This is a genomic window from Pseudactinotalea sp. Z1748, from assembly GCF_049725185.1.
Classification (GTDB): domain Bacteria; phylum Actinomycetota; class Actinomycetes; order Actinomycetales; family Beutenbergiaceae; genus CALKWS01.
The window spans coordinates 171,247-255,801 of the sequence record NZ_JBMPQB010000002.1 but is presented as its reverse complement, the minus strand read 5'-3'; the positions used below and the strand labels follow the sequence as shown (position 1 = coordinate 255,801).

The following is an 84,555-nucleotide window of genomic DNA, read 5'->3' as shown; positions in this document are numbered from 1 at the left end:
GCATGGTGGATCGGCGACGAAAGACATACCCCTGGTGGCCCCACCGAAGAGGTGCGGCGCAACGCGCCCCACCGCATGCCCCAACCCGCCGCCGACGACGACCCGGCGGGCTATTGTGCTCTGGACGGGTTCGCAGCGGGCGCACCCGCCGAGGTGAGGATCACCATGGCGCGACCGAGCGGGCCGATTCCCGACGGCGCCCCTGGACCGGGCGTGCGTGCCACCTCCCCGGCCCGATACGCCGTCGGGATGTTCGGCACCTCCATCCCGATCAACATGTTCAACACCCTGGGTACCTACTTCTACGTGGTGGCCCTGGGCATGGACGGCAGGGCCTTCGCTGCGGCCATGGGCGTCTACGCCGCCATCGACGCCCTGGACAACCCGGTGTACGGCTTCCTGTCGGACCGGACCCGCACCCGCTTCGGACGCCGCAAGCCGTGGATGGTCCTGGCTACCCCGGCCCTGGCGATCGGATTGATCTGCTTCTTCTGGCCACCCGATGCCCTCACCGGCACAGCTCTGGTGGTCTGGTTCGCCGTCTTCACCATCATCACCGGCACCACCGACTCAATGATCAACGCCAACTACGGCGCGCTGCTGCCCGAACTGTTCCGGAACGAGAAGCGCCGTGCGCTGGCGAACGGGATGCGCCAGGGCTTCCAGTTGCTCGCGATGATCATCTCGGTGGCAGCCTCCCCGATGCTGGTCGACGCTTTCGGTTACGTGAGCGTGGCGGTGGTGTTCGGGGGCGTGGCCGCCGTGGTGATCACCTTCTCCGCACTCGGCGCCCGGGAGGACCCGGCCGCCCTGGGCACCGACCGGCCCAGGATCGTTGCCTCCATCAAGGCGATGGCGAGCAACGGCAAGTTCTGGCTGATCGCGCTCACCTCGGGGGCCTACTCCTCCGGGATGGCCCTGGTGCTGGCCGCGGTGTCCTTCTTCGTCACCTTCACCCTGGACCTGGATCTGGCCTACGCCACCTATCTGCTCGCTGCGGTGATCGGCTCCTCGGTGCTGTGCCTGGCGCTCTGGACACTGCTGGTGCGGCGCTTCGGACCCGAACTCGTCTGGCGGATCGCGCTGCTCACGCTGGCGCTGGCGCTGCTGAGCCTGTCCCGAGCCGAATCCCTGGCCACGGCGATCGCCTACGGGCTGCTGGTCGGGTTGGGCTACTCCGGGGTTATGGCCACGATGGACCTGATCGTGGCCCGGCTGCTGGATGAGGACACCGCCCGCACCGGGCAGCGCCGCGAAGGGATGTTCCTGGCCGCGTTCGGATTCTTCAACCGGCTCAATGCCGCCTTCATCGGCCTGGCGTTCCTGCTGGTGGAGGCTCGGTACGGGTTCATCAGCGGGGATGTTCCCGGCGAGCGGCCCGGCGACGCGGCCCGTTTCCTGATCTCCTACATGCCGGCCCTAGCGGTGTCGGCGTCCGTGGTGCTGTCGGTGTTCGTCCGGTTCCAACGCCCCGCAATCTCCGAGGTAGCGCTGGTGCCCGGGCCGGAGCAGGCCGGCGCGCGCCCCTCGGAGCAGGCCGTGGAGGAGCCGGCCACTCCCGGTACCGGGACGGACCCGAGGAGCCGATGAGCGGCCGGACCGTGACCATCACCGCCGACGACTTCGGCTTCGACCCCGCCGTCAACGCCGCGATCATCGAACTGGGCGTCTCCGGTCGGCTGCACGCCGCCTCGGTGCTGGTGGAGGCACCCCATGCCGCGGCAGCCCTCGAAGCCCAGGTGCCGATCGCCGTCGGTCTTCACGTGGCCCTGGCGCCGGCCATGCTTGCCGGGGCCACCGGTGAGCAGATCCACGCCGAGATCGAACGCCAGTGGGACCGGATGGTCCGCCACGGCCGCACACCGGCGCACCTGGACCTGCACACGGCCGCGTTGTACGGGGTGGGCGCGGAGGCGGTGCGTCCGGGCGGGGTACTCGTCGAGGCGCTGGCGGTGGCGGCCGCGCACCGGGTGCCGCTGCGACTGCCCCGCGTGCTGCCCCCGGCGTTCACCCACGGCACCGCGGGACACGCGGCGCTCCTGGCGGCGGCGGACGAGGCCGGGGTCGCCCTGCCCGAGGCGATCTGCACCGACTTCCGGCCGGGGCAGGAGATTTCCGGTTACGGGGACCTGCGCGCCCATTACCGGGCCCTGATGGCTCAGTTGCCGGCCGGCCGCAGCGAGATCTTCCTGCACCCTGCCGTCCCTTCCGGGACCGAGTCCGACGACGACGGGACTCGCCCGGGCAGCCGAGCCGGCGAGGACGGGACTCGCCCCGGCAGCCGCGCCCCCGACGTCGCCCGCCCCGGCGGTCGGGCGCACCACAGCGGGTCCCACCCGGGCGGCCGCACTCCCGTCGGGGCGTCTCGTTCGGGCGAGCATGGGCGCGACGGCGCGACTCACCTCGGTTCCGACGCTGCCGACTCACGCAAACGCGTCTGGGAGTATCAGTTGCTGGTCTCCGGCGACCTGCACCACGACCTGGCGGCGGCGGACATCCGGACCTGACGAGCCCCTTCCGGCTGCGAACAACGAACGGCCCGGCACCTGTGTCGGTGCCGGGCCGTTCAGTGTCGAGCAGGAGGTCAGCGGTACGGCGCCTCGTACCCCTGCCCGAGATCCAGTTCCTCCAGCGCGATGGACTCGCCGCCGTCGCCGGCCGGACCGTAGTCGATCTCGTCGTAGCCGAAGCTCGGGTACAACTCGGCCTTGGCCGCCTCGGTGGGCTCGACCCGCACGTTGTGGTAGCGGGGCAGGCCGGTGCCGGCCGGGATGAGCTTACCGAGGATGACGTTCTCCTTCAGGCCACGCAGGGAGTCCGAGCGCCCGCTCATCGCGGCTTCGGTGAGCACCTTGGTGGTCTCCTGGAAGGAGGCCGCGGACAACCAGGAATCGGTGGCCAAGGAGGCCTTGGTGATCCCCATCAACTCGGGCCGTCCGGAAGCGGGCTGGCCACCTTCGGAAACGGTCCGGCGGTTCTCGTCCTCGAACACGGTGCGCTCGGAGAGCTCACCGGGCAGGAGCCTGGAGTCCCCGGAGTCCAGCACGGTCACCCGGCGCAGCATCTGGCGCACGATGACCTCGATGTGCTTGTCGTGGATGTCCACGCCCTGGGAGCGGTAGACCTCCTGCACCTCGTCCACCAGGTGCTTCTGTACCGCGCGGGGGCCGAGGATGCGCAGCACCTTCTTCGGGTCCACCGCACCGACCACGAGCTGCTGTCCGACGGCCACGTGATCGCCGTCGGCGACCAGCAGACGCGAACGCTTGGTGACCGGGTAGGACATCTCCTCGCTGCCGTCGTCGGGGGTCACGACGAGCTTGCGGGAGCGTTCGGTCTCCTCGATCGCCACTCGTCCGGCGACCTCGCTGATCGGTGCTTCACCCTTCGGGGTGCGGGCCTCGAACAGCTCGGTCACACGGGGCAGACCCTGGGTGATGTCCTCGGTGCTGACCGCACCACCGGTGTGGAAGGTACGCATGGTCAGCTGGGTACCGGGCTCACCGATGGACTGGGCGGCGATGATGCCGACGGCCTCACCGATGTCGACCAGCTTACCGGTGGCCAGCGAGCGCCCGTAGCAGGTGGCGCAGGTACCCACGCGGGACTCACAGGTCAGCACGGAGCGGACCTTGAGGTCGGTGACCCCGACGGCGTGCAACTTGCTGATCAGGACGTCACCGACGTCGTCACCGTTCTCACCCAGCACCTCGCCGTCGGCGGAGGTGACCTGGCCGGCCAGGGAGCGCCCGTACACCGAGGTTTCCACGGTGTCGGCCAGCCAGGTGGCGCCGTCCGGTGCGGTCTCCAGGATCTTCAGCGTCAACCCACGCTCGGTGCCGCAGTCGTGCTCGCGGATGATGACGTCCTGGGAGACGTCCACCAGACGCCGGGTCAGGTACCCCGAGTCAGCCGTCCGCAGCGCGGTGTCGGCCATACCCTTCCGGGCACCGTGGGTGGCCACGAAGTACTCCAGCACCGACAGTCCGTCACGGTAGTTGGACTTGATCGGACGCGGGATGATCTCACCCTTGGGGTTGGCCACCAACCCACGCATACCGGCGACCTGACGCACCTGCATCCAGTTACCGGCGGCGCCGGAGTCGACCATCCGGTACACGGGGTTCAGCTGCGGGAAGTGCTCCCGCATCGCCTCGTCCACCTCGTTGGTCGCCTGGGTCCAGATCTCGATCAGTTCCTGACGACGCTCGTCGTCGGTGATCAGACCGCGGTTGTACTGGGCCTGGACCTTGGCGGCCTTCTCGTCGTAGGCCGCCAGGATCTCGTTCTTGGTCGGCGGGGCGACCACGTCGGAGATCGCGATGGTCACACCCGAGCGGGTGGCCCAGTAGAACCCGGCGTCCATGAGCGCGTCCAGGCTGGCCCCGACGGCCACCTTCGGGTAGCGCTCGGCCAGGTCGTTCACGATCGAGGACAGCAGCCGCTTGTTCACCAGGGAGTTCACGTACGGGAAGTCCACCGGTAGCGCCTCGTTGAACAGCGCCCGGCCCAGGGTGGTGGGGAAGGTGACCGAGTCGCCCTCGCTCCACCCCTCCGGCGCGTCCCAACCGCTGGTCGGGGGCACCAGGTCCGTCATCCGGATACCGATCGGGGCACCCAGTGCCAGATCACCGGCGTCGAATGCCATGATCGCCTCGGCGATGGAGGAGAAGGTGCGGCCGGCACCGACACCCTCGGGCTGGGCGGTGGTCAGGTGGAACAGCCCGACGATCATCTCGTGCGAGGGCATGGTCACCGGACGCCCGTCGGAGGGCTTGAGGATGTTGTTGCTGGACAGCATCAGGATCCGGGCCTCGGCCTGAGCCTCGGCGGACAGCGGCAGGTGCACCGCCATCTGGTCACCGTCGAAGTCGGCGTTGAAGGCCGCGCACACGAGCGGGTGCAGGTGGATCGCTTTACCCTCGACCAGTTGCGGTTCGAACGCCTGGATACCCAGGCGGTGCAGGGTGGGTGCACGGTTCAGCAGCACCGGGTGCTCGGTGATGACCTCCTCCAGCACGTCCCACACGACCGAGCGGGCACGCTCGACCATCCGCTTGGCGGACTTGATGTTCTGGGCGTGGTTGAGGTCCACCAGCCGCTTCATCACGAACGGTTTGAACAGTTCCAGGGCCATCTGCTTGGGCAGGCCGCACTGGTGCAACTTGAGCTGCGGACCCACCACGATGACGCTCCGGCCGGAGTAGTCCACGCGCTTACCGAGCAGGTTCTGCCGGAACCGGCCCTGCTTGCCCTTGAGCATGTCCGAGATGGACTTCAGGGGGCGGTTCCCCGGTCCGGTGACCGGCCGGCCACGGCGGCCGTTGTCGAACAGCGAGTCCACGGCTTCCTGCAGCATCCGCTTCTCGTTGTTGACGATGATCTCCGGGGCGCCCAGGTCCAGCAGCCGCTTGAGCCGGTTGTTCCGGTTGATCACCCGGCGGTACAGGTCGTTCAGGTCCGAGGTGGCGAACCGGCCACCGTCGAGCTGGACCATCGGACGCAGGTCCGGTGGAATCACCGGGATGCAGTCCAGCACCATGCCTTCCGGGGAGTTGGTGGTCGTCAGGAACGCGTTGACGACCTTCAGTCGCTTCAGGGCCCGGGTCTTGCGCTGGCCCTTCCCGGTGCGGATCACCTCGCGCAGTGCCTCGGACTCGGCCTCCAGGTCGAAGGACTGCAAACGCTTCTGGATTGCACCGGCGCCCATCGAGCCCTCGAAGTACGTGCCATAGCGGCTCTGCAACTCGCGGTAGAGCAGTTCGTCACCCTCGAGGTCGGCGACCTTGAGGTTCTTGAACCGGTCCCAGATCTGCTCCAGGCGCTCCAGCTCGGCGTCGGCGCGCTTGCGGATCTGGGCCATCTCCCGCTCAGCGGAGTCCTTGACCTTGCGGCGTGCGTCGGCCTTGGCGCCCTCGGCCTCGAGCTCGGTCAGGTCGGCCTCGAGCTTCTCACCGCGCTGGGCGATGTTCAGATCACGCTGCTTGGTGATCTGCTCGGCCTCCAGGTCGATCTCGTTCTGCAGGCTGGGCAGGTCCTCGTGCCGGCCCTCCTCGTCGACCCAGGTGATCATGTAGGCCGCGAAGTAGATGACCTTCTCCAGGTCCTTGGGGGCCAGGTCCAGCAGGTAGCCCAGGCGGGAGGGCACACCCTTGAAGTACCAGATGTGGGTCACCGGGGCGGCGAGCTCGACATGGCCCATCCGCTCGCGGCGCACCTTGGAGCGGGTGACCTCGACACCACACCGCTCGCAGATGATGCCCTTGAAACGAACCCGCTTGTACTTTCCGCAGTAGCACTCCCAGTCCCGGGTGGGACCGAAGATCTTCTCGCAGAACAGCCCGTCCTTCTCCGGCTTGAGGGTCCGGTAGTTGATGGTTTCGGGCTTCTTCACCTCGCCGTGGGACCAGGCGCGCACCTCGTCCGCTGTAGCCAGGCCGATACGGAGCTCGTCGAAGACGTTGACGTCGAGCACTTTTCCTACTTCCTTCGGTGGATCACCGTGTGGAACTTTGCGATGGGCCGCTTCGCCCTGCCCGGATCGCGCGTGCGCGGACCGGGCAGGGCGGCGCCTCAGATCTCTTCGACGCTGCTGGCGTCGGGACGACGAGACAGGTCGATACCGAGTTCCTCCGCAGCCCGGTAGACCTCCTCATCGGTTTCACGCATCTCGATGGAGGTTCCGTCGGAGGAGAGCACCTCCACGTTCAGGCACAGGGACTGCATCTCCTTCAGCAGTACCTTGAACGACTCCGGGATGCCCGAGTCGGGGATGTTCTCGCCCTTGACGATGGCCTCATACACCTTGACCCGGCCCGGCACGTCGTCGGACTTGATGGTCAGCAGTTCCTGCAGGGTGTAGGCGGCGCCGTAGGCCTCCAGGGCCCAGACCTCCATCTCCCCGAACCGCTGGCCGCCGAACTGTGCCTTACCGCCCAGTGGCTGCTGGGTGATCATCGAGTACGGGCCCGTGGAGCGGGCGTGGATCTTGTCGTCCACCAAGTGGTGGAGTTTCAAGATGTACATGTAGCCCACCGAGACCGGCTCGGGGTAGGGCTCTCCGGAGCGGCCGTCGAACAGCACCGCCTTGCCGGAGGAGTCCACCAGCTGCTCGCCGTCGCGGGTGAGGTTGGTCGAGGCCAGCAGGCCGCGTACCTCCTCCTCGTGCAACCCGTCGAACACCGGCGATGCCACCGGGCTCTCCGGATCGCCCCTGAGGGCCTCGGGCGCGAAGTGCTCGGCCCACGCCGGCAGTTTGCCGCTCTTGGCCTGCTCCACGCCGACGTCCCAGCCATGCTTGGCCACCCAGCCCAGGTGCGTCTCGAGCACCTGGCCCACGTTCATCCGCCGGGGCACGCCCAGGGGGTTCAGGATGATGTCGACGGGGGTGCCGTCGGGCAGGAACGGCATGTCCTCCACGGGCAGGATCTTGGCGATCACACCCTTGTTCCCGTGCCGCCCGGCGAGCTTGTCGCCATCGGTGATCTTGCGCCGCTGGGCGATGTAGACCCGCACGAGCTGGTTCACGCCGGGGGGCAACTCGTCGCCGTCGTCCCGGTTGAACTCCCGCACCGCGATCACGGTGCCGGACTCGCCGTGCGGAACCTTCAGGGAGGTGTCGCGCACTTCGCGCGCCTTCTCACCGAAGATCGCGCGCAGCAGCCGCTCCTCGGGGGTCAGTTCGGTCTCACCCTTGGGTGTGACCTTGCCGACCAGCACATCGCCGGCTCCGACCTCGGCGCCGATGCGGATGATACCGCGCTCGTCCAGGTCGGCCAGCACCTCGTCGGAGACGTTCGGGATGTCCCGGGTGATCTCCTCCGGGCCCAGCTTGGTGTCGCGGGCGTCGACCTCGTGCTCCTCGATGTGGATGGAGGAGAGGATGTCGTCCTGCACCAGTCGCTGGGACAGGATGATGGCGTCCTCGAAGTTGTGCCCCTCCCAGGACATGAAGGCCGCCAGCAGGTTCTTGCCCAGCGCCAGTTCGCCCTCATCGGTGGCCGGGCCATCGGCCAGGACCGAGCCGACCTCGATGCGCTGGCCCTCGTCCACCAGCACCCGCTGGTTGTAGGAGGTGCCCTGGTTGGAGCGGTTGAACTTGGCCACCCGGTAGGTCTGGGTGCCCCCGTCGTCCAGCGCCACCACGATGGCGTCGGCGGAGACCTCGGTCACCACACCGGGCTTGGAGGCCACGATCACGTCGCCGGCGTCCACCGCGGCGCGCCGCTCCATCCCGGTGCCCACCAACGGGGCCTCCGAGCGCAGCAACGGCACCGCCTGACGCTGCATGTTCGCACCCATCAGGGCGCGGTTGGCGTCGTCGTGCTCCAGGAACGGGATCATCGCCGTGGCCACCGAGACCATCTGGCGGGCCGAGACGTCCATGTAGTCCACCTGGTCGGCGGGCACGTCGATCGCCTCACCGCCACGGGTCCGGACCAGCACGGTCTCCTCGGTGAACCGGCCCTTCTCATCGACCGCGGCGTTGGCCTGGGCGATGACGAAGCGGTCCTCGTCGTCGGCGGTCAGGTACTCCACGTCATCGGTGACGACACCCTTGACAACCTTGCGGTAGGGGGTCTCGACGAAGCCGAAGGGGTTGATCCGGGCGTAGGTCGCCAGCGATCCGATCAGACCGATGTTGGGACCCTCAGGGGTCTCGATCGGGCACATCCGGCCGTAGTGCGAGGGGTGCACATCGCGCACCTCCATGCCGGCCCGGTCACGGGACAGGCCACCCGGGCCCAGCGCGGACAGACGACGCTTGTGCGTCAACCCGGCCAGGGGGTTGTTCTGGTCCATGAACTGGGAGAGCTGGCTGGTGCCGAAGAACTCCTTGATCGAGGCCACCACCGGGCGGATGTTGATCAGCGTCTGCGGCGTGATCGCCTCCACGTCCTGGGTGGTCATCCGCTCCCGGACCACACGCTCCATCCGGGACAGCCCGGTGCGCACCTGGTTCTGGATCAGCTCACCCACGGCGCGGATGCGCCGGTTACCGAAGTGGTCGATGTCGTCGGTCTCCACCGGCAACTCGATCGACTCCCCGGCACGCACGCCCTCCATGGACCGATCGCCCTTGTGCAGGCCGGCCATGTACCGGATGGTGGCGACCACATCTGCACGGGAGAGCACCGAGTCCGACAGCGGGGCGTCCAGGCCGAGTTTCTTGTTCAACTTATAGCGGCCCACCTTGGCCAGGTCGTAGCGCTTGGCGTTGAAGTAGAAGTTGTCCAGGAGTGCCTGGCCCGCCTCGACCGTGGGCGGCTCGCCCGGCCGGATCTTGCGGTAGATGTCCAGCAGTGCCTCGTCCTGGGTGGAGACGGTGTCCTTCTCCAGGGTGTCCAGCACGGCCGGGTAGTCGGCGAACTCCTCGCGGATCTCGGACTCGGTCATCCCCAGTGCCTTGAGGAAGACGGTGACCGACTGCTTCCGCTTGCGGTCCACCCGCACGCCCACGGCGTCGCGCTTGTCGATCTCGAACTCCAGCCAGGCGCCCCGGGAGGGGATCACCTTGGCAGTGAAGATGTCCTTGTCGCTGGTCTTGTCCGGGCTGCGTTCGAAGTAGACCCCCGGGGACCGCACCAACTGGGAGACGACGACGCGCTCGGTGCCGTTGATGATGAAGGTGCCGCGATCGGTCATCAACGGGAACTCGCCCATGAAAACCGTCTGGGACTTGATCTCACCGGTGGTGTAGTTGACGAACTCAGCGGTGACGAACAGTGGCGCCGAGTAGGTGAAGTCCTTCTCCTTGCACTCCTCCGCGCTGTACTTCGGGGGCTCGAAGCGGTGGTCGCGGAAGGACAGGGACATGGTGCCGCCGAAGTCCTCGATCGGGGAGATCTCCTCGAAGATCTCCTCCAGACCGGAGTTGGTGGCCGGGTCGCCATCCTTCTCCAGGCGGGCCAGCCATCGGTCGTTACCCAGCAGCCAGTCGAAACTGTTGGTCTGCAGACCGAGCAGGTCCGGGGCCTGGAGGGGTTCGTGGATCCTGGCGAAGGAAACGCGACGGGAAGCGGTTCGTTGTTCGATAGCTTCGGTGGTGGGAGCAGAAGGGGTGCGCGAGGCAGCCAAGAGGGGTCCTTCCCTGCAGATCGTGAGCACGCGCGCTGCTAGATCCCGGTGGCGACTTCCCGGGTTCGGGCCCAGGCACACGACGAATCGGTATGGATTCGTGACTTGCGCGGGTGTCCGGTGGGGGCCGCCAGGGGCATACGACAGCGCAAAGCGACAGCATAGCCGTTGACGCGAGGCTTGTCCAACAGCGTGACTGGTGCGGCGACGTGTCGGGGAGGTGATCCGAGTGGTTCACATCCCCGGTCCGGGCCGTGAGGAGAGCGGGGGCCGGTCGGGCGAGGCCCGCATCCGCTGATTCGCAGGGATGCGGGCCTCGCCTCGGCCTCGGCCGAGATCACACGGGCAGCCTGGTGGACAACCTGCCCGTGTGCAGGATCACTTGAGGTTGACGGTGGCTCCGGCGCCCTCGAGGGCCTCCTTGGCCTTGTCCGCGGCCTCCTTGTCGACACCCTCCAGGACCGGCTTGGGTGCCCCGTCGACCAGGTCCTTGGCCTCCTTCAGGCCCAGGCTGGTCAGCGCGCGCACCTCCTTGATGACCTGGATCTTCTTGTCCCCGACGGACTCGAGGATGACGTCGAACTCGGACTGCTCCTCGGCAGCCTCGGCCTCGCCGCCACCAGCGGCCGGACCGGCAGCAGCAGCGGCGACCGGGGCGGCAGCGGTGACCTCGAAGGTCTCCTCGAACTGCTTGACGAACTCGGAGAGCTCGAGCAGGGTCAGTTCCTTGAAAGCGTCAATGAGCTCTTCGGTGCTGAGCTTCGCCATGGTTGGCGTTCCTTCCTGGTTGGTACTGCTTGCGAGAGAAGCAGCGGGGATGGTGAGTCTCCGGGCGGTCAGGCCGCGGCGGAGTTCTCTGGGTTGTCCTGCTTCTCACGCAGGGCTTCGATGGTGCGCACTGCCTTCGCCGCCGGGGCGTTGAAGACATAGGCCGCCTGGTGCAGGGTCGCTTTGAGGGCCCCGGCCAACTTGGCCAGCAGCACCTCGCGCGACTCCAGGTCGGCGATCTTGTTGATCTCCTCGGCGCTGAGCGAGCGTCCGTCCAGGACACCGGCCTTGATCACCAGGCTCGGGTTGTCCTTGGCGAAGTCGCGCAGACCCTTGGTCGCCTCGACGGGGTCGCCGTCGATGAAGGCGATCGCAGTGGGACCGTTGAACTGGTCGTCGAAGGCCGTGACACCGGCTTCCTTGGCCGCGATCGCGGTCAAGGTGTTCTTCGTCACCCGGTAGGTGGTGGTGGCACCGAGGGAGTTACGCAACTCGTTGAGCTGGGACACCGTCAGCCCGCGGTACTCGGTCAGCACAACGGCGTCGGACTGCCGGAAGCGCTCCGTCAGTTCGGCAACCGCGGCTGCCTTGTCAGGGCGTGCCATGGGCCCTCCTATTCGCGTTGCTTGCCGCGAGCCGGGCCTGACATGACAAAAGCCCCGCGCACGTGACGGGGCTCGTGGGACCGGAGGCAACTCCGGGTCGAACTCGATCACCTGCGCCGGCCCCGCGTCATGCGGGCTTAGCCCCGTCGGGTGACGGGCGACCTGCGGTCTTGGGCAGCCTCCACTGTAGCGCGGTCGATCCGCGGCTCCAAGTCCGGGCACTGTGAACACCACCACAGGCCCGGCAGGCCGACGGCCCGGAACCCGCGTGGGTACCGGGCCGTCGCAGACGGAGGTGAGTCAGTGACTCACTCATCCTCCTCGGTGAAGTTCCGGGTGCGGGTCGGATCGACCGGAATACCCGGACCCATCGTGGTGCTCAGCGTCGCCTTGCTGATGTAACGGCCCTTGGCGGAGGCGGGCTTGAGCCGCTGGATCTCCTCCATGGCCGCACCGTAGTTCTCCGCGAGCTGGGTCTCGGAGAAGGAGGTCTTGCCGATGATCAGGTGCAGGTTGGCGTGCTTGTCCACACGGAAGTCGATGCGTCCGCCCTTGATGTCGGTGACGGCCTTGGCCACGTCCATCGTCACGGTCCCGGTCTTGGGGTTGGGCATCAGGCCACGGGGGCCCAGCACCCGGCCCAGCCGACCGACCTTACCCATCAGGTCCGGGGTGGCCACGGCGGCGTCGAAGTTGGTGTACCCGCCGGCGACCTTCTCGATCAACTCGTCACCGCCGACCTCGTCGGCACCGGCGGCCAGGGCCTGCTCGGCGCGCTCGCCGACGGCGAATACCACCACGCGGGCGGTCTTACCGGTGCCGTGGGGCAGGTTCACGGTGCCACGCACCATCTGATCGGCCTTGCGAGGGTCCACGCCCAGGCGAAGGGCCAGGTCCACGGTGGCGTTGAACTTGGTGCCCGAGCCGTCCTTGGCCAGCCGGATCGCCTCGATCGGGCTATGCGTGCGGGAACGGTCGACCTTCTCGGCCGCCTTGCGGTAGGTCTTGCTGCGCTGTGTCATCTGCTTCTCCTTGTGCAGTCGTGGTGCGGGCCGCGCCGGCCCTCCCACTGGGGTGATCAGTTGATCAGTTCTGGACCGTGATGCCCATCGAGCGGGCGGTGCCGGCGATGATCTTCGCCGCCGCGTCCACGTCCCGGGCATTGAGGTCTTCCATCTTGGTCTGGGCGATCTCCTTGACCTGGTCCGCCGTCAGCGAGCCGACCTTGGAGGTGTGCGGGGTGCCCGACCCCTTGGCCACACCGGCGGCCTTCTTGATCAGTTCGGAAGCCGGTGGGGTCTTGGTGATGAAGGTGAACGAGCGGTCCTCGTACACCGTGATCTCCACCGGGACCACGTTCCCGCGCTGGGATTCGGTGGCGGCGTTGTAGGCCTTGCAGAACTCCATGATGTTCACGCCGTGCTGACCCAGCGCGGGGCCGATCGGCGGCGCGGGGTTGGCGGCACCAGCCTGGATCTGGAGTTTGATCAGGCCTGCGACCTTCTTCTTGGGGGGCATGTTTCTCTCCTGTGTTGTGGGCCCACGCCATGGGCGATGACCCGGTTGCATCCGAGAGCGGCGCTCCCGGTTCGGGGGTGGATCCCCCACATCTGATTCGTTCCCCGACTAGATCTTGGCGACCTGGTTGAACGACAACTCCACCGGGGTCTCCCGGCCGAAGATCGAGACCAGCACCTTGAGTTTCTGGCCCTCGGCGTTGATCTCCGAGATCGTAGCCGGGAGAGTGTCGAAGGGGCCGTCGGTGACGGTGACCGACTCCCCGACGGTGAAGTCCACCTGCACTGCGGGTGCGCCGGAAGCGGCGGCACCGGCGCGCTGCACCGGGGCCTTCTGCTCGATCATCGGCGAGAGCATGGAGACCACTTCGTTCTGGGTCAGCGGCACCGGGGCGTGGGCGTGCCCGACGAAGCCGGTCACCCCAGGGGTGTGGCGGACCGCTCCCCAGGACTCATCGGTCAGGTCCATACGCACCAACACGTAACTGGGTACCCGGACCCGCTTGACGACCTTGCGGACGGAGTTCTTGATCTCCACGACCTCCTCCATCGGCACCTCGACCTGGAAGATGTAGTCCTCCATGTTCAAGGACTGGATCCGCGACTCCAGGTTGACCTTCACCCGGTTCTCGTATCCTGCGTAGGAGTGGATCACGTACCACTCGCCGGGCAGGGTCCGCAGTTCCCTGCGGAATGCCTCCACCGGGTCCTCGTCCTCCACGGCGGCGGCCACGCCGTCGCCGTTCGCCTCGCCGTCGCTCGGTCCGGCCGCAGCGCTCTCGTCCACCTCGGTGGACTCTGGCGCCTGGTCCTCGGTCGCCTCCTGCTCGGTGGGCTCTGGCGTCGTCGGCGCAGGCGCCTCGGTCGCCTCCTGCTCGGCGGTCTCGGCCGGGGCCGCGCCGTCGCCGACGGCGTCGTCGGTCCGCTCGTGCACGTCGGGGGTCTCCTCAGACACGTCCTGTCCTGCTTTCCTCACTTGATTGGGGCCGGGTGGCACAACCCGGTCATAGAACTAGTTGCCGAACACCCACAGCACGAGCCGGCCGATGGCGTAGTCCAGCACGCCCACATAGGCCATCATCGCCAGGATGAACACGACGACCACCACGGAGAAGGTGACGAGTTCGTTGCGGGTGGGGGTGACCACCTTGCGGATCTCGGTGATGACCTGGCGCACGAACAAGACGATCCTGGCGAAGAAGCCCAGGTCCTCACCCTCCCGACCAGGAACAGCGGAGGTCTTCGGGGCCGGCTTGCGCGCAGGCCGCTTGCCCGCGGCGCCCCCGGTCTTGCGTGCCGCCGCCTCGGACCTGCGGGCCTCCTGGCGCACCTTTTTGGTTACATCCCGGCCGCTGGATACTGCGGTGCCCTCCGCGCCGGCGCCGGCATCCTCACCCGCGGAAGCCGGGTTTGCCCGGGCCTTGTCGACACCCTCGCCAGGTTGCGCCTGAGCGCCGTCGGGATCGGCGGCGTCATCATCCCGGTCGCGTCCGGGATCACCGGGCGCGTTCGTGGATGTGCTCACAACAGTCTTCCCCTACTCCATGGGTGTCCAGGTGGTGCACTCAACGCGACTCGCGAAGGTGCTCGGCGGGCCGTCCCTGGGACGACCTGCTCTGCAGGGCAGGCGGGACTCGAACCCACAACCGCCGGTTTTGGAGACCGGTGCGCTACCAATTGCGCCACTGCCCTTCGATGCTGTCGTGACGACCGGGAATCCCTGATTCAGGGCACACACCAGCCTGGTGCACGTCAACCACCGGCCTCGAGTGTACGCGCATCCGACCCCGAGGTCGAACCACCGTCGCCAAGATCACGTCAGCAGCCGTTCATCTGTCGCGTGGGCCCGGGCGGACGATGCGCCTCGGCCACGGGTGGACGGGTCATACTTGCCGGGTGAAGGCAGGACGCCACGGGATCAGCGTGCGCACGCGCGTACTGGGCAGCCTTGTGTTCATGGCGATGCTCGCACTGGCGGTGGCCGGGCTGACCGCGTTCTACTTCGAGCGCGAGCGGGTGGACGCCCAGATCGACAACGCGCTGGAACGCAACGTGAGCGAGTTCCACACCCTGGCAGATCAGGGACTGGACCCGCGCACCGGCGCGCCCTTCGACTCGGTCGCGGCGTTGCTGCGCACTGGCCTGCAACGCATCGCGATGTCCCCGAACGAGGGCAGCCTGGCCTTCTTGGAGGGCGAACTCAGCAACACCGCGCCCACTATCGTCGAACTCCGGCTGGAGGACGATCCGGAGTTGATGGCGGCTCTGGGTGAGATCCTCACCGCCCAGGCCGCCGCAGGCGCCGCCGGCACCACCCCGCAGGGGCGGCTCACCATGATCGAGACCTCCGAGACCACTTACCGCGCGGCGGTAGTGCCGGTGCGCATCGAGGGCGACGAGAGTCTGGGCACGCTGGTGATGGCTTTCGACCGGGGCGCCGAGCACACGGCCATGGCCGATACCTACCAGCTCTACGCCCTGGTGGGTGTGGTTTCCCTGCTGGTGATCAGTGCGATCGGCTGGTTCACCGTGGGCCGGGTGCTGCGCCCGATCCGGTTGCTGGGTGAGACTGCCGAGTCGATCTCCTCCACTGACCTGTCGCTGCGGATACCGGTGGTGGGCAATGACGACCTGGCCGCCCTGACGGGCACGTTCAACCAGATGCTGGAACGCCTGGAGCAGGCCTTCGCCTCCCAGCGTCAACTGCTCGACGACGCCGGCCACGAACTGCGCACGCCGCTGACGATCGTGCAGGGACACCTGGAACTGATGGACCCCAGCGACCCCGAGGACACCCAGGCCACCAAGGACATGTTGCTGGAGGAGATCGGCCGGATGAACCGCCTGGTGGACGACCTGATGACGCTGGCACGCGCCCGCCGACCGGACTTCGTGGCCGCGCGTCCCACCGACATCGCGATGTTGACCGACGAGGTGCTGGGCAAGGCACGCCTGCTCGGGGAGCGTCAGTGGAGCCTGGACTCCCTGGCCGACGTGACCGCCCCGGTGGACCCCCAGCGGCTCACCCAGGCCCTGTTGCAGTTGTGCGTCAACGCCGTGCGCTTCTCCGAGTCCGGGAGCAGGATCGCGATCGGGTCCCGCGTTGAGCAGTCCGCCCTGCACCTGTGGGTCCGCGACGAGGGCACCGGGATCGCCGAGGAGAACTTCGAGAAGATCTTCGGGCGGTTCGAGCGGCTGGACCCCGCGATCGAGGGCTCCGGGCTGGGCCTGCCGATCGTGCGATCCATCACACAGGCCCACGGAGGGCACGTCACCATCCGGTCCGCGCTCGGACAAGGCACCACGGTCACCCTGGTCCTACCCCTGTACGGCCTCACCGATCAGCTCGACAGGACGGAGCAGGCAGCATGAGTCAGATCCTCATCGCCGAGGATGAACCACGAATCGCCTCGTTCGTGGCCAAAGGGTTACGCGCTGCCGGTTACTCGCCGACCGTGGTGGGTACCGCCGGGGAGACGGTGGACCTCGCCGTCACCGGAGAGTTCGACCTGCTCATACTGGATCTGGGCCTGCCGGACCAGGACGGCTTCACCGCGCTCAAGCGCATCCGGGCGATGCAGAGCATGATGCCGGTGATCATCCTGACCGCTCGCTCCTCGGTCTCCGACACCGTGGCCGGCCTGGAGGGAGGCGCCGATGACTACATGGCCAAGCCATTCCAGTTCGAGGAACTGCTCGCCCGGGTGCGGTTGCGGCTGCGCACCGATGGCAGGTCCGGTGAGACCACTGTGCTGCGCCATGGAGGGTTGTCCCTGGACCTGCGCACCCGTAAGGCCCACGTGGGTGACAGGGTCGTGGACCTGTCCGCACGCGAGTTCGCCCTTGCAGAGACGTTCTTGCGCAACCCGGGTCAGGTCCTCAGCCGTGAGCAGTTGCTCTCCCGGGTGTGGGGTTACGATTTCGACCCGGGCTCCAACGTGGTGGATGTGTACGTGCGCTACCTACGCAAGAAACTCGGGACTGAGCACGTCGAGACCGTGCGCGGAATGGGCTACCGGCTCAGTTCACCCTGAGTCCGCCATCGGTGGGGACCGGCTGCCTCAGTCGCCGGAGTCAGCCGAGGGCGGGGAGTCCGGGGAGTCGGCGCTGGGCGGGCTGGTTGGGCTGGGTGGAGACGGCGGTGTGTTCGGGCTGGGCGGGCTCACCGGCGAGGGCGGGGAGTTCGGGCTCGGCGGCGTTGCGGGGCTGTCCGGGCTCACCGGGCTGGTCAGTGAGGGTGCGGAGAAGCTCACGTTCCCCGGCTCGGCCTTGGTCGGACCGGAAGCGGCGCGTACCTGGCTCACCGCGGACCCGCTGCGCTCCACCGCGCTCTGGTCCGCGTTCTGACCGGTCAGGGACACCCCCTCGAGGCTCGCGTCGTTCGGCGCATCTGCCATGGCCACGATGCCGCCACCGGCCACGCCCAGCACACCCAGTGCGCCGGCGGCCGTCCATGTGCGTCTACTCATCATCCGTCCTTCTGTCCGAGCGAGTTCGCAATGACTTCATCATCGGTGGCGTGCATGAGAGGGACCGGAGATGCAGATGAGAGTTCTCTCAGATTCGAGTTCGCCCCGCGCCGGGTGCGGACCGAGGCGTGCGCCCACTGGGTGGCGATCCGCAGCCTTGCCCGGGCCTGGTCCGGGGTGGCGCCGGCGATCAGGGACAGCACCACGGCGGCAGTACGCACGCGCAACGCGTGCGCACCGACCCGGGTTTCGAAGTCCTGCCGCATCCGCTGCAGAACCTCGGGTGTGTGGGCGTAGACCTGGGGGGCCAGGTCCGGCAGGACCGCTATGTGCCCCAGCATCGTCGCCAGGTCATCACTGCGCCGGCCGGGCCCGAGGGAGTCGATGTCGATCACATCGCTGACCGTGCCACCATTGGTGAACACGTTGGCCTCGTAGTAGTCACCGTGGGTGGGCACCTCCTCCTCCTCGGATACCACGGTCAACGCCTCGGCCAGGCGGGCGCCCAGGTCCACCACCTCATCGGCCTGCTCCGGAAGTGCTGCGGCGGCCGCTGCGGTGTGGAAGTCCAGCCGATCCGACCAGGACGGTCGCCGGGGCAGCGTCAGGGTCTGCTCGGGCAGCAGATCCAGCCAGCGCACCAGTTCCGCAGGCTCGGGCAGGTTCCCGGGATGGGTATCCGCACCGGCGATCGCCTGAGCCAACGGCGAGCCGCGAGCCGCGCTGAGCACGCACACGCCCGGCACGGGCGTGGCCAGGACCCGCGGGGCCGGTACCCCGGCAGATTCGAGCAACTGGTGCCGAGCGATCAGGTCTGCACTCTTCCGCTCGGGCAGCACCTTGACGAACACCGTGCCCGCAGCGCTCTCCACCCGCAGCACCGCGCGGCGGGTCGGCCGGTAACTGACCGTTCGGATCGCCACCGCACCGGCACTGCCCAACCCGGACGCCGGCAGCCAGGAACTCACCACCTCGGGGTCGCTTGCCGAGCGCAGCCCGGGCAGCAGCGGGTCGAACGGGCGGCGCCACATCCTGACCTGACGCACGCCGTCGTCCAGCAGGGCCACCCCCTCCCCACCGGTCGCCGCAGGCGATGTGGACGCCACCACGTAATCGTGCACCCGATGCCCCCGGGAGATGAAACTCACCGAGTAACCCACGCTGACGCCCGCGCCCGGGCGGTGGTGCACCTGGTGCACGCTGACCTGCAGGTCGGTGTCGGTTCCCGGATCGAACTGCTTCGAGCCGGTCAGGGCCGCCTCGACCATGGCGGTGCGGCCGGAACCGCGCAGGAGTGCGAGGTCGGCGTGCTCGGAGTCGGCATCGGTGCGGGACGTGGCCCCGGAGGAGGTCATTGTGGCACCACACTCCAACACGATGACGATCGGATGAACCCCGGATGAGAACCCTCTCATCCTCGCGCGCGGGCAGCGGTTAGGCGACCGCAGCGACCTGGCGGCGAGGTGGTGCCCATCACGTCGGGCACCCGCTACCGGCCGAAGCACCGGCCGAAGCACCGGCCCGGGGCAGTGCCGGAGGGGTCCTAGGGTAGGACCGTGCCTCGCGATCTCTCCTCCTTGCCCAAGGCGCATCTGCATCTGCACTTCACCGGCTCGATGCACCCGCAGACGTTGTCGGACCTGGCGGACGAGGCGGGCATCAGGCTGCCGCAGAGCCTGCGGGAGCATGCCGCCGGGCTGGACCCACTGCGGCTGCCGGCCAACGAGCGCGGCTGGTTCCGCTTCCAGCGCCTGTACGACGCCGCCCGGGCAGTGGTCCGCTCGGAGTCGGCCATGCGCCGGATCGTGCGGGAGGCCGCACAGGCTGATGCCGAGGAGGGCTCCGGTCGCCTGGAGCTCCAGGTCGACCCCACCTCGTACGCCCCGTTCGTGGGCGGCCTGACCCCGGCCCTGGAGGTGGTCCTGGATGAGGCCGAGCAGACCAGCACGGCCACCGGAGTGGATATCGGCATCGTGGTGGCCGCCTCCCGGGTGCGCCACCCCCTCGATGCCCGCGTGCTGGCCCGACTGGCGGCCCGGTATGCCTCGGACTCCCCGGGCGGTGTGGTCGGGTTCGGGCTGAGCAATGACGAACGGCGCGGTGACACCAGCGAGTTCGGCCCTGCCTTCGCGATCGCGGCCCGGGCCGGGCTGGCCCTGGTACCCCACGGCGGGGAACTCCTCGGTCCGGACCATATCGAGGAGGTCCTGGGAACCCTGCGACCGGATCGGCTCGGCCACGGGGTCCGGTCGGCGGAGGATCCCCGCGTGCTGGACCGAGTGGTGGATGCCGGGATCGCTCTGGAGGTGTGCCCGGGCTCGAACGTCTCCCTGGGTGTCTACCCGGGCTCGGATGAGGTTCCGCTGCGCACACTGGTGGGCGCCGGAGCGCAGGTGGCGCTAGGCGCCGACGACCCGCTGCTCTTTGGCTCCCGCCTCACCGACCAGTACCGCACGGCCCGGGAGGTGCACGGGTTCACCGACCCGGAACTGGCCGAGTTGGCACGCTCCTCGATCCGCGCAAGCCTGGCCTCCGACTCGGTGCGCCGGCGGTTGCTGGCCGGTGTGGACGACTGGCTCGCCGGGGACTGAAGGCAGGTACCTCCGGGCCACCGGTCAGGGGCGGATACGCCACACCGCGAGAGCGTCGGCGCTACAGCCTCCCACCCAGCACGACCGGCTCCGGGACCAGTTCCACCCCGAAGCGCTCCTGCACGCCGGCGCGTACCGTGCGCGCCAGGGCGACCAGATCGGCTGCGCGCGCGCCGCCACGGTTGGTCAGCGCCAGGGTGTGCTTGGTGGACAACGCGGCCGCTCCGGGCAGCCCGTAGCCCTTGTCGAATCCGGCCTGGGCGATCAGCCATGCAGCCGAGGTCTTCACCCGGCCCTGCCCGGCGTCGAACCGTGGCGCCTGCGGCGGCAGCGCCGCGGCCCGGGCGGCGTCCAGGATCGGGTTGGTGAAGAAGGACCCGGCGCTCCAGGTGTCGTGATCATCGGCGTCCAGCACCATCCCCTTACCGCGCCGCAGGGCCAGCACCGCCTCGCGCACCTGTGCCGCCGGCACCCGCTCGCCCACCGCCACCCCGAGCGTCTTGGCCAGTTCGGCGTACCGGATCGGTGCGGAGACGTCAGCCTGCACCATCTGGAACTGCACCTGGAGCACCACGTACCTGGGTGTGGGGAACCACGGCGAGTCCGGGGCGTACAGCGACTCCTTCAGCACCGAGTTGCGGTAGCCGAAGGCCAGGTCGGTCCGGGACAGGGTGCGGATCCGCCTCTCGGCCCGGTCCCAGGTGCGCACCGCGGCGATCACCTCGCTGACCTCCTGGCCGTAGGCACCCACGTTCTGCATCGGGGTGGCGCCGGTGGACCCGGGGATTCCGGACAGCGCCTCCACCCCCTGCCACCCCTCTGCTACCGCCCGGGCGACGAACCCGTCCCAGTCCTGACCGGCGGGGACGGTGACCCTCACGCCTTGGCCGGTCCCGGCCTCCTGCACCGACACCCCGGTTCGCTGGTCCTGGACCACGATCCCGTCGAATCCGGCATCCGGTGCCAGGATGTTCGACCCGCCGCCGAGCACCAGCAGTGGGCGAGAGTTGGCGTCGGCGCCCCGCACGGTCTCGATGATCGTCGCCTGGTCGGCTGCGGCCACGAACGTGTGCACCGGCCCACCCACACGCAGGGTGGTCAACTCCGCCAGTGAGGGGGTACCGGTCATCTCAGTGCAGCCGGACCTTCGCCTGGGCCTTGCCCAGCACCGCCCGGTCCTGCACCTTCACGGCCAGGTCCACGAGCGCGACGTCGCCTTCAGCGCTGCGCACGGTGGCGCTGATGCGTACCTGCACCTGACCGGGGTCCGGTACCGGGACGGGACGGGTGAACCGGGTGGCCAAGCCCAGCACGTCCCCGGGATCGCCCAGGTGATCACTCAGGGCGGAGGCAGCCAGGCCCATGGTCAGCATCCCGTGGGCGATCACCCCGGGCAGGCCAACCTCGGTGGCGATGCGGTCGTTGTAGTGGATCGGGTTGAAGTCACCGCTGGCACCGGCGTAGCGCACCAGGCGGTCACGATCCACCTCGGTGGTGACGGTGAACAGTTCGGTGCCGGGTTCGACGCCGGCGCGTAGCGGGTTCATCGCCCCTCCCCGCGCACGGCCAGGGTGGAGGTGACCGCACAGACCGGCGCGCCGTCGTCGTCGGTGATCTCGGTACGAGTGGTGACCATCGTGATGCCGGCGCGTTCGGTGATGCCGGCCACGTGCACAGCGGTGTGCAGCCGGTCCCCGGCGGTGATCGGGCGGTGGTGGTCGAAGGCCTGCTCGGCGTGGACCACGCGGGAGAAGTCGATCCCGGCACCGGGATCGGAGATGTACTCTGCCTCGGCGCGCTGCGCGACGACGACGGCGAAGGTCGACGGCGCGATCACGTGGCGGTAGCCGCGGGCGCGAGCCGCCTCGGGATCGGTGTGCAACGGGGAGGTGGCGCCGACGGCGTCGGCGAACTCGGTGAGTTTGACTTCGGAGACGACGTAGGGCGGGGTTCCGGTGAACACCCGCCCTAGGTAGTCGGCATCGACGTGTGCCATGCCGTTCATGCTAGCGCCGAATCAGCGCGTCTCCTTGTGGTTGGTCTTGGCGTTGCAGCGGGAGCAGTACTTGGCCAGTTCCAACCGGTCGGGGTTGTTCCGACGGTTCTTCTTGGTGATGTAGTTGCGCTCCTTGCACACCTCACAGGCAAGGGTGATCTTGGGGCGGACGTCCGCGGACTTGCTGGCCACTGGTCTTCCTTACGCTCGCAGGTCCTGCCGCGACGGTTCCGGCAGGTGGTGGTGCTGGTGATTCTCCGTGTAGCGGGGGCGGGGATCGAACCCGCGACCTCACGATTATGAGTCGTGCGCTCTTACCGTCTGAGCTACCCCGCCGTGCTCAACGCATCGTGCCACAGAGCCCGCGCGATGAACCAGAGCCCCGAAAGGGAATCGAACCCTTGACCTTCTCCTTACCATGGAGACGCTCTGCCGACTGAGCTATCGGGGCGGCGCAACGAGGCTACAACGTCAGTGCCCGTTCAGCGAAATCGTTGGGACGTGACGATGACCACGTCTCATCGCAGCCGCCTCAGCGGAAGTTCACGAACTGTAGCGCCGCATCGATGTCATCGGCCTCCTTGAGCATCGCTATCACGGCCTGCAGGTTGTCCCTGGACTTGTCGCTCACCCGCACCTCGTCCCCGGTGATCTGGGTCTTGACGCCCTTGGGCCCCTCCTCGCGGATCAGTTTGGTGATCTTCTTGGCGTTCTCACTCGACAGGCCCTCCTTGAGGGTGGCCACCAGACGGTACTCCTTACCGGAGGGCTGCGGCTCCCCCGCACCGGTGTCCAGGGCCTTGAGCGAGACGCCCCGGCGGATGAGTTTGCTCTGGAACACGTCCAGCACCGCCAGCACGCGTTCGGCGGAGTTGGCGGTCAGGACCACCGCCTCGGTGCCGGACCATTCGATCCCGGCGCCCACGCCCCGGAAGTCGTAGCGCTGGGAGACCTCCTTGGCGGCCTGGTTCAGGGCGTTGTCCACCTCCTGGCGGTCGATCTTGCTCACGACGTCGAACGAGGCAACGCTGGCCACGGTGGCCCTCCTTGATGCTTGGGGGAACTGGGGGTGTGACGTTGGCGACCCGATGGTCACAGCCGCGCCGCGAACTTGGTATTCTGCCATCCGGCGCTAGTGCCGACCATACGGCGGGTTGCCCGAGCGGCCAAAGGGAGCTGACTGTAAATCAGCCGCGTCACGCTTCGCAGGTTCGAATCCTGCACCCGCCACCACCACGGAGCCCGGACCCACACGAGGGTCCGGGCTCCGTTGCGTGTGCAGGCATCGATCGCCCGGGGTAGCGCATCCCCTCCGCCCGAACCGGAGGGGCGAGCCGCCGGGCCGGCGGGCCGCGCGGCCCGCCGAGAGCAGGTCAGCGCTGCCCGGTCGCCCGGCGCTCCAGGCGTTCGATCCGCTCGCTCATCGGCGGGTGGGTGGCGAAGAGCCTGGAGACCGCCTCGGCCCGAAACGGATTGGCGATCATCAGGTGCGAGACATCGGCCAGGTCGCCCGCCGGCTTCAGCGGCCGGGCCGCAGTGCCCCGCTCCAGTTTCCGCAGCGCTGAGGCCAGCGCCAGCGGGTCACCGGTGAGATCGGCCCCGGAGGCGTCGGCGTCGTACTCACGCGTGCGCGAGATGGCCATCCGGATCAGTCCGGCGGCGAACGGGGCCAGCAGGGCCATCGCGAGCATCCCGACCAGTGCCAGCGCTCCCCCGGTGCGCTGCCGGCCGGCGCCACCGGTGAACAGCAGGAACTGGGCCACCGAGGTGATCACACCGGCCATTGCCGCGGCGACCGAGGAGGTGAGGATGTCCCGGTTGTACACGTGCATCAACTCGTGCCCGAGCACCCCGCGCAGTTCCCGTTCATCCAGCAGTTCCAGGATGCCTACGGTGCAGCACACCGCGGCATTGCGGGGGTTGCGGCCGGTGGCGAAGGCGTTCGGGGACCGGGTCGGCGAGATGTACAGCCGCGGCATCGGCTGTTCGGCCCTGGCGGCCAGTTCGCGCACGATTCGATACATCTGCGGGGCCTGTGCCTCGGTCACCGGCTGGGCCTTCATCGCCCGGATGGCGATCTTGTCCGAGTTCCAGAAACTCACGAAGGTCATCACCACGCCCACGCCGGCGAAGACCCAGATCAATGAGGAGTTCCCGGTCCCGGCCGCCACCAGGGCGCCCAGGGCCATTGTCACCGCCCACATCACCGCGAACAGGCCTGCAGTCTTGACCGTGTTGCCAACACCGGTACCCATGGTGGTGACCTCCTAAACCACCGGGGGTGCGCCGGCCGCACCAGCCTCGACGAACATACCTCCGCGGGAGATCTCCGTCATCTCCTCGCGCGGGACCACCTTGACGCGCTCACGGCCCTGCTTCTCGCCCAGGGCACGCTCATGGGCGTCCAGCAACTCCCAGCCGCTCCAGGAGGTATAGGGCACGCCGTCGGCCCGCAACCGCTCCAGGATCGACTCCGGATCCGCCTTCGGCGCTCCTGGCAACACACCGGCCCGCAGGTCCGCATGAACGTCCTGGATCAGGTTGGCGATGGTCTCCTGCGCGTCGGACTTGGTGTGCCCGATCAGACCCACCGGCCCCCGCTTGATCCACCCGGTGGCATACAAACCGCGTACGTGCTCACCGTCGTCGTCCAGCACCCGGCCGGTCTCGTTCGGGATCACTCCCGCCACCGGGTCGAAAGGCACCTGCGGCACGGAGGAGCCGAAGTAGCCCACCGCGCGGTAGATCGCCTGGACCTCGAACTCCTCGAACCGGCCGGTCCCCCGGACCGAACCGTCCCCGGTCAACTCGGTGCGCTCGGTGCGCAACCCGGTGACGGCATCGGTGCCCAGCACCTCCACGGGGCGGTGCAGGAAGTGCAGGTGGATCCGTCGCGACGCGGTCATGTCGGCGGGATCGCGCATGGTCCAGTCGGTGAGGGTCTTGACCACTTGCCGGGTCTGGTTGCTGGCCGCCAGCGCCTCCTCCGAACCCTCGTCGAACTCGAAGTCCTCGGGGTAGACCACCACGTCCACATCGGGCACCTTGCCCAGCTCGCGCAACTCCAACGGGGTGAACTTGGCCTGGGCCGGGCCCCGACGTCCGAAGACGTGCACATCGGTCACGGGGTTGGCGGCCAAGCCGTCGATCACGTTCTGCGGGATCTCGGTGCCCATCAGGTCCGGGACATGCTTGGCCAGCATCCGGGCCACATCCAGCGCCACGTTACCGTTGCCGATCACGGCCACCTTCTCGGCTTCCAGCGGCCAGGTTCGCGGGACATCGGGATGGCCGTCGAACCACGAGACGAAGTCGGCGGCACCGTAACTGCCGGGCAGGTCCACCCCGGGGATGTTCAAGTCCGCGTCCCGGATCGCGCCGGTGGAGAAGACGATGGCGTCGTAGTGCTCCCGCAGTTGCGGCACGGTCACGTCGGTACCGATGTCCACGTTGCCGATCAGGCGGATATCCCCACGCTGCAGCACCTTGTACAGCGCGTTCACGATGCCCTTGATCCGGGGGTGGTCCGGGGCCACGCCGTAGCGCACCAGTCCGTAGGGCGCGGGCAGTCGCTCGAACAGGTCGATCGCCACGTCCAGATCGGCCTTGGCGAGGATATCGGCGGCGTAGATGCCGGCCGGCCCGGCTCCCACGATGGCGACCCGCAACTGTGGAGTGGGAATGGTGTTGCCTTTCGAGAAGAAGGAAGTCTTACCTGCCAGTGTAGGCAACCCTCACCACGGCCGGCAGTGCGGGTCGTGTGTGGCTGGTCTCACCGATGTGCCTGTTTCGCGCAAGGAGGGATAGGTTCACGCTGTGCCACTCACCCCCCGGCCGCAGGCCGAGCCGACCTCGCGTTCCGGGCTGATCGCCGGGGTGAGCGCTTACGCCCTGTGGGGCCTGCTGCCCCTGTACTTCCCGCTGATGGACGGGGCCGGGGTGTGGGAGATCGGTGCGCACCGGGTGCTCTGGTCGTTGGTGTTGTGCGCCGGGCTGCTGATGCTGATGCGCAAACTGGGCCGGGTCCGCACGCTGCTGGCCGACCGGCGGGTGCTGGTGGGGTTGTCGGTGGCCGCGGTGCTGCTGGCCACGAACTGGGTGACGTTCCTTTATGCGGTGTTCACCGACCGGGTGGTCGATGCCGCCCTTGGCTACTTCGTCAACCCACTGGTCACCATCCTGCTGGGGGTTGTCGTGTTGCGCGAGCGGCTGCGTCCTGGCCAGTGGGCGGCGGTGGGCGTGGCCGCGATCGGGGTGGTGGTGATCGCGATCGGGTACGGGACGGTGCCCTGGATCGCGGTGGTGCTGGCGAGTAGTTTCGGCCTGTACGGGCTCGCCAAGAACCGGCTCGGCCGAACCGTACCGGCACTGCCGGGGCTGGTCGTGGAGACCGCGGCGCTGACCCCGGTGGCGCTGCTGTACCTGCTGTTGCTGGCGGGCTCGGGTACCGGCACCTTCGCCGTCAGTTCTGCCGGCACGGCACTGGGACAGCCCTGGCACAGCCTGGTCCTGATGGGCGCCGGGATCGCCACCGCGGTGCCGCTGATGCTGTTCGCCACAGCCGTGGGCCGGTTACCGCTGAGCACCGTCGGATTGCTGCAGTTCATCGCACCGATCATGCAGTTCGCACTGGGGGTGCTGGTGCTGGGTGAGGAGATGCCACCGGCGCGCCTGGCCGGGTTCGTGCTGGTCTGGGTGGGCTTGGTGCTGTTGGGAGTGGAGGGGCAGCAGGCCAGGAGCCGGCGACGACGAAGCCTCACCCGGTCCTGAGGCGCGCGTTCGGCCGGGCGCACCGGGGCGCGGCGTGCACGCCGTCGTCGGGCGGGTCCGGCGATCAGCGCGGCCGAGGACGTCGCGGCACCCGCGAGTACAGCAGCGCCAGTACGATCAGCGCAGCGGCACCGACGAGCCAGGCCCGGGTCACCTGCTGCGCGGGGGCTATCGGGTCCGGGTAGGCGACCAGGTCCAGATCCGCCGCCGGGTCGGGCAATGGTTCCGCGGGCCCGTGGACCGGTGAGGCCGGCCCGGGTGCGGTGCCGTCATCGATGAACTGCAGGGCTGCGACCGGCTGGATGAGGCCCCAGCCCATCCGGTCGTCGCGCTCGGTGGTGCTGGCCCGGGTTGCGGTGGCCTGCAGGCGGTGCGCCCACTGCTGCGGCGTCTCGTCGGGATACCTCGCCGCCACCAGAGCCGCGGCTCCGGAGACGTAGGCGGTCGCCCAGCTGGACGAGGGCGCCGAGTCCCCCGGGGAGAAGATGCAGTCCCCGCCGAACAGGTACGCCGAGGGCACATGCTGGCCCGGGGCGGCGACATCCACGTGCTCGCTCTCGAAGGAGGCGACCGCATGCCAGATCCCGGCCCGGTCCACCCCGGTGACCCCGAGCACGCCGTCGTAGGCGGCGGGGTAACGGGGCACGCCTTCCTGCACCTGGGCGGTCCCGCGGTTACCGGTGCTGGCCACCACCAGCACGCCGTTGTCGGAGGCAGCCCGAACCGCAGCACGCAGATCCGGGTGGTCCTCGGTGGTACTCATCGAGACGTTGATGATCTGCGCGCCGTTCTGCGCCGCCCAGGCGATCCCGTCCGCGATCCGCTGCGGTGTGGGGTGCACATCCTCTTCTTCTGCGCGCTCGGAGTCGGCGTAGTAGACCCGCACCGACTGCAGCATCGCCTCCGGCGCCACCCCCAGCACCGCCGATCCGTCCACGTGGCGGGCGGCGATGATGCCGGCCACCACGGTGCCGTGCTCGAAGGCATCCCGGTCGTGGGGGTCGTCCTCGACCACGTTCACCCCGTCGACCACCACCTCGCGCAGGTGCTCGTTCTGTGCGTGCACCCCGGAGTCCACCACGGCCACCGTCACACCCGCTCCCCGGGAGTACTGATGTGCCCTGGGGATGCCGAGCGCGTCGAAGGCGGGCGGTGCCTGGGTGACGAACTGTGGATCCTCCGGATCACACTCCTGTCCGGGGGCCAGCGCCCTCGCCGGCGCGGCGCCGGGTCCGGAGACCGACACCGCGGCCAGACCCACGGTCAGGGCGCCGGCCAGCGCCGCCGCGAGGGCGCGACGCCACGTCACCGGTGCACCACCGCGCTGGGTCACTCCTCCTCCGCGGGCTCAGGGACGTGCTCGTCCATGCCCTGCACCGCCTCGGCCGGAAGCCCGGAGCGGGCGGCCTCGACCGTGAGCGTCGGGCCCGGCCGGAACAACCCTGCCCAGGGCCCCGGGACCGGGGGCGGCTCGAGTTCGTCGTAGCCCAGCAGCCTCAGCACCTGTTCGTGCCCGGGCGGGACCTGGTACATGGTGCCGCGTTCGTCGATCACCATCCAGGCGCCCAGGTCGCCGCCCCCGTCCTGGCGCACCACGGCGCCGTGCCCGGCGGCAACGTCCACCGGCTCGGATCCCACCTCCTCCTCGGTGCCGACCACGTGCAGCCGGGTGGCCGAGGGGGCGTCGTCGTCCTCAGGTTCGGCGCGGTCCAATTGCACGCACGGGGTCGCTTCCGCCTCCAACGCCGTGGGTACCTCCTCGGGCCAGTCGGAGGGCACCAGGTCCGATGCCGGGTCGACCTGCAGGCTCTGGCGCTCGGAGTAGTCCAGGGTCACCACATCGTCGGGCCCCAGGCCGGTACCCAGGTAGTACAGCGTCACCGCCAGCGGGCTGAGCTCGACCAGCACTCCCTCGTCGGTGAGCACATGGGGTGCGCCGGTCTCGCCCTGCGCGTTGCGCAGCAGGGTGACCGTGCCGACCCTCAGGTCCAGGTCCAGTTGGGCTGCCGGGCCCGGTGGGGTGGATCCGAAGCCGTCCATGCTGAACGGTGCAAGCGGGGTGCCCTCGGTGAAGATGTTCAGCCAGCGCCCCCCGACGGCAAAGACGTTATCCGGGTGGAACTCCAGGGCATGGCTGACCGGGTTCAGGTCATCGTCGGCGATTCGGTAGCGGTGGCCGCCGTGCACGTAGTGGGTTTGCCCGTTGACGCTCACCAGTGCCGCGTTGCCTACTTCTGGTGCGGCGCGGTCCGGATTCAGCGAGGTCCACTCCCGCTCCGGACCGACGGCACAGGAGAGCCACTGGTTGTTGATCAGGTTCTCCGGTGGCGGCAGGGCGTCCGGTGCCCCCGGGATTCCCACGGTCATAGTGCCCCGTGGTACATCACTGAGCTGTGTCTCGCTGAGGTTGACCACCCGGAAGGTCTCGGCGAAGGCGAGCAGCCGGGCACTGGTGATGTTGTGCACCGGGTATAGCTCGCCGTTGACGGCCACGTACCGCGCCCCGGTCTCGCTGACCACCACCAGGGAGTTGACCTTCCAGTCCTCATCCTGTTCCCCGGTGAACAGCCCGGCGATCAGGCTGCCGCCTACCACCAGCACACTGAGCACGATTCCGGTGATCACCCCGCGCAGCGGCCTGGCCGGTTCGAGTTCGCGCCCCCCGGGCGCCCCGGAGACGAAGGCCGTGAGGAGCCGGCGCCGGGAGAACGTCTGGGCCTGCAGGAGTTCCTTCTTCGAGGCCATCGGCTACACCAGCCCGGCGGCCACGATCGCGGCGGGGAGCAACAGCGCCAGGCAGGCCAGTTCGGCGGCGTCGGCCAGCCGACCCAGCCAGAGCCGCTGCTTGGGCGCCACCAGGGACAGGCCCACGATGGCGGCGGCCACGATGCCGACCCCGAGCGTGACACCGATACGCCAGGTCGGGTGCAGCAACGCACCGAGCACCCCGGTCAGCGCCAATCCCAGCACCGCCAGCGACGTCACCGCGCCGACGTCGAAGCGGGCGTAGGACTCGCGCACGCTCAGGATCATCCCGGCGTAGGCAAGCAACAGCAGGACCAGTCCGAACAGCCCGGTGCCCAGCACCATCGGGGTGGCGATCAGAGTGAGCAGTGCGACCGCGATGCGCAGGGACACCTGGATCCGGTGCCCGCGATGCCACAGCCCCGCCACCTCCTCGGCATCCAACTCCTCGGGATCGGCCAGGATCTCCTCATCGGCGCTTGCGGTGGCCACCCGTAACGGGGTGGCCGACAGTGCCAGCCACGGGATACCGATGCCGGCCAGGCCGGCCATCGCCACGGCGATGGCCAGCACATGGCCGGGTCCGAAACCGGTGAACTCCACGATCGCCCCGACGGCAGCCACTGCGGCGCCCAGGATCGCCGGGACCAGTGTGAACTCGCGGTTGTCGCGCAGCAGTAACAGGCCCAGCACTCCGGTCACTGCGGCCCCGGCACCGGCGTACAGTGCCGGGGCTCCCCACAACGATTCGGCCGCGGTGAGGGTGAATCCGGCCACGGCGGCGTACAGGGCGGCCACCTGGACCAGCGCCACAGGTGCCGCCGGTGGCCCGCCGATGCGCCCGATCACCGCCGCCGAGACCAGCAGGATCACCGAGGTCAGGGCGGCTGCGACCGTCACCAGCGCCGATGCGCCGCCCATCCCGGCTCCGGTGAGCATGATCGCCACGGTGGTCAGCAGCGTCACCGCGGCCAGCACCGCCGTGGTGGCAGCGTCCTGGGGCGACCACGGCTTCTGTTCACTCTCGACCACGTCGGCCACGGCCTCGACGATGTCGTCGTAAACCCGTAGTTCGGCGCTGTCCACCCCCGACACCAGGGTGAGCACGTCACCATCGACCACGCCCTGGGCCTGCAGGCTCCGGTCGTCGTCCAACTCGTGCCCGTGGGCGCGGGTCAGCCGGTACCCGGCGTAGGCGGTGCCGGCCTCGAGCATGTTCAGGTGCCGGGCCAGGCCCGGGGTGATCTCCACGACCGGGACGCCGGCGGGTGCGGCAATGTCCATCCGGCGGTCGCCCGCCACGACGGACACCCGCACACGTTGGCCCACAGCCCGCTCGGTGCTGGTGGTCTCACTCATCTCATCCCCGCCCGAATCCTCGGCTCAGCACAGTCCGAGTTACTACTACCCCATCCATGAACTACCTTGCCACGCTCCCGCATCGCACCGGCCCGTCCCGCTTCGCCCGGTCGCCCAGCACCGGTCCGCACCCCGGCGATACTCCTGGTCCGGCTCCGATCCCTCCCAGGCCTGCACCACCGGCAGCACCGGCTGGGAGTGCTCATCGGTGCGGGATGCGGTGAACGTGTACTCACGGCTTTCCGGGATCGTCACCGCCCCGTGCCAGCCACCCCCGAAGCCCTCGGCGAAGTCGATCATCGTGGGTGCCCGATCTCGACCCGATCGGGCACCCACGATCGCAACTGCGCCCCGTCCTCGAAGTCGGTGGAGGCACGCTCGTCGAAGCCACGGACGCGCACCCGGTACTCCCCCGCATCCGGCGTCCGGATCACCAGCGGATCGATCTGGGAGGCATCGCTGAAGCGCGCCTCGCCCGGGTCCCGGCTGCCGACCTTGTCGGCGTGCACCTGCCCGTCCGGCCCGGTCAGTGTCAGTTCGGTGCGTGAGTTCCGGGTTCCGGCCACCGACTCCTCCGGCATCCTCGGCTCCTCGTGCGGCTCCGCGTCGCTGCACCCGACCAGGGCCGGGCAGACGGCGAGCGCCACGAGCGCGACGGGTCCCGTGCGCAGGCCCGTTCGGCGCGTCCGGGTTGGGTTCATGTCGTCACTGTAAAGGGCGCGCCAAGCCGATGGGGACACCATGGGCACGTCGCTCGGCGGCCCCGATGGGGACCTCTGCCCATGTACGCACCGGGGGTGAGTTCGTACAGTGGCAGGTATTCACCACACACGGTGAGCCCACCCTGGTGGTGGTAGTACGGCGGCCCGAGGGGGCCACAACACAGGAGGTGACTGTGGGACACGAAGTCTCAGCAGCAGACGGCGCACTCCAGCGGGGTGCGAACATCGTGGCCGAGTCGAAGGCCGCGCTGCATGGGGAGCTCGCCTCCCTCGAAGGACGACTCTCCGGCATCGGGGCACAGTGGCAGGGCTCCGGTTCTGCAGCGTTTGCCAATGTGATGGCGCAGTGGCGGGAGAAGTCCAACCGGATCATCAACAGCCTCGAGAACTTCGAGGAGAACCTCAAGCAGTCCCAGACCACATACACCGCGTCCGATGACGCCGCCTCACAGGCGATGACCAATCTTCAGGGCCGGCTCGGCTGATCGGGAGGAACCCACATGTTCAAGGCTAATTTCGAAAGCATCAGCACGGCCGGAGCGGACATCGTCAACGGCGCCAACAAGATCGAGCAGCAGCTCAACGACATGGACACCCAGTTGCGTCCGTTGCAGTCGGACTGGACCGGTGCGGCATCGGACGCCTACGAGCAGGCCCGAGCCACCTGGACCCAGACCATTAACGAGATGAAGCAGTTGCTCGCCGAGATCGGCGCCGCTGTCACCCAGAGCGGTCAGGACTACCAGACCACCGACAGCCAGAACGCGAACCGGTTCGCCTGAGCCCGCGCGAACACGTGACGGTCGTGCCGAAGCCAGCGGTTTCGGCACGTGCCGCCATTTGTCCGCCTCTCGGACCCGCCCCCGGGGACAGGCCCGCAGCCCGGCACCCCGCCTCCCGGTGGGGTCAGTCCCGTGCCGCCCGGTGAACTCGACCCGCCGGGTATCGGTCACCCGCCCGGCTACGGCCCCGGAGTCGCGCCGCCGGAGTACGGCCCCGGCGGCCCTGGCCCCACCCCACCGGATACCTCGATCGATGGTCCCGGCGGTGGCATCGTGGGACCGGGCGGGGAGAAACCCGCAGGCCGATCAGTAGTGCAGGCAGCACGATAAGGACTGTCGGCGCGCGGTCAGGACCGCCAGCGCTGCACCGTGATGGAGCGTTCACCGGCCTCGATGCGACCGTCCTCGGGCACCGGTACCCGCGTGCCCGGGAACGCCCGTGTGGTGGTCCCGTCCGCGCTGACCACCACGGTGCCGTTCGCCGATCCGCGGTCCTGCACCCACAGTTCATCGCCGTCGATACCGAAGGCGGCGTGCGTGCGTGACAGCGAACGGCCGGGGTCATCCACGGCGACCAGGTGCGCGATTCGTTCACCGGGGCCGGCCTGCGGGCGGCGCCCGATCAGTCCGTTTCCGCTGACCGTCACCGACACGCCGTCGTCCACGGTGAGCACGAACACCGCACTGGCCCCGGAGTCGCGCACGTCCTCCAGGTCCGGCAGTTCGGTGGGGTGCAGGGTGCGCGGGTCTGCGGGAGTGGCTCCTGGCTGTGCGGGATCGAAGGTGTGCTCGGGAAGACCGGCCTGCGTGGACGCGCCGGGCGCAGGCTGGCCCGGGACCGGCGGGGAGAGCGGCCCAACCGGGCGGGCCTGTTCTGTCCCGGCGGTACCGGCACCGGCACCGCCGTACTGGTGCCCCGGCGTGCCCCGGAGATCGCCACTCGAGGGGTGCGTGGGGGCGACCGCACCGGTCGGTGGCCCGGGCAGCCCCTGACCCTGCGGGAGGTCAGCGACCGGGCCGGCCGGTCCCGGCGCGCTGTGATGCCCGTCGGGCGCCGCGTCCGGTCCGGGAGGTGGCGGTCCTCCCGCTGCTGACACCTGACCAGCCGGGGGTGCAGCCGGCGCCTGCGGGACGGGACCGCCGGGAGGGGGACCGTAGGAGTGCGGGCCCGCGCCACCGGATACTTGTCCGTAACCGGCAGCGGGGGGCAGCTGACCAGAGGGCACCCCCGCAGGGTGAGGGTGTCCAGCGCCCTGACCTCCGGCGTAGCCGGATGCGCCGGTGCCGTACGGTCCGGGCGGGGCGGGCGGGGCGGCGGGTGCGTATCGGGGCGCCGGCGCCTTCCGGTGGGCATCGGGACGCACGTTCACCACCCGGGTGCCCGCGACGCGGTCGTGCCAGGCCTGGCCCCTTCCCGTGCGGTCCAGCACCGTGGTGGCGATCAGGAGGAACTGACCCACCAGGACCACCGCATGGGAGGCGCCGAGCAGCAGTGAGCGCACCATGCCGCGGCGTAGGCCGGGGGCGTAGTCCGTCCGGGCCTGTGCGGCACGAACACCGAGTAGGTGCTTGCCCAGGGTGCGGCCGGATCGCGCTTCCCAGACCGCCAGACCCAGGGCCGCCTCCAGCAGCACCACCGCCCCCAGCAGCACACTTCCGGTGGGCAGGTAGGCTACCGCGGTCACCGCGCCGACCGCGGCCAGGTCGATGCTGTGGGCCAGAATGCGCCGGCCCGGACCGCATGCCGGCAAGGGGCCTGCGGCACGACCCATGTCCACCTGCGGCGCGGACGCCACCTGCACGCTCATTCGCACCAACCCCCGTCCTGCTCGCTGGTGTGGAGTCTAATGCCGCTACCGGGCAGTCAACGTCTGCAATCCCTCCACCGCACCGGCCGCCAGCAACGCCGCCGGGAGCACCAGCCCCACCGTGATCGCCTCGAGGATGTCGCCCATCCTGGAAAAGCGCACGGAGCGGTACCCGCGGGCCAGCGGAACCGCCAGGAACGCGAACCCCACCGCAGCCACGATCAACACGAGTCCCCAGGCCAGCGCGTCGGGGAACCAGTGCACCCCCACCGCCAACTGGACCAACACGCTGAACAGGGCCAGACGCGGGGGGAGTTTGTCCGCCGGCCGCCGGAAGGAGCGTGGAGCCAACGTCAGGAACAGCACCAGCAACGCCACCAGGGCCACCGTGCCCCAGCCGCGCAGGCCGCCGGGTTCGTAACCGGCCAGCACCACCGGGATCATCGCGGCCACCAGCACACTCGCCGAGATCATCCCGGCACGCTCCCGGTGCTCGGCCTGACGGATCCGCCGGGAGACGTGGTCGATGCGCACTCGGGCCGGGGAACGCGGCAGCACTCCCCGCACCGACATCGCGGTCCGGGCCAGGAAGGGCATGTCCAGCGCCTGCTCCTCCGGGATGTCCAACGCCGCGCTCGGCATCGACCGGATCATCAGCGGGGCCGCGCCCAGGATGAGCGCAGGCACCACATAGGCAGGAAGGTCAAGCAGCAGCGCCAGGGCGAACAGGGCCGCAACCGCCGTCCATACCCCGGCCAGCACCGCGGCGATCCCGTGGGAGGGGGCCATCTCGCGCCGGCTGACGGCGTATCGCAGCACCGCCAGCACCGAGGCGCTGAGCAGCGCCAGCACCAGACCCAGGCGCAGCGCCCCGTACTGTCCGGGCTCGGCGACCAGGAACCCCGACGCGAAACCGAACACCGGGGCCAGCACCGTCTCATCCAGCAGCCCATGGTCGGCCCGGCCGCTCAGGTCGCCGGCTGCGGCGCCGTCGGATCGCCCCGGTTCCCGCGCCGGCGGGCCGTCGGGCCCCGCCCCGCTGCGGGCTGCACCACCGTCCAGTGGCAGCCGGCGGACGGCGAGCAGCACCCCGGTTGCGCCGAGTAGAACCGGGGCGCCCAGCCCCAACCAACGGGGGTACGGCGCAGCCCCGGCGAGCAGGTTCGCCGCGTGGGAGGCCACGATCACCACGCACAGCGCGAGCCCGAGCCCGCACACGACCCAACCGGCCAGACCGGCCGGCCACCGCCGGAACCGGGAGGGCGTAGCGGCGGCGCGCCCGGGCCGGGCAGGAGTGGTGCGGTCGTCGGCGACCACACTGAGCACGGCGCCGTCGGAGATCTCCTCCGCGATCGGGGCCTGCAGGTCGATCTCGGTACCGGCGGTCGAGGTGACCATCGTGGCCTCGGCGTCGATCCCGGCGCTGTGCAGGATATCGGCCAGGCGGGCCTCGGGCGTCACGGCCAGATCCAACCTGCCCGACCCGGTCAGCAGCGCCACGCGCAGCAACGCCGTCGACGTACTCACCTGACCCCCACTCAGCGCTGGGCATGCCTGAAACCGGCCGTTCCCATACTAGTCTTGACCGAGGTTGTCCTGAGGGGATGGAGGTCGTGACGGTGACTGCACAAGCAGAGCGCCTCAGCCCGCCCAAGGCACCCACCGGACACCTCCAGTTGCAGCCCCCACCGGAACTGATCAAGCCCGAAGGTGCCTCGAACACGCTGATGACGGCGTTGCCGATGGTCGGGTCGATGGGCTCGATCGCGATGATCTCCTTCAGCCAGGGAACCGGTAACCGGATCTACCTGATGGGTGGGATGTTCCTGTTCATGGCGTTGTCCATGGTGGGAATGAACATCTGGCGGCAGAAGAGCCAGCACGCCCGCGAGGTCACCGACATGCGGCGGGAGTACCTGGCCTACCTGGCCGAGATGCGCGCCACGGTCCGTTCCGCCGCCCGCCGGCAGCGTCGGTTCCTGCAATGGTTCCTGCCCGAACCCGATGCGCTGGTGATGCTCGCCGAGGACCGCACCCGGGTCTGGGAACGGGACAGCGGCGATGCCGATCTGCTCCGGGTGCGCGTGGGCCGCTCCACCCAGCCCCTGGCGATGACGCTGGAGGCACCGCAGAGTTCACCGGTGTCCCAACTCGACCCGGTCGCCGCCAGCGCCGCGCACAGGTTCCTGCTCACCCACGCCGAGCAGCCGGGCCTACCGGACTCGATCGACCTGCGCGATGTGGCGCGGGTGCAGATCGCCGGTGACGAACAGAGCGCACGCGCCCAGGCCAGGGCGATGCTCATGCATCTGGCCACGTTCGTCGAGCCTGCGCAACTGCAGATCGCGGTGGTGGCCGCCGCGGCGGTACAAGCCGACTGGGAGTGGGTCAAGTGGCTGCCGCACGCCCATTCCGGGGCCGAGCGCGACGGTGTGGGGGCGGCCCGGATGGTGGGTGAGTCCCTGGCGGAGGTGGAGTCACTGCTGCCCGCGGGACTGCCGGATCGCCCCCGGTTCCAGCGCGGTGGTGCCACGACCGAACCACACGTGGTGATCGTGCTCGACGGCGGGCACGTCCCGGCCGGCAACGCCCTCATCACCGAGGAGGGGGTCAGCGGGATCACGGTGCTGGAACTGCCGGAAACCTGGGAGGAACTGACCGACTGGAACACGTTGCGGTTGCTGCTGCACCCCCGGATCGCCAGCGGCCCCGATCGTGGCCGGGTGCCGTTGCAGGTGCTGCATCGGGGCCACCCGCCGTTGCGGGGCCTGGCCGATGAGATGTCCATCCCGCAGGCCGAGGCCACCGCTCGCCGACTGATGCCGATGCTGGTCTCCGGCGGTGAGGAGTCCACCTCCAAACAGGCGGTCTCGGCCGAACTGACCGATCTGCTCGGCCAACCCGACGTACGCGACTTCGACCCGAAGGTGGCCTGGAAGCCACGCCTGCCCCGCGACCGGCTCCGGGTGCCGATCGGCCTGACCAGCCACGGGCAGCCGCTGGCCCTGGACATCAAGGAGTCGGCGCAGCAGGGAATGGGCCCGCACGGCTTGCTGATCGGAGCCACCGGTTCGGGCAAGTCGGAGGTGCTGCGCACCATGGTGCTGGCCCTGGCGATGACGCACTCCTCCGAGGACCTGAACTTCGTGCTGGTGGACTTCAAGGGTGGGGCCACCTTCGCCGGCATGGCGGACATGCCGCACGTCTCGGCGATCATCACCAACCTCGGCGAGGAACTGACGCTGGTGGATCGCATGCAGGACGCCCTCAAGGGTGAGATGGTGCGTCGTCAGGAACTGCTGCGCTCGGCGGGCAACTTCGCGAATGTGGCCGACTACGAGAAGGCTCGCAAGGGTGGGCGCACCGACCTGGAGCCGCTGCCCGCGCTGCTGATCGTGGCCGACGAGTTCTCCGAGTTGTTGGCCGCCAAACCCGAGTTCACCGAACTGTTCGTGGCGATCGGCCGGCTGGGGCGGTCGCTGCAGATGCACATGCTGCTGTCCACCCAGAGGCTGGAGGAGGGCCGCCTGCGGGGCCTGGAGTCGCACCTGTCCTACCGGATCGGGTTGAAGACGTTCTCCGGTGCGGACTCCCGGGCGGTGATCGGGGTGCCCGACGCGTTCGAACTGCCCGGCGGCGGCGGCCACGGGTTCCTCAAGCCCGACGCCTCCACCCTGATCCAGTTCAGGGCCGCGTACGTGTCAGCGCCGCCGAGGACCCGACGGCGGGTCGCCGGGCAGGCGCGCACCGCGGCGGCACCCCAGCAGATCCGGTTGGAGCCCTACACCGCTGCTCCGGTGTTGCTGCCCGAGACCCGGGACGAACCCGAACCGGTCGGAAGCAACGAGCCGGAGGAGAAGCGCGTCACGTTCGACATCGCGGTGCAACGGATGAAGGGGCAGGGCCCTCCGGCCCACCAGGTGTGGTTGCCACCGTTGGTGACCCCCTCCACTTACGACCAGATGATGCCGGATCTGACCACCGACGCCGACCTCGGCCTCATCTCGCCGTCCTGGCGCAACTCCGGTGCGCTGACCTTCCCGCTGGGCATCGTGGACCGCCCGCTGGAACAGCGCCGGGACACCCTGTCCATCTCCCTGTCCGGTGCCGGTGGCCACATGGCGATCGTGGGAGGACCGCGCAGCGGAAAGTCCACCGTGGCCCGCAGCGTGCTGACCGGGTTGGCGCTGACACACAGCCCGTTGGAAGTGCAGTTCTTCGTGATGGACTTCGGGGGCGGGACGTTCACCCCGATGGCCGGCATGGCGCACGTGGCCGGAGTGGCCACCCGGTCCGAACCGGACGTGGTGCGCCGGATCCTGGCCGAGATCGTCGGGCTCGTCAACGACCGGGAGGTGTACTTCCGGGAGAACGGGATCGACTCGATGGAGACCTACCGGCAACGCCGCCGCCAGGGCCGGGCCGACGACGGCTACGGGGACATCTTCCTCATCGTGGACGGCTGGCCGACCCTGCGATCGGAGTTCGATGGGCTGGAGATGGAGATCCAGGCGGTCGCGGCCCGGGGGTTGACCTTCGGCATGCACCTGGTCGCCGCGACCGGGCGCTGGATGGATTTCCGCACCCAGGTCAAGGACCTGTTCGGGACTCGGGTGGAACTGCGATTGGGTGATCCGATGGATTCGGAGTTCGATCGCCGGGTGGCCCAGAACGTGCCGAAGAACCGGCCCGGTCGCGGGTTGGTGGTGAGCAAGCATCACGTGCTGACTCCGCTGCCCCGGATCGACGGTTCCGGGGACGCCGAGACCCTCGGGGAAGGCGTGGAACAACTCATCGCCCGGGTGAACGAGGCCTGGACCGGGCCCCGGGCGCCGAAGTTGCGGCTGCTACCGGAGGTGATCACCGCCGAGGAGATCCTGGATCTGGCCGGCGAGACCGAGCGTGCCAAGATCCTGCTCGGCATCGACGAGGCCGCCCTGGCACCGGTCGCGTTCGACCCGCGCAGCGACTCCCACCTGTACCTGTTCGGCGACTCCGGTTCGGGCAAGTCCTCGTTCCTGCGCGGGATGGCCAAGGAGGTGCAGCGCCTGCATACCCCGAAGGAGGCGCAGATCTTCGTGGTGGACTTCCGCCGCTCGATGCTCGCGGAGATCCCCGAGGAGTACCTGGCCGGGTACTTCACCACCGCAGAGCAGGCGACGGAGGAGCTGGCCGCGGTGGCGCAGTACCTGCGGACCCGGCTGCCCGGCCCGGACGTGACCCCCGCACAGTTGCGGGCACGGTCCTGGTGGAGCGGCGCGGAGGTGTACGTGCTGGTGGACGACTACGACCTGGTGGCGACCTCGAGCGGGAACCCGGTGGCCTCCCTGCAACCGCTGCTGGCCCAAGCCTCCGATGTGGGCCTGCACCTGATCCTGACCCGGCGCACCGGTGGTGCCAGCAGGGCGATGTTCGAGCCGATCATCCAGTCCCTGAAGGACCTTGCCGCCCCCGGGGTGGTGCTCTCGGGCAGCAAGGACGAGGGAGCCCTGATCGGTACCGCCAAGCCCCAGCCCGGCCCGCCCGGTCGTGGCCAGTTGGTCACCCGGGCAAAGGGCGTCCAGGTGGTCCAACTCTCCCACAACCCTTCCCAGCACTGAGCCGGGAACGGCACTGCGGCGACGGGTCAGCCCGGGTAGCCGGTTCAGGCGAGGCGGTCCACCAGCAGGGTGGCGAAGGTCTCCAGGGCCCGCCGGGCGGTCGAGTCCGCGACCGGCTCCAGGTCGGCGACCGCATCGGCAGCCCACCGCCGGGCCAGGACGCGCACCTCCTCGGTCACCTCGTGGGCACGCAGCCGCTGCACCACCTCATCGAGGGCGTCGTCGTCGGAGAGGTCGCCCTCCAGCGCGGTCAGGATCGTCCGGCCCTCGGCGTCCAGTCCTTCCCCTCTGGCCTGGAGTAGCAGGACCGGCATCGTGGCCACGCCCTCGCGCAGGTCCGTGCCCGGAGTCTTCCCGGTGGTGGCGGTGTCCGCGGACAGGTCGATCACGTCGTCGGCGAGCTGGAACGCCACCCCGACCTTCTCCCCGTATGCCACGGCGGCGTCCTGCACCTGCTCGTCGGCGCCGGAGAAGTAGGTGCCGTACCGGGCCGCAGCCGCGATCAACGATCCGGTCTTGTCCGCCAGCACGCCCAGGTAGTGCTCGATCGGGTCCTGGCCCTCCCGCGGGCCGAGGGTCTCGTGCATCTGGCCCAGTACCAGCCGCTCGAAGGCATCGGCCTGGATCCGCACCGCAACCGGGCCGAGTTCGGAGACCAGCCGAGAGGCGCGGGCGAACAGCAGGTCCCCGGTCAGGATCGCCATCGTGTTGCCCCACACCTCGTGGGCGCTCGGGGCACCGCGACGCAGCGGTGCGGAGTCCATCACGTCATCGTGGTAGAGCGTGGCCAGGTGGGTGAGTTCGGTGGCCAGCGCGGCCTGCCGGACGCGGTCGTCAACGCCCTTTCCCAGTAGTGAGGTCAACAGCACCAGCGCGGGGCGCATCCGCTTCCCGCCGGCGGCGATCAGGTGCTCCGAGGCCTGCTCGATCAGTGGCTCGTTGTACTGAGCCATCTCGATCAGCCGCTCCTCGATGGCGGCCAGCTCGGCCCCGATCGTGGCGTCCACGTCGGGATCGCCGAGCGGGAGGGGTGTGGTGGTCACAGTAGGAACATAGCGGCGTCGCCCAGCACGTCCAGCACAGGTCCGGGCAGCACACCCAACAGGACCGTCCCCACCGCGGCGATCCCCACGGCCACCACCGTCATTCCCTCGCTGGGCACGACCACGGTGCTACGCCCGGTCTCCGGGCCCGGGTCGGTGAAGAACATCGCCACGATCAACCGGACGTAGAAGAACGCCGCGGCCGCGCTGGCCAATACCGCGATCACCACCAGCGGCCACGCCCCACCGGCGACGGCGGCGTAGAACACGGTGAACTTGCCGATGAACCCCCCCGTCAGCGGGATGCCGGCGAAGGACAGCAGGAACAGGCCCATGCTCGCGGCCAACCACGGATTGGTGCGCCCCAGCCCGGCCCACTGGTTCATCGAGAGGGCCTCACCGGTCACGTTGCCGTCCGCATCACGCTCGCGCACCAGGGTCACCAGGGCGAACGCGCCAACAGTGGCCAGGCCGTAGGCCAGCAGGTAGAACAACACCGCCGGCACGGCGTAGGCGTCCAGCGCGATGACGCCCAGCAGCAGGAACCCGGCGTGCGCCACGGAGGAGTAGGCGAGCATCCGCTTGACGTCGCTCTGCACCAACGCCAGCACGGTGCCCAGCACCATGGTGGCGATCGCGACCGCCCAGAGCATCGGTCCCAGGTCCCAGGCCAGCCCCGGCGCCACGACGTAGACCAGGCGCATCATGATCATCAGCGCGGCGATCTTCGTGCAGGCGGCCATGAATCCGGTAACCGGGGTGGGCGCGCCCTGGTACACGTCCGGCACCCAGTTGTGGAAGGGCACCGCACCGATCTTGAACAGCAGCCCCACCAGCACCAGGGTGATCCCGGCGAGGAGGAATCCGTCCATACCCGCCATCGCCGGAACCGCTGCAGCGATCTCGTCCAAGCGCAACGACCCGGAGTAGCCGTACAGCAGGGCGGTACCCATCAATACGAAGGCTGTGGCGAAGGCACCGAGCAGGAAGTACTTCAGGGCCGCTTCCTGGGACAGCAGCCGACGCCGACGAGCCAGCCCGGCGAGCAGGTACAGCGGCAGGGACAGCACCTCCAGGGCAATGAACAGCGTCAGCAGCGTGCCCGAGGACGGGAAGACCAGCATCCCGGTCACCGCCAGCAACGTCAGCGGGAACACCTCGGTCTGCACCAGGCCCTTGGTCCGGGTGAGTGCTTCGTACCGGCTGCCGGGGGCAGCGGATGCGGAGGCGGTGAAGGCGTCCTCACCACCGGCGCGATCGGCCATCACCAGCACACCGACCAGGGCGCACACCAGCAGCACCGCCTGGGTGGCCAGCGCCGGGCCGTCCTCGATGACCGCGCCACCGATGAGCTCACTGGGGCCGGTGGCCTGGACGACGCTCCAGCGCCAGCCCACCGCCACCAGCGCCGCACCGAGCGCACCGATCGCCAGCACCACCTGCACGACCCGGCGGACCTTGCGGGGCAGGAACCCCTCCAGCAGCACGCCGAGCACGGCGGCGCCGAACACGATCAGGACCGGGGTGATCCCGCCCCACTGCACGACCGGCGGTTCGAAGGGGTTCATCAGGCGCTCCCGAGGATCGAGGCGAACGAATCAGCGACGCCGGACAACAGGTCCAGCACCGGGGCGGGATACACGCCCAGGAACACGATGGCCAGGCCCAGGGGCACCAGCAGCCACTTCTCCCGAGCCACCAGGTCGCTCAGGCCGGCCCGCGCCGGCAGCCCGAGGGTCCGACCCTCGGGCGGTCCGGGAATCGGGCCGGTGAACACGCGCTGGTAGGCCATCAGGATGTACAGCGCAGCCAGGACCACACCGATCACCGCTGCGGCACCCCAGGCCGGGTGTGCCTCGTAGCTGCCGATCAGCACCAGGTACTCGGGGATGAACCCGCTCAGACCCGGCAGGGCCAAGGTGCTCAGCCCGGCGAACAGGAAGGTACCGGCCAGGACCGGGGTGACGCGCTGCATCCCGGAGTAGGTCCGCATGTCCGCGCTGTGGCCGCGCTGGATGAGGAACCCGGCGATCAGGAACATCGCGGCGGTGGACAGCCCGTGTGCGAGCATGTACAGCATCGAACCGACCATGGCGGTCTGGGTGCCGGCGAAGATGCCCAGCACGATGAACCCGAAGTGGGACACCGAGGTGAAGGCGATCATCCGCATCAGGTCGTTCTGCCCCAGGGCCAGCAACGCACCGTAGATGATCGAGATCACCGCCAGCACCATGATCACCGGCGCCGCCTGGGCGGCCGCTCCGGGGAATATCGGCAGCAGGATCGCGATCATCCCGAAGGTCCCGACCTTGTCGAGTACTCCGACCAGCAGGGTGGAGGTGCCCGGGGTCGCCTGCGCGGCCGAGTCGGGCAGCCAGGTGTGCACCGGCACCATCGGCGCCTTGACGGCGAAGGCCACGAAGAAGGACAGGAAGACCCACATGCCCATGGTCGGGTTGTCCGCGAAGACGTCGGAGAGGTTGTCCATCCGCATCCCCTCGGCGTCACCCCAGGTCTGGGCGAAGACCACGACCAACCCGGCGAGCATGATCAGCCCACCGGCCAGGGAGTAGATGAGGAACTTCACCGCCGCCGCCCGGCGGTCGGGGCCACCGAAGACGCCGATCAGGAAGTACACCGGGATCAGCATCGCCTCGAAGGCAAGGTAGAACAGGAACAGGTCACGCGCGGCGAATACCAGCACCATCAGCGCGAGCAGGATCAGGATCAGGCCGACGAACGTGGCCTGCCGGCTCTCCAGCGCCTCGGTGTCGACCGCATCACCGGTTGCCTCGACGGAGGCGCCGCTGGAAGTGGTCACGGCCACCCGTCCGGGTGCACGTACCTCGTTCCACGCGGCCACCAGCACGATGGGCACCAGCAGGGCCGCCAGCAGCACCAGGGACAGGCCCATCCCGTTCACGCCGACGTCGTAACTGATCCCCAGCGCCGGGATCCACGAGGCGGTGGTGCCCATCTGCACCTGGTCGGCCGAGCCGACATCGAAGCCGGTGGCCATCACCACCCCACCCCCGAGCACCACCAGGCTGACGACCAGGCCGATCGGGCGGGCGATCCGGCGCAGTGGCTTGAGCAGCCACACCGCCACACCTGCCACCGCCGGCACGGCGATCATCGCCGTCAGCCAGGGGAAGTCTTCAAGTCCGAACATGTATCTTCCTCCGGCTCAGACTCGCGTGGCGAGGACGAGGACAAGGACCACGATCACACCGATCGTCATGGTGACGGCGTAACTGCGCGCGTAACCGCTCTGCAACCGTCGCAACCACTGCCCCAGCCCGGTGGTGTTACCGGCAAGGCGGTGCACTGCACCGTCGATGACGTCCCGGTCGGTCGCCACCAACGTGCGGGTCAGGGCCTGGCCGGGGCGCATCGCCAGGGTCTCGTTGATCGCGTCGCCGTACAGGTCTGCCCGGGCCGCGCGGGTGAGCACCGAACCCTCCGGCGCCTCGAGCGGGACGTCCCGGGCACCGAACTGCAACCAGGCGATCGCCACACCGATCGCGACCAGCACCAGGGTGAGCGTGATCAGCAGCCATACCGGCAGCACCGGCTCCAGGTGACCAGGGTCGGAGGTCACGGGCGCCAGGAACTCCAGGAACGGCACACCCTGGTACAGCACCAGGCCCAGGCCCACCGACCCAGCGGCCAGGACGATCATCGGCACCGTCATCAGCGCACCGGACTCGTGCGGTTTGCGCTCGGGGCCCGGGCCGTCCTGCCCGGGCTCGTGCCAGCGACCCTTGCCGTGGAAGGTCATGAAGTACAACCGGGACATGTAGAAGGCGGTGATCCCGGCCCCGAGCAACGTCACGATGCCGAAGACCCAGGGCTGCCAGCCCGATCCGGTGAACGCAGCCTCGATGATCTTGTCCTTGGACCAGAAGCCGGAGAACGGCGGGACGCCGAGAATGGCCAGCCAGCCCAGCGCGAAGGTGGCCCAGGTGATCTTCATCGAGGTGCGCAACGCACCGAAGTGACGCATGTTCACGTCGTCGTTCATGCCGTGCATGACCGACCCGGCGCCCAGGAACAGCCCGGCCTTGAAGAACCCGTGCGTGATGAGGTGGAAGATCGCGAACGCGTACCCCACCGGGCCCAGTCCGGCCGCCAGCATCATGTACCCGATCTGGGACATCGTGGAGGCCGCCAGGACCTTCTTGATGTCGTCCTTGGCACAACCCACGATCGCTCCGAAGAGCAGCGTGACGGCACCCACGATGACCACGACGAGTTGGGCCACGGGGGCGGCCTCGAAGATCGTCCCGGCGCGCACGATCAGGTACACACCGGCGGTGACCATGGTGGCGGCGTGAATCAACGCCGATACCGGGGTGGGGCCGGCCATCGCGTCCCCGAGCCAGGCCTGCAGCGGAACCTGTGCGGACTTGCCGCAAGCGCCCAGCAGCAGCAGCAGCCCGATCGCGGTCAGGACACCCTCGTTCGCGCCCTCCACGGCGCCGAAGACCGTCTCATAGTCCACCGAGCCGAAGGTGGCGAACATCGCCATCATCGCCACCAGCAGGCCCATGTCACCCACGCGGTTCATCACGAAGGCCTTCTTCGCCGCGACCGCGTACTCGGTGCGGGCGTTCCAGAAGCCGATGAGCAGGTAGGAGGCCAGGCCCACGCCCTCCCAGCCCACGAAGAGCAGGGCGAAGGAGTCCCCGAGGACCAGCAGCAGCATCGCCGCGATGAACAGGTTCAGGTAGGCGAAGAAGCGCCGCCGATCGGGGTCGGCGGCCATGTAACCCACCGAGTAGATGTGGATCAGGGTGCCCACGAAGGTGATCAGCAGGGCGAAGGTCACCGAGAGCGGGTCGACCAGCAGCCCGGCCTGCACGGTGAAGTCCCCGGCGTTGATCCAGTCGAACAGGTGCACGCGCGTACTGCGCTCGGTCGCCGAGGCGCCCAGCATCTCCGCCAGCATCCAGATCGCCAGCACCGCCGGGACCGCTGAGGACAGCACGCCCAACCAGTGGCCCCAGCCGTCGGACCGGCGCCCCAGGAGCAGCAGCACAGTGGAACTGACCAGCGGGATCGCCACCAGCAGCCAGGCAAGGTTCAGAATGTCCACGCCGCAGACCCCTTAGTTCTTCAGCAGGGCGACGTCATCGATCGACGCCGACCCGCGTGTTCGGAAGATGGCCACGATGATCGCCAACCCGATGACCACCTCGGCGGCGGCCACGACCATGACGAAGAATGCCAACACCTGTCCGTGCAGGTTGCCGTGCATCCGGGCGAAAGTGACCAGGACCAGGTTTCCGGCGTTGAGCATCAACTCCACGCCCATGAACGCCACCAGGGCGTTGCGGCGAACCATCACGGCCACACCGCCGACGACGAACAGGATCCCGGCCAGGACCAGGTAATGGGTCAGGCTCATCCGTCAATCTCCCTGGTGCTGGTGGTCTCCGCCGTGGCCTCGATCTCATCCATCTCGGAGATGTCGACCTGTGCGCTCTGGCCGCGGATGCGCAGCACCGTGGTGACCGAGTCCTCGATCGGCTCACCGCTGGCATCCAGTGCCGGCATGTCCGCAGAGTTGTGGCGTGCGTAGACACCCGGCGACGGCCGCGGTGCGACCGTACCAGTGCCCGCGGCGAAGGCGGCCAGGCGACGCTCGGCAAGCTCGGCCTGTCCGACCTTGGGCTCCACGCGCTGCCGGTGGGTGTAGATGATCGCCCCGACCGCGGCGGTGATGAGCAGCGCCGCGGTGAGCTCGAAGACGTAGACGTACTGTCCGAAGATCAACTTGGCCACGCCCACCGCGTTCGTCTCGGCGTTGGCCTCGGCCAACCCGGCGCCGGCGGGAATCGCGACCCGGGCGCCGATCGCCACCAGCAGCAGGAGCAGGCCCAGCGCGACCGCCCCGGCCATCCAGCGCTGACCGACCAGCGGTTCCCTGCGCGATTCCGAGGCGTCCACACCCACGAGCATGATCACGAACAGGAACAGCATCATGATGGCGCCGGTGTAGACCACGATCTGGGCCACGCCCAGGAAGAACGCCTCGTTCATGATGTAGAAGATGGCCAGGCTGACCAGCACCCCGGCCATCGCCACCGCGATCCGCACGGGGCGGCGGCTGAACACCAGGCTCAGGGCAGCCAGCACCGAGAACGGACCCAGCACCCAGAACAGCACAGCCTCACCGGTGGAGATCTCCAGCCCGGTCTGTGCGATCAGGTTCATCGCCCGGATCCCTTCTTCGAGCGGCTGGCGGCGAGATCCTCGTCCCGTTCGCCGGTCCCCGCGCCGGCGGCTTTGGCGGCGCCCTCCAGCGACGGGTCGTCGGGCCGGTGCTCACGCACCCAGTCCACCTGTTCGGTGGTGGGTCCGGTGATCTTCTCCTGGTAGTAGTCGACGTCGGTGGTCCCGGGCGCCATCGGGTGCGGCGAGGAGAGCATCCCGTCGGCCACGGGTGCGAGCAGGTCCTGACGTTCGTAGATCATGTCCGCCCGGTTGGTGCTGGCCAGTTCGAACTCGTTCGTCATAGTCAGCGCCCGGGTGGGGCAGGCCTCGATGCAGTAGCCGCAGAAGATGCAGCGCAGGTAGTTGATCTGGTAAACCCGCCCGTACCGTTCCCCGGGCGAGTACTGGGCGCCGGGGGCGTTGTTGGCGGCCTCGACGTAGATCGCGTCCGCCGGGCAGGCCCAGGCACACAGTTCGCACCCGATGCACTTCTCCAGTCCGTCGGCGTACCGGTTGAGCTGGTGACGGCCGTGGTACCGCGGGAAGGTGCCGACCTTCTCGAACGGGTACTGCTCGGTAGCGGTGGGACGGAAGATGGTCGACAGGCTGACCCCGAATCCGGCCACGGGGGCGAACAACTGCTGGAGGGCATTCTTGTCCAGGTCGGCGTCGACGTCGAACTGCTGCGCCGCCGGCTTGCCGCCCGCGCGGTCCACGTCCTGACCCCGTCCGGCCACTTCATCCCGTGCAACTTCCTTGTCCTTGCCCTGCTCAGCCATCGTTGCTCTCCTTGCTGTCGGGGGCTTGGTCGTCCGGGTCCGTGCCGGCGGTGGACGCTTGCGCGCCCCCGTCGGTCTCACCGGCCGGCGTAGCGACCTTGATCTTGCGTGGCGACGGCGGGAGTTTCTGCCCGGGCAGCGGCGGCACCGGGAATCCCCCGGCGAACGCGTCGAAGTACTCGCCCTCCGTCTCGCCCTCAGCGGTGGTGGCTACCTGCTTGCGCCGCGCGGCGTCGGTGAACTCGGGACCGGAGGAGACCTCCTCGTCCTTCTTCTTCTCCGGCAACAATGCCAGGACCAGCGCAATCGCCAGCAGCACGCCGGCTCCGGCGAACAACCAGGTGCGCAGGTCGTAGGTGCCCACCACGGTGAACTGCTGGACGGCCTGCCACACGGCGACCACGATCACCCAGACGAGGGAGACCGGGATCAGCACCTTCCAGCCGAAGTGCATGAACTGGTCGTACCGGAAGCGCAGCAGTGTCCCGCGCAGCCACACGAACACGAACATCGCCATCCACAGTTTGATGACGAAGGTCAGGACCGGCCACCAGCCCTCGTTGAACATGCCGTCGTTGATCTGGGAGATCGGCCAGGGTGCCCGCCAGCCCCCGAAGAAGACGGTGACCATGATCGCCGAGACGTTCAGCATGTTGATGTACTCGGCCAGGTAGAACCAGGCGAACTTCATCGAGGAGTACTCGGTCTGGTAACCGGCGACCAGTTCCCCCTCGGCCTCGGGCAGGTCGAACGGTAGCCGGTTGACCTCGCCGACCATCGAGATGAAGTACACGACGAAGGCGGGCAGCAGCGCGAACACCCACCAGGTGGTCTCCTGCGCGGCCACGATCTGGGAGGTGGCCATCGAGCCGGACACGATCAGCACGCTGACCAGGGCCAGCGACATGCTCAGTTCGTACGAGATCACCTGGGCGGTGGAGCGCACCGAGCCCAGCAGCGGGTACGTCGACCCGGACGACCAGCCGCCCAGGACGATGCCGTACACGCCCAGGGCCGTCACGCCCAAGAAGTACAGCACCGCGACGGGTAGGTCGGTCAACTGGAGCGGGGTGACGATGTCGGTGAACGGGATCCGCGCCTCGGGCCCGAACGGGATCACGGCGAAGACCAGGAACGCAGTGACCACCGAGATCAGCGGCGCGATGAAGTAGATCACCTTGTCTGCGCCCTTGACGGTGATGTCCTCCTTCAGCACCAGCTTCAGCGCGTCCGGGATGGACTGCACCAGGCCCCAGGGCCCGCGCACGTTCGGGCCCAGGCGCTGCTGCATGCGTGCGATGACGCGGCGCTCGAACCACAGCGCGAAGAGCACCGAGAGCAGCAGGAACAGCAGGATCGCCACGGCCTTGCCGATCATCAGCCCGATCGAGTCGTTGCTGAAGTCCGACGCCGGGGCCGCCGGCGCGGACTGGGCGAGGAGTTGGACGGGGCTCATGACCTGACCTCCGCAGTTACGGCACTGACGGTGACCGACTGACCGGCGGTCACGCCGAGCATCCGGTGTACCGAGGAACCCGGGGAATGCTGCGGCAACCACAGCACCTGGTCCGGCATCGGTGTGATGACCAGTGGCAGCGTGATCGACCCCTTCGGGCCGGCTACCGTCACCTTGCCCGCTCCGGCCACACCTGCGGCCTCGGCGGTCCGGGCCGACATCCGTACCACCGGCCGGTGAGCCGTTCCGGCCAGGTGCGGCTCGCCGTCCTGGCCGCGAGCGGCGTCGAGCATCAACCGCCAGGTGGCCAGGACCGCCTCGGTACCGGCGCGCGGCAGCCGCGTGGTGTCCGCCGCGGTGTCCGGAGCCAGGATCCGGGCTCCGGACCAGCCTCCGAGTTCGGCGAGTTCATGGTGGATCTCGGTCACCGATCCGGTGCCGAGCTCGACACCGAGTTGGCGGGCCAGCAGGTCCAGCGCCCGGGCATCGGAGATGTCGTGCGAGGTGAAGACCTCCTCGAACGGACGCGGGCGGCCTTCCCAGGTCAGGAAGGTGCCGGACTTGCGCGTCGGCGGCGCCACCGGCAACACCACATCGGCGTGGGGGGTCACCAGGGAGTGCCGGACCTCGAGCTGGACGACGAAACCGGCGTCCCGGATGGCTCGCTCCGACCCGGCAGGATCGGGCAGGTCGGACAGGTCCACGCCGCCGACCAGCAGACCGCCCAGTTCGCCGGAACCGGCGGCGGCAAGGATCTGGGTGTGGTCACGTCCGAGGGTCTGGGGCAGGGAGTCCGACCCCCACAGCGCGGCCAGGTCGACCCGGGCCTCGGCATCGGTCACCGGACGCCCACCCGGCAGCAGGGTGGGCAGGAGGCCCGCCTCGACAGCCGCACGGTCACCCGCACGCCGTGGCACCCAGGCCAGCCGGGCCTGACGCGCCCGGGAGTAACGCAGCAGCGCACTCAGTGCACCGGGGCTCGCGGCGAGTCGTTCACCCGCCAGCACCACCACGCCCGGTTCGGCCAGGGCCTCGGCGAGATCGGCGGGGATCTCCGAACCGGCCTCATCGAGGCCGACGGTACCGGCCAGCGCGTCGAGCACCTGAGCCTCCCCACCGGGGGTGGTGGAGATCAGGTCGGCGCGCATCTTCGTGGTACCCCGGGAGGCCAGCGGCGCGATGGTGGTCACGTGGACCCTCCCGGCCAGCACCCCCTTGCGCAGGCGCAGGAAGATGGTGCCGGCCTCGTCCTCCGGCTCCAGGCCCACCAGCAGCACCCTGGGTACGCGCTCCAGGTCGGAGAAGGTCACGTCCATCTCCGAGCCCGCCACGTGGTGGCCGAGGAACTGTACCTCTTCGTCGCTGTGAACGCGGGCGCGGAAGTCCACATCATTGGTGCCCAGCACCACCCGGGCGAACTTGGACCAGGCGTAGCCGTCCTCGAGGGTCAGCCGACCGCCGGGCAGTACGCCCACGCCCCCGGCGCTGCGGGCACGCTGCAGCCCTTCGGCGGCTACCGCCAGCGCCTCGGACCAACTGGTGGCGACCAGTTCCCCGGTCTCCTCATCGCGCACCATCGGTGCCTCGAGCACATCCGGGGCGTTCTGCCAGGTGAAGGCGAAACGGTCCTTGTCGGTGATCCACTCCTCGTTCACCACCGGGTCATCACCGGCGAGACGGCGTAGCACCACGCCACGCCGATGGTCGACCCGGATCGCCGAACCACACGCGTCGTGCTCACCGATCGAAGGGCTCGAGACCAGGTCGAAGGGGCGCGAACGGAACCGGTAGGTGGCTGAGGTCAGCGCACCCACCGGGCAGATCTGGATGGTGTTGCCGGAGAAGTAGGAGGAGAAGGGTCGGCCGGAGACATCGGTCGCCGCAGCGCCCACCGACCGCACCGCTCCACCGCGAACCCCCGCGGCCCCGCCGGGTCCGGCCAGATCGGTGCCGTCGGCGTAGTCCGGTGCCTCATCCTCACCGCGCGGGATGAACCCGAGCACGGCCTCGTCAAAGGTGCCGATCTGCTGTCCGTGCAGCGAGTGCACTTCCATCCCGGGTGCACCGCCGCCGCGGCCCTGCAGTTCGATGAAGGGGTCGCCGGCGATCTCGTCCTGGAACCGGGTGCACCGCTGGCACAGGATGCACCGGTCCCGGTCCAACAGGATCTCGGTGGAGATCTTGATCGGCTTGGGGAAGGTGCGCTTGATGTCCAGGAACCGCGACTCCGGCGCTCCGTTGCTCATCGCCTGGTTCTGCAGCGGGCACTCACCGCCCTTGTCACAGACCGGGCAGTCCAGCGGGTGGTTGACCAGCAGGAACTCGATCTGGGCGTGCTGGGCCTTGTCCGCCACCGGGGAGGAGTGCTGGGTGGAGACCACCATGCCGGGAGTGGCCTCCAGGGTGCAGGAGGTCTGCGGCTTGGGCATCGGCCGCAGGTTGCCTTCCCGGTCCGGCGCCGAGACTTCCACCAGGCACTGGCGGCAGGCGCCGGCAGGCTTGAGCAGCGGATGGTCGCAGAACCGGGGGATCTGGATCCCCACCTGCTCAGCGGCGCGGATCACCAGGGTGCCCTTGGGCACACCGACCTCGACACCGTCGATGGTGAAAGTGACCTCCGGCTCCGGAGCAACGTCGCCGGAGGCGGAACTGGACGTGGTTGCCGTCATCGGGTGACTCCTGAGAACACAGCGTTGGCTTCGTAGGGGAACAACTCCCAGGCCGGGGTGTGCACCCCCTGCTCGAACTCCTCACGGAAGTACTTGATCCCGCTCTTGATCGGTTGCGCGGCACCGTCACCCAGGGCGCAGAAGGACCGGCCGTCGATCTCGTGGGCCACATCGAGCAGGGTGTCCACGTCGGCCTCGGTGCCCTGACCGGCCTCGAGACGGTGCAGGATGGCCTTCATCCAGAAGGTGCCCTCGCGGCACGGGGTGCATTTGCCGCACGACTCGTGGGCGTAGAAGTCGGTCCAGCGCGACACCGCCCGGACCACCGAGGTGGTCTCGTCGAAGATCATCAACGCCCGGGTACCCAGCATCGACCCGGCCCCACCGACCTCCTCGAAGTCCAGTGGGATGTCGAGGTGCTCATCGGTGAGGATCGGCGTGGAGGATCCCCCGGGGGTCCAGAACTTCAACCGGTGCCCGTCCCGGATACCGCCGGCCATCTCCAGCAGTTCCCGCAGCGTGATACCCAGCGGCGCCTCGTACTGGCCGGGTCTCGTGACGTGACCGGACAGGGAGAACAGGCCGTGCCCCTTGGAGCGCTCGGTTCCCATCGAGGCGAACCAGTCGCCACCGTTACGGACGATCCCGGGCACCGAGGCGATCGACTCCACGTTGTTGACCACCGTGGGACGCGCGTACAGACCAGCCACGGCGGGGAACGGGGGCTTCAGCCGGGGCTGGCCGCGACGGCCTTCCAGGGAGTCCAGCAGCGCGGTCTCCTCACCACAGATGTAGGCGCCGGCACCGGCGTGCACGGTGACCTCCAAGTCGAAGCCCGTGCCCAGGATGTTCGTGCCGAGCAGCCCGGCTGCGCGAGCCTCGGCCACGGCAGCCATCAGGCGGCGGTACACGTGGACCACCTCACCACGGACGTAGATGAAGGCGTGATGGCACCCGATGGCGAAGGAGGTGATCGCCACTCCCTCGATCAGGGAGTGCGGGTTGGCCATCATCAACGGGATGTCCTTGCAGGTGCCCGGCTCGGACTCGTCGGCGTTGACCACCAGGTAGCGAGGGCCGCCATCGGGCTCGGGCAGGAAGCCCCACTTCATACCGGTGGGGAATCCGGCACCACCGCGACCACGCAGGCCGGAGTCCTTGACCATGCTGATCAGGTCGGCCGGATCGGTCTTCAGCGCGGTGCGCCAGGCCTCGTAGCCATGAGCGTTCTCGTTGTAGGAGTCCATCGTCCAGGGGCGCTCGGCGTCCCAGATGTCGGAGAGGACGGGGGCGAGAGTGGTCATTGTTCTGTTCCCTCCTGAGCCTGGTCACGTTCCGGGCTCCGCCCGTCGGCCGCCGGTTCCACCCCGCCGTCGTCCAGGTCCGCACCGGCACCGCGGGGTTCCGGGTCGCCAGGACCGCTGGCGCTGACGTCGCCTGCGGACACCGGGGGGCGATCCGCACTGGAGCCGGCCTCGCCCACGTCGGGCTCGCCGTCGTCGGCCTCCGGCCGCCTCGTCCCTCCGCTGGCGCTGTAACCGGGGGCGTGCCAACCCTCGCTACGGGCGAGTTCCAGGCCGACCATCGTGGCCGGGCCGCCCGCAGTGCCCTCGTTGGCGCGACCGTCGTCGAAACCGGCCAGCACCCGGGAGGTCTCCTTGAAGGTGGCCACCCGGTCGGAGCCGCGCGTGGGGCGCACGTCCTCACCGGCCAGGATCGCGTCGACGACCTCCACCGCCGAGGCTGGTGTCTGGTTGTCGAAGAACTCCCAGTTGATCATCATCACCGGGGCGAAGTCGCACGCGGCATTGCACTCCAGGCGCTCCAGCGTGATCTTGCCGTCCTCGGTGGTCTCGTCGTGACCGATGTCCAGGTGCTCCGAGAGCCGGTCGAAGATGATGTCCCCACCCATCACCGCGCACAGGGTGTTGGTGCACACCCCGACGGTGTAGTCGCCGTTGGGACGACGCTTGTACTGGGAGTAGAACGTGGCCACCGCCGAGACCGACGACTGGGCCAGGCCCAGCACCTCGGCGCAGAAGTGGATGCCGGCCGGGCTGATGTAGCCGTCCTCGGACTGCACCAGGTGCAGCAGCGGGAGCAGCGCGGAGCGGGCCTGCGGATAGCGCGAGACGATCTCGCGTGCGTCGGCGTCCAGCCGCGCCCGCACGTCCGCTGGGTACTCACCCTTGTGCGGAGTCATCAACGGTCCACCCCTCCCATCACGGGGTCGATGGAGGCCACCGCGATGACGACGTCGGCGATGCTGCCGCCTTCGCACATCATGCCCAGCGCCTGCAGGTTGTTGAACGAGGGGTCACGGAAGTGCGCCCGGTAGGGCCGGGTGCCGCCGTCGGAGACCAGATGCACGCCCAGGGTGCCCTTGGGGTGCTCGATCTGGCTGTACACCTGACCGGCTGGGACCCGGAAGCCCTCGGTTACCAGTTTGAAGTGGTGGATCAGAGCCTCCATCGAGGTGCCCATGATGTGGCGGATGTGATCCATGGAGTTGCCCTGCCCGTCACTGCCGACGGAGAGCTGGGCGGGCCAGGCGATCTTCTTGTCCGCCACCATCACCGGGTGCTTGCCCTGGCGGTCCTGGGCCTCCAGACGGTCCAGGACCTGCTGGACGATCTTCAGTGACTCGCGCATCTCGGCGAACCGCAGCACCGTGCGGGAGTAGGCGTCGGCGTCGGTGGAGGTGGGGACCTCGAAGTCGTAGGTCTCGTATCCGCAGTAGGGCTGGGCCCGGCGCAGGTCGAAGGGCACACCGGCCGAGCGCAGCAGCGGCCCGGTGGTGCCCAGCGCGACGGCGCCGGCCAGCGGCAGCACACCCACGCCCTGGGAACGGCCGATGAAGATCGGGTTCTTCAGGACCAGTTTCTCCTGCTCGGCGATCGAGCGGTGGATCTCGGGGATCTTCTCCCGCACCAGGGCGGGCAGTCCGCCGGGCAGGTCCTGGACCACGCCGCCGGGACGCACGTAGGCGTGGTTCATCCGCAGGCCGGTGATCGCCTCGAAGATCCGCAGGATCTCCTCGCGGCCCCGGAAGCCGACGGTCATCATCGTGGTGGCGCCCAGTTCGTTACCGCCGGTGCCGATCGCGATCAGGTGGGAAGCCACCCGGTTCAGTTCCATCAGCAGGACGCGGATCAGGCTCGCCCGCTCCGGGACCTGGTCGGTGATACCCAGGAGCTTCTCCACCGCCAGGCAGTAGCCCACCTCCTGGAAGAACGGGGCCACGTAGTCCATCCGGGTGCAGAAGGTCACGCCCTGGGTCCAGGTGCGGAACTCCATGTTCTTCTCGATCCCGGTGTGCAGGAATCCGATCCCACCGCGGATCTCGGTGACCGTCTCCCCCTCGATTTCCAGGATGAGCCGCAGCACGCCGTGTGTGGAGGGGTGCTGCGGGCCCATGTTGACCACGATCCGCTCGTCACCGGCGCGCTGGGCCGCATCGACGATCTCGTCCCAGTCGCCACCGGAGGCGGAGTACTCGCGGGCGTCCTCGGCGAAGTCGGAGGCCGCTCCCGTTGCTGTCGCAGACATCAGTTGTACGCCCTCCGCTCGTCCGGGGCCGGGATTGTCGCGCCCTTGTACTCGACTTCTATCCCGCCCAGCGGGTAGTCCTTGCGCTGCGGGTGCCCGGGCCAGTCGTCGGGCATCTGGATCCGGGACAGGCCCGGGTGTCCGTCGAAGATGATGCCGAGCAGGTCCCATGCCTCCCGCTCGTGCCAATCGTTGGCCGGGTAGATCGCCGTCAGCGAGGGGATGTGCGGGTCCGCGTCGGCCACCGCCACCTCCAGGCGCATGGTGCGGTTGTGGGTGATGGAGTACAACGGGTAGACCGCGTGCAGTTCCCGCCCGGTGTCCTCCGGGTAGTGCACACCGGATACGCCGTGGCAGATCTCGAACCTCAGGTCCTGGTCGTCGCGCAGGCTCTTGGCGACCAGATGCAGGTACTCGCGGCGGGTGTACAGGGTCAACTCGGCGCGGAAGACGACGACCTTCTCGATCGCGTCGTCGAAGTCCACGCCGGCCTCGGCCAGGACCTCGGTGAGGATGTCCACGATCTCATCGAAGTAGGACCCGTAGGGCCGTTCGGTCGGTCCCGGCATGAACACCGGGCGCACCAGCCGCCCGAAACCGGAGGTGTCCCCCGAGCCGGTGACACCGAACAGTCCCTCGCGGACCTTGATGACATCGAGCGGGGTCCGGCCCTCCGGCTGGACCACCTGCTGGGCACCGGCCTCCTGGGCCTCGTGCGCCACGTGCCGGGTGGCCTCGGTGCCGGCGCCGGTGGTGCCGCTGTCCGGGGTGCCGGCCTCGGTGCTGTCGCTGTCCGGGGTGCCGGCCTCGGTGCTGTCGCTGTCCGGGGTGCCGGCCTCGGTGCTGTCGCTGTCCGGGGCGCCGGCCTCGGTGCTGTCGCTCACGCCAACAACCCCTTCATCTCCTCGGTGGGCACCGCGTTCAGCGCCGCCTCCTCCACCTTGCGGACGGTCTCGGCGCGGTGCGCGCCCAGCGGGGCCCCCTTGATCACCTGGTTGTGCAGTTCCAGGATCGAGTTGATCAACATCTCCGGGCGCGGGGGGCAGCCGGGCAGGTAGATGTCCACCGGCAGGATGTGGTCCACGCCCTGGACGATCGCGTAGTTGTTGAACATCCCGCCCGAGGAGGCGCACACGCCCATGGAGATCACCCACTTGGGGTCCGACATCTGGTCGTAGACCGTGCGCAGCACCGGCGCCATCTTCTGGCTGACCCGGCCGGAGACGATCATCAGGTCCGCCTGGCGCGGCGAGGCGCGGAACACCTCCATGCCCCACCGGGCGATGTCGAAGCGTGGCGTACCGGCGGCCATCATCTCGATCGCGCAACAGGCCAGTCCCATCGTGACCGGCCACATCGACGAGGAGCGTACCCACCCGACGAGGTCTTCCACCTTGCCCAGGCCGTAGCCGGCGGGGAGTTTCTCTTCAAGTCCCATGTGTATCGCCTCTCAGTCCCAATCCAGTCCGCCGCGGCGCCACTCGTAGATGAAGGGCACCGTGATGAGGAACACGAACGTGATCATCGCGATCAGTCCGAACACCGCGAGTTCACTGAACGCCACAGCCCACGGGTACAGGAACACCACCTCGATGTCGAAGATGATGAAGGTCATCGCCACCAGGTAGTACTTCACCGGGAACCGGCCCGTACCACGCGCGTTCTCGGTCGGCTGGATGCCGCACTCGTAGGCGTCGACCTTGATCTTGTTGTAGCGCTGCGGCCCGATGACCCGGCTGGCGAGCAGACCACCCAAACCCAGCAGCACTGCCAGGCCCGCCATGATCAGGATCGGGATAAAGGGGCTATACATAGTCGACCTTCTCTCACGCAGCCCGGACGATACGGGTCAGAGCGGTGATGACACGATCCATGGCGTCCCCGCCACGGGTGTCGTAACTGTCCGATAGCAACTTCAGCACGAACTGCATCAACAATGGCCTGGGCAGACCGTACTTGGTGCAGATGCGCATGATCTCGGGACGCTCGATCAGGCTGACGAACGCCCGGCCCAGCGTGAAGTACCCGCCCAGATCCTCTCGCATGCGGCTGGCGTAACTGGCCAGGCTGCGTTCGCGGGCGAGGTCGTTGGTGCGCACATGGGCCTGGGCGATCACGTCGGCCGCGATCCGGCCGGCCTGGAGCCCGTAGGCGATGCCCTCCCCGTTGAACGGGGAAACCATGCCGCCGGCATCACCCACGATGAGCATCCCGCGGTAGTACATCGGCGCCCGGTTGAACGCCATCGGCAGCGCAGCACCACGCACGGGCCCGATCTGGTTCTCCTTGGTGAACTCCCACTCGGCCGGCGCGTTCTTCATCCAGGTGGCCATCAGGGAGCGGTAGTCGAGTTTGGTCGCGCGGCCGGTGGAGGAGACCGATCCGAGCCCCACGTTCGCGGTGCCGTCACCAAGGGGGAAGACCCACCCGTACCCGGGCAGCAGCGGGGAGGCGTTCGGTTCCCCCTCCCACAGTTCCAGGTGCGATTCCATCCACTCGTCGTCGTGACGAGGGGTGCGGAAGTAGGTGCGCACCGCCACTCCCATGGGCCGGTCATCACGCTTGGCCAGACCCATCTGGGTGGCCAAGCGGGAGGAGACCCCGTCCGCTGCGACGACGACGGGAGCGTGCAGGACTCGTTCGGCACCCGCCTCCTCCGGGAGTCGTTTGCCCTTCGCGTCCACCTGGCGCACGCGCACCCCGATGATCCGGCCGCTGCGTTCGTGCAGCACCGGGCCGGTGACGTTCATGCCCTCCATCAGTTTGGCCCCGGTGGCGCGGGCGTGATGGGCCAGGGTCATATCGAGGGAGCCGCGCGCCTTGGCCATGCCGAAGTTGGGGTAGCGCTGGATCTCGGGCCAGGGCAGGTGCACCACGTGCCCGCCTCCGTGCACCCGCAAGCCCTTGTTACGCATCCAGCCGTCCTGGGCCGGGGTGGGCACGCCCATGCGCACGAGTTCGCTGACCGCGCGCGGCGTCAGGCCGTCCCCGCAGATCTTGTCCCGCGGGAAGGTGGCCTTCTCCAGCAGCAGTACTTCCAGGCCCGCACTGGCCAGGTAGTGCGCCGTGGCAGATCCCGCTGGTCCGGCACCGACAACGATGGCGTCCGCATCGGGGGTGTATGCCACGGTGGCCACGGCTTTCGGCTTCCTCGTTCTCAGGGTCTGGGGTTCGGGGTGGGGTTGCGATGGCTCCCGGTCGATTCCGGGACTCTTCCTCGTCCTTGTCCAAACTAGTGCCGCGCGTTCGCGGATCGCTCCCACAGGTAGGCTACCCCGCCCCGGGCGGTCGGTAATCGCAAGCCTGCCCTGCGCCGGAATGCGGTGCAAATCCGCTAATTTCTATGACGGGAGGCTTGCTTAATTCATGGTGCTTGTCGCCATTTGGACGAGGCGGTCTCAACCGTCACCGGCAAGCGGTTATGCGCCATCCCGACCCCCACCGAGGCCCGCCGGACGCCGCGCGCCCGCCCACCGACCGGGCCGGCGCCGTCGTCGGCCGGCCCCACCTGCCGACACCCCCTGTGACAGAGATCACCAGCCCCGTCCGGCATGCTCGGTGCTATACCGGCTTGGTCGCCCGGTGCAGGGCCACGATCCCACCGGACAGGTTGCGGTAGGCCACACTGCGCCACCCTGCCTGGTGCATCAGCACGGCCAGCGCGTCCTGGTCGGGCCAGTCCGCGATCGACTCCGAGAGGTACTCGTACGCCTCGCTGTTGGAGCCCACCACCTGCGCCATCCGGGGGAGCACCTGATCGCGGTAGAACCCGTAGAGGCCCCGCCAGGCCACATTCGGCGGGGTGGAGAACTCGCACACCACCAGCCGCCCCCCGGGCCGGGTCACGCGGGCCATCTCCCGCATGCCGGCCACCGGGTCCACGAGGTTGCGCAGCGCGAACGAGATCGTCACCGCATCGAAACTGGCATCAGCGAAGGGCAACCGGAGGGCGTCGGCCACCACGAACGCCAGATCCGGGCGGCGGGCCTTTCCTACGGCGACCATGCCGGGCGAGAAGTCGCAGGAGACCACGTCGATCCCGGCGTCGGCGTAGTCCTCGCTGGAGGTGCCGGTGCCGGCGGCCAGGTCGAGCACCCGCTGACCCGGTCCGGCGTCGACCGCCCGGAAGGTGGAGCGGCGCCACAAGCGGTCCATCCCCATCGACAACACGTCGTTGGTCAGGTCGTAGTTGCGTGCGACGCCGTCGAACATTCCTGCAACGTCGCGTGGGTCCTTGGCCAGGGATGCGCGTGACATGGGGACCATCCTCGCGCACTCCGGGCCGCGCGGGGAACGCCGGGAGGGCGATCTGCTCCGATGCGCTGAATCATGGCCGGGCACATTAAGGTGACCGGGATGTCCGCCTCCGTTCCGCAGCCCGCTTCCAAGGGTTCCCCATCGCTGTTGGTCCGCACCCGTGAACTCGACACCGGCGGTGAGACGCTGTCGGACGGGGATCTGATCGGGCTGTTGCCCCGACCCCGCGCCGACGCCGCGCACCTGTGGTTGCGGCGCGGTGCGGGTCTGGTGGGCTGGGGGCAGGTCGCCCGATTCACCTCCAGCGGGCCGGACCGGTTCGCCGACGCAATGGGTGCCTGGCGCGAGTTCACCGAGCACCTGGTGGTCCGTGATGAGGTGGACCTGCCCGGTAGCGGACCGGTGGCGTTCGGGGCGTTCACGTTCGCGCCCGCCACCAACGCCCCGAGCGTGCTGCTGGTTCCGGAGGTGGTGCTGGGTTCCCGGGACGGACGCACCTGGATCACCACGGTGAGCTCGGTGGACCCGGTGGATGAGCCATCCCTACCCCCGCTCGGCCCGGCTCCGACGCTGGCGCAATTGCGCGAGCAGGTCAGTCCGTTGCGACCGCACCGGGGGGTCCAGGTGCTGCCCGGCGCACTGGACCCCGATGAGTGGGTGGAACAGGTCGAGCGCGTGATCGCCCGGATCCGCGGTGGCGAGGTGGCCAAGGTGGTGATGGCTCGGGAGGAGCACGTCCAGGTCGCCGAGGAGTTGGACATCCGCCCGGTGCTGACACAACTGGCCCACGCCTATCCCACTACCTGGACTTTCGCCGTCGACGGTCTGATCGGGGCGACCCCGGAGTTGCTGGTCCGCCGCGAGCGTGGCCTGGTCTCGTCCCGGGTACTGGCCGGCACGATCCCGCGCACCGGGGATGATGAGGCGGATCTGACCCATGCGGCATCCCTGGCCCGCTCCTCCAAAGACCTGGAGGAGCACGAGTTCGCGGTGCGGTCGCTGATGGATTCCCTGCGCCCGGTGGCTGCCTCCACCAATGCCCAGGACGCGCCGTTCGTCCTGCATCTTCCGAACGTGATGCACCTGGCCACCGACGTCACTGCGGTCCTGGCCACCGAGCACGCCGACCTGAGTTCCCTCGATCTCGCCGCGCGCCTGCACCCCACAGCCGCGGTGTGCGGCACCCCGACGCCCCAAGCCGCCGAGATGATCGCCGAGCACGAGCAGATGGACCGGGGTCGCTATGCCGGCCCGGTCGGATGGATCGGCGCCGACGGCGACGGCGAGTGGGGGATCGCGCTGCGGTGTGCGCAGGTGGAGCCGTCCGGGCGAGAGTTGCGGTTGTTTGCCGGCTGCGGCATCGTCGCGGCGTCCGACCCGGTGGCGGAACTGGGCGAGGCGGAGGCGAAACTGGCCCCGATGCGCGCAGCGCTGCGGATCTGACCCGCGCGGTTCGCCCCCGTCCCCACGCGCCCGCCCCCCTCACCCCAGCCCCACGCGCCCTAACCGTCCAATTGGACTGTTCCGGCGGGGCTACGACCTCTGACCTCGCTGAAGCGCACCAATTGGATGGTTTCGGCGGTGTTCAGGCGACGGCGGCCAGCCCGAAAGGCACCTGCCAGTGTGCCTGGAGCGCGAAGGGCGCGCCGCCGCACGCTTTCCACGCCTCGTGGACCCGATGGATCGTCTCGGGTTGCTGCCGGAACACATCCCGCGAAATCAGGGTCAGGATTGTCCAACCCTGACTCTGAAACCATTCCCGCCGGCGGATGTCGGACTCCCACTGGTCGAGATCGGTGCGGTGGTGCTGCCCGTCGTACTCCACGGCCAGTCGGATGTCCGGCCAGCACAGGTCGGGACGGTAGGTGCCTGCACTGTGCCTGAGTGCCAGATTGATCATCGGCTCCGGAAAGCCGGCCCAGATCAGGAGCAACCGCACTCTGGTCTCCATCGGGGACTCCACCCCGGAACGCACCAGGGCTGCAGCACGGCGGGCCCGCCCCAAGCCCGGACCGGTTGCCGGCACCAAGACTGACGGCGCAACACGTTCGATCCTGACCATGGCATCGCCTGCGATCACCAGGTCCACCAGTTGCAGGTTCTGGGCGAGTTCGGTGAACAGTTGGGCACCCCAGGAACATGGGACACCGTCGACGACGCGTCCGCGCGCTTGCGTCCGGAGGTGGCTGTGCAAGCCCGGGCGACGGCGCCGATGCGACTCCTTGAGGACCGTCACATGGACATCGGCGTCGATCGGCACCGGGATCCGCTGCAACGCGGCTGCCGTGGTGTGCGAGGCGACCGCTCCGGATGGGTGCAGCAGGAGCGCGGCGCGGGCGCGAGTCTGCAGGTCCACGTTTGCCTCTGCGCCGACATACACACCCCGGAACAGCCTCCGGTAGTGGCGCGGGTTCTTCAGACTCGCAGGCGTGACCCCTGCCGCCAGGGCCTGGCGGACCGTGAACGGACGTGTCCGGTCGAGGCTGACCATGACACGACCCTGGCAGATCGCGGACGCGCGACCCCGGACTTATCCACAGCCGCTACCGCTCCGCTCACCAGGTGCCAGGTCGGCACCAGCGACCTGCCACCGCCCGCCTTCCCGCTCGACCAATTCGCCCGAGGGGTTCAATTGGTTGGTTCGGGCGGGGCCCAACCGGCCGATTGCGCCCGAATCATCCAATTGGATGGTTGCGGCGGGGCCGGCGCGTGAGCGGCGGGGCCGGCGCGTGAGCGGCGGGGCGGGCGCGTGAGCGGCGGGGCCGGCGCGTGAGCGGCGGGGCGGGCGCGTGAGCGGCGGGGCCGGCGCGTGAGCGGCGGGGCGGGCGCGTGAGCAGCGGCCGTCAGTCTGCGGTGGCGTCCAGGGCCACGTCGTCGTACACCGTGCCGGAGGGGATGGTGCGTGGCTCGGCATCACCGCGCAGGTGCACCCGCCCGCGCACGGTCACGTCCGGTTCGAACGTCCAGTCCCCGGTCACGGTCAGGGCCTCGGCACCCACCAGGGAGGGCGCATCAGGAATGCGCGCATCGAAGTCGGCGATCTTCTTGTAGTACTCCTCGTCGAGATTCACCAGCGGGGTCTCGGCACGGTCGGTGAGGACGAAGTCCTCGCCCAACTCGTAGGTGTCGGAGCGGAGCACGAGCAGATCGTTGGTGGTCTTGACCGGACGGAACCGGCTGCGCTCGACCTCGATGGCCCGGGCGCCCTCGAACACCTGCACCGCGGCACCCATCGCCGTCTCGATCTGGTACACCTGCGGCGAGGTCTTGTCCGTGGGGTCAACTGTCTTGAGGTTGCGGATCAGCGGGAGACCGAGCACCCCCTGGCGCTCGGTCAGCGTGCGCTGCAGCACCCGCAGGTCGAACCAGAGGTTGTTGGTGTGGAAGTAGGCGTGCTTGCCGATGTCCATCGCCTCGGCCATGTCCTCCGCACGCGTCTGCGCCGTCTCGCGCAGCACCAACCGGTCGTCACTGCGCCGGCGCACCAGGTAACCACCCTTGACGTCGGCCGGCGTGCGCCGGCACACCTCGGCGGCGTACGGGGCCCCGGAAGCGGCGAACCAGCCCGCGATGCGGCCATCAGGGGCAGAGCCGAGGTTGTCGGAGTTGGAGATGGCCGCGTACCGGAACCCGGCAGCGAGCAAGCGTTCGAGTGTTCCGGAGACCTCCAGGGCGGTGTACAGGTCTCCGTGCCCGGGCGGGCACCACTCCAGAGCAGGATCAGCCGGCCAACTCACCGGGGACAGGTCCTCCACCAGCAGTTTCGGCTCCTGGTTCTGCAGGAAGTCCAGGCCCAGATCCCCTACCTCCAGGTCCGGGTAGGCCGCGAGCGCCGCGAGGGTATCGGCCCGGGTGCGGAAGGAGTTCATGAACAACAGCGGCAGCGGCACGTCGTAGCGCTTCCGGGCGTGGCGAACCTGGCCCACGATCACGTCCAGAAAGCTCATACTCGGACGCACCGGCAGCAGCGACTTGGCCCGGTCCATGCCCATCGAGGTACCGAGCCCGCCGTTCAACTTGATCATCGCCGTGTGCGCGAGCGCGTCGCGGGCCGGTTCGGCGGCGACCTCGACCGAATCGATCCGGGGCACGTCGGTCAGGGGTGTGATGTCAGCCTCGGCGATCATGCCGGTCGAACCGGAGGCCAGTTCGCCGTAGTAGTGCGTGAAGACATCGATTGCGCGATCGTGCACGCCGGCGTCGCGCATCTTCTGCTGGGCATCCTCGAGACTCATGGATCCAACGGTACTGGTCGAGGACGAAGCGGCATTCCGCGCCCACCGGCCCGGTGACCTCAACCGTCGCCGGCACCCACCACGTGGTCCCGGATCCGGGCCTGCAGGTCCAGGGCCCGCTCGCGTGCCGCGGCACCATCGAGCCTGACCTCCACCACCGAGCGCCCACGCACCGGCTCGGCCAGCACCGCCGCCAGTTCCCCGGCATCCTCCACGCTGCGATACGCGGCGCCGAACCCGCGGGCGAGGGCCTCGATATCCAGTCCCTGCGGGGTGCCGAACACCCTGGGATAGATCTCGGCGAGCTCGGGACGCCCGTGCTCGAGGGTGGCGAAGATCGATCCCCCGTCGTCGTTGAGCACGATCACCTGCAGGTTCACCTCCCGTTCCAGCCGGCCCCGGGCCAAGCCGCCCACATCGTGCTGGAAGCTCAGGTCACCGATCAACGCGCGCACCGGTTCACCGGTGGCCACCGCCACGCCCGTCGCGGTGGAGACCGTGCCGTCGATCCCGCTCAGCCCACGGTTGGCGAGCACCGGAACGCCGGTGAATCCAGCGCCCACGCCGGCGGCCAGGTCAGCATCGCGCACCGACATCGAGGACCCCAGCACCACGGTGCCGGCCGTGCCGCGCGGACCGAGCAGAGCCCTCGCCACCTGCGGGCCGCCGAGGCGCTCGGCGGCCAGGCTCTCCAGCACCTGGTGCGCCTGTTCGGAGGCGCGGCGCCACCGGTCCAGCCAGGCGACCTCGCTGGCCCCGGGCTCAGCAAGCACCGTCACCGCTCGGGTGACCAGCGCGGCCGAGCCGGCCACATCCACCCAGTCCGGCCCGGGGGCGGCCACCACGACCTCCACCTCCCTGCGTGCCAGCAGGGCACTGACCTGCCGGCTCAGCGTGGGCCGTCCCAGCACCACCACCCGCTGGACCTCATCGCCCAGGACCTCAGCGAGCACAGCGGGTGCGGTCACGGCCTGCGCCGCGGACCGGGCCCCCGAGGTGGGTTCGGCCAGCACCGGCCAACCCCCGGCCTGCGCCAGTTCCACCGCCGCCGCGCCCGCGCCGTCCCCGGCCACGATGACGGTGCGGGGCCCGCGGGGCAGCAGGGCGGGCATCACCTCGGTGCCGTCACCGGTGGAGACCACCTGATCCACCGGCCGGTCATCCGGCTCCCACACTGCGGCCGGAACGAGCGGGTCGCGGAACGCCACGTTCAGGTGGACCGGGCCGGGGTGGGCGCTGCGTGAGCCGCGCGCGGCGGTGACCGCACGCAGCACCGCGACGTTCACGCCCACGACCGCCGAGGTCGCGGTGTCCGCCGCCGGGATCTCCCCCTGCCAGCGCACCGCCGCGGCGAAGATGCCCACCTGGTTCGTGGTCTGGTTCGCTCCCACGCCGCGCAACTCATGCGGCCGGTCGGCGCTGAGGACCACCAGCGGCAACCCTGCGTGGGAGGCCTCCAATACCGCCGGGTGCAGGTTCGCCACCGCCGTGCCGGACGTGGTCACAACAGCGACGGGACGGTGCCGGGCGATGCCCACGGCCACGAAGGCGGCACTGCGCTCATCGACGCAGACGGTCATGTTCAACCAGCCGGCCGCCTCCGCACTGTGCAGGGCATACGCCAGCGGGGCGCTGCGCGAACCCGGCGCCAGGACCACCTCATCCACCCCGGCCGCGACCAGGGCGCGTACGATCTCCCGGGCGGTCAGCGCCGCTGGATGGTCGGGTAGGTTCACTCCGGTGCCGATTCGTCCATGGCCGCCATTCTCCCCTGCCACCGGCGCCTTGTCGGCTCATCGGCGCCGCAACGTGCCAGACGGTCCGGATCCGGATCCACCCGGCCCACGGGCAGCACCCCGTCAGTGGGGATCAGCGGCTGGGCCGCCACATCCTCGGTGAACAGGTTCACCGTGCCCAGACCGCAGGCGTAGGGCAGGTCCGGCAGGGCGGCCGCGAGCGCCAGCCCGGCCGCGATTCCGACCGAGGTCTCCAATGCCGAGGAGACCACCACCGGCAGGCCCACGTCCTCCGCGATGCGCAGCGCCGCGGTCACGCCGCCGAGGGGCTGCACCTTGAGCACCACCACATCGGCGGCGCCGGCCCGGGCCACCTGCATCGGGTCCGCGGCCCGGCGGATCGACTCATCGGCCGCCACCGGGACGTTGCTGCGTCGACGCACCGTGGCCAGGTCGGGCACGGTGGCGCAGGGCTGCTCAACGTACTCCAGCCCCCCGGCGGCCCGATCCAGCAGTCGTAGCCGGTCCAGTGCGGTGGGCACGTCCCAGGCGCCGTTGGCGTCGATGCGGATCCGCCCGGTGGGGCCCAGCGCGTCGCGGACCGCCTCCAGCCGGGCCTGCTCGGCGACCACCTCCTGGCCGGGCTCGGCCACCTTCACCTTCGCGGTGCGGCACCCCCCGCCCTCGCGCACGATCTGAGCGGCGCGTTCGGGGCCGACCGCAGGCACGGTCACGTTGATCGGGATCCGGTGCCGCCGTGGCTCCGGCCACGGGTCGTCGGCACTGGCGCGGGCGGCGCGCCACCAGGTTCGGGCCTCGTCGTCGTCGTAATCCCAGAACGGGGAGAACTCCGCCCACCCCGCCTCGCCGCGCAGCAGCACGCCGTCGCGAACAGTCAGGCCGCGGAAACGGGTTCGCAGGCCCACGGAGTAGGTGAAGGATGACGGCGTAGGCACCTGGCCAGGATAGGCCCGCCGCGCGGACCGCTCCCCCGAGCCCGCTCGCCGGGCAGGCATCGGCAGGGCCCGATCAGACGTACGCCGGTGCTGACGGTCATGGGGGGCGCGCACCGCCGCAGGATGGCGCGGGGCGCCGTAGGGTGGACGGCGTGAACGATCAGCCCAGTGCCAGTGCCGAACTGCCCCGCCAGGTCTCCCAGACCTTCGACCCCGCCCGCTGGCGCGAGGTGCCGGGGATGGACTTCACCGACATCACCTACCACCGGGGCGTGGACCGCAGCGGCGAGCACACCGCGGACCTGCCCGTGGTGCGCATCGCGTTCGACCGGCCGGAAGTGCGCAACGCCTTCCGCCCGCACACCGTCGATGAGCTCTACCGCGCCCTGGACCACGCCCGGATGAGCCCGGACGTGGCCGCCGTGCTCCTGACCGGGAACGGACCCAGCCCCTCCGACGGCGGCTGGGCGTTCTGCTCCGGCGGGGACCAGCGCATCCGAGGCCGGGACGGCTACCGCTACGCCGACGGCGCGGGCGCGGAGACCGTGGATCCGGCCCGGGCCGGCCGGCTGCACATCCTGGAGGTGCAGCGACTGATGCGCACCATGCCCAAGGTGATCATCGCCGTCGTCCCGGGGTGGGCCGCCGGCGGCGGGCACAGCCTGCACGTGGTCTCGGACCTGACCATCGCCTCGACGGAGCACGCCAAGTTCATGCAGACCGATGCCAACGTCGGCTCCTTCGACGGCGGGTACGGTTCAGCACTGCTGGCCCGCCAGGTCGGGGACAAGCGGGCCCGGGAGATCTTCTTCCTGGCCCGGGAGTACTCCGCCGCGCAGGCCGAGTCCTGGGGAGCGATCAACGAGGCGGTCCCGCACGCCGAACTGGAGGACCGGGCACTGGAGTACGCCCGGATCATCGCCACCAAGTCCCCGCAGGCGATCCGGATGCTGAAGTTCGCCTTCAACCTCGCCGACGACGGCCTGGCCGGGCAACAGGTGTTCGCCGGGGAAGCGACGCGCTTGGCGTACATGACCGATGAGGCCGTGGAGGGACGCGATGCGTTCCTGCAGCGCCGCGAGCCGGACTGGTCCGCCTTCCCGTACTACTACTGAGTCCGCACCGACGGACTCATCCGCCGAAGAAGCCTGCCACCCTGGTGATCAGCGCGGTCAGTCCCATCCCGATCGCACTCACCACCACGACCACGATCAGCATGGCCACGGCGGCCGGCACCAGGTCGTACCGCAGCGAGTCGTGACCGGCCCGACCCAGGGTGGCCCGGCCGGGCGGGATGGGAATTCCATGCGCGGTGCTCTGCGGTGGTGGGGTAGGAGTGGTCACACCCCGATCGTGCGCCGCGCCAGCCTCCCGCCGCGTCCCCCGACGGGATCGAGCCGGGGTGCCCGGTTCCACCTCCGGGGGTGCGCCGGGTCAGACCCTGGTCGCAGTCCGGCGGGGTCGGAGCCGCAGCGGCACCGTCAGTTCAGGGAGACCGAGGAGCCCGAGACGGGCAGCAGTTCCACCCAGGTGTTACCCGCGGCGAGCAGCACCTCATCGCCATCCTCGGTGCGCAGTTGGACATGGGCGTCGTCGGCGTCCTTGCTCCAGGTGCCGCTGATGGTGTGCCCGCCGGTGGCGATGATCGCCTCGCCCGAACCGGTCACAACGGACTCGGGCACCGGCGAGCCGGAAGGGTCGGTGTAGGAGGTGGTGCGCACCTCCACCCGCAGCACCAGGACGTTCACCGCGGACAGCCTGCCCTCGTCGGTGGTCATCGCATCGGCCCCGGCCTCACTGCGAAGCCAGGCATCGGCATCGGTGGCCCAGGTCCAACTCGGTGAGGTGTTCGGGAAACTCAACTGCAGCGACCCGGTGGGCTCCCCCTCGGCCACGGCGGTGGCGAACTCGGGTTCAGGGGCATAGGAGAACGCTGCCTCCACGTCCTCGTCCCCCGAGCCCTGGGCGATGAAGTCGGCGGTGTTGCCGTAGACGTTGTGGGGGGCACGCCGGTCCGCGGACCTGTAGAAACCGGCCGCGCCGGCATCATTGGTGAGGATCTGCAGCGGGGAGGCGTGCGCGGCGTCGAGGAACGCGCGCTGGGCACCGGAGAAGATCAACTGCCCCCCGAACGGGGTGGCTAGCGGGATGTCCATCGGGCGCAGCGAGCGGATCGGGCCAATGGTCTCCGGCACCGTGGAGTGGTACACCGCCAGCAACCGGGTCTCCCCGCCCTCGATCATCTCCTCCCAGACGATGTCGGCGCTCTGCAGGCCCGTCTGCGGTCGCGCGGCCACCGAGTTCTCCACCTTCACCGACATCACGTCCCGGGCGGCGACCTCACCGGCGACCCCGGTCAGTGGCCAGGTCTCCTCGATGTGCGGGCCGGGGGCGTGTGTCTTGTCCACCGACTGTTCGGGTGTTTCGGTGACGACCTCGGGCTCGACCGGCTCCGGCTCGGTCCCGGCGCACCCGGCCAGGCCGACCGCTGCGGCGACGAGCACGACGACGGCGCGGCGGGGCGCCCGGAACCTCGACTTCACCCGGCCCACTCTAGGCGAACTACCCTTACCGTCATGACGAACCCGGGCACCGCGATGAGCCTGCTGGGCCGGCTGCGCGCCGCCCTGGCCGGCGCTGAGCCGGTGCGGTTGGACCTGAGGGGCACCGGATGCCCGGCGCCGGCTCCACCGGGCACCGCGGTGGTGGTCCGCACCTCGGGCAGCACCACCGGGACCGGGCGGGCGGTGGCCCTGGCAGCGGCCGCGCTGCGGCATTCGGCCACGGCCACCCACGAGCGACTGGGCGGCCCGGGTCAGTGGCTGCTGGCGGTGCCGAGTACGCACATCGCGGGCCTGCAGGTGCTGGTCCGCTCGATCCTGGCCGGGCACGATCCGGTGGTGCTGGCACCGGGTCACTTCGACCCCGAAGCGCTGGCGCGAGCGATCGGCTCGATGCGCTCTGGAGTACCGCGCTACCTGTCCCTGGTGCCCACCCAGTTGCATCGCGCCTTGTCGGCCGGGCCCCGGGTCAGAGCCGCGCTGGCCACCTGCAGCGCGATCCTGGTGGGCGGGGCCGCGCTGCCGCAGACCCTGCTTCGCGAGGCCACCGGCGCCGGGATCCGCGTGGTGCGCACCTACGGTATGACCGAGACCAGCGGTGGGTGCGTGTATGACGGAGTGCCCTTGGACGGGGTGCAGGTGCGGATCGAGCAGGGGCGGGTGCTGATCGCCGGGCCCGTCCTGGCCACCGGGTACCTGGGTGAGGGACCGGGACAGGACGATCCGTTCGTGCTCACCGACGGAGTGCGCTGGCTGCGCACCCCGGACGCCGGAACCCTCACCGAGGGCCGGTTGCGGATCCTGGGCCGTCTGGATGATGTGATCGTCACCGGCGGGGTGAATGTTCATCCGGGGCCCATCGAGCGGGTGCTGGCCACCTGGGCACGCGGTACCGAGGTGGCCGTGGTGGGGGTGGATGACCCTCAGTGGGGACAACTGGTGACCGCCGTGCTGCACGGCCCCGGCCCGCAGGCACCCGATCTGGCCGCGATCCGCTCGGTGGTGGCCGCCGAGCTCGGGGCCGGACCGCAGGTGCCGCGAGCGGCCGTGGCGCTGGATGAGGTCCCGCTGCGCGGACCGGGCAAGATGGACCGACGAGCGCTGGCCCGCGAGGCCGCCGCTGCCCTCGCCCGCGGCGCGGGGCGGCGCCACCCCGACTGAGGCGGCCGGCGCACCCGATCGGCGGGGGTATCCTCGATCGGTCCCGCTGCTCAGGAACGCCCGGCCGCACCCGATCCCGCCGATCGGATCGCTCGGAACGCACACTCCTGCGCCAGCCAGCCTCGCGGCGACGCGTCGCGCCGCGTCAGTCGGAACGGAGAACCATGGCCACACTCACAGCGTGGGTACACGGCGCCAGGGTGCGCACCCTGCCGGCAGCGATCGCCCCGGTGCTGATCGGGACCGGCGCCGCTGCCTGGGCCGGCGCGGCCTCGGCGCCGCGCGCGCTGCTCGCCACCGGCGTGGCCCTGGCCCTGCAGGTCGGGGTGAACTTCTCCAACGACTACTCCGACGGCGTCCGCGGAACCGACGACCAGCGGGTGGGACCGATGCGCCTGACCGCTACCGGTGCGGTGCCACCGGTCACGGTCAAACGGGCCGCATTCGCCTCCTTCGCGGTGGCCGCGGTCCTGGGCCTGGTGCTGAGCGCGCTGGCCGGAGCCTGGTGGTTGATCGGCGTGGGAGCCGTGGCCGTGCTCGCGGCCTGGTTCTACACCGGCGGGTCCTCCCCCTACGGTTATGCCGGGCTGGGCGAGGTGGCCGTGCTGGTGTTCTTCGGCCTGGTGGCCACGCTCGGCACCACCTACACCCAGGCCGGCACCATCAACGCCCCTGCTGTGCTGGGTGCATTCGCGGTGGGCCTGCTCAGTTGCGCAATCCTGATGGTGAACAACATCCGCGATATCGACACCGACGCCCCGGCCGGAAAACGCACCCTGGCGGTGCGCCTGGGCCAGGTGCGGGCACGGCGTGCCTACGCCGCGATGATGGCACTGGGTGTGCTCGCAGGCGTGATGGTGGCCCTCTGGGAGCCGTGGGCACTGCTGGTGGCCGTACTGGCAGGGCCGGCGGTGGTGCTGTCCCGCCGGGTGGTACGCGGTGCGCAGACAGGTGCGTTGATCGTCACGCTGCGCGACAGCGGCTTCGTGGTGCTCGGGATGGGTCTGCTCCTCGGCGGAGTGCTCACGCTGGCCTGAGGTGGTCTCGGTCACATCTGTGCGCTCATCACATCCGAGCCCGCTCCCACGCCTCCGAGCACGGTCACACGCGGGGGGAGGCCGGACCGTCGGTGTCGTCCCCGGTAGGGGCACCGCCGTGCTCGCCGGCGCCTCGACCGGTGTGCTCAGCATCCTGCGGGGCGGCATCCGCCTCCGCCTCCTCGCCCTCGACCACGGAGGCGTAGTCCTGCCCCAGGGCGTCGAACTGGGCGTCCTCGTCGTCACCGTCGCGGGCCAACGACTTCTCCAGATTGGTGGGGCGCCCACCGGTGCGCCGTTCCAGATCGTCAGCCGCTGCCTGCCGCGGCCCGGCCAGCAGAACATAGGAGAGCCCGGCACCGATGAGCACCGCGAGGACCACCAACAGCCAACTCCGCACACCCAGCACATAGAGCAGCGCCCCGGCACCCACCACCAGGGCGACGCGGAGCAACGTGTAAGTGAGCAGCGGCATGATTCCCAGCGTAGGCTCTTTGAATGCGTTACGTACTCCTCGGTCTGATCACTATCGGGATGATGACGTACGCCGTCATCGACTCTGTGCGTACCCAGGACAGCCGGATCCGGCTCGGGCTGCCGCACTGGTTCTGGGTGGCCATCATCATCCTGTTGCCCTTTGCCGGTGCCCTGACCTGGCTGATCGTGTCCGCGGTGATGCGGCGCAAGTACGACGACGGTCCCTCCTCGGGCCCGCAACGGCGCCCCCGGGGTCCGCTCGCGCCCGACGATGACCCGGACTTCTTGTTCCGCCTGGAACGCGACCGGCGCCGGGCGCAGCAGCAACGCGACGCTGCGCCTCCCCAGCCCGCGGACACCGGCGCGCCCGACCCGGAGCGGACCGATGAGCCCGGAACGGCCGCCGGCGGGCGCGATCCGGGCGATGTGACGCCCAGCGCCGACCGGCCGGTGTCCTCCGGGGCCGGGGCCGGAGCCGACGACGAACCGTTGTATGTCCCCGAGGAGTTCCAGGTGCCGGACCTGCTCGGCGAGGATCACCCAGCCGGCGGCGGCCATGACCGCCCTGGATCCGGCGATGATCCGGACGACCCCGGTCCGGCCGAGGAGGACGAGACCCCCGAGCGGGACGAGCGGTCCGGGCGCAGGTCGGAGGAGCGTCATCCCGAGGAGGACGAGAACGGGCGCCGCTGAGGCGTCTCACCAGCCTCGGCGCAACTCCGGTTCAACCCGCAGGAATTCCCACGACTCGGGCGTACTCCGAACCGGACGGGGTGCCCGAGAATCTCATGGTCCACCAGGTAGCGATGCAGCGTCGCGGTGTCGTCGGTGAACGCGCGGAGCCGGTCGTTGAGGACGGCTTCGGGCACGACCTCTGGCCTCGGCAACCGAGCCCGGGTGGATGGCGGCGGCGCACCGGCCTGGACGGTGTGCCTCAGATGCCGGAGTAGGAGTGCAGGGAGTTGATGAAGATGTTCACGCCGTAGTAGTTGAACATCAGCGCCGCGAACCCGGCCAGGGAGAAGTAGGCGAACGTCTTCTTGTCCCAGCCGGTGGTCAGGCGCACGTGGCAGTAGGCGGCGTAGATCAGCCAGACCACCAGCGTGACCACTTCCTTGGGGTCCCAGTTCCAGGCACGGCCCCAGGCGTACTCAGCCCAGATCGACCCGGTGATCAGCACGAAGGTCCATCCCACCAACGCCACCGCGTTGAGCCGGTAGGACAGCCGCTCCAGGGACTGAGCGGACGGGAAGGCATCGAGCAACCGGGAGAAGAACGTGTCCCGCGCCGGGGCCATCGCCGGCTCCTGGACGTCCAGGTCCACCGCCACGGCGCCATCCTGGGATTGCGCCTCGACCTCCGTCCGGTTGGGTGCCGACGCCGCCACCAGTGTGTCACCGGCTGCCTCATCCGCGACGCCCGCACCACCGGAACCGGACTCGGGACCGGGGCCGTCCGGATCCGCCGTCCGGTCCGCGGCTGCCGTGCGCTGCACCTCGTCGCGACCGCGCACCAACTGCAGCACCGACAACGCCGCGGCGACGCAGAACAGCCCGGTCGCCAGCGTGGCGACCGAGACGTGGACCACGAGCCAGTAGGACTGCAGTGCCGGCTGCACGCCCTCGGCCCCCACGTACAGCAACAGGATCGCCACGAACAGCCCGGTCACGTTGACCAGGCTGATCAGCACCCCGAGGTAACGGATGTCGGTGAACCGGTTGACGACCAGGAACACCGCCATGGTGAACATGGTGGACATCAGCGTGAACTCGTACATGTTCGCCCACGGGACTCGCTCGGCGGCGACCCCGCGCAGCAGCACGGCCAGCAGATGGAAGGCCAGGCCCATCCAACTGGTGCTCATCGCGATACCGGCCGCGCGCCGGGAACGGTTCGGATCGGCATCCCTGCCGAAGCCGGACAGGTCGATGGCGAAGGACACCATGGCCACGACATAACTGACGATGGTGCCGTAGACCAGCAGCGTGCTGAGGGTCTCCAGGTCGTACATCACTTCTCCTTCGAGCCCGGGTCGGGCAGCACGTCCAGGATGCGATCCAGTTCGGAGCGCAACCCTGGATCGTCGTGACGGGCCAGCGCGGCAGCGTGCACCACACTAGTCCCGTCGGAGCCGGGAACCACACGCACCCAGACCCGCCGCCGGGGCAGGAACAAGGAGGCGATCAGGCCGCCGAAGGCCAATGTGGCGAACAGGCCCTGCCAGATCGGTGCGGGATCGTATCGCAGATCCAGTGCCACGAACCGCGGTAACTCGTTGAAGGTCAGCGTGCCGTGCCCATCGGGCAGGTCCACACTCTCTCCGGGACGCAGTTCCAACTGCACCGGGCGCTCCTGGCCGTCCTCCCCGGTGGTGGTGGCCTGGTCCAGGCCGGTGGTGTCGAGAACGAACTGGCTGCGCGGGAAGCCCTCGTCCAGGCCCAGGTCACCCACGTACATCTGCAGGATCATCACCGGGTCCAGCGGCTGGGGGTACGCCGAGCCCAGGTAGGTCCCGTCCTCCCCCTCCAGTGCGGTGGGCAGCAGGGAGCCGTTGAAGGCCAACTGCGTCTGTCCCTCATTGGCATCCGGCACCATCACCACGCCGGTGGAGGTATATCCGAGGTCATTGTCGGCCGGCAGGAACGGCACCGGGCCGTCGTGCGCGATCTCGCCGGCTGCGTCGGTGATGGTCAGGTCCGGCGCGAAACCGTTGCCCATCAGGTACACCCGGGATCCGGACACCCCAAGGGGGTGGTTCACCCTGATCGCCTCGTCGCTGGTGGTCCCATCGGTCTGCATCAAGGTCACGTGGGCGGTGAAGTCACGGGGCTGGGCGTCGGCGGTGAAATCCGGTACGAACTCATCCAGCCGGATCCGGTAGGGGTCCACCGCGTCCGCATCGAACAGCGCTCCGGACTCGAACGAGTCGTAGTCCAGGGCGGAGTTGACGAACGTGGTGCCCTCGATGACCATGGCCTGCCCGCGGTAATGCACCAGTTCGCCCCATGCGGTCACCACCAACAGCCCCACCAGGGCCAGGTGGAAGACGATGTTGCCGGTCTCCTTGCCGTAGCCACGCTCGGCGGAGATGGTGTGCACCACCTCCCCGGCACTGCCCGCCCCCCGCCCCTCCTCGGTGGCCGCCGTGGTGCGGTACCTCCACCCGAACGAGGTGTGCAGGCGTTGGGCCACCTTGGCGGCGGGGCCTCGCACCGGACGCTCGGAGCGCACCGGGAACCGGGTGAATCGGGAGGGAACCCGGGTGGGCTGGGCCCGCAGGCCCCGTACGTGGGTGATCGTACGCGGCACGATGCACCCGATCAGGGAGGTGAACAGCAACAGGTAGACGGCGGAGAACCACGGGGAGGAGAACACGTCGAACATGTACGCCCGGTCCAGCCAGGGCGCCATGGTGGGGTTGTCCTCGTAGTACTGGGCCACCAGGTGCGGGTTCACCCTGCGCTGAGGAAAGAACGCCCCCGGCATCGCGACCACGGACAGCAGCAGGAGCAGCAGCAGCGCCACCCGCATGCTCGTCAGTTGGCGCCACATCCAGCGCGCCCACCCGCGCACGCCCAGCCCCTTGGCCGGGCCCGAGGACGACGCAACGCCCCTGTTGCCCGACGCGCTCACTGCCGCAGCGGGCTGTTTCCGGCCCGCTGTGCCTCCGGGACCGGCAGCAGTGCCGCCGTCGTCCTCCTGCGCTCCGCGCAACCCCTCGGGGGTGTACCGAGCCATCAGATGATGGTCTCGAAGTTGGCGATGTAGCCCTGCATCCACTGGGTGAGGGCACCCCACAGGCCGGTGACCAGGGCCAGACCGATCAGCACGAGCATCACCCCGCCGATCCGCATGATGACCACCCGGTGGCGGCGCAGGAAGCCCATCATGCGCTCGGAGGACTTCAGCCCCATGGCCACCATGATGAACGGCACCCCCAGACCCAGGCAGTAGGCGATCACCAACGCCAGTGCCCGGCCCGGGGCAGCGGCCTCGTGCGCCAGGGCGAGAACAGCAGCCAGGGTCGGGCCGATGCACGGGGTCCAGCCCAAGCCGAACACCACGCCCAACACCGGTGCGCCGAACACCCCGGCCTTCGGGTTGACCTGCAGGCGGCGCTGGCGCTGTAGGAACGGGATCCGCCCGATGAAGGCCAGTCCGAGCACCACGACCAGCACGCCGAGCAGCCGGGTGATCAGGTCCTGCCACCTCACCAGGAACAACCCGGCGGTACTGAGCGCCATGGTCAGTAGCACGAACACCGCAGTGAAGCCCAGGATGAACAACCCCACGCCCGCGACCAGTCGTAGCCGCGATCCGCGTGCGGCACCCTTGCCACCGGCGTCGGCCCCGCTCATGGCGGAGATGTAGCCGAGGTAGCCGGGCACCAGGGGCAGCACGCACGGAGAGGCGAACGAGATGAACCCCGCCAGCAGTGCGATCGGCAACGCAGCCAGCATCGGGCCGCTGTAGATGGCCTGGGCGAAATTCTCGCCCACCTGCTCCAGCCAGCCCATCACTCGGCGAGGGTCTCATCGATCAAGGTGGACAGCATGCTCCGCTCGGCCAGTCCCAGGATCCGCGCGGCGACTCGTCCCTCCGTGTCCAGCACCACGGTCGTTGGCATCGCGCGCAACGGGACCACTCCTTGGAAAGCCGCCACCCCGGCGGACTCGCGATCGTGCAACGAGGGGTAGGGGATGCCGAAACGGCGTTCGAAGGCCTGTGCCGTGCCCGGAGCGTCGGTGTGGTTGACCCCCAGGAACTGCACGCCATCGGGCACATACTGCTCCGACAGCGCCGCCAGGTCCGGGGCCTCCTTACGGCACGGCGGACAGTTGGCGTACCAGAAGTTGACCACCACCACCTGGCCGTGCAGATCGGCCAGGTCGATGTCCTCCCCGCCATAGGAGACTCCGGCCAGTTCGACCGCCTCACCCCGCTCGCTCGGCGCCCACGTCTCCACGCTGCCATCCCCGGAGACGTATCCGGACCCCGGCACGTCCGCGGTGGCGTCAGCGCCGTCGGCCCCTGCGCAGCCGGCCAACAGCGCCAACGCGGCAAGGGCCGCCACGGCGGCCTGGACGGTCCTGCTCATGCGCCCACGCTCGCCGAGGCGGGGTCGAGCAGGTCGGCAGCCGGCTCGGTATACGTCAGGTCCACCAGGGTGGCGCCGTCGAAGGTGAGGCTGGTCAGGGAGGCCAGCGCGCACTCGCGCCTGCGCGGGTCGTGATACTTAGGCCGTCCCTCCAACTCAAGGCGGGTCAGCCAGATGGGGAGCTGGTGCGCGGTAATGACCGCCTCATGACCGACGGCCGCGCTGCGTGCCTGGCGGATCGCGGCGAACATCCGGCGGACCTGGGAGGTGTAGGGCTCGCCCCAGGAAGGCCGGAACGGATTGAGCAGGAACGGCCAGTGCACCGGCTTGAGCAGTTCGCGAGGGTTGGAGCTCAGCGCCAGCCCCTCGAAGTGGTTACGCGCCTCGATCACGCGCGTATCGGTGTGGATGCCCAGGTCGTAGGCCCGGGCCAGCGGCGTCGCGGTCTGCTGGGCCCGCAACAGCGGTGAGGCCACCACGTGGGTGACGTTGGCCCCCCGGTCGGTGAAGGTCTGTGCGATCCGCTCGGCCATCGCCTCTCCGCGTTCGGACAGGTGGTAGCCGGGGGCACGGCCGTAGAGGACCCCGGCAGGATTGTAAACCTCACCATGACGCAGGAGATGGACGACGGTTCGACGCATGGCACCAGTCTCGCAAACTTCCACCGCCTTCCGCGCCAGCGGTGCCGGCTCAGCCCCGGGCGACCCCTTCGGCCGGTCCCGCCAGGGCCGGCTGGGGCTGCGTCGTCGTCGACTCCTGGATCACCGCGGCGATCCGGGTGAAGGCAGCGCCGAGTGCGTCCAGCTGGTCGTCGTCGAGCACATCGACCAGACGCCGCCGGACCGAAGCGACGTGGGTGGGTGCTGCTGCGGCCAGCCGCTCGAACCCGGCGTCGGTCAGCACGCACTGCACCCCCCGCCCGTCGCCGTCCGCCTTGCACCGGCTGACCAGGCCCTTGGCCTCCATCCGGCCCACCGTGTGGGTCAGGCGCGAGCGGGAGTGGACAAGCTGATCGGCCAGCGTGGACATCCGCAGCCGGCGATCCGGGACCTCCGACAGGCGCACCATCACCTCGTACTCATGCAGGCTCAGCCCCTCGGCCGCCACCAGGTCACGGTCGAGGTGATCGGTGACCAAGGCCATACCGCGTTGGATCGCGCGCCACTGCTGCTGCTGATGCGGGGACAGCCAGCGGGTTCCGGTCTCGTTCATGGGCACCATCTTGACACAGCGATAGTTCCATGTTCAACTACATACTTGAACGTTGAACTACCTACCACTCAAGGAGTCACTGCATGTCCACCCTCACCCCCGGTACCTACGAGATCGATGCCGCCCACTCCAACCTGGGCTTCTCGGTCCGCCACGCCGGCATCGCCAAGGTGCGCGGTTCGATGGCCGTCTTCTCCGGCTCGCTGACCGTCGGCGATCCGATCACCGAGTCCTCGGCGAGCGTGCAGATCGACGCAGCCAGCGTGGACACCGGCAACGAGCAGCGAGACCAGCACCTGACCAGCCCTGACTTCTGGAACGCCGAGCAGAACCCGACCTGGAACTTCACCTCCACCTCGGTCAGCGGCACCGCCGGCGACCTGGAGGTCTCCGGCGACCTGACCATCAATGGCGTCACGAAGCCGGTCACCCTGAACGCCGCACTCGACGGCGTGGGCACCGGCCCGGGGCAGGAGACCCGTGCCGCGTTCTCCGGGACCACCTCGATCTCCCGCAAGGACTTCGAGCTGACCTGGAACGTGGCCCTCGAGGGCGGCGGCGTCCTGGTGGGCGACAAGGTCGCCATCGAGTTGGAGGTCGTGGGCATCCTGCAGGGCTGACACCGGCACTGCCGGCAGCATCGCTGCCCAGACCGACGGCGAGCGCCCGGGCCGCGCCCGGGCGCTCGCTCGCTCTCTCGCCTGCCCGCCCGTCATGGGCACGGCAGGCCGCCGCTACTGCTGCCGGCGACGGCGCAGCAGTTCGCGAAGCCCACGCCGCCCGGGCGCGCCCGCTCCCTGCAGGGCCGCCCGAAGCCGGTCCGGGTCGATCTGCCAGTAGTCCACCTGAACCCCATCGACCAGCACCACCGGCACGAGTTCGCCGTACCGGCGCTGCCGTGCAGGGTCCTCGTCGACATCCACCTCGACCCAGTCCACGGCCGCCGGCTCACAGACCGAGCGCACCACCCGACGCGCCTGCTCACACAGGTGGCACTGCTCCCGCACCACCAGTTCGACCCGCACCGTCGACTCATCCACGCATCCACGATACCGGCCCGCGCCGGTACCCTTCCGGCCGGCGCGCACCGGGACCGGCTGCGTCGGCGCGCCCCGCAGGGTCCGGAAATCTCCGCGGCTCCGGGCCGGTTCGTGCCGAACGCGGCGGGCATGGTTAGGGTGGGCCCGTGAGATCCGGGTCCGCAGCGTTCTTCGACGTCGACAACACGATCGTCCGGGGCGCGTCCTCCTACCACCTGGCCAGAGAACTGCATCGCCGGGGCATGTTCCGGCGCCGTGACATCGTCTTCTTCGCCGCGCACGCCTTCTACTACTTCCTGTTCGGGGAGAACAAGAAGCACATCGCCAGGGTCCGGGCCCGCGCGCTGGCCACCATCGAGGGGCACTCGGTGGCCGAGATGCTCGCGGTGGCCGAAGAACTCTACGAACAGGTCCTGACCCACCGCATCTTCCCGGGCGCCCGGGACCTGCTCAACGATCACCTGGCGCAGGGCGACCAGGTCTGGATCGTCACCGCCGCACCCCGAGAGGTGGGCGAACTGGTGGCCAGGCGGCTGAACCTGACCGGGGTGCTGGGAACGGTGGCCGAGGAGCGGGACGGGGTCTACACCGGACGACTGGTGGGGGACATGATGCACGGGCAGCACAAGGCCGCCGCAGTACGCGAGATCGCCGAACGAGAGGGGCTGGACCTGGCCGAGTGCGCCGCCTACGGCGACTCCAGCCACGACATCCCGATGCTGCGCACCGTGGGTGAGCCGTGCGCGATCAATCCCGACCCACGGCTGCGACTGTTCGCCGCCGATATCGGCTGGCCGGTACGGGACTTCCGCCGGCGGCGCCGCAACGTGCGAAGTGGGCTACGCACCGCGGGCCAGGCCGGTGCCGTCTGGGCCGTGGCCACCGGTCTGCGCGCCCTGAGCAGGGCACTGCTGCGCCGGCTCGTGGGCCACCGCCAGGGCTGAGGGACCGCACCGGGGCGGGCCCCCAGTCGGTGGCTACTTCTTGTTGCGGCGCTGGTGGCGCGTCTTGCGGAGCAGTTTGCGGTGCTTCTTCTTCGACATCCGCTTGCGACGCTTCTTGATTACCGAGCCCACGGGACCTCACACAGTTGGAACAGACAGAAACAGGATCAAAGCGCACCACCCCTGCGTCAGCCGCAGCGGCGGTGGGTACTGCGGAGGTAGTCTACGCGCTCGATCAGCGACCGGACGCCGATGCCGATCCGGGCCGGTCCAGGCCCTCGGACAGCATCTCCTCGACCGCGGCCTGGGGTACCCGGTAGGACTTGCCCACCCGGACCGCCGGCAACTCACCGGAGTGCACCATCCGGTACACGGTCATCCGGGAGACCCGAGCCATGTCGGCGACCTCGGCCACCGTCAGGAACTTCGGTGCCTGGGCATCTGCCATCGGCTGTTCCTTCCGGTTCGGGCCCGCCATGGGGTCGGGTATCGAGGCATCCGTCATCGTTGTCGCGGTGCCGGACAGTTCAGCATCCTATGGGAGAACGGCCTGGGAAGGAAGTGGACGGTGTGACGATCGAGATCCCGGTTGCTCCGATCCCGTGCTACCTGCGACTCCGTCCGGTGTTCACCAGGCGGTCAGCGGGTCCAGCCCCAGTGACGGGAACGCGCTGCGGCGGGTGGCCATGATGGCCCGGTCCACCGAGTCGGCAGGGTCGTATCCATCCACCCAGGAGCGGATGCCGGTGTCCATGCCCTCCCCCATCGTCTCCGGTGCGGGGCCCAGCCCCAGTTCAGCGACCAGGTCCCGCCAGGCCTGCGGCGTGGGTGTATCGGCGCGAATGTCCACCCCGGCCGCCGCAGCCACCACCCGGGCCCACACCCGCGGCACCGTGGCGGCCACGTCGTATCCGCCACCGCCGGTGGCCACCCACCGGTCCTGGGCGTGCTCAGCAGCCACCTGCGCGATCATCTGCGCGGCCGCAACCTGGGCGTCGACGGAGACGTCCATCTGCGTCAGCGGGTCGTGCCGGTGGGCATCGGCCCCGTGCTGACTGACGATCACCTGGGGCCCGAACTCCTTGGCCACGGGTACCAGTACCGCCTCCACGGCCCGCAACCACGGCTTGTCATCGACCCCTGGTGGCAATGCCACGTTCACGGCATGCCCCTGCGCGTTCGGCCCACCGATGTCCTGGGCGAAGCCGGTGCCGGGAAAGATCGTCTCCCCGTTCTGGTGCACCGAGACGGTCACCACGCGCGGTTCATCCCAGAACGCCGCCTCCACCCCGTCGCCGTGATGGGCATCGACGTCGACGTACAGCACCCGCTCGGCGCCATGGTCCAGGAGCCAGCGGATCGCGATCGCCACATCGTTGTAGATGCAGAAGCCTCCGGCCCGCCCCGCCATGGCGTGGTGCAACCCGCCGGCGATGTTCACCGCGTGCGGCACCTGCCCGGTCCACACCGCGCGCGCTGCCGCCACCGAGGCCCCGGCGATCAGGGCCGAGGAATCATGCATCGCCTCGAACAGCGGGTTGTCCATGGTGCCCAGGCCGCGCTGCTCATCCGGTGTGCCCCGACCGCCCCGGCGCACCGCCTGGATGTACCCGGGCTCGTGCACGGTGCCCAGCATCGCGTCGTCGGCCGCAGTCGCCTCGATCAGGTGCACCTGCGGGCTCTGCAGCAGGCCCAGGTGCTCCAGCAGCGCGAATGCCAGCCGGGTGCGAACCGGCGCCATCGGATGGCCCGGGCCGAAGTTGTAGGTCAGCAGCTCCGGACTCCAGGGCAGTTGCACCCGGGCGGTCATCAGCCCTGCCCCAGTTCCCCGGCCCGCTCCCACGCACGCTGCGCTGCGGCCACCACCGCGGCCCGCACCGCGCGGTCGTCGAGTTCGGCCAGGGCGGCCATGGTGGTGCCACCCGGCGAGGAGACGCGCTCGCGGAGCACCACCGGGTGGTCCGCCGATTCCGCGGCCATCGCACCGGCACCGGCCACCGTGCGCCGGGCCAGTTCCAGCGCCAGGTCCCTGCTCAGCCCGCCCAGCACCGCAGCCTCGGCCAGGGCATCGATCAGGTAGAACACGTAGGCCGGACCGGAGCCGCTGATCGCGGTGACCACATCCTGGTAGTTCTCGGCCACGCTGGTGACGAAGCCGGTGCCGGCCATCAGGTCGCGCACCAGCCCAAGGTGCTCCTCGGTGGCATGCGGGCCCGGGCTGAGGACGCTGACACCCTGCCCGATCAGGGCCGGGGTATTGGGCATCACGCGCACCGTGACGGTGCCCTCGGGAAGGTGTTCGGCCATCCTTGCGGTACTCACTCCGGCGGCGATGCTGACCACCACCGTGCTGTCGGTGAGCACCGGGCCGAGTTCGGCGAGCACGCCGGACACGTCGTGTGGTTTGACGGCCACGATCACGACCTCTGCGCCTTCCCCGGCGGCTCCGACCGTTTCGGCCCACATCACCTTGTGTTCCTGCGCCACCTTCCGGCCGGCCTCGGTTCGCACGTCATGCACGCGCACCTGCTCGGCACCGGTGTGCTCGACCACCGAACGCAGCACCGCCTGCCCCATCACCCCGGTGCCGATCAAGGCCACCTTGCCACTCATGGTTCCTCCGTCTTCATGCTGTCCCACCGCCCGGATCGCCGGAGGTGATCAGAAGGGATAGTTGTCGTAGAACTGGGCCAGCCGTCCCGCGTCACCCGTGGCCACGAACACCACCGTGCCGTTGCTCCACACTGCCATTCCCGGCCCCAGCGGTTCCGGCGTGGCGACCGGTTCGGAGTCGTCGTCGGCCGGCGTGGACGGCTCGGCGGGCTGCTGCTCCCCGGCGAGCACCCCGATCTCGTAGCGGCCCACCGACTCCCCCTGCACCGCCACGTCCCCGCTGCGCCGGCCCTCGCCGTCGGACAGTCCGTCCGGTCCGGAGGCCACGTCCTCAGCGTGGGCGGCGGCCTCATCGGCGCTGTCCCACTGCAGCACGTGTACCTCGATGTCCGAGCCGGGCGCACTGTAGGTGAGGAACCAGCCCTCCAGAGCCTCGTGCTCGACAAAGGCATCCTGATCGGCCGCCAGTTCGGTGAGGACGTGGTCCAGCACCGTGGTGGGCAACGCCTGCACCAGCTGGCTGTCCTCGCTGACCTCGATCGGGTCCCCGGCCGGGGTCGGCGTCGGCAGGGTGGTGGTGACCGGGTCCGGAACCTCCGGCTCGGCCTGACTCTGGCGCTGGTTCTGGATCAGCAGCACGGTCACGATCGCCGCCACCACGACCAGGGCCACGATCACGACGATCAACAGCACCCGGCCCCGGCCCGGCTTCTGCACCCGACCGCCGGCCGTGGTGCCGCCAGTCCCCGCTCCGGTGGTGCCGGAGTGCGCAGCCTCACCTGCGCCGCCTGCGGGTTCGGGAGAATCAACGTGTCGGCCGGACATGACAGCCAGAGTACGCACCCGCACGGCGCAGGTGCGCCCCAACAGCGCACCCACCCCGTTGCCGCGCGCCGCAGCCGGATCCGCGCAGCACCATCGGGGCATCCTCCCGGGCAACTACGCTCGGTCGGTGTGACGACGTCGAACTCCCTGACCCTGCCCACCGATGCCGACGCGCCCTCCTGGCTGCAGGACCGCGCCACGCACGACCTGGCCCGCGCGCGAGGCCTGGTCGGTGACCTCAAGGCCACCTCCGGCCTCGATGCCACCGAGGTGATGCGCAGGTGGAACGAGGTCGAACGGACCATCTCGACCCTGGCCTCGATCGCCTCGGTGTTCAGTGAGATGCACACCTCCGAACGGGCCCGCACCAAAGGGGACGACACCCTGCAGGACGTGGAGCGCCTCACCACCGAACTGGAACTGGACACCGACCTGTTCGCCGTCTTCGAGGGCCTCGACCCCTCCGGCCTGGACCAGTTGGCTGCGCGGCTGCACGCGAAGGTGCTGCAGGACTTCCGCCGGGCTGGCGTGGACCGGGACGAAGCCACCCGGCAGCGCCTGCGGGAGATCTCCGAGCGCCTGGTGGTGATCAGCCAGGACCTCAGCAGGAACATCCGCCAGGACGTGCGCTCCATCCGGCTCAGCCCCGACCGCCTGGCCGGCCTGCCGCAGGACTGGCTCGATACCCACCCCGCCGGAACGGACGGGCTGGTGCAGGTCACCACCGACTACCCCGACATCATCCCGTTCGCCACCTTCGCCCACGACGCCGGCGCCCGGCGGGAACTGCGGATCGAGTTCCTGAACCGGGGCTGGCCGGTCAACGATGGGCTGCTGCAGGAAATGTTCGCCCTGCGCGCCGAGTACGCCCGCCTGGTG

General features: G+C 69.4%; 78 protein-coding genes and 4 tRNA genes (1 of these 82 only partly in view). 18 read left to right on the top strand and 64 right to left on the bottom strand.

Annotated elements, in window-relative coordinates; genetic code table 11:
* Together ACO0LU_RS05435 and ACO0LU_RS05430 are read left to right on the top strand one after the other, a co-directional pair.
* Window positions 1-1,590 (top strand): MFS transporter (locus ACO0LU_RS05435; protein WP_424790401.1); only part of this gene is annotated, 1,590 nt, incomplete at its 5' end.
* Window positions 1,587-2,507, top strand: coding sequence for a ChbG/HpnK family deacetylase (locus tag ACO0LU_RS05430; protein WP_424790400.1), 921 nt, complete (start codon window positions 1,587-1,589; stop codon window positions 2,505-2,507). The genes ACO0LU_RS05435 and ACO0LU_RS05430, both read left to right, overlap by 4 nt.
* A gap of 77 nt (window positions 2,508-2,584) precedes the next feature.
* On the opposite strand, the gene ACO0LU_RS05425 is transcribed toward ACO0LU_RS05430, so the two are convergent.
* The 9 genes from ACO0LU_RS05425 to ACO0LU_RS05385 all read right to left on the bottom strand — a co-directional run bounded on the left by ACO0LU_RS05425 (window position 2,585) and on the right by ACO0LU_RS05385 (window position 14,659).
* Window positions 2,585-6,475 (bottom strand): DNA-directed RNA polymerase subunit beta', encoded by a 3,891-nt coding sequence (locus tag ACO0LU_RS05425; RefSeq protein WP_424790399.1) that lies wholly within the window; start codon window positions 6,473-6,475, stop codon window positions 2,585-2,587.
* A 98-nt stretch (window positions 6,476-6,573) separates the two neighbouring features.
* Window positions 6,574-10,077 (bottom strand): DNA-directed RNA polymerase subunit beta, encoded by a 3,504-nt coding sequence (gene rpoB / locus ACO0LU_RS05420; protein WP_424790398.1) that lies wholly within the window; start codon window positions 10,075-10,077, stop codon window positions 6,574-6,576.
* A 378-nt stretch (window positions 10,078-10,455) separates the two neighbouring features.
* Entirely contained in the window at window positions 10,456-10,845 is a 390-nt protein-coding gene (rplL, locus tag ACO0LU_RS05415; protein WP_424790397.1) for a 50S ribosomal protein L7/L12, read from the bottom strand.
* A 68-nt stretch (window positions 10,846-10,913) separates the two neighbouring features.
* Window positions 10,914-11,450 (bottom strand): 50S ribosomal protein L10, encoded by a 537-nt coding sequence (gene rplJ, locus ACO0LU_RS05410; protein ID WP_424790396.1) that lies wholly within the window; start codon window positions 11,448-11,450, stop codon window positions 10,914-10,916.
* A 308-nt stretch (window positions 11,451-11,758) separates the two neighbouring features.
* Window positions 11,759-12,472 carry a 50S ribosomal protein L1 gene (gene rplA / locus ACO0LU_RS05405; RefSeq protein WP_424786318.1) on the bottom strand — a complete coding sequence of 238 codons (714 nt, stop codon included), beginning with the start codon at window positions 12,470-12,472 and terminating at the stop codon, window positions 11,759-11,761.
* 64 nt (window positions 12,473-12,536) lie between these two features.
* Complete coding sequence (gene rplK / locus ACO0LU_RS05400) at window positions 12,537-12,968, bottom strand: 50S ribosomal protein L11 (protein ID WP_424786319.1); 432 nt, start codon at window positions 12,966-12,968, stop codon at window positions 12,537-12,539.
* Window positions 12,969-13,076: 108 nt separating this feature from the next.
* Window positions 13,077-13,922 (bottom strand): transcription termination/antitermination protein NusG, encoded by an 846-nt coding sequence (gene nusG / locus ACO0LU_RS05395; RefSeq protein ID WP_424790395.1) that lies wholly within the window; start codon window positions 13,920-13,922, stop codon window positions 13,077-13,079.
* Between the two features lie 57 nt (window positions 13,923-13,979).
* A complete protein-coding gene (secE, locus tag ACO0LU_RS05390; RefSeq protein ID WP_424790394.1) occupies window positions 13,980-14,492 on the bottom strand; it encodes a preprotein translocase subunit SecE in 513 nt (170 codons plus the stop codon).
* Between the two features lie 94 nt (window positions 14,493-14,586).
* Window positions 14,587-14,659: transfer RNA gene (locus tag ACO0LU_RS05385), tRNA-Trp, on the bottom strand.
* 204 nt (window positions 14,660-14,863) lie between these two features.
* Here ACO0LU_RS05385 and ACO0LU_RS05380 point away from each other — a divergent pair.
* Together ACO0LU_RS05380 and ACO0LU_RS05375 are read left to right on the top strand one after the other, a co-directional pair.
* A complete protein-coding gene (locus tag ACO0LU_RS05380) occupies window positions 14,864-16,339 on the top strand; it encodes a sensor histidine kinase (protein ID WP_424790393.1) in 1,476 nt (491 codons plus the stop codon).
* A complete protein-coding gene (locus tag ACO0LU_RS05375) occupies window positions 16,336-17,001 on the top strand; it encodes a response regulator transcription factor (RefSeq protein WP_424790392.1) in 666 nt (221 codons plus the stop codon). Before ACO0LU_RS05380 ends, ACO0LU_RS05375 begins: the two co-directional genes overlap by 4 nt.
* A 27-nt stretch (window positions 17,002-17,028) precedes the next feature.
* Here ACO0LU_RS05375 and ACO0LU_RS05370 read toward each other — a convergent pair whose 3' ends face one another.
* On the bottom strand, window positions 17,029-17,436 hold the full coding sequence (locus ACO0LU_RS05370; protein ID WP_424790391.1) for a hypothetical protein: 408 nt from the start codon (window positions 17,434-17,436) through the stop codon (window positions 17,029-17,031).
* Window positions 17,436-18,791: a phosphotransferase gene (locus tag ACO0LU_RS05365; RefSeq protein WP_424790390.1), complete on the bottom strand. Its 1,356-nt coding sequence runs from the start codon at window positions 18,789-18,791 to the stop codon at window positions 17,436-17,438. The genes ACO0LU_RS05370 and ACO0LU_RS05365 overlap by 1 nt, the downstream gene beginning before the upstream one ends.
* Window positions 18,792-18,992: 201 nt before the next feature.
* Here ACO0LU_RS05365 and ACO0LU_RS05360 point away from each other — a divergent pair, with 201 nt between their 5' ends.
* Window positions 18,993-20,027, top strand: a complete 1,035-nt coding sequence (locus ACO0LU_RS05360) for an adenosine deaminase (RefSeq protein WP_424790389.1) — start codon at window positions 18,993-18,995, stop codon at window positions 20,025-20,027.
* 61 nt (window positions 20,028-20,088) lie between these two features.
* Here ACO0LU_RS05360 and ACO0LU_RS05355 read toward each other — a convergent pair whose 3' ends face one another.
* The 7 genes from ACO0LU_RS05355 to ACO0LU_RS05325 all read right to left on the bottom strand — a co-directional run bounded on the left by ACO0LU_RS05355 (window position 20,089) and on the right by ACO0LU_RS05325 (window position 23,059).
* A complete protein-coding gene (locus ACO0LU_RS05355) occupies window positions 20,089-21,156 on the bottom strand; it encodes a UDP-N-acetylmuramate dehydrogenase (protein WP_424790388.1) in 1,068 nt (355 codons plus the stop codon).
* 1 nt (window position 21,157) lies between these two features.
* Window positions 21,158-21,574, bottom strand: coding sequence for a MaoC/PaaZ C-terminal domain-containing protein (locus ACO0LU_RS05350; RefSeq protein WP_424790387.1), 417 nt, complete (start codon window positions 21,572-21,574; stop codon window positions 21,158-21,160).
* Entirely contained in the window at window positions 21,571-22,023 is a 453-nt protein-coding gene (locus ACO0LU_RS05345) for an FAS1-like dehydratase domain-containing protein (RefSeq protein WP_424790386.1), read from the bottom strand. The genes ACO0LU_RS05350 and ACO0LU_RS05345 overlap by 4 nt, the downstream gene beginning before the upstream one ends.
* A gap of 21 nt (window positions 22,024-22,044) precedes the next feature.
* Window positions 22,045-22,215: a 50S ribosomal protein L33 gene (rpmG, locus tag ACO0LU_RS05340; RefSeq protein ID WP_424786330.1), complete on the bottom strand. Its 171-nt coding sequence runs from the start codon at window positions 22,213-22,215 to the stop codon at window positions 22,045-22,047.
* Between the two features lie 70 nt (window positions 22,216-22,285).
* Window positions 22,286-22,359 (bottom strand) — tRNA-Met (locus ACO0LU_RS05335).
* A gap of 42 nt (window positions 22,360-22,401) precedes the next feature.
* Window positions 22,402-22,474: transfer RNA gene (locus tag ACO0LU_RS05330), tRNA-Thr, on the bottom strand.
* A gap of 81 nt (window positions 22,475-22,555) precedes the next feature.
* A complete protein-coding gene (locus ACO0LU_RS05325; protein ID WP_424790385.1) occupies window positions 22,556-23,059 on the bottom strand; it encodes a YajQ family cyclic di-GMP-binding protein in 504 nt (167 codons plus the stop codon).
* Between the two features lie 112 nt (window positions 23,060-23,171).
* Here ACO0LU_RS05325 and ACO0LU_RS05320 point away from each other — a divergent pair.
* Window positions 23,172-23,256, top strand: a tRNA-Tyr gene (locus tag ACO0LU_RS05320).
* Between the two features lie 140 nt (window positions 23,257-23,396).
* Here ACO0LU_RS05320 and htpX read toward each other — a convergent pair.
* Window positions 23,397-24,278: a zinc metalloprotease HtpX gene (gene htpX, locus ACO0LU_RS05315; protein WP_424790384.1), complete on the bottom strand. Its 882-nt coding sequence runs from the start codon at window positions 24,276-24,278 to the stop codon at window positions 23,397-23,399.
* 12 nt (window positions 24,279-24,290) lie between these two features.
* The gene (locus ACO0LU_RS05310) at window positions 24,291-25,706 is read right to left on the bottom strand and encodes an FAD-dependent oxidoreductase (RefSeq protein ID WP_424790747.1); all 1,416 of its coding nucleotides are present in this window, start codon (window positions 25,704-25,706) and stop codon (window positions 24,291-24,293) included.
* A 133-nt stretch (window positions 25,707-25,839) separates the two neighbouring features.
* On the opposite strand from ACO0LU_RS05310, the gene rarD reads away from it, so the two are divergent.
* The gene (gene rarD / locus ACO0LU_RS05305; RefSeq protein WP_424790383.1) at window positions 25,840-26,793 is read left to right on the top strand and encodes an EamA family transporter RarD; all 954 of its coding nucleotides are present in this window, start codon (window positions 25,840-25,842) and stop codon (window positions 26,791-26,793) included.
* Between the two features lie 64 nt (window positions 26,794-26,857).
* Here rarD and ACO0LU_RS05300 read toward each other — a convergent pair whose 3' ends face one another.
* The 5 genes from ACO0LU_RS05300 to ACO0LU_RS05280 are packed head-to-tail and all read right to left on the bottom strand — an operon-like array spanning window position 26,858 to window position 31,598.
* Window positions 26,858-28,126 (bottom strand): S8 family serine peptidase, encoded by a 1,269-nt coding sequence (locus ACO0LU_RS05300; RefSeq protein WP_424790382.1) that lies wholly within the window; start codon window positions 28,124-28,126, stop codon window positions 26,858-26,860.
* Window positions 28,123-29,538 (bottom strand): type VII secretion protein EccB, encoded by a 1,416-nt coding sequence (gene eccB, locus ACO0LU_RS05295; RefSeq protein WP_424790381.1) that lies wholly within the window; start codon window positions 29,536-29,538, stop codon window positions 28,123-28,125. The genes ACO0LU_RS05300 and eccB overlap by 4 nt, the downstream gene beginning before the upstream one ends.
* 3 nt (window positions 29,539-29,541) lie before the next feature.
* A complete protein-coding gene (locus ACO0LU_RS05290) occupies window positions 29,542-30,897 on the bottom strand; it encodes an EsaB/YukD family protein (RefSeq protein WP_424790380.1) in 1,356 nt (451 codons plus the stop codon).
* A gap of 45 nt (window positions 30,898-30,942) precedes the next feature.
* Entirely contained in the window at window positions 30,943-31,197 is a 255-nt protein-coding gene (locus tag ACO0LU_RS05285) for a hypothetical protein (protein ID WP_424790379.1), read from the bottom strand.
* Window positions 31,194-31,598, bottom strand: coding sequence for a hypothetical protein (locus ACO0LU_RS05280; protein WP_424790378.1), 405 nt, complete (start codon window positions 31,596-31,598; stop codon window positions 31,194-31,196). Before ACO0LU_RS05280 ends, ACO0LU_RS05285 begins: the two co-directional genes overlap by 4 nt.
* Window positions 31,599-31,792: 194 nt before the next feature.
* Between ACO0LU_RS05280 and ACO0LU_RS05275 the strand changes: the two genes are divergently transcribed.
* Together ACO0LU_RS05275 and ACO0LU_RS05270 are read left to right on the top strand one after the other, a co-directional pair.
* The gene (locus ACO0LU_RS05275; RefSeq protein WP_424790377.1) at window positions 31,793-32,104 is read left to right on the top strand and encodes a WXG100 family type VII secretion target; all 312 of its coding nucleotides are present in this window, start codon (window positions 31,793-31,795) and stop codon (window positions 32,102-32,104) included.
* Between the two features lie 15 nt (window positions 32,105-32,119).
* Window positions 32,120-32,401 carry a WXG100 family type VII secretion target gene (locus tag ACO0LU_RS05270; RefSeq protein ID WP_424786339.1) on the top strand — a complete coding sequence of 94 codons (282 nt, stop codon included), beginning with the start codon at window positions 32,120-32,122 and terminating at the stop codon, window positions 32,399-32,401.
* A 347-nt stretch (window positions 32,402-32,748) separates the two neighbouring features.
* Here the strand turns inward: ACO0LU_RS05270 and ACO0LU_RS05265 are convergent, their stop codons facing one another.
* Window positions 32,749-34,209 (bottom strand): RDD family protein, encoded by a 1,461-nt coding sequence (locus ACO0LU_RS05265; protein ID WP_424790376.1) that lies wholly within the window; start codon window positions 34,207-34,209, stop codon window positions 32,749-32,751.
* Between the two features lie 45 nt (window positions 34,210-34,254).
* The gene (locus ACO0LU_RS05260) at window positions 34,255-35,736 is read right to left on the bottom strand and encodes a hypothetical protein (protein ID WP_424790375.1); all 1,482 of its coding nucleotides are present in this window, start codon (window positions 35,734-35,736) and stop codon (window positions 34,255-34,257) included.
* A 92-nt stretch (window positions 35,737-35,828) separates the two neighbouring features.
* On the opposite strand from ACO0LU_RS05260, the gene eccCa reads away from it, so the two are divergent.
* Complete coding sequence (gene eccCa, locus ACO0LU_RS05255) at window positions 35,829-39,809, top strand: type VII secretion protein EccCa (RefSeq protein ID WP_424790374.1); 3,981 nt, start codon at window positions 35,829-35,831, stop codon at window positions 39,807-39,809.
* 44 nt (window positions 39,810-39,853) lie between these two features.
* Here eccCa and ACO0LU_RS05250 read toward each other — a convergent pair whose 3' ends face one another.
* The 17 genes from ACO0LU_RS05250 to ACO0LU_RS05170 all read right to left on the bottom strand — a co-directional run bounded on the left by ACO0LU_RS05250 (window position 39,854) and on the right by ACO0LU_RS05170 (window position 59,781).
* Window positions 39,854-40,852, bottom strand: coding sequence for a polyprenyl synthetase family protein (locus ACO0LU_RS05250; protein ID WP_424790373.1), 999 nt, complete (start codon window positions 40,850-40,852; stop codon window positions 39,854-39,856).
* Window positions 40,849-42,420, bottom strand: a complete 1,572-nt coding sequence (gene nuoN, locus ACO0LU_RS05245; RefSeq protein WP_424790372.1) for an NADH-quinone oxidoreductase subunit NuoN — start codon at window positions 42,418-42,420, stop codon at window positions 40,849-40,851. Before nuoN ends, ACO0LU_RS05250 begins: the two co-directional genes overlap by 4 nt.
* Complete coding sequence (locus ACO0LU_RS05240; RefSeq protein ID WP_424790371.1) at window positions 42,420-44,024, bottom strand: NADH-quinone oxidoreductase subunit M; 1,605 nt, start codon at window positions 44,022-44,024, stop codon at window positions 42,420-42,422. Before ACO0LU_RS05240 ends, nuoN begins: the two co-directional genes overlap by 1 nt.
* A gap of 15 nt (window positions 44,025-44,039) precedes the next feature.
* Complete coding sequence (gene nuoL / locus ACO0LU_RS05235) at window positions 44,040-45,950, bottom strand: NADH-quinone oxidoreductase subunit L (RefSeq protein WP_424790370.1); 1,911 nt, start codon at window positions 45,948-45,950, stop codon at window positions 44,040-44,042.
* A gap of 12 nt (window positions 45,951-45,962) precedes the next feature.
* Window positions 45,963-46,262: an NADH-quinone oxidoreductase subunit NuoK gene (gene nuoK, locus ACO0LU_RS05230; protein ID WP_424790369.1), complete on the bottom strand. Its 300-nt coding sequence runs from the start codon at window positions 46,260-46,262 to the stop codon at window positions 45,963-45,965.
* Window positions 46,259-47,071 carry an NADH-quinone oxidoreductase subunit J gene (locus ACO0LU_RS05225; protein ID WP_424790368.1) on the bottom strand — a complete coding sequence of 271 codons (813 nt, stop codon included), beginning with the start codon at window positions 47,069-47,071 and terminating at the stop codon, window positions 46,259-46,261. Before ACO0LU_RS05225 ends, nuoK begins: the two co-directional genes overlap by 4 nt.
* Window positions 47,068-47,850 (bottom strand): NADH-quinone oxidoreductase subunit NuoI, encoded by a 783-nt coding sequence (gene nuoI, locus ACO0LU_RS05220; protein WP_424790367.1) that lies wholly within the window; start codon window positions 47,848-47,850, stop codon window positions 47,068-47,070. The genes ACO0LU_RS05225 and nuoI overlap by 4 nt, the downstream gene beginning before the upstream one ends.
* On the bottom strand, window positions 47,843-49,306 hold the full coding sequence (gene nuoH / locus ACO0LU_RS05215) for an NADH-quinone oxidoreductase subunit NuoH (protein WP_424790366.1): 1,464 nt from the start codon (window positions 49,304-49,306) through the stop codon (window positions 47,843-47,845). Before nuoH ends, nuoI begins: the two co-directional genes overlap by 8 nt.
* Window positions 49,303-51,975: an NADH-quinone oxidoreductase subunit G gene (locus tag ACO0LU_RS05210; protein WP_424790365.1), complete on the bottom strand. Its 2,673-nt coding sequence runs from the start codon at window positions 51,973-51,975 to the stop codon at window positions 49,303-49,305. The genes nuoH and ACO0LU_RS05210 overlap by 4 nt, the downstream gene beginning before the upstream one ends.
* On the bottom strand, window positions 51,972-53,279 hold the full coding sequence (nuoF, locus tag ACO0LU_RS05205) for an NADH-quinone oxidoreductase subunit NuoF (RefSeq protein ID WP_424790364.1): 1,308 nt from the start codon (window positions 53,277-53,279) through the stop codon (window positions 51,972-51,974). Before nuoF ends, ACO0LU_RS05210 begins: the two co-directional genes overlap by 4 nt.
* Window positions 53,276-54,178 carry an NADH-quinone oxidoreductase subunit NuoE gene (nuoE, locus tag ACO0LU_RS05200; RefSeq protein WP_424790363.1) on the bottom strand — a complete coding sequence of 301 codons (903 nt, stop codon included), beginning with the start codon at window positions 54,176-54,178 and terminating at the stop codon, window positions 53,276-53,278. Before nuoE ends, nuoF begins: the two co-directional genes overlap by 4 nt.
* Window positions 54,178-55,524 carry an NADH-quinone oxidoreductase subunit D gene (locus tag ACO0LU_RS05195; RefSeq protein WP_424790362.1) on the bottom strand — a complete coding sequence of 449 codons (1,347 nt, stop codon included), beginning with the start codon at window positions 55,522-55,524 and terminating at the stop codon, window positions 54,178-54,180. The genes nuoE and ACO0LU_RS05195 overlap by 1 nt, the downstream gene beginning before the upstream one ends.
* Window positions 55,524-56,408 carry an NADH-quinone oxidoreductase subunit C gene (locus ACO0LU_RS05190; RefSeq protein WP_424790361.1) on the bottom strand — a complete coding sequence of 295 codons (885 nt, stop codon included), beginning with the start codon at window positions 56,406-56,408 and terminating at the stop codon, window positions 55,524-55,526. The genes ACO0LU_RS05195 and ACO0LU_RS05190 overlap by 1 nt, the downstream gene beginning before the upstream one ends.
* Window positions 56,405-56,962 carry an NADH-quinone oxidoreductase subunit B gene (locus tag ACO0LU_RS05185; protein WP_424786358.1) on the bottom strand — a complete coding sequence of 186 codons (558 nt, stop codon included), beginning with the start codon at window positions 56,960-56,962 and terminating at the stop codon, window positions 56,405-56,407. The genes ACO0LU_RS05190 and ACO0LU_RS05185 overlap by 4 nt, the downstream gene beginning before the upstream one ends.
* 12 nt (window positions 56,963-56,974) lie before the next feature.
* Window positions 56,975-57,337 (bottom strand): NADH-quinone oxidoreductase subunit A, encoded by a 363-nt coding sequence (locus tag ACO0LU_RS05180; protein WP_424786359.1) that lies wholly within the window; start codon window positions 57,335-57,337, stop codon window positions 56,975-56,977.
* Window positions 57,338-57,350: 13 nt separating this feature from the next.
* Window positions 57,351-58,661, bottom strand: a complete 1,311-nt coding sequence (locus ACO0LU_RS05175) for a geranylgeranyl reductase family protein (protein WP_424790360.1) — start codon at window positions 58,659-58,661, stop codon at window positions 57,351-57,353.
* A 424-nt stretch (window positions 58,662-59,085) separates the two neighbouring features.
* Entirely contained in the window at window positions 59,086-59,781 is a 696-nt protein-coding gene (locus ACO0LU_RS05170) for a demethylmenaquinone methyltransferase (protein ID WP_424790359.1), read from the bottom strand.
* Window positions 59,782-59,880: 99 nt separating this feature from the next.
* Between ACO0LU_RS05170 and ACO0LU_RS05165 the strand changes: the two genes are divergently transcribed.
* Window positions 59,881-61,224: an isochorismate synthase gene (locus tag ACO0LU_RS05165; protein WP_424790358.1), complete on the top strand. Its 1,344-nt coding sequence runs from the start codon at window positions 59,881-59,883 to the stop codon at window positions 61,222-61,224.
* A gap of 142 nt (window positions 61,225-61,366) precedes the next feature.
* Here the strand turns inward: ACO0LU_RS05165 and ACO0LU_RS05160 are convergent, their stop codons facing one another.
* From ACO0LU_RS05160 to ACO0LU_RS05145, 4 genes are all read right to left on the bottom strand, one after another.
* Complete coding sequence (locus ACO0LU_RS05160) at window positions 61,367-62,272, bottom strand: endonuclease domain-containing protein (protein ID WP_424790357.1); 906 nt, start codon at window positions 62,270-62,272, stop codon at window positions 61,367-61,369.
* Window positions 62,273-62,624: 352 nt separating this feature from the next.
* Window positions 62,625-64,016: a UTP--glucose-1-phosphate uridylyltransferase gene (locus ACO0LU_RS05155; protein ID WP_424790356.1), complete on the bottom strand. Its 1,392-nt coding sequence runs from the start codon at window positions 64,014-64,016 to the stop codon at window positions 62,625-62,627.
* Between the two features lie 59 nt (window positions 64,017-64,075).
* Window positions 64,076-65,794 (bottom strand): 2-succinyl-5-enolpyruvyl-6-hydroxy-3-cyclohexene-1-carboxylic-acid synthase, encoded by a 1,719-nt coding sequence (gene menD, locus ACO0LU_RS05150; protein WP_424790355.1) that lies wholly within the window; start codon window positions 65,792-65,794, stop codon window positions 64,076-64,078.
* The gene (locus ACO0LU_RS05145) at window positions 65,749-66,708 is read right to left on the bottom strand and encodes an o-succinylbenzoate synthase (protein WP_424790354.1); all 960 of its coding nucleotides are present in this window, start codon (window positions 66,706-66,708) and stop codon (window positions 65,749-65,751) included. Before ACO0LU_RS05145 ends, menD begins: the two co-directional genes overlap by 46 nt.
* A gap of 152 nt (window positions 66,709-66,860) precedes the next feature.
* Here ACO0LU_RS05145 and ACO0LU_RS05140 point away from each other — a divergent pair, with 152 nt between their 5' ends.
* A complete protein-coding gene (locus ACO0LU_RS05140; RefSeq protein WP_424790353.1) occupies window positions 66,861-67,823 on the top strand; it encodes a 1,4-dihydroxy-2-naphthoyl-CoA synthase in 963 nt (320 codons plus the stop codon).
* A 16-nt stretch (window positions 67,824-67,839) separates the two neighbouring features.
* Here the strand turns inward: ACO0LU_RS05140 and ACO0LU_RS05135 are convergent, their stop codons facing one another.
* Together ACO0LU_RS05135 and ACO0LU_RS05130 are read right to left on the bottom strand one after the other, a co-directional pair.
* Window positions 67,840-68,052 carry a hypothetical protein gene (locus ACO0LU_RS05135; RefSeq protein WP_424790352.1) on the bottom strand — a complete coding sequence of 71 codons (213 nt, stop codon included), beginning with the start codon at window positions 68,050-68,052 and terminating at the stop codon, window positions 67,840-67,842.
* Between the two features lie 137 nt (window positions 68,053-68,189).
* On the bottom strand, window positions 68,190-69,251 hold the full coding sequence (locus tag ACO0LU_RS05130) for a DUF3048 domain-containing protein (protein WP_424790351.1): 1,062 nt from the start codon (window positions 69,249-69,251) through the stop codon (window positions 68,190-68,192).
* Window positions 69,252-69,284: 33 nt separating this feature from the next.
* Here ACO0LU_RS05130 and menE point away from each other — a divergent pair, with 33 nt between their 5' ends.
* Window positions 69,285-70,430, top strand: a complete 1,146-nt coding sequence (menE, locus tag ACO0LU_RS05125; RefSeq protein WP_424790350.1) for an o-succinylbenzoate--CoA ligase — start codon at window positions 69,285-69,287, stop codon at window positions 70,428-70,430.
* Window positions 70,431-70,594: 164 nt separating this feature from the next.
* The gene (locus ACO0LU_RS05120; protein ID WP_424790349.1) at window positions 70,595-71,467 is read left to right on the top strand and encodes a 1,4-dihydroxy-2-naphthoate polyprenyltransferase; all 873 of its coding nucleotides are present in this window, start codon (window positions 70,595-70,597) and stop codon (window positions 71,465-71,467) included.
* Window positions 71,468-71,531: 64 nt separating this feature from the next.
* Here the strand turns inward: ACO0LU_RS05120 and ACO0LU_RS05115 are convergent, their stop codons facing one another.
* On the bottom strand, window positions 71,532-71,942 hold the full coding sequence (locus tag ACO0LU_RS05115; RefSeq protein ID WP_424790348.1) for a DUF4229 domain-containing protein: 411 nt from the start codon (window positions 71,940-71,942) through the stop codon (window positions 71,532-71,534).
* 23 nt (window positions 71,943-71,965) lie between these two features.
* Between ACO0LU_RS05115 and ACO0LU_RS05110 the strand changes: the two genes are divergently transcribed.
* Window positions 71,966-72,637 (top strand): PLDc N-terminal domain-containing protein, encoded by a 672-nt coding sequence (locus ACO0LU_RS05110; RefSeq protein WP_424790347.1) that lies wholly within the window; start codon window positions 71,966-71,968, stop codon window positions 72,635-72,637.
* Here the strand turns inward: ACO0LU_RS05110 and ACO0LU_RS05105 are convergent.
* From ACO0LU_RS05105 to ACO0LU_RS05075, 7 genes are read right to left on the bottom strand one after another with little or no spacing between them, the layout of a single operon-like run.
* Window positions 72,604-72,831, bottom strand: a complete 228-nt coding sequence (locus ACO0LU_RS05105; protein WP_424790346.1) for a DUF2087 domain-containing protein — start codon at window positions 72,829-72,831, stop codon at window positions 72,604-72,606. The two genes, ACO0LU_RS05110 and ACO0LU_RS05105, sit on opposite strands and share 34 nt — an antisense overlap.
* 47 nt (window positions 72,832-72,878) lie before the next feature.
* Entirely contained in the window at window positions 72,879-73,955 is a 1,077-nt protein-coding gene (gene ccsB, locus ACO0LU_RS05100) for a c-type cytochrome biogenesis protein CcsB (protein ID WP_424790345.1), read from the bottom strand.
* The gene (gene resB / locus ACO0LU_RS05095) at window positions 73,955-75,682 is read right to left on the bottom strand and encodes a cytochrome c biogenesis protein ResB (protein ID WP_424790344.1); all 1,728 of its coding nucleotides are present in this window, start codon (window positions 75,680-75,682) and stop codon (window positions 73,955-73,957) included. Before resB ends, ccsB begins: the two co-directional genes overlap by 1 nt.
* Window positions 75,682-76,461, bottom strand: a complete 780-nt coding sequence (locus ACO0LU_RS05090; RefSeq protein ID WP_424790746.1) for a cytochrome c biogenesis CcdA family protein — start codon at window positions 76,459-76,461, stop codon at window positions 75,682-75,684. The genes resB and ACO0LU_RS05090 overlap by 1 nt, the downstream gene beginning before the upstream one ends.
* Entirely contained in the window at window positions 76,461-77,042 is a 582-nt protein-coding gene (locus ACO0LU_RS05085) for a TlpA family protein disulfide reductase (RefSeq protein WP_424790343.1), read from the bottom strand. Before ACO0LU_RS05085 ends, ACO0LU_RS05090 begins: the two co-directional genes overlap by 1 nt.
* On the bottom strand, window positions 77,039-77,683 hold the full coding sequence (locus ACO0LU_RS05080; protein ID WP_424790342.1) for a histidine phosphatase family protein: 645 nt from the start codon (window positions 77,681-77,683) through the stop codon (window positions 77,039-77,041). The genes ACO0LU_RS05085 and ACO0LU_RS05080 overlap by 4 nt, the downstream gene beginning before the upstream one ends.
* Before the next feature lie 49 nt (window positions 77,684-77,732).
* The gene (locus tag ACO0LU_RS05075; protein ID WP_424790341.1) at window positions 77,733-78,254 is read right to left on the bottom strand and encodes a MarR family winged helix-turn-helix transcriptional regulator; all 522 of its coding nucleotides are present in this window, start codon (window positions 78,252-78,254) and stop codon (window positions 77,733-77,735) included.
* 83 nt (window positions 78,255-78,337) lie between these two features.
* Here ACO0LU_RS05075 and ACO0LU_RS05070 point away from each other — a divergent pair, with 83 nt between their 5' ends.
* Window positions 78,338-78,874, top strand: coding sequence for a YceI family protein (locus ACO0LU_RS05070; protein ID WP_424790340.1), 537 nt, complete (start codon window positions 78,338-78,340; stop codon window positions 78,872-78,874).
* A gap of 114 nt (window positions 78,875-78,988) precedes the next feature.
* Here ACO0LU_RS05070 and ACO0LU_RS05065 read toward each other — a convergent pair whose 3' ends face one another.
* The gene (locus ACO0LU_RS05065) at window positions 78,989-79,294 is read right to left on the bottom strand and encodes a glutaredoxin family protein (protein ID WP_424790339.1); all 306 of its coding nucleotides are present in this window, start codon (window positions 79,292-79,294) and stop codon (window positions 78,989-78,991) included.
* A gap of 146 nt (window positions 79,295-79,440) precedes the next feature.
* Here ACO0LU_RS05065 and ACO0LU_RS05060 point away from each other — a divergent pair, with 146 nt between their 5' ends.
* Entirely contained in the window at window positions 79,441-80,238 is a 798-nt protein-coding gene (locus ACO0LU_RS05060; RefSeq protein ID WP_424790338.1) for an HAD family hydrolase, read from the top strand.
* A gap of 33 nt (window positions 80,239-80,271) precedes the next feature.
* On the opposite strand, the gene ACO0LU_RS05055 is transcribed toward ACO0LU_RS05060, so the two are convergent.
* The 5 genes from ACO0LU_RS05055 to ACO0LU_RS05035 all read right to left on the bottom strand — a co-directional run bounded on the left by ACO0LU_RS05055 (window position 80,272) and on the right by ACO0LU_RS05035 (window position 83,676).
* Window positions 80,272-80,370 (bottom strand): 30S ribosomal protein bS22, encoded by a 99-nt coding sequence (locus ACO0LU_RS05055; RefSeq protein ID WP_005504750.1) that lies wholly within the window; start codon window positions 80,368-80,370, stop codon window positions 80,272-80,274.
* Window positions 80,371-80,473: 103 nt separating this feature from the next.
* On the bottom strand, window positions 80,474-80,686 hold the full coding sequence (locus ACO0LU_RS05050) for a helix-turn-helix domain-containing protein (RefSeq protein ID WP_424790337.1): 213 nt from the start codon (window positions 80,684-80,686) through the stop codon (window positions 80,474-80,476).
* A gap of 180 nt (window positions 80,687-80,866) precedes the next feature.
* Window positions 80,867-82,048 (bottom strand): acetoin utilization protein AcuC, encoded by a 1,182-nt coding sequence (locus ACO0LU_RS05045; RefSeq protein WP_424790336.1) that lies wholly within the window; start codon window positions 82,046-82,048, stop codon window positions 80,867-80,869.
* Window positions 82,048-82,851: a pyrroline-5-carboxylate reductase gene (gene proC / locus ACO0LU_RS05040; protein ID WP_424790335.1), complete on the bottom strand. Its 804-nt coding sequence runs from the start codon at window positions 82,849-82,851 to the stop codon at window positions 82,048-82,050. The genes ACO0LU_RS05045 and proC overlap by 1 nt, the downstream gene beginning before the upstream one ends.
* Window positions 82,852-82,899: 48 nt before the next feature.
* Complete coding sequence (locus tag ACO0LU_RS05035) at window positions 82,900-83,676, bottom strand: hypothetical protein (RefSeq protein WP_424790334.1); 777 nt, start codon at window positions 83,674-83,676, stop codon at window positions 82,900-82,902.
* 129 nt (window positions 83,677-83,805) lie between these two features.
* Here ACO0LU_RS05035 and ACO0LU_RS05030 point away from each other — a divergent pair, with 129 nt between their 5' ends.
* A protein-coding gene (locus ACO0LU_RS05030; protein ID WP_424790333.1) for a M3 family metallopeptidase crosses the window boundary here: on the top strand, window positions 83,806-84,555 show its start. It continues 1,266 nt past the right edge of the window; 750 of the gene's 2,016 nt are visible here — the first part of the coding sequence; its start codon is at window positions 83,806-83,808; its stop codon lies off the right edge, out of view.

Excerpts from the sequence above, each read along its gene's own strand:
- ACO0LU_RS05430 (WP_424790400.1), top strand. The coding sequence starts at position 1,587 with ATGAGCGGCCGGACCGTGACCATCACCGCCGACGACTTCGGCTTCGAC.
- rplL (WP_424790397.1), bottom strand. The coding sequence starts at position 10,845 with ATGGCGAAGCTCAGCACCGAAGAGCTCATTGACGCTTTCAAGGAACTG.
- rplJ (WP_424790396.1), bottom strand. The coding sequence starts at position 11,450 with ATGGCACGCCCTGACAAGGCAGCCGCGGTTGCCGAACTGACGGAGCGC.
- rplA (WP_424786318.1), bottom strand. The coding sequence starts at position 12,472 with ATGACACAGCGCAGCAAGACCTACCGCAAGGCGGCCGAGAAGGTCGAC.
- rplK (WP_424786319.1), bottom strand. The coding sequence starts at position 12,968 with ATGCCCCCCAAGAAGAAGGTCGCAGGCCTGATCAAACTCCAGATCCAG.
- ACO0LU_RS05375 (WP_424790392.1), top strand. The coding sequence starts at position 16,336 with ATGAGTCAGATCCTCATCGCCGAGGATGAACCACGAATCGCCTCGTTC.
- ACO0LU_RS05370 (WP_424790391.1), bottom strand. The coding sequence starts at position 17,436 with ATGAGTAGACGCACATGGACGGCCGCCGGCGCACTGGGTGTGCTGGGC.
- ACO0LU_RS05365 (WP_424790390.1), bottom strand. The coding sequence starts at position 18,791 with ATGACCTCCTCCGGGGCCACGTCCCGCACCGATGCCGACTCCGAGCAC.
- ACO0LU_RS05355 (WP_424790388.1), bottom strand. The coding sequence starts at position 21,156 with ATGACCGGTACCCCCTCACTGGCGGAGTTGACCACCCTGCGTGTGGGT.
- ACO0LU_RS05350 (WP_424790387.1), bottom strand. The coding sequence starts at position 21,574 with ATGAACCCGCTACGCGCCGGCGTCGAACCCGGCACCGAACTGTTCACC.
- ACO0LU_RS05345 (WP_424790386.1), bottom strand. The coding sequence starts at position 22,023 with ATGGCACACGTCGATGCCGACTACCTAGGGCGGGTGTTCACCGGAACC.
- htpX (WP_424790384.1), bottom strand. The coding sequence starts at position 24,278 with ATGGGTACCGGTGTTGGCAACACGGTCAAGACTGCAGGCCTGTTCGCG.
- eccB (WP_424790381.1), bottom strand. The coding sequence starts at position 29,538 with ATGGCCTCGAAGAAGGAACTCCTGCAGGCCCAGACGTTCTCCCGGCGC.
- ACO0LU_RS05290 (WP_424790380.1), bottom strand. The coding sequence starts at position 30,897 with ATGAGTGAGACCACCAGCACCGAGCGGGCTGTGGGCCAACGTGTGCGG.
- ACO0LU_RS05285 (WP_424790379.1), bottom strand. The coding sequence starts at position 31,197 with ATGATCGACTTCGCCGAGGGCTTCGGGGGTGGCTGGCACGGGGCGGTG.
- ACO0LU_RS05280 (WP_424790378.1), bottom strand. The coding sequence starts at position 31,598 with ATGAACCCAACCCGGACGCGCCGAACGGGCCTGCGCACGGGACCCGTC.
- ACO0LU_RS05270 (WP_424786339.1), top strand. The coding sequence starts at position 32,120 with ATGTTCAAGGCTAATTTCGAAAGCATCAGCACGGCCGGAGCGGACATC.
- ACO0LU_RS05265 (WP_424790376.1), bottom strand. The coding sequence starts at position 34,209 with ATGAGCGTGCAGGTGGCGTCCGCGCCGCAGGTGGACATGGGTCGTGCC.
- nuoN (WP_424790372.1), bottom strand. The coding sequence starts at position 42,420 with ATGAACCCCTTCGAACCGCCGGTCGTGCAGTGGGGCGGGATCACCCCG.
- ACO0LU_RS05240 (WP_424790371.1), bottom strand. The coding sequence starts at position 44,024 with ATGTTCGGACTTGAAGACTTCCCCTGGCTGACGGCGATGATCGCCGTG.
- nuoK (WP_424790369.1), bottom strand. The coding sequence starts at position 46,262 with ATGAGCCTGACCCATTACCTGGTCCTGGCCGGGATCCTGTTCGTCGTC.
- ACO0LU_RS05225 (WP_424790368.1), bottom strand. The coding sequence starts at position 47,071 with ATGAACCTGATCGCACAGACCGGGCTGGAGATCTCCACCGGTGAGGCT.
- nuoI (WP_424790367.1), bottom strand. The coding sequence starts at position 47,850 with ATGGCTGAGCAGGGCAAGGACAAGGAAGTTGCACGGGATGAAGTGGCC.
- nuoH (WP_424790366.1), bottom strand. The coding sequence starts at position 49,306 with ATGAGCCCCGTCCAACTCCTCGCCCAGTCCGCGCCGGCGGCCCCGGCG.
- ACO0LU_RS05210 (WP_424790365.1), bottom strand. The coding sequence starts at position 51,975 with ATGACGGCAACCACGTCCAGTTCCGCCTCCGGCGACGTTGCTCCGGAG.
- nuoF (WP_424790364.1), bottom strand. The coding sequence starts at position 53,279 with ATGACCACTCTCGCCCCCGTCCTCTCCGACATCTGGGACGCCGAGCGC.
- nuoE (WP_424790363.1), bottom strand. The coding sequence starts at position 54,178 with ATGACTCCGCACAAGGGTGAGTACCCAGCGGACGTGCGGGCGCGGCTG.
- ACO0LU_RS05195 (WP_424790362.1), bottom strand. The coding sequence starts at position 55,524 with ATGTCTGCGACAGCAACGGGAGCGGCCTCCGACTTCGCCGAGGACGCC.
- ACO0LU_RS05185 (WP_424786358.1), bottom strand. The coding sequence starts at position 56,962 with ATGGGACTTGAAGAGAAACTCCCCGCCGGCTACGGCCTGGGCAAGGTG.
- ACO0LU_RS05180 (WP_424786359.1), bottom strand. The coding sequence starts at position 57,337 with ATGTATAGCCCCTTTATCCCGATCCTGATCATGGCGGGCCTGGCAGTG.
- ACO0LU_RS05170 (WP_424790359.1), bottom strand. The coding sequence starts at position 59,781 with ATGTCACGCGCATCCCTGGCCAAGGACCCACGCGACGTTGCAGGAATG.
- ACO0LU_RS05165 (WP_424790358.1), top strand. The coding sequence starts at position 59,881 with ATGTCCGCCTCCGTTCCGCAGCCCGCTTCCAAGGGTTCCCCATCGCTG.
- ACO0LU_RS05160 (WP_424790357.1), bottom strand. The coding sequence starts at position 62,272 with ATGGTCAGCCTCGACCGGACACGTCCGTTCACGGTCCGCCAGGCCCTG.
- ACO0LU_RS05155 (WP_424790356.1), bottom strand. The coding sequence starts at position 64,016 with ATGAGTCTCGAGGATGCCCAGCAGAAGATGCGCGACGCCGGCGTGCAC.
- menE (WP_424790350.1), top strand. The coding sequence starts at position 69,285 with ATGACGAACCCGGGCACCGCGATGAGCCTGCTGGGCCGGCTGCGCGCC.
- ACO0LU_RS05120 (WP_424790349.1), top strand. The coding sequence starts at position 70,595 with ATGGCCACACTCACAGCGTGGGTACACGGCGCCAGGGTGCGCACCCTG.
- ACO0LU_RS05115 (WP_424790348.1), bottom strand. The coding sequence starts at position 71,942 with ATGCCGCTGCTCACTTACACGTTGCTCCGCGTCGCCCTGGTGGTGGGT.
- ACO0LU_RS05110 (WP_424790347.1), top strand. The coding sequence starts at position 71,966 with ATGCGTTACGTACTCCTCGGTCTGATCACTATCGGGATGATGACGTAC.
- ccsB (WP_424790345.1), bottom strand. The coding sequence starts at position 73,955 with ATGTACGACCTGGAGACCCTCAGCACGCTGCTGGTCTACGGCACCATC.
- resB (WP_424790344.1), bottom strand. The coding sequence starts at position 75,682 with ATGGCTCGGTACACCCCCGAGGGGTTGCGCGGAGCGCAGGAGGACGAC.
- ACO0LU_RS05090 (WP_424790746.1), bottom strand. The coding sequence starts at position 76,461 with ATGGGCTGGCTGGAGCAGGTGGGCGAGAATTTCGCCCAGGCCATCTAC.
- ACO0LU_RS05085 (WP_424790343.1), bottom strand. The coding sequence starts at position 77,042 with ATGAGCAGGACCGTCCAGGCCGCCGTGGCGGCCCTTGCCGCGTTGGCG.
- ACO0LU_RS05080 (WP_424790342.1), bottom strand. The coding sequence starts at position 77,683 with ATGCGTCGAACCGTCGTCCATCTCCTGCGTCATGGTGAGGTTTACAAT.
- ACO0LU_RS05075 (WP_424790341.1), bottom strand. The coding sequence starts at position 78,254 with ATGAACGAGACCGGAACCCGCTGGCTGTCCCCGCATCAGCAGCAGCAG.
- ACO0LU_RS05070 (WP_424790340.1), top strand. The coding sequence starts at position 78,338 with ATGTCCACCCTCACCCCCGGTACCTACGAGATCGATGCCGCCCACTCC.
- ACO0LU_RS05050 (WP_424790337.1), bottom strand. The coding sequence starts at position 80,686 with ATGGCAGATGCCCAGGCACCGAAGTTCCTGACGGTGGCCGAGGTCGCC.
- ACO0LU_RS05045 (WP_424790336.1), bottom strand. The coding sequence starts at position 82,048 with ATGACCGCCCGGGTGCAACTGCCCTGGAGTCCGGAGCTGCTGACCTAC.
- proC (WP_424790335.1), bottom strand. The coding sequence starts at position 82,851 with ATGAGTGGCAAGGTGGCCTTGATCGGCACCGGGGTGATGGGGCAGGCG.
- ACO0LU_RS05035 (WP_424790334.1), bottom strand. The coding sequence starts at position 83,676 with ATGTCCGGCCGACACGTTGATTCTCCCGAACCCGCAGGCGGCGCAGGT.